The following is a 113,417-nucleotide window of genomic DNA, read 5'->3' as shown; positions in this document are numbered from 1 at the left end:
CGGCTTTCCCGTTGCATTTTCGCTCGCGTCAGCGGGGTTGCTTTTTGGTTTTTTGGGGATTCATTTCGGTATTTTTCCGGAAACCCTCTTTCACGCGTTGCCGCTGCGGGTTTTCGGGATCATGCAGAACGAGACCCTGTTGGCGATCCCCTTCTTCACCCTGATGGGACTCATCTTGCAGCGGTCCGGAATGGCGGAAGACCTTCTGGAAACGGCAGGCCAAGTCTTCGGCCCGATCCGCGGTGGGCTCGCGATTTCGGTGATCGTCGTCGGGGCGCTGCTTGCCGCAACGACCGGGGTCGTTGCCGCATCGGTGATTTCGATGGGGTTGATCTCGCTCCCCGTGATGTTGCGCTATGGGTACCATCGTGGGCTCATTTCCGGCGTGATCACGGCGTCCGGTACGCTCGCGCAGATCGTTCCGCCGTCGTTGGTGCTGATCGTAATCGCAGACCAATTGGGCCGCAGCGTCGGTGACATGTACAAAGGCGCGCTGATCCCGGCGTTGGGGTTGATTGCGGTCTATTTCCTTTACGTGATCGCGATTGCGCTCATCCGCCCCAAATGGGTCCCTGCACTACCGGAATCAGCGCGCACGTTTCATGAGCCCAACGGGGGTAGTGGCTACCGCTCGCTCCTCTTCACCTTTTTGGGGGTGCTGGCCGCCGCTACCCTCTTCGCCGCGAACTATGACGCGCTTTTGACGCAATGGAAAGGCGAAGCGGTCACCGCGCCAACCGACGAGAAAGTGGTGATGGCCACCACGTTTGGTGCGTTCGTCGCACTGGTGCTCGCGGCGATCGACTCCGCGCTGGGCCGCCGTTTCCTTTCCCAGATGACACATCGCGTCATCTTCGTGATGATCCCGCCGCTCGTGCTCATCTTTCTGGTCCTGGGTACGATCTTCATCGGCGTCGCGACGCCCACCGAAGGGGGCGCGATGGGGGCGATCGGTGCGATCGCGGTGGCTGCACTGCGCAAACGATTCTCGATGGCGATGTTGCGCGAGGCGCTGGAGGGAGCAACGAAACTGTCGATCTTCGTCCTAGCGATCCTTCTGGGTTCGACGGTCTTCAGCTTCGTCTTCATCTCCGCGAACGGGCAAGAGTGGGTGAAAGAACTCTTCGCCAAACTCCCAGGTGAAGAACTCGGCTTCTTGATCTTCGTGAACACCCTCATTTTCATCCTGGGGATGTTCCTCGATTTCTTCGAAATTTCGTTCATCGTGCTCCCGTTACTGGCACCGGTTGCGGAACATTTTGGGATCGATCTCGTCTGGTTTGGGGTTATGATCGCGATCAACATGCAGACGTCGTTCTTGACGCCACCGTTTGGTTTCGCGCTCTTCTATCTGCGCAGCGTCGCACCGGTGAAACATTACGAAGACCCGGTCACGAAGCAACAGATCGCGCCGGTGACGACGTTCGACATCTACAAAGGGGTGATTCCCTTCATCGTACTGCAGATACTGATGGTCGCCGCGGTCATCATCTGGCCAGGGATCATCACCGCGAACCTCGACGTGCAGAAAAAAGTGGATCTCGACACCATTCAGATTCCGTTCGAAGGCGGTGAAGCAGGCGGTTGGGGCGATGCAGGCAGCGGCACGAGTGGTGGCGGTGCCACCACCGGCGGCGATTCCGGTTGGGGGAATAGCGGCTGGTAAACGGACCGGCGGGTAATCCGGCTGACAACTTCAGCGGGTTACTCGTCGAACGCGCCGCTTTTCACCGATTGTGCCGCTTTGAGCATCGCCAGCGCTTTGTTACGCGTCTCTTGCCACTCGGCGTCGGGTTGGGAATAGGCTACGATTCCCGCCCCCGCCTGCACATGGACTTGGCCGTCTTTGATCACCGCAGTGCGAATCGCAATCGCCAAGTCCATCTCTTGGTGGAAACCCAGATAACCGACTGCACCGGCATAAATGCCGCGGCCGTGCGGTTCCAATTCGTCGATGATTTCGAGCGCCCGCACCTTCGGCGCGCCGGAAACGGTTCCTGCAGGAAAGGTAGCGCGGAGCACCGAGAGCATCGACTCGCCTTCTTTCAACACCCCTTCGACGTTCGAAACGATGTGCATCACATGGGAGTAGCGTTCGATTGCAAACGCCTCGGTGACCTTCACGCTGCCGGTCCGCGCCACGCGCCCGACGTCATTACGCCCCAAGTCGAGCAATTGCAGATGTTCACTGCGCTCTTTTTCGTCTGCCAGAAGCTCTTTTTCCAACGCGGCATCTTCTGCCGGGGTTGCCCCCCTTGGGCGCGTCCCCGCAATGGGACGCACGATCACTTTTTTGGCTTCGCCGTCGTCCTCGACACGCGTGAGGATCTCCGGAGAGGCGCCAACCACCTGGAACGACTCGAAGTCGAAATAGAAGAGGTAGGGCGACGGATTGAGCGAGCGGATCGCACGATAGAGCGCCAGTGGCGCACCCGCAAACGGCTGACTCATCCGCTGTGAGAGCACCACCTGCATGATGTCGCCGTCGACGATGTACCGTTGCGCTTTTGCCACCGCAGCTTTGAACGCCTCCTCCGGAAAACCGAACGCGAGCGCTTCGTCTTCGGTCGGTGCTGAGCCTGCTTGCGCGGCAGCAGCACCGGTCCGTTCCAGACTTTCCGGCCAACTGATCGGTTGCCGCAATTTACGTTGCAGTTCGTCGAGCCGCTTGACGGCCCGACGGTAGGCGCCGGGCACCCCCGGGTCGGCATAGACGACCAACGTCAGTTTTCCGGTGAGGTTATCGACGATCGCAAGCTCCTCGGAAACGAGGAGCAGAATGTCGGGGGTCTGAAGCGGATCCGGTTTGGCATGGGGGCTGCGCGCCAGCCGCGGTTCGATAAAGCGGATGGTGTCGAACCCGAAATAGCCGACCAGCCCCCCGATGAAACGCGGTAGCCCTTCGCGCGGCGGAATTTTGATCCGGTTGAGATACTCGGCGATGAAATTGAGCGGATCCCCGTAGTCGCGCCGCTCGACCAAGCGGTTCCCAGTGAGCAACAACACCGAGCGCCCATAGACCTCGATGCGGCTGGGGGACGCCAACCCAATGAACGAATAACGGCCGAATCGCTCGCCCCCCTGAACCGATTCCAGCAGGTAGGTCCAGGGTTCGTTGGCGAGTTTCAGGTAGATGGAAAGCGGTGTGTCGAGATCACAAAACGTGGTACGCGTTACTGGGATCCGGTTGTACCCAGCTTCTGCGAGTGCGTCGAATTCCTGTTCGCTCAAAGTCACCGTACCTACCCTTGCGCTGTTGCTAAGCAAGGAAGTTTAGCACTTCCGGCAGCGACTCGAGGTAGGCGGTACAAGGAACTTCGTGAATGGGCTGTCCTTCACTGTAGCCGTACGTGACCAAGAACACCGGCATTTCGAGCGCGCGCGCCGCCAACGCGTCGTTGCGCGAATCGCCTACCATCACAGCGGCGATAGGGCTACTGGCGCCCAGTTGGGTGAGCGCGTAACGCAGCATCGCGGGATCCGGTTTTTTCACCGGCAGCGTGTCGCCACTTACCACAGCGGCAAAATAGGACAGGATGCCCATCCGCTCCAACAAGGGCAACGTGAATTGGCTCGCTTTGTTGGTCACCACGGCAAGCTTACGCCCCGCGTCACGCAGCGTTTCGAGCGTTTCCAACGCGCCGGGATAGAGGCGGCTATCGTTGCCATTGACCTGGGCATAGTGGCGACGAAAAACCTGCAACGCCGTTTCGAGCCGTGCCGGATCGGCCGCAACCGCAGCGCCCAACGCGCGCCGCACGATTTCGCCGATCCCCTGCCCGACGAAGGTGGCGATCTCTCCCTGGGTCCGGGGCGGCAACCCCAGTTCGACGAGCGTTCGGTTCGCTGCCTCGGTCAAATCGGGCAGGGTATCCACGAGCGTGCCATCGAGGTCGAACAGGACTACTTCGGCCGCGTACCGTTCTGGCATCAGGCACCCTCCCGGTCGATACGCGCAAGCTCGGCGCGAAACTGCGCGATCACGGAGTCGTACCGGTTCGGGTCGTGCGCGTTCGCCGCACCAAAGACGGCCGAACCGGCAACGAAGACGTCAGCGCCCGCCTCGGCCACCGCAGCGATATTGTCGACCTTCACGCCACCATCGACCTCCAACCAGATGTGGCGCCCCGTCTCCGCTTCGTAGCGATCGAGCAGCGCACGCGCTTGGCGCAATTTCGGCAAGGTCGAGGGAATGAATTTCTGACCGCCAAACCCTGGGTTCACGCTCATCAAGAGCACCAGGTCGACTTTGTCGAGCACATGTTCGAGCCAAACCAGCGGTGTTGCGGGGTTGAAAACGAGACCAGCTTGGCAACCGCAGTCGCGGATGAGCGAAAGCGTACGGTCGATGTGCTCCGATGCTTCGGGATGAAACGAAATGATGTCTGCGCCCGCTTTTGCGAATTCGGGTATCAAAGCATCAACCGGTTTGACCATCAAATGGACATCGATCGGTTTCTCGGTGTACGGCCGAATCGCTTGACAGACGAGCGGCCCGACGGTGAGGTTCGGAACGTAGTGGTTGTCCATCACGTCGAAATGGATCCAATCGGCCCCGGCAGCGGAGACCCTCCGCACTTCGTCGCCCAAGCGAGCGAAATCGGCAGATAGGATACTGGGAGCGAGCAAGTAGGAGCGTTGCATCACGTCACATCCTCGAGAACTAATGAGAAACCGAATCGGCGTCCAAGGAGAAGATGCGATCACGCCATTCGAAGTGATCGCCAAGACGCAGCAGTTGCAGCCCAGACGTGACCGCTCCGTTCAGCCGGACCTCCGTCGTTTCCGGAACGAAGAGTAAAACGCGGTAGCCGTCACGAATGAGCATCGGATCGCGATTGGGGTCATTTCCCAACCGCGTCACGCGCCGCGAAAGCAGAAGCGCTTGGCCACCCGGCTGCACCACCAGACGTGGTTGGGCAATCGGTGCTGGCGGGCTCGTAGGCGACTGCTCCGGCGCTTCCCACGGCAAGGTGTTGGGCGGTGAAGAGACGAAACGCAAGCAGAAATGGCCGATCCGGACGGTTTCACCGGGTTTGATGCGCGCCCGCGTCACGCGCTGGTTTTGGTACCAGACGCCGTTTTTGCTCCCCAGATCTTCGACCAAAAGTTCTTGAAAGAAAGGGGTAAGAAGGGCGTGGCGCGCACTCACCGTCGCGTCATCCAAACGAATGTCGTTTCGTTCTTCACGTCCCACCCGATAGAGCGGCAAAACCAGCGGGAATTGCCAGAGAAACGTTTCCCGATAGGAGAGCAGCAACCCGCCGGATGGAGCAGAGCGGAGGAGATCGGCCAAGCGTGATGTCGTACCCACGAATCGAGACGCCCTCAGTACGGGAGTTCCGAACCCAGCCCCAGAGCCGTTGCACGCTCGAGAACGCGCGCGGCGACCGCGATATCCTGAATCGCCATCCCTTGCGATTCGAACAGGGTGATCGCGTCAGGCCCCGGCCGTCCCGGACGGATCCCGGCGAGCACCTCACCCAGCTCCACCCACAGTTCAGGCCGGGTACGCCCCTTTTCGCGTGCGGGTAACAGATCACCCGCCTCTTTGAGCGCCACCGCGCGACTGTCGACGACGATACGATCGGCGGCAACGACCGTTTTTTCCGGAATCTCCTGCCGCGCCAGGCTGTTAGAACCGATCGCGTTGATGTGCATCCCCGGGCGGATCCACGCGGCATCGAAGACGGGTGTAACGGAGGTGGTGGCAGTGACCACGACGTCCGCTCCGGCAAGCGCTTCCGCAGCAGACTCAGGAGCGAAAGGAACCATTGGGACGCTCAGCTCTTTTTCGAGCCGGGCACAAAACTGTTGCGCGTTTTCGAACCGCCGTGAGACGACACGAATGGCTTGCCATGCGCGGACCGCCGCAGCTGCCCGAACCTGCCCTTCGGCTTGCCAACCGGAACCGAAAAGCGTGAGCACTTGGGCGTCCGAACGCGCCAAATGGCGAATCGCGACGCCGCCCGTCGCCCCGGTGCGCATCATCCCCAACCAATCGGCAGCAAGCACGGCAACCGGTTCACCGGTCGAGATCCGATAGAGGTGTACCCAAAAGCGCGTGCCTTCACGTGTGGAGGTATAGACCTTGAACCCCGTGAGATCAAGCGCCGGTACCGCGCCTTGCAGCAGATGGGTGATCGATCCTGGCAGTCGTACCCGTTGCCGGGGCAGATCGACGACTGCCCCTTCCGCGTGCTGCCCCATCACCCATTCGACGGCTTCGATCGCCTCCGGCATCGTCAGACACTGCTGGACTTCCGCTTCGGTGAGAAAACGTGTCATTCCAGATCCTCCGAGTTGCGCCAATCGTATCGTAACGCACCGTGACTGTAAATGAAAAGCCAGTGAACCGAGGTTCACTGGCTTTGAAACGTGCTGTTTCGAACGAGTTGATCGACGCTTAGCCGAGCAACTGTTTCATCAATTTACCCATCTCAGAGGGGTTGCGCGTCACCTTGAAACCACACTCTTCCATAATTGCGAGTTTTGCCTCTGCGGTGTCCGCGCCTGAGGAGATGAGGGCACCAGCGTGTCCCATCCGTTTCCCCGGAGGGGCAGTGACGCCGGCAACGAAGCCCACGACCGGTTTCTTGAAATGCGCTTTGCACCAGAGCGCGGCATCCACTTCGTCCGAACCGCCGATTTCACCGATCAGGATCACGGCGTCGGTGTCGGGGTCGTCGTTGAACATCTTCATCACATCCAGGTGCTTGAGGCCGTTGATCGGGTCGCCGCCGATCCCCACCGCAGTCGACTGCCCCAACCCCAATTCGGTCAATTGCGCCACCGCTTCGTAGGTCAGAGTTCCCGAGCGGGAGACCACGCCAACGCGCCCTTTTTTATGGATGTGGCCAGGCATGATCCCGATCTTGAGTTCGTCCGGCGTGATGATGCCTGGGCAGTTCGGGCCGAGCAATAGGGTCTCTTTGCCGCCTTGCTCGACTTTGCGCTTCATTTTGTTGCGCACCATCAGCATGTCGCGCACCGGAATCCCTTCGGTGATACAGATCACGAGGTCGAGATCGGCTTCGACCGCTTCCCAGATCGCATCGGCTGCCCCAGCCGGCGGGACGTAGATCACCGAAACGGTCGCTCCCGTGGCTTCTTTCGCCTCTTTCACCGTGGCATAGATGGGGATATCGAAAATCTTTTCCCCCGCTTTGCGCGGGTTCACGCCCGCAACGAAGCAGTCGCGTCCAAACGCGTATTCGATACATTTTTGCGTGTGGAATTGACCGGTTTTCCCGGTGATCCCCTGAGTGATGACTTTCGTCTCTTTGTTGATCAGAATCGACATAGCGGTTATCCTCTGCTGCTCGAGTTTCGTCAGGCGGCTGCGCCTTTCGCTGCGGCAACCACTTTTTCCGCGGCTTCGGCCATCGTTTCGGCGGAGATGATCGGCAACCCCGATTCGGCCAAAATTTTCTTACCGATATCTTCGTTGGTGCCTTTCATCCGGACGACCAGCGGAACGTTCAGACTCACCTCGCGCGCGGCGGTGACGATCCCTTCCGCGATGGTGTCACAGCGCATGATCCCTCCGAAGATATTGACCAGGATCGCTTGCACGCGCGGGTTTTTCAGCATGATTTTGAACGCAGCGGTCACCTTTTCCGTGGTTGCGCCACCGCCAACGTCGAGGAAGTTGGCCGGTTCGCCCCCGAACAGTTTGATGGTATCCATCGTCGCCATCGCGAGCCCCGCCCCATTGACCAGGCAACCGATATTGCCGTCGAGCGAGATGTACGAAAGGTCATACTTCGACGCTTCGACTTCGTCGGGATCTTCTTCGTCGAGGTCGCGGTAGGCGACGATTTCGGGATGACGAAAGAGCGCGTTGTCGTCGAAATTGAATTTGGCGTCGAGCGCTTTGATGCCACCGTCCCCTTCGAGGATGAGCGGGTTGATCTCTGCCAGGGACGCATCGGTCGCCATGTAGCAGTGGTAGAGCTTTTTGAAGGTATCGACCGCAGCGGGGATCGACCCTTCGGGAATGCCGATCCCTTTGGCCAGGGTCAGCGCTTGCTCGTCAGAGATCCCATCGAGCGGGTTGATGAACACTTTGATGATTTTCTCGGGTGTCTTGGCCGCCACCTCTTCGATGTCCATCCCGCCTTCGCTGGAAGCAAGCATCGCAACCAGCTGCGTCTTGCGGTCGGTGAGCACCGAAACATAGTATTCGTGGCGGATATCCGCCCCTTCTTCGATCAGGAGCCGCCGCACGATCTGCCCTTCTGGCCCCGTTTGGTGGGTAACCAGACGCATCCCGAGAATCTGTCCGGCAAGGGTTTCGACGGCTTCGAGCGAGCGGGCCAGTTTCACCCCGCCCCCTTTTCCGCGCCCACCGGCATGAATCTGCGCTTTGACCACCCAAACCGGGCCACCCAACCGCTTGGCGACCTCGACTGCCTCTGCTACCGAAAATGCCGGTTCGCCCCGCGGCGTCCGGATTCCAAATTGGCGCAGGATCTCTTTGGCTTGATATTCGTGAATCTTCATGGTTGCCCTTTTGACACTGTTCCAAACGCATCGCTACGGGGACGTCCTGACGGCACGCCCTCCGCTCCCTGGTCTCTGACAGCACGCACGCGCGGCCGCCGCGATAATTATACCGCTTTGTTCCGGAACCATTTCGGGTAATACTGTGCGACCACCGGTGAGGAGTCGGTGTCGAGCGCGTGGCACTGATCGAGATGAAACGGCTTTTCGTCGCTCTCCTCGTTGTCGCGGCGAAAGGTCGCAAAGGTTTGCACCGCCGCGGTGGGCAGGGCATAGAGCAGCTCTGTGATATGCGTGCACCCGCGAACCCCACGAAAACGGTCATTGACCGCCAAACGAAACCCTTTGAGCAGATTCAGGCCGACAAGTTGCTTATACGCATAGGTAATGGTTTCGCACACCCCGAAAAAGGGCACCCAGCGGCTTTCCGCGTGCGCTTCGCGAATCGTGAACGTGTTGTCGTACGCGATGCGCACCGTCATCTCATGTACTGGAGTTCCTGCTGGACGCATACCCGACGAGATGGGATAGTCGACGTCTTTGACGTCGGTGAGCGTCGCTTCGAGCTCCCACAGACCGTCGCTGCGCTCGAAGCCGTCGATGGTAATCGTGCGGCGGTGAATGCGCCGCCGGGTTACGGATTGCTTGGGCAGATTCGTCTGTTCGCTCATAGGACATACGGTACCGTATGGTTGCGATGCCGCCATTATAGGCAAGTTGGTGACGGCGTTCAAACCGGACTGGGGTCGTCGAAGAAAGTGACCGTGATGCCGTAACGTTGCGCAAGACGCGCCCCGAGCGCCTGAACACCGAAGCGCTCGGTTGCATGGTGGCCTGCGGCAAGAAAAGCAACGCCACTTTCACGCGCCAGATGGACATACGGTTCGGAGATTTCCCCGGTGACGAACGCATCTACCCCTTTGGCCACTGCGTCGAGAAAAAAACTTTGCGCGGCACCGCTGCACCACGCCAAACGGCGCACCGGTCGATCCGGGTCGCCCACCACGAGCGGGGTGTGGCCAAGGGTTGCCTGCAGCCGATTCGTAAGTACCGCAACGGTGGGCGGACAGTCACGATCCGTTTCGTTGCCCCACTCTCCCAGACAGCCGAGGGACTGATCCCCAAAACGCTCGAGCGTCACCCACCCCATCGCCTGCGCCCAGACCGCGTTGTTCCCGACTTCGGGATGGGCGTCGAGCGGCAAATGGTAGGCAACGAGCGAAATCTCTGCGGTAAGAAGCGGGCGCAAGCGGCGGCGTTTCAAACCCACGACACACGGATCGTCCCCTTTCCAAAAGAGTCCGTGATGCACGAGCAGCAGATCCACCTCGGCCGCGACTGCCGCTTCGATCGTGGTGCGGTTTGCCGTCACCGCGGTCATGATGCGGCGCACTTCGCTTCGCCCTTCCACCTGCAGGCCATTTGGGCAATAATCGCGAAAAAGGTGCGGCGCGAGCCACTCGTCGAGCGTCGCCTTGAGTTCCCACAAATGCATTCCGGATTCCTTTCAGATGAACGGTCGTCGCTTGTTGGACATTATCGCGTACACCGTGCTTGCTGTCGCGATCGTGGGGTTCGTCCTCGCCCACCTCAAACCTGAGTGGTGGTTGGCACGCGAATCGGTGGTGGTCGTCGAACGTACCGCGCCGTCAGCCACCGCAACGCCGCAAACCGAAAAAGATTTCCGGGCCGCGGCGCGCGCCGGGATGGCAGCGGTCGTTGCGGTCTTGCCCGATCAAACCCAGTCCGCCACCGCAAAACCCCTCCCTCCCAACCACCCGCAGATCCCGTTGCCCCAACCGCTCCCCAGTGAGATCGGTTCGGGTGTGGTGATCAGTGCGGACGGTTTGATCGTCACCAACGCCCACGTCGTGGGGAAAGCAGAACGCGTGCGCGTCCGTTTCGCTGACGGAACGGCTGCTTCGGCTCGAGTGATCGGGAAAGACCCGGAAACCGACCTTGCCGTATTGCGGTTGCGTGCGCTTTCCGCGATCCCGCTCCATCCCCTCCCATTCGCTCCCGACGACAGTTATGCGGTGGGCGACATCGTGCTGGCGATCGGCCACCCGTTCGGCGTCGGCCAAAGCGTAACGATGGGGATCATCTCGGCGCTGGATCGGACCGAATTGGGGATTTCGACGTTCGAACATTTCATCCAAACCGATGCGGCGATCAACCCCGGCAATTCGGGCGGTGCCTTGGTCGATACCGCGGGGCGACTCGTTGGGATCAATACGGCGATCTTTTCGCAATCCGGCGGCAACATCGGCATTGGATTCGCAATCCCCGGCCGCGTGGTGCGCCCGGTTGTTGCGGCGCTCGTGCGCGACGGCCGCGTGCGCCGCGGTTGGCTGGGGGTTCAATTGGAACCGTTATCCGAAGGGATCGATGCGACTGACCAAGAAGCTGCGCGAGGTGGGGTTTTGATCACTGAGGTCCTACCCGATTCGCCCGCACAACGAGCGGGGATCACGAAAGGGGACATCCTACGCGCCGTGGGCAACCGGCCGGTCCATGCGATTGCCGAAGCGCTGGACGCCGTAGCGACGCTTCCGCCCGGAGAACAGGTGACGCTCACGTTGGAACGCAACGGCAAGCCGCTTACGGTGGCCGTCACGATCGCAGAGCGGCCACCCCTTGAATGACTGAATTTCAATCGGAAAATTGCGGCAGCGGCGCGCGCAGCCCACCGATCAGGAAGCTGATCAACCGTTCGCGTAGGTGATCGAGGTTGCGGTCGTCAAAATGTTCGCCAGCAAAGAGTTGCAGCGCATCGACACCCGCGATCGCGTACGATACCGCCCCCAGCATGAAGTGAAAGCGCCAGAGGATCTCTTCGTGCGGCACATCCGGAACGCTTGCGTAGAGCGCTTGGAGATACCGCTCAAGTACGTCAACGTCACCATATTCGGCAGCAAGCACGCGGCGCACGAACGACGACGGGTCGGTGAGCGTGCGCCCCAATAGGCGAAGGAACGCTTCGCCGCCCGGCTCACGCGCCAAATCGAAAAGGGAACCGAAAAAGGCTTCGAGGATGCGGCTGGGGCGAACGCTCTTGCCAAGCTTTTCCGCCTCTAGCTGCAGCTGGTCGAGGCGCTGCCGACGCAACTCGTTGAGCCAAACCAGACGACGGCGAAAAATCTCCTCGATCAATTTCTCTTTGCTGCCGAAATGGTAATTGACCGCAGCCAAATTGACGCCCGCCGCAGCGGTGATCATCCGCATCGACGCCCCGTCGAAACCGTGTTCGGCAAAAAGGGTTTCCGCGACGTTGAGAATGCGTTCACGCGTATCGACCTCTCCCGATACCGCATGAGCACGCTGCGATCCACGGGTGTTTTTGGCCATCGGCATGGTCCGTTTCAAACAAACGTTCCAATCATCGCACAATTCGTGCGCTTTGCCAAGCGAGCACGATCAGGAGGAGTAGTGCCAAGGGAATCGGCGGTGCATCTCGCTTTCGATCCACGATTCGGTCTCAGCGATGACCGTATCGGGGTCTTTCCCGGCCGTTTCGATGGTTGGCCCGATCACGAAAAGCACGTCACCTGGGTAGCGCACGAACGCGTTGCGTGCCCACATCTCACCAGCATTGTGCGCGATCGGAACCACGGGCACCCCCGCTTCGACCGCGAGTTTCGCCCCCCCCGCTTTGTAGCGTCGCGTCGCCCCCACCGCCACCCGCGTGCCTTCGGGAAAGAGTGTCACGTAGAACCCCTGACGTAGCCGTTCTTTACCAATCGAAACGACCTGCTTGATGGCGTCGCGCCCGGCGCTGCGGTCGATTGGGATCATCGGGCAACTGCCGATTCCCCAACCAAAAAATGGGATGCGCAACAACTCTTTTTTGAAGACGAAGACCATCGGCGCGAGCTTTGCGGGCAGGACGATCGTTTCGAGCGCCGACTGGTGTTTGGTCAGGATCACCGCGGGCTGCTGCGGGAAGTGCGCAAGCCCTTCGTAATGCCAGCGAATGCCCAGTATCCACCGAATGCCCCAGCTGATGACCACCGCCCAACGGGAAATCAGGTAGTAGCGCCATTGTGGCGAAAGCGGCCGAACCAGCAGCGCAAAAAGCGAATAGGGCGCGGTCACCGCAGCAAGATAGAGGAGAAAAAAAGCGGAGCGCACTGCTGCCCACCATTTGGGGCAGGAGCGCCGCCCCGGGCGAAAATCGGGCGGCGGCGGCGCAGGCTGAGCACGATAGTGAAAGCGGCGTGGTACGGAGGAGAACCGCATGACTTTCCTTTACCGCGACGATGCTTGGGCAATCAGCATTTTGGCGACAGCGAGCAGATCATCGACGACCTGGGTGCCGGGCGGCAGTTCGGACGCAGCTTCCCGTTCCGTTTCCGCGCCAAAGCCGGTGCGCACCAGCCAGGGTTGTGCCCCGATCGCCGCAGCCGCTCGGAGGTCACGCAGACGGTCCCCCACCACCGGCACCTTCGCCATATCGACACCAAAACGTTGCGCGATCGTGCGCAACATCCCCGGTTTGGGCTTCCGACAGGCACAGTCGGCGTCTGCTGCGTGCGGACAGAAGAAGATGGCGTGAATCCGCCCCCCTTCGGTCGCCGCCTGTTTGATCAACCGTTCATGGATCGCGTTCATCGTGTCGACCGTGATGAGGCCGCGGCCAATCACCGATTGATTGATCGCGAGCACCACTCGCCAGCCCCACTGGGTCAAAAGCGAAATCGCCTCGATCGCCCCAGGAAGCGGCACCCAGTCCTCTGGGCCGCGCAAGAAGGGTTTGCGCGGCTCGTTGATCACCCCATCCCGGTCGAGCACGATCACCTTCATGCCGCAAGCACCGAAAGATCTGCTACCTGATCGAGCGCCCGACGCAAACGGGCCAAGAGCGCCAGCCGATTCATCCGCAGCAACGGTTCGTCGGTAAGCACCATCACGGAATCGAAGAACGCATCGATCGGTTCAGCCAATGCGACCAGCGTGGTGAGTGCCGCGTCGAACGCTTCGTTGTCGATGTGTGACGCCAAGTAGGGTTCAACCCGCACGAGCGCTTCGAAGAGCGCTTTTTCGGCCGGTTCGGCAAAGAGCGCGACATCGACGTCGACGTGGGCAAGCTCCGCTTTCTTCAGCAGATTGACCACGCGCTTGCGCGCCGCCGCCAACCGCTGCGCCTCTGGGCGCTCGGCAAATGCTGTCAAAGCGGACAACCGCGCGGGTACCGTATCGATACGTTGTGGGGTGACCGCAAGCACCGCGTCGACCATGAGCGGTGCGTGGCCCCTTTCCCGCAACCAATGGCGCAAGCGCTCGTCGCAGAATGCGCGCATTTCCGCGACCACGTCGCGCTGCCCAGCCGCACGGCGCACTGCCTCCGGCTGCAGCTGGAACGCCGCGTCGAGAAGCGGATCGAACGGCAAAGGTACGGGGTGCTCGATCACCATGCGCAAGATCCCAAGTGCTGCGCGCCGCAACGCAAAGGGATCTTTTTCGCCCGTAGGGGTTTCACCCAACGCAAAGAGGCCGGCAAGGGCGTCGAGTTTGTCCGCGAGCGCGACGATCGTACCGGTCAGATGGCGCGGCAGCGCATCGCCAGCGAAACGCGGTTTGTAGTGATCTTCGATCGCTTCGGCTACTTCCTGGGGTTCGCCGTCGGCCAATGCGTAGTACCGCCCCATCACCCCTTGCAATTCGGGGAATTCGCCCACCATTTCGGTGACGAGGTCGCACTTGGCGAGCCGCGCCGCGCGTTGCGGCAAAACGGGATCGACGCCCAAACGATGGGCGATTTCGCCCGCCAGGGATTCGATACGTGCCACCCGCTCCGCCAGTGTCCCGATGCGGTTGTGATAGACGATCTCCGCAAGCCGAGGCAGGCGACGCTCCAACGTCGTTTTGCGGTCTTGTTCGAAGAAGAACTGCGCATCGGCCAAACGGGGGCGCACCACCCGTTCGTTACCGTGGATGATCGCGCTCGGGTCCGCGATCCGCATGTTCGAGACGATCAGGAAACGGTTCGTCAATCGATCTGCCGCATCGAAGAGCGGGAAATATTTCTGATTGGCCCGCATCGTGAGGATCAGGCATTCGGGCGGCACGGCCAGAAACACTTCAGGGAATGTGCCGAGATAAACCGCGGGGTATTCGACGAGTGCGGTCACTTCGTCCAAAAGATCCGGGTCGTCGCGCAGATGCGCCCCCGCCTTCTGTGCTGCTTCTGCCAACATCTTCGCGATCGCCTCGCGCCGTGCGGCAAAATCGGGGATCACCTTTCCTTCGGCCAACAAGGTGGGTTCGTACGCATCGGCGTGCGCGAGGGGGATCGCGCCGCGACTGAGGAAGCGGTGGCCCAGCGTTTCGCGACCGCTCTCCAGCCCCAGTACGGTTCCCGGAACCACTTGATCGCCCCACAACATCACCAGACGGTGTACGGGACGAACGAATGTCTCGTCTCCCGAACCCCAGCGCATCCGTTTCGGGATCGGGAGGGCATCGAGCGCAGCATGCACCCATTCGGCCAGTTGCGCAAACAGGTCTGCTCCCGGCACCGTCTCCCGCAAAAAGAGTTGTTCTTGTTTGCCGTCATGGGCACGAAAGAGCGGTGCCTCACCCGGGGTCAGACCTTTTGCGGCAAGCCGTTTGACGAGCGCAGTGGTGGGTTGCCCGTCGCTGTCGTACGCGACCGTGACGGGCATCAAGCGCACTTGCTGTTCGCGGTCCGCACCCTTTGCCGCAACCGCTTCCACCCAAACCGCAAGCCGCCGCGGCGAGGCGAACCACCGCCATGCCGCATCTTCAGTGACCAGATCCGCGGTGCGCAACCGTTCGACGACCCCACGGGCGAACATTTCGCCGAGTTTGGCGAGCGCCTTCGGCGGCAACTCCTCGGTGACCAGTTCGACGAGCAATGCGTTACGCTGCATGGGGCGTCTCCTTCGCAAGCAACGGGAATCCGAGCGCTTCGCGGCTCTGGTAATAGGCTTGTGCCACGGCACGCGCCAGCGCCCGAATCCGGCCGATATACCCCGCCCGTTCTGTGACGGAAATCGCCCCGCGGGCATCGAGCAAGTTGAACGTATGTGCGGCCTTGAGCACCATTTCGTATGCGGGCAAGGGAAGCGACGCTTCCATCAGCCGTTTCGCCTCTGCTTCGAAATGGTTGAAAAACTCGAAGAGCAGCGGCACATTAGCCGCTTCGAAATTGTAGCGGGACTGCTCCACCTCGTTCTGGTGAAAGACGTCGCCGTAGGTGATCCGCTGCCCATCCGGGGTCACCGACCAGAGGAGATCGTAGACGTTTTCCACACCCTGAAGGTACATCGCCAAACGCTCGATACCGTAGGTGATCTCGCCCAGGACCGGCTTGCAGTCCAGTCCGCCGACCTGCTGGAAGTAGGTGAATTGGGTCACCTCCATCCCGTCGAGCCAGACCTCCCAGCCCAAACCCCACGCCCCTAGGGTCGGGTTTTCCCAGTCGTCTTCGACGAAGCGCACATCGTGCTGCTTCAGGTCGATTCCAAGCGCTACCAGGCTCCTCAAGTAACGCTCTTGGATATCGAGCGGGCTGGGTTTGAGAACGACCTGAAACTGGTAATAGTGCTGCAACCGGTTCGGGTTTTCGCCATAGCGACCATCCTTGGGACGGCGCGAAGGCTGGACGTACGCCGCGTACCACGGCTCCGGCCCGATCGCGCGCAAGAAGGTCGCGGTGTGTGACGTTCCCGCGCCCACTTCCAAATCGTAGGGTTGCAGCAACACACACCCTTCCTTGGCCCAGAAGGTCTGCAGCCGCAGGATGATCTCTTGAAATGTCGGGACGTTCATCACGGTCTCGGTGCAATCCAGTACGTAATCTGGCAATTTTAGCACCGAACCCGGTTACGCCCGCGACGCGACAGCACAGCCCCCAAGAGCGCCAACGCCAAAAACACCACGCTCGCCTCTCCCCCCCAGCGCACGAACGGAGTCAAACCCTGTTGTGGGACGATCACCGCATCGAGCACCGCGTCGCGCCACGGCGCCGCGATCGCCACCGTACGTCCCTGTGCGTCGAATACGGCACTCACGCCCGCATTGACCGCTTGAATCCAGGGGCGTGCGGTTTCGAGCGCACGGGCGCGACCAATCTGTGCGTGCTGCCATTGGCCGTGGGTTTTTCCGTACCACGCAAAATTCGAGGCATTCACTAAGATCTGTGCCCCCCGGCGCACATCACGCACCACCCATCGGGCAAACGCGCTTTCGTAGCAAATGTTCGCCGCCCAGTGCGCCCGCTGCCAAGCCCCCAGCGACGGATTCGCAACACCCGGCACCTGGTCGGCGAACGGGATCGCCAGCCAGCGGACAAACCAGTGAAACCCTGGCGGGACGAATTCGCCAAAGGGTACCAGCTGCCGCTTGTCGTAGTGCCACCGACCGTCGAGCGTGGTCAGCGCATTGTGGATTCCCGTAGCGTCGCGGCGAAAGAGCCCGAGCAACAACGTTCTGTTCGACGCATCCGGTGCGTGCGCGTCGTTGCCTTGTGCGAACGCAGCCGCAAGCGCCGCTCGCCAGGTTTGCGGCAAGTCGCTTTCGAAAAGGGGCAACACCGTTTCCGGCGTGACGACCACCGCCCCCTTCGCCCGCGCAACCTTGCGGGTCAGTTCCGTGAAATGGGTCTGCCAGCGCCGCGTATCCCACTTTTCGTCTTGCGCCACTACCGTCTGGATCACACTCACGGTGACGGGTGGCGCAGCCGGTTCGCTCCATGCGATCTGCCCCAAACCCCACCCCGCTACACAAACCCCAAAGGTAATGCCCCAGGTCTGCAGCCGCCGGGGTGCGTTTCCCCAAGCAGCGGCGAGCGCAACCATCAGAAAGGTCACACCGAGCGCACCGACGATCGGAAACCAACCGTTGAAAAGCGCCAACGGTCCGGCGTCGTGCGCTGCGGCAAATCCCGGCATGAGCCAGGGGAATCCGGTCAGCAACCCGCCCCGCCCCCATTCGGCGAGTGTCCACAACGCGGCAGGAACGAGCGCGCGCACAGTCCCCAGACGACGCCACAACCAATGGGTAATACCGCCTGCGATTGCCCACCATAGCGCCAAATAGGCAGCTAGGAGCGCGACCGCAACCGCAGCAACGCCCCAAGGCAAACCGCCGTAACGCGCCAGCGCCACAGCGAGCCACGAAAGGCCGACGGTAAAATATCCGTGTGCGAAAAACCCACTTGCCGCAGCCGCGTCCCGGAGGTACGCGGCGCGTGCGAGTGTGCGGAAGAGCCACGCGAGCCCCACCATCAACAACGGCCACCAGCCAAACGGCGCAAACGAAAAGAGCGCAACGCCGCCCCCCACACTCCAGCACACCAGCCAAAGCACCCATGGGCGGTGCAAGAGCGCTGCGGGGATGGCGAACGAACGGTTCACGGAGTCACGCAAGGGGTTAGGGGATAGACGCTACGCATCTTGAGCAGATTCGGCTTCCGGTGCCTGAAGCTTGTGCACCCGTACCCAATAGACGCGGCGACCATCGGCGCGCACCACTTCGAAACGCCACCCGTTCAAGGTGATCGTCTCATGGATGTGGGGGAGACGGCCCAAGTGGTGGATCAGCAACCCTCCCACGGTATCGGCTTCTTCGGTTTCGTCGAACCGCGTGGCAAACGCCTCATCGAAGTCGGCCAACTCCAAGTCCGCACGAACTCGGAACGAGCCGTCCTGTTCCGCGACGATCGCATCCTCTTCTGCTTCGAAGTCGTATTCGTCGTCGATTTCGCCGACGATCTGCTCCAAAACGTCTTCGATGGTGACCAACCCTGCGACGCCGCCATATTCGTCGGCAACGATCGCCATGTGGTTACGACGAACGCGAAATTCGCGCAACAAAATATCCAGCCGCTTCGACTCCGGGACGAAAACCGCAGGCCGAAGGCTGTCGCGTAGGTCGAACGGCTCCCCCGCGTAATAGCGCAACAACTCTTTGGCCAGGAAAATCCCCAAGACGTCGTCTTTGTCTTCCCCAACCACAGGGAAGCGGGAATGGTTGGTCTCTACCACCAACCGCGTGATCGCTTCGATCGAAGCGTCGACGCGGATCACGTCCATTTGGCTGCGCGGCACCATCACGTCGCGCACGGTCAGGTTGGAGAGCGCAAGCGCCCCCTCGATGATCGCAAGCGCTTCGGCGTCGAGCAGATTGCGCTCGCAGGCGGAGCGCAACAATTCCAGCAATTCTTCTCGGGTTTCAGGTTCGGAGGAAAACAAGTGCGTGAGACGGGCCCAAAGGCCCTTGGTAGACGAAGGTTCAGTCGGGTCACTCATACCGATGATTTCACGTCGCGATAGGGATCGGGAAACCCCAAAAGGGCAAGGACGCGGCGCTCCAGCGCTTCCATCGCTTCGGCCTCCTCGTCCGTTTCGTGGTCGAATCCTTGTAAGTGCAGCATACCATGAACGACCAGATGGGCACAATGGGCGTCCACGGTTTTTCCCTGGGACACTGCTTCGCGATGAAGTACCGGCGCGCACAACACCAAATCACCGTGCGCGATGGTCATCCCCAGCGCTTCGTCAGGAACGGGATCGTAGGGAAACGACAACACGTTGGTCGCATAGTCCTTGTGACGGTACGCAGCGTTCAACGCCCGCCCTTCTGCTTCGTCGACGAACCGCACCGTGACCCGCATCGTACCCGATAGGAGCGCTGCGCGCGCCCAGCGCAACACCGAAGCCCGGGGCGGCACCGGCCATTCGGTTGCGCGCTGGTAGGAAAGATAAAGGCGCTTTCTCACCGCGTCACCCCAAGCGCTTCGCTCTGCCGTGCCGCGTCGAACGCTTCGTACGCATCGACGATGCGCGCCACCAGCGGATGGCGCACCACATCTTCGCGCACGAACCGCTGAAACGCCAAACCGCGCACGTTGGCCAACACTTCGACTGCCTCAGCAAGCCCACTTTTGGCCCCACGCGGCAAATCGACCTGCGTGAGGTCGCCAGTCACCACCGCTTTCGACCCGATACCGATGCGAGTCAGAAACATCTTCATCTGTTCCGGCGTAGTGTTCTGCGCTTCGTCCAGAATGACAAAGGCATGATTGAGCGTGCGCCCCCGCATGAACGCCAGCGGCGCGATCTCGATCGCACCCCGTTCAAAGAGCTTCGCAACGCGTTCCGATCCCATGAGATCGTAGAGCGCATCGTAAAGCGGCCGCAGGTAGGGATCCACCTTTTGGGTCAAATCACCGGGCAAAAAACCCAACCGCTCCCCAGCCTCCACTGCAGGCCGCGTCAAAATGATCCGTTCGACCTGTTCGCGTTCGAACGCATCCACCGCGCATGCCACCGCCAGGAAGGTTTTGCCGGTACCCGCGGGCCCAATGCCAAAGGTGATGTCGTGCGTACGTATCGCCTCGATATATGCCGCTTGACGTGGCGTGCGCGCGATGACGCGCCCTTTGCGGCTACGCAGTACGGGGGCTTCGCCCGTCCGTTCCGGAGGAAAATCCGTTGGGGGCTCCACCGATTCGGCGCGTGGCGCCGCTTGCGTCCGGCGCGTTGGCGCACTTTGGGGTTCCGCTTCATCCGGCCAGTTGAGCGTCTCGACGTAAGCCAGTTGCACGTCGTCCAAAGTCAATGCTTTTCCGGCACGTTGCCACAGCCGTTCGAGCGCCGTACGGACGAGCCGTACCGTCTCGGCATTGCCCTGAACGCGAAAGTCGTGACTGCGGCGCAGGATGACCACGTCGAACGCCGTCTCCAATTGACGGAGGTTGGCATCGAGCGTTCCACAGAGATTCGAGAGTCGGACGTTGTCCTCTGGCTGCGCCTGCCAATGGAGCTCGACCATCACGCAACCGACTCCCGCACCAACACTTCACCCCGCAAGCTGTGGGGTAGCGCCTGCGTGATCCGGACATCGACAAACTGCCCGATGAGACGAGCCGGCGCAGGGAAATTGACCACACGGTTGTTGTCGGTCCGCCCAGAAAGTTCGTTCGGATCCTTCTTCGATGGCCCTTCGACGAGCACCCGCTGCACGGTTCCTACCATCGCTTCACTGTAGGCGCGGGCCTGTGCGTCGATTTTCGCTTGCAATTCACGCAACCACCCTTGTTTGACTTCGAGCGGAACGGGATCGGGCATTTCCGCCGCTGGCGTACCGGGCCGAGGACTGAAGACGAAGCTGAACGAAGTGTCGAACGCCAACTCCTCGACGATCGCGAGCGTCTTGCGAAACTCCGCCTCGGTTTCACCAGGGAAACCGACGATGAAATCGGACGAAAGGGAAAGGTCGGGCCGCACAGCACGGAGTTTGCGCACGATCGACTTGTATTCGAGAACGGTATAGCCGCGCTTCATCGCCGCGAGCACACGGTCCGAACCGGCTTGAAGCGGCAAATGCAAGTGGCTGACCAGTTTGGGAATCCGTTCATACGCTGCAATCAAACGGGGAGACATTTCCCGAGGGTGTGACGTGGTATAGCGAATCCGTTCGATACCCGGAATCTCCGCAACGCACTCGAGCAGAAACGCAAAATCGGCGATCTCGCGGCTTCCGGCTGCGATCGGCGCGTGCCAGGCATTGACGTTTTGCCCCAAGAGCGTCACCTCTTTCACCCCTTGTTCGGCAAGGGTCGCCACTTCGGCCAGGATCTCCTCGAGCGGTCGGTAAAACTCGTCCCCCCGGGTATAGGGCACGATGCAATAGGTGCAATACTTCGAGCACCCTTCCATGATCGAAACGAACGCCGTTGGGCCGTGCCGCTTGGCCTCGGGAAGCGCGTCGAACTTTTCCTGTTCGGGAAACGAAACATCGACCTGCGGCTTCCCTTCCTGTTGGCGGCGCGCGATCAGTTCAGGCAAGCGGTGGAGCGTCTGAGGGCCAAAGACCAGATCGACGAATGGGGCACGGGCGATGATCGCCTCTCCCTCCTGGCTGGCGACGCAACCGCCTACCCCGATGAGCAACCCCGGCTTCTGTTTTTTCAGGGCTTTGACGCGCCCCAACTCATGAAAAACTTTCTCCTGCGCCTTCTCGCGTACCGAGCACGTATTGAACAAAATCAGATCGGCTTGCGCGGGATCATCCGTGACCTCCGCACCGAACTGGGCTCGCATCAGTTCGAGCATCTTTTCGGTGTCGTATTCGTTCATCTGGCAACCGAAGGTTCGGATAAAGACGCTTTTCATGAGTGGTGACGCTCCAAGGGTTGACAACAACTGCAAGAACCCGCTATATTATCAGACTCTCGGATGCGCCGCATCCCCTACGGTGGTGAGGTAGCTCAGGCGGTTAGAGCGACGGATTCATAACCCGTAGGTCGAGGGTTCGATTCCCTCCCTCACCACCATTTCCTCGTGCATTTTTCTTTTCACCCACCGTCACCGGATTTTGGCAAGTTACCTGAGGATACGGGTCCGTCGCCCGGTGCCGCTGCTTCGCTTTTCGATCACAGCCCTCTTGCCCACGCTGGCCGCAGCGGCGCATGCGCGGGATCTCTGATCGCCGCTTCGACCTGTTGCAGCAATTTCGCTTTGTCCTTGTTGAGTGTTCCCTTGAGCACGAGCCAATTCGACGCGTGGTCGGAACGAAAGATCGTCTGCTTGAGCTCGAGTTGCTGTAAGAGCGCCCGCATCTCTTTGAGCAAACCCACCAGATCCTGCGCTTCCCAATCGGGCCATGCCGCCAAAAACCGGTCCTTACCCAGCGGGAACGAGACGACCAGCGTCGCAAGATATTCCGGCTGCGTCCGGTTCGCTAGCGCCGCGCTTGCCGCGATATGCTGCGCCCAAAGTTGCTTGCCACCCAGCCCTAAAAGAAACATCACCGAGCGACGTATGCCGGCTTCGGCAAGCTTGAGCAGCGCATCTTCGGTAGTCGCGAAGGTTTCTCCTTTCTGGACCCGTTTCAACACCGTATCGTCACCCGATTCGGCCCCGACATAGACGAGCGTCAATTTTCGTTCCGCCAGTAATTTGAGCTCGGCAACCGATTTCTTGCGCAGATTGCGGGGCAGACAATAGCTGGAGACGCGCTGCAGATTAGGGAACGCGGCGTTCAGCGCTTCTAGGATCGCCACCAACCGCCGCGTGGGCAGCACCATCGCATCACCATCGGCCAAGAAGACGCGGCGAACGTACGGCCCGACCGTCTCGCCACAACGGCGAATCGTTTCCAATACCTCATCCTCGCTGCGCGCCCGGAACTTCTTCTGTGGCGCCGTGTACATCTCACAAAAAGTGCACCGATTCCACGAGCAGCCATCGGTCACGGGCAGGATCAACGAATTCGCTTCTGACGGCGGACGGAAAACGGGTTCGACGTAACGAATCGGAAGCTCGATCATGGTATTCCCCTCAGCGAACCACCTCTCTGGCAAAATTGTGGCGCTCGTGTTATCCTATTTTAAGACATCATTGGAACACCAGCGAGATAGTATGCGCGCCAACTGGCATCACCCCGTAATGCTTCTGTTTACCTTGGTCTTGGTGCTGGGCAATTTGACGCCGTCACTGGCCGCAGAAAACGGCACGCCGCAACCAGCGCCATCGACCACAGGGGAAGAGAGCGACCCCATCTCGCTCATCGACCGCGCCTTGCAAAGCGACGCAGCTTCCGGCCGAGCGAAAGAGCTTCTCCTGAAACTGCGGGACCGCGCCGTCGCGCTGCAAAAACTGGAAGCCGATCTACACCTGAGGCAACAGATCGCCGAGCAAAGTATTGCTGCTTCACGCGAACAATGGGCCACGCTGCGTCACACCAGCACGCCTAACCTGACGCAACAATACCGCGAAGTGGTTCAAAAGCAACCTGAAGCCGCCGCAGAGTGGTTACAACGCACAGAAGAGAGGTGGCTCAACGAGAAATCGCGTTGGGAAAACGAGATAGCGGCGCTTGAGCGACAGACCAACGATCCGCCCGCAGAACTCACCCGCCCAATCGACCCGCCGCCGGGAACCGCGCAAGCGGTGCAAACCATTGCCCAGCTGCTCCAATTGCGTTGGGAAAAAGCGCAACAGTTGTGGCAGACGGTTCAAAAGTTGGAAACCCAAGCCCGATCCCTGCGGCTTCAGATCGTTGAGAAACAGCTTGAAATCGCCACAGCCGCGCTTGCCGAAATCGAACGTTTGCGGCCCAAATCGAGCGAAGCGCAAGCTCGCTGGCAAAACGATCCCCTCTGGCAACAGATTGCCGAGCGCAACGACGCTCTGAAAGCAATCCTGACACAGATCAACCAAAAAATCGACGCGCTCAAACAGTCTCAAGAGCAAACGCAAAAAAAACTGGAAGCATTCCAGCAGCAACTGAAGCGATTGGAAACCCGCGCCAAAACACACGGTTTGACACCGCTTCTGGGTTTTCAACTGATCGAACTGCGCAATGCGCTCACCGAGTGGCGCAATGAATTGGCACAGATGGCCCGCACGGCGAACGACGCCCTCAACGAATGGCAGCAGATCGAGATCGAACTGGTACAGGCGCAGCAACGCCATACCACTTTTGCGCAAGCGGTCGAAGCGCGCATTGCGCAGTTGCCGCCAGAAGAGCAAAACGCTGCGCGACAAGCTTTTCAGCGTCTCCTTGAGGCACGGCAGGCGACGCTGGCACGGATTGCGGCGTTGCGCAACACCATCACCCAAACGGCTTCCGACCTGGAAGCGACCACAGCCGCGGCAGATCGCTTCAGCCAAGAGGCACTCGCCACCCTTCAAGGGTTTCTCTTGTGGGCGAAATCGGCCCTTCCGTGGTGGTCGGTAGCCCAAAATGAACTGGGTGCGATCGTCACGCTCACGCTGCCGCTTCTCAAAGAACTCCCTAAGCTGGCCTCCTCGTGGCAGGACGGATTATTCGCCGCAGCGATCCCTTTCGTCCTGTGGTTGGTCTGGTGGTTTTCTCTGCGCTCGTTGAAGCGACAATGCACCCAGATCCTACCCAAAACGTTCCCCAGAAACGCCTCCGGAAGCCGCGCCACGGTTGCGTTGCTGCTGCTCTCCGCGCTCCAAGCGGCAGGCTTTCCGCTCTTTCTTCTCTTCCTAGCGCAACTGGTGCGCCACGCTCCGGGGACTGCCCTTCCCGCGTTGGGCGAAGCGCTCGCCCAAACCGCGTTCCTCTGGTGGAATTTGCACTTTTGGCGCATCGTGCTCACCGACCACGGAGGGCTACTGCAATACCGCTATCTCGTTCCAGAAACCAGCGCATTACGGATTCGGCGCAGCCTTCTTCTGTTTGTCTGGATTACCGCGCTCATCGCAACGCTCGTCACTTATCTGTATGCGCTCCCCCCGCATGAGGAATCGGGCACGCCGTTACGAACGGCACTTTTGATGGGAGCCCTGTGGTTGACGCTCTTTTTCGCCTGGTTTTTCCACCCCACGAAACGCGCCGACCTCTTTCCCCGGCTCCGCCCGCTCAGCCGACGGATGCTGTGGCTCGTCCTTTTGCTGCCGCCCTTGGCGGGCACCGTACTGCTGGTGATCGGTTATCTCTATACCGCAGAGGCCGTCCTCATCGCGTACTGGCGTTCGCTCTGGGCACTTTTGAGCGTTGCGCTGGGTTACGACCTCATGCGCGCGATCCTCGATGATCGGTGGCGCACCATTGCGCAGCGCAAAATGCGCGAAGCCCGGGCGGACGCTACGGAAGCGCTCTCGGACCAAGAGCAGCAAAAACGCCTGGCGGAGACGAACCGCGAAATCGAAAGCGGTAGTCGTCAATTGCAACGGATCGTGCGCTGGAGCGCTTGGCTCACACTGGGTGCGCTGCTCCTTTGGTTCTGGGCGCCGCTGTTACCGGCATTGACGCAGCTCGATGAGTGGGTGTTGTGGCGTTATCAAGAAGTGAGTGGCAACGAGACGTTGACCCTCACCGTAACGGTTGCCGATTTGCTCTTTACCTTGGTGGCACTCTTCGTCTTGACGCTACTCACCCGCAACGCACCCACTTTGCTCGAGTTGTTGCTCGCGCAAACCCGTCGACTCGACGATGGCGCCAAATATGCAATCGTCACGCTCTTTCGCTACCTGCTCATCACGGTGGGCGTGGTTTGGATTTTGAGTCAGCTTGGCATGCCCTGGTCAAAACTTCAATGGCTGGTTGCCGCGTTGTCGGTCGGTCTGGGGTTCGGTTTGCAAGAGATCGTCGCCAATTTCGTCTCTGGATTGATCATCCTTTTCGAACGCCCCATCCGAGTCGGGGACATCGTCACGGTCCAAGGGATCAGCGGCAAAATAAAACGGATGACGATCCGTGCTACCGTGATCGAAACGTGGGACAAACAGGAAGTGCTCATTCCCAACAAGACGATCATCACCGGGAACGTCACCAACTGGACGCTTTCTGACCTGCAATCGCGCATCGTCATTCCGGTTGGGGTTGCGTACGGTAGCGATCTCGACAAGGTGCGTCGCGTCCTGCTCGACGTCGCGCACGCGCACCCGAACATCCTCAAAGATCCGGAACCCAGCGTCGCGTTCATCCAATACGGCGCGAGCAGCATCGACTTCGAACTGCGCTGTTTCGTCGCGGATATCGGCGTTCGGGTGCAGACGCACACCGAGCTGGCGCTGGCGATCGACAAAGCGTTTCGCGAAAACGGAATCGAAATTCCGTTCCCGCAACGCGATCTTCACTTACGTTCCGTGGCTCCAGAAGCGCTTGCGGCGCTGCGGGGAATTCCCTCATCCCCCACCGCGCCGTCTTCTTGATGACAGCTTTTGGCTGCGCTTAGAATTCCCATGCCCAGCTGAGCGCGACCGCCGTTTCGCGGTCGCGCCCAGTGGTACGATCGACCATTACACCGACCTTCATCCCTTCGGCAACGGTCCAGCGCACTCCTACGCCACGCGTCGGGCTGCTTCCTTCCTCACCATAATATTGCGCGAGCAGCGCCACGGTGTCAGAAAGCTCGTATTCGTACCCCAGCCCCCAAAGTGCGGTATTCTCGTCGCTTTGCGTATCCCGCGCCACACCGGCGTTAAGATGGAGGACGTGGGCGTTGGCACGGTACGTTGCCAACCCCAAGGCACTCATCGTTTGATAGGTATCCTTTTCGTCCGTTGCGGGCGACCGCCACTGCCGATGTCCCAGATCGAAGAGCGCGCCAACCGACCAGCCCGCGTCGGTTTGGACAGGCACCCATTTCACGGAAAGTGAGCCACCGCGATCTCGTTCGCGCGATTGGTGGTCCTTCTCTCGATCCCACGCGACACCAATCTCCCAATGTTCTGCTGGCGAAAAACCCGCCGCAACCTCCCACGCGCGCACGTCGCCCGCTTTGCTCCACCCCGCTTCGGCCTTTTTCCCACCGGCATCCATCGTGCCAGCATCGTCAACGCTCATCGGGGCTTCTGCAAACGCCAATCCAGTGGCCATCAAACCGGCTGCTGCGACAACCTGCCGCCAACGAGAACCGTACATTTCACACTCCTTACAGTCAAAATTTATTCTTTATTCTTTACAACCCTGAACGCGTGAGACCGCGTCGAGGAAAACCTGACCGTGTTGCCGTGTTTTTTCGGCATTGCCCGACTCACTGTTGAGGTGCATCTCTTCCAGATCGTTCGCGATCTGCTCCCACTCGGAGCGCAAGCGATGAACAGCAACCTCCAATGAGTAGGAAAGCATGTGGATCTCATGGAGATCCATCGGGGTCAACGTCTCCTTCTCAAGATAGCGTTTCAGCTCAGCCCCGTCTTGGCGCAAGATTTCCCACGCTGCTGAGGCCGTAGCCGGGATCGACACTTCACGGTGCGCCGTGCGCCCTTGCGGCTCAGCCGCTGTAAGCGCAAAACTGCCCAAAGCCAAACTCACGCCAAGTACCGCAGCGAAAACGCGGTTTTTCATTGTTAACTCCTTTTTAACATCACAGATCTAACACATAACGATAACGATTGTCAAAATCAATAATTTATGCAAATAAAAAAATTAGGAATCAACCTTTCCCATCGCACTTTGCAGGTAGTTCTGCAGCCCGAGCGATTCGATCAATTCCAACTGGGTATCCGCCCAATCATAATGTTCTTCCGAATCATCGAGCAGATCACTCAGCAGATCACGCGAAACGAAATCACGCACCGACTCACAGTAAGCGATTGCACCGCGCAATTGTGCTATCGCAGCTTCTTCTAACGCCCGATCTGCTTTGAGACACTCCGGCACGTTCTCCCCGATCCTCAGCCGCCCCAGATCTTGCAAATTGGGCAACCCTTCCAAAAAGAGGATACGTTGAATCAAACGATCCGCGTGTTTCATCTCTTCAATGGACTCGCGATACTCTACCTCTGCGAGCGCATGATAGCCCCAGTTCTGATACATCCGCGCATGAAGAAAATACTGATTGACCGCCGTCAATTCGTTCTTCAACGCGTCATTGAGAAGCTGGAGTACTTTCGGATCACCTTTCATAAATCCATTCCTTGTGCGATTTCACTTCATTTAGTGTAGCACAACCACCGGAACAAGTCAAGATAGTTGTCGCCTGATTCATGCAATCACCTGCCTTCTATTTCAGCTTGGGTAGAGTCCCGAACGACGCTGTCCCGTTCCGGGTTGAGCGTGACGGCCCCGATCGGTGTCCAGTCCCGTGTCTGCCCGGACCAGCGCGCCGGGTGACGTTCGCGGGCTTGAAGATAGGTCTGGTGCCGTGCCGCCAGGATCGCATGGTCTTCCCCGGCATGCCGTTGGGCGGGGGTGACGTAGCGCAGGCCGCTGTGGCGGTGCTCGACGTTGTACCAGTGCACGAAGTGCTGTCCCCACTGGCGGGCTTCGTCCAGGCTGGCAAAGCCGCGCGCCGGGAATTCGGGGCGGTACTTCGCCGTTTTGAAGAGCGATTCGACGAAGGCGTTGTCGTCGGACACCCTGGGGCGAGAGTATGAGGGCTTGATCCCCAGCCAGTGCAGCATCGCCAACACCGTGGTGGCCTTGAGCGTGCTGCCGTTGTCGCCGTGCAGCACGGGTTTTTCCGGCAGGGCGTGGAGGCCTTCGGCCAACGCGGTGCGCTTGAGCAGGCTCACCGCGTGTTCTGCCTCATCGGTGGCATGAATCTCCCAGCCGACGATCTTGCGGCTGTACAGATCCATGATCAGATACAGGTAGAACCACTGCCCCTTCACGTGGGTGGGCAGGTAGGTCATGTCCCAGCACCACACTTGTCCGGGGGCGCTGGCTACGTGCGTCGTCGGCGCTCGCGTGCGCTGCGGCGCACGGCTGCGCCCACGGTGACGGGTTTGTCCGTGGGCACGCAGCACGCGCTGAAAGCTCGATTCGCTGGCAAGATAGACGCCCTCGTCGGCCAGCGTGGGGACGATGCGCGCCGGGGGTTGGTCGGCGAAACGGGGCTCGTTGGCCAACGCCTGGATCCTCGCCCGTTCTTCGTCGCTGAGCGCATGCGCCGGCTGCGCACGCTTTGCCAGGGGCCTGCGGTCCCCCTGGCGCAGTCCTTCCTGCGCTTTCCAGCGCTGCAGGGTGCGCAGCGTCATGCCTGCGACCTCGCAGGCCGGGCGTAGGCGCGCGCCGGCTGCGTGTGCCTCATCGATGTGTCGGACCAGTGTTTGGCGATCTTCCAGGCCGATCATGCGTCCTCGTCCTTGGGGAAGATCGCTTCGAGCTTTTTTGATAGCACCAGCAACGCTGCCGCTTCGGCCAGCGCCTTTTCCTTGCGGCGCAGGTCGCGCTCGAGTTCCTTGATGCGACCCCGCTCGGCCTTCTTCTCCCGCAGAGCCTGCCGTGCGACTTCCTCGGGCTCATCGAGCGCCTGCAGGGCGGCGGTGCGCCATTGCTCGAGCGTCTGGGGATACACGCCATGCTCGCGGCACCAGGCCCCTTTGCTCGCCTCGTCCATCGCGGCGGTCGAGAGCACCGCTTCGAATCGGGCCCCCGCACTCCAGCCCCGCTCGCCAACGGGCTGGGAGAGCGCCTCGGCTCGCCAGCGCGCTAGCGTCGCAGCTGAAATGCTCAGCTCTCGCGCCAGCGTCTGCACCGCGACACTTTCTGGCGGCAACAGCCGTGCAACCGCCCTGTCCTTGAAGGACTGTCCGTATCTGGCCACTTCGTTCTTCCTTTGTCGCCCTCTGGTTTCAGGATCTATCGAGACGACAACTATTCTGACACAGAGGGCCACATCCTTTCTGCAAGAATCGATCATCGATCGCTTTTTCGCGATCACCAATCGTAATCTCCTTTATTCCCTTAGTTTCTTCACGGACAATTTCGCGGAGCGCACAAACGCAACGCCCACACCTCGTTCCAATACCGAGCTTGGTGCACAAATCGCTCATGCGCACCACGCCCTTCGATACCGCTTCGCGTACCTCACGCTCTTTCACTGCGAAACAGATGCAAGCGTACACCGCAATCTCCTCAGTTCGTCAGTCTTTTGACCGCAGGCAACCCCTGGGATGCAAGCTCAACTTCCCCCTGCATCAAGGACTGGATCGCAACGGCGAACCCTCCCATACTGGCATTTCGGATCAACAAGCATGGCTTTCCCGATTGTTTGCAGAAATGCTTGACACGGTAGTAAGCTTGGTGAGATACCGCTCCAACCGTAACGACGACGGCATCGACGCCCTTGAGCTGCTCTGGTAAGCGCTGGAGCGCGTCTTCCAATCCGCCGTCGTGAAAACGCACTTCCAGCCCGAAACGTTTCGCAAAATCGCGAAGATGTGGCGCCAAATTCGTACGTCCGCCAACGCACAAAACGCATCGGTACCGATATTGGCATGCGTCACATTCCGTCTCGTTCGCGCAATACGCCGTCGACACCGATTCGACTTGTTGCGACACCCACAGCTGTTCAAGCGCCGCGTGTTCCCTGCGTATCGCCTCCAACTCTTCGCGCCAAAAATCTCGATCACGCAATGCCGCTACCAGTTCGGACTCCAGGGTCTCGACACGAGCTTTGAGCGATTCGATTCGCGCCAGCGCCTTACCACCTTCTTCTGCCGCGTCACGAAGCATTTCACATTCGGCACGCCACTTTTGCACCAACCGTTCTCGTGCTTCTTCTGCGCGGTCGACCTGTGCCTTGAGATTCAGCATGGCTTGAGTCCGCTCGCCCAGCTGTTGGGAAAGATCATGGACACGCGCCTGCAGTTTTTGGTTTTCTTGCACAAGACGGGTCCGTTCCTCCTCGAGCCATTTGAGTCTGCGCACATCTGCAGCCAGGCCAGCGCCGATTTGATGAGAAAGCATATGAAGGTCTTCGTAACAGCTATGAGCCAATTCTGACGTCACCAATGGGTGCGTCACGACGGCCCAAAAGGCGCCCGCCACTTCTCCGCGCGCAAACGATTCGGTCCAGTACGTGCGCAATGCTTCGTCATCTTTGATTTGCGCAACCTGAGTCAGCGCAACACGCCACTTCTCGTCCAGCCGCCGATGCAATCGTTCACTGACCTCGTTACGCGTCTTCGCAAGACCAACCGCCGTCACATGCACTTCGAATGCACGCGCTTTGCCACTGACGTAGTCAAAACGCTTCAACAGCTTTGCCACCTCGGCCACGGTCAGGCAGGAACCAATCACGGGACAAAGGAGCTTTTCCTCCAACTCCCAGAGCCGCTTGCGCCCTTTTCGTATCCCGACCATGACGCTGCTCATCGGCAGGGACGCAGTGGGTCTATCCACCTATCACCTCCTCATCACGTACCGCACACGTCATCTGACAGCCCGTGCACGCGCGGCGCTCACGCCACAACCGTCGCCAAAGCTGTGTCGTTCCTTGTTTTCGAACGATACGGTCTGCGAAATAGAACCCTTGGACACAATCGAAACCGAGCGCCGCCGCAAACGCAAGGTCTTCCGCTCGCTCGACACCTTCCAATACCAATGTAGCCCCACTCTCTTTTGCCGCAGCGAAAAGATGTTCGAAAAAAGGGTTGCGTTTGCTCCCCTCCTTCAGAAAGGCGCGATCGAATTTGAGAAATGCCGCGTATTGGTAGAGCGATCGCAATGCGATGCCGTGCGTTGGGGTCAAATCGTCAATGGCAACCGCAATGCCCCGTTCAGCCAACCGTTCGGCAAGGGTTCCGGATATGGTTGCAGCATGAAGATGACAACTTTCCTCGATTTCGACGACCAACCGCTCGCGTGACGCAGCAAACAATTCGAGATAGGGATCCACCCAGTTGCCGCATTGACCTTGATGCCACGCGTCGGGCTCCAAATTGAGAAACAAAAGCCCTTTCTTAGGTGCCAGAGCCAACTGAATCGCCTTGCACTTCCATTCGGCGTAGTGAAGCAGCATCGGATTGCAATGTAGCGCCGCAAAAAGCTGATCTGGCGGAATTGCCCGACCCCATGCCGAAAAACGCGCCAAAGCTTCGTACCCAATGATTGCGCCATCTTCCAAACGGACAATGGGCTGATATTCGACCGCAGGTACTCCTTCGATCACCGCAGCAAAAAGAACCTCAGGTGCAAAATGGGGTTCAAGCGACGCTGCGGTTTGCACCATCCGCTCCGTAATCGCTCTTTTCACGCACCCGCTCTCGGCCATTAGCGCCCCCAGTAGAGCCAATCCAAAACAGACAGCGTTACCGCAACCACCGCTGAGATAAGGGTGAGCCATTGCGAAACCCGTTCGGCACCCGTCCGTGCTTGATTTGCCACTGCGCTCATTCCCTCATGCTTGTTTCAAGAACATTATAGATAATGAGAATCATTATTGTCAATAGTAAAAAAGAAGGCCGTCACGCGACGGCCTTGGAATGACGCAGCGCAAAGGAGGACGCGACGCCTTAAACCCTGTCGAAGCGGCGGCGCACGACTTCGTAGAGGGCAACCCCTGCGGCAACGGAAACGTTAAGACTTTCGACGACACCAAGCATCGGCAGCCGCGCTAAGAAATCGCAATGCGCGCGTGTGAGCGGTCGCAGCCCCTCGCCTTCGGCACCCATTACGAGCGCCAAGGGACCGGAAAGATCGCAGGTTGCGAGCCACCGGTCACCCTCGCCCGCCAATCCGACGACCCAAACGCCCGAGGCTTTGAGCTGCTCGAGCGCTCGCGCCAGATTGGTCACGAAAACGACCGGCACGGTTTCGGCAGCGCCGCTCGCGACTTTGCGCACCACAGGTGTGATCCCCACCGAACGATCTTTGGGAACGATCACCGCGCGCACGCCCGTCGCGTCGGCGGTGCGCAGGCAGGCCCCCAGGTTGTGCGGGTCGGTCACACCATCGAGCACCAGGTAGAGCGGCGGCGTCAGCAGCTGGCGCGCCGCCGGATTGGGGTACTCCATGCTGTTGGGCAGCACCGCTTCGAGCGTGACCGTCCGAGCATCTGGGTTGAGGGTTGCCACCACGCCTTGATGGCGGCCGTGTCCGATCCACTTCGTCAGAAACGACCGCTCGACCCACACCACCGGGACAGAAGCCGCCTCGGCTTTCTGGATCAGGCCTTGCACACGCGCATCGCTTTTGCGCTCCACTGCCACATGGAGTTGCACGATGCGTTGCGGCGCGACACGCAGCATCGTCGTCACGCTGTGCCAGCCGTACACCAGCGCAGTTTCCCGATCGCTGCGCGCCTTCACGCGTCGCCCTCCAGTCGCTCGATGAGGTGAAAATCGATTTTGCTCGTCGCCAGATCGGCCCGTGCCACCTGCACTTTGACGCGATCGGCCAAACGGTAGCGAACCTTCGTCCGTTCGCCAACGAGCGCATGACCCACTTCGTCGTACTGGAAGTAGTCGGCGCCAAGATCGGAAATATGGACCAACCCTTCGACGAAGACTTCGTCCAGTGTGACGAAGAGCCCGAACGGAACGACAGCCGAAACGGTACCGGTATAAACCTCCCCGATGTGCTCCTGCATGTAGTAGCACTTGAGCCAGTTCATCACCTCGCGCGTTGCCTCGTCCGCACGCCGTTCGGTCATCGAGCAATGCGCACCGATCTCTTCCCACGGTCGACTTGGGGTGTATTGGCTGCCCGCAAGCACTGCTTTGATCGCGCGGTGCACGAGCAGATCGGGGTAGCGGCGAATCGGCGAAGTGAAGTGGGTATAGCAGGGATAAGCCAAGCCGAAATGGCCGGCATTGTCCGGTGCATAACGCGCCTGTTTGAGCGAACGCAGCATCACCATCTGCAAGAGCGGCGCATCCGGCCGGCCTTCGATCTTTTCCAGTACCCGGGTAAAGTCTTTCGGTGACGGCTCGTCCCCGCCCGGAAGCTCGATGCCAAATCCCGCCAGAAATTCACGCAGTTTGGCAATTTTTTCCGGGTCAGGTGGTTCATGGACGCGATAGAGCGTGGGGTGTTCGTGCTCGGCCAAGAATTGTGACGCACAGACGTTCGCGGCGAGCATACACTCTTCGATGAGCCGGTGCGCGTCGTTACGCACCACCGGTTTGACGCCACGAATCTTGCCGTTGTCGTCGAAGAGAAACTCCACTTCGGTGGTTTCGAATTCGATCGCACCGCGCCGCTTGCGCGCTGCAAGCAGTACCCGAAAGACCGCGTCGAGCGTTTCCAAATGGGGCAGCAAATCGGCGACCGTTTCGCGCGCCGTTTTGTCCCCTTCGTAAAGCGCTTTGGCAACGATCGTGTAGGTCAAGCGGGCATGCGAATGGATCACCGCAGGGAAGAAGCGGTAGCGCTCCACTTTGCCACGTGGCGACACGAACATCTCGCAGACCATTGCCAATCGGTCTTCGCGCGGCACCAACGAACAGAGCCCATTGCTGAGCTTTTCTGGCAACATCGGAATTACGCGACGAGGAAAATAGACCGAATTCCCTCGCTCGTAAGCCTCTTGGTCAAGCGGCGTTTCCGGTTTCACATAGTGCGCGACGTCGGCGATCGCAACCAGGAGCCGAAACCCTCTCCCCACCCGTTCGCAGAAGACCGCGTCGTCGAAGTCTTTGGCGTTTTCGCCGTCGATCGTGACGAACGGCAGATGGCGCAAATCCTCGCGGCCTTTCTGGTCATGGGGACGAACCGCATCGGGCAATCGCCGCGTCTGCGCCTTGGCCGCCGAACTCCAGACGAAAGGCAGATCGAATTTGCGCAGTGCGATCTCGATCTCCATTCCCGGATCGTCGTATCGCCCCAACACCTCGACGATCTTGCCGATTGGTTGCGCGTATTTGCTGGGAGGTTCGACAATCTCGACAACGACGACGTCTCCCGGTGCTGCTTTGGGTTTTCGCGATCGCCGACCGGCTTCGGGCGCGATCAAAATATCTTGCGCGATGCGCTTATCCTCTGGCGCTACCAGCATCACGCCGTGCTCGACGATCACGCGCCCTACGACCCGCGTGGTTCGCCGTTCGAGCACCTCGACGATTTTGCCTTCGGGTCGGCCCCGTGGATCACGACCGGTGACCCGCACCATGACGCGATCGCCGTGCAGGACTTCGCGCATCTCCTTGGGCCCCAAGAAGATGTCGGGACCACCGTCATCCGGGATCACGAAGCCAAAGCCGTCGGGATGGCCTTGGACACGTCCGCGGATGAGTGCAGCTTTCTCTGGCAGGATCAGGGCACCTCGCCTGTTGGTCAGGATTTGGCCGTCGCGTTCCATCGCCGTCAAACGGCGTTCGAAGAGCGCGAGTTCAAACGGACGGATTTCGAGTTCGTTCGCTAACTCAGCCATTTTGAGCGGCCGTCCAGCGCGCTCCAACGTCTCGATGATGTATTCACGGCTGGGAAGTGGATTGTCGCCGTAGCGCAACACTTCGCGTGCCAAATAGGGGTCTGCACGCCGTTTGGGGGGAAGTGCTGCGGCAATCTCGGCCAAACGGTCGACGTCAAGCGGTGCCGCGCGCGCCGCTTCTTGGGTTGCCGCAAGCCGTTTTGTTCGATGAAGAGCCTGAGCATCACGGCCATCACGGGTACGTTCAGGCGTGCGGGACGGTTTCACCCCGTTGTCACGCGCTTTTCGGTTACGGGAACGTCGCGAAAGCGAAGTTTTTTTTCTTTTCTCGGTCATCGTTTACTCATTCGTATCCACAATTTGTCACTGCATGCCAGCGCCTTGACAGCTGGCCTACACTTCGTATAATAGCGTACTTCGTTGCCTGCCCAGGTGGCGGAATTGGTAGACGCGCTAGATTCAGGTTCTAGTGCCGCAAGGCGTGGAGGTTCGAGTCCTCTCCTGGGCACCACCAATTATGATAACCTTCTGGCCAAATCGGTTCGGAAGGTTGCCCATGTCTCCGAAATTTCTTCTCGTTCTTGCCAGCGTGCTTGCCTTGACCGGCTGCGACGCGCTCTACGACGCGCTGGAAATTCCCAACCCAAACAAAGTCAAAGCCGAAGCGAAAGCGATTGGCGCGGCATGCCGTCATTCCGGACGTTCGCTCGAAGATTGCTACTACCTGCACCCCGACTTGGAGAAAGCCGCGATCTACGAGGGATGGCGGGAGATGAACGAATATATGCTGGAAAAAGAGCTCCCTACCGTTCCGGCACAACTCGTCCCAAACGAGCCGCAAGTCACCGCCAAGCCTTTGGAACGCAACGAGCCATTGATCCCATCGCTTGCGCGCCCTGCAAACGGACAGAACGCGTCTGCACCCGCCCCTGCCGCTGCAGGCGGCGGGCATTGACGACGTCCGCTTACGGCGCGGGGTTGGTGTAACGCAAATGCACCGCGTCGATCGCGCTCAGCTGTTCGTCCGTGAGTTTGGTCTCCCAAGCGCGGACGTTCGCTTCCAGTTGCGCAAGCGACGTGGCGCCGATGATCGTGCTGGTGACGAGCGGATGGTGGTAACACCAACTGAGCGCAAGCGTTGCCGGGCTCATCCCCCACGCTTCGGCAAGCGCAGCGTACGCTTCCACCGCCGGGCGGACGTTGGGTTTGGTATATCGTTGTCCAAAATTGGGGAAACGGGTCAGCCGCCCGGACGCATTGGGATCTTTGAGGTACTTCCCAGTGAGGTGGCCAAAAGCGAGCGGCGAATAGGCAAGCAGCGACACCGATTCGCGCCAACACACCTCCGCTAAGCCCCCTTCGAAGGTGCGGTTGAGCAGGCTAAACGCATTTTGGATCGAGACGATCCGCGGCAACCCGAACTGTTGTGCCAGCTGAACGAACGTCATCACCCCCCACGGGTGCTCGTTCGAAACGCCGACATAGCGCACCTTTCCGGCTTCGACCAATTTGGCGAGCGCTTCCAGTTGCTTCATGAGCGGCGTGAAAGGCCGCTCCTTCTTCGGGTCGAACCGCCATTCGCCAAACATCGGTTGGTTGCGTTCGGGCCAATGCAACTGGTAGAGATCGATATAGTCGGTTTGCAACCGTTTGAGACTACCGTCGATCGCCGCCTGAAGATCGGAACAAGTCAAGATAGTTGTCGCCTGATTCATGCAATCACCTGCCTTCTATTTCAGCTTGGGTAGAGTCCCGAACGACGCTGTCCCGTTCCGGGTTGAGCGTGACGGCCCCGATCGGTGTCCAGTCCCGTGTCTGCCCGGACCAGCGCGCCGGGTGACGTTCGCGGGCTTGAAGATAGGTCTGGTGCCGTGCCGCCAGGATCGCATGGTCTTCCCCGGCATGCCGTTGGGCGGGGGTGACGTAGCGCAGGCCGCTGTGGCGGTGCTCGACGTTGTACCAGTGCACGAAGTGCTGTCCCCACTGGCGGGCTTCGTCCAGGCTGGCAAAGCCGCGCGCCGGGAATTCGGGGCGGTACTTCGCCGTTTTGAAGAGCGATTCGACGAAGGCGTTGTCGTCGGACACCCTGGGGCGAGAGTATGAGGGCTTGATCCCCAGCCAGTGCAGCATCGCCAACACCGTGGTGGCCTTGAGCGTGCTGCCGTTGTCGCCGTGCAGCACGGGTTTTTCCGGCAGGGCGTGGAGGCCTTCGGCCAACGCGGTGCGCTTGAGCAGGCTCACCGCGTGTTCTGCCTCATCGGTGGCATGAATCTCCCAGCCGACGATCTTGCGGCTGTACAGATCCATGATCAGATACAGGTAGAACCACTGCCCCTTCACGTGGGTGGGCAGGTAGGTCATGTCCCAGCACCACACTTGTCCGGGGGCGCTGGCTACGTGCGTCGTCGGCGCTCGCGTGCGCTGCGGCGCACGGCTGCGCCCACGGTGACGGGTTTGTCCGTGGGCACGCAGCACGCGCTGAAAGCTCGATTCGCTGGCAAGATAGACGCCCTCGTCGGCCAGCGTGGGGACGATGCGCGCCGGGGGTTGGTCGGCGAAACGGGGCTCGTTGGCCAACGCCTGGATCCTCGCCCGTTCTTCGTCGCTGAGCGCATGCGCCGGCTGCGCACGCTTTGCCAGGGGCCTGCGGTCCCCCTGGCGCAGTCCTTCCTGCGCTTTCCAGCGCTGCAGGGTGCGCAGCGTCATGCCTGCGACCTCGCAGGCCGGGCGTAGGCGCGCGCCGGCTGCGTGTGCCTCATCGATGTGTCGGACCAGTGTTTGGCGATCTTCCAGGCCGATCATGCGTCCTCGTCCTTGGGGAAGATCGCTTCGAGCTTTTTTGATAGCACCAGCAACGCTGCCGCTTCGGCCAGCGCCTTTTCCTTGCGGCGCAGGTCGCGCTCGAGTTCCTTGATGCGACCCCGCTCGGCCTTCTTCTCCCGCAGAGCCTGCCGTGCGACTTCCTCGGGCTCATCGAGCGCCTGCAGGGCGGCGGTGCGCCATTGCTCGAGCGTCTGGGGATACACGCCATGCTCGCGGCACCAGGCCCCTTTGCTCGCCTCGTCCATCGCGGCGGTCGAGAGCACCGCTTCGAATCGGGCCCCCGCACTCCAGCCCCGCTCGCCAACGGGCTGGGAGAGCGCCTCGGCTCGCCAGCGCGCTAGCGTCGCAGCTGAAATGCTCAGCTCTCGCGCCAGCGTCTGCACCGCGACACTTTCTGGCGGCAACAGCCGTGCAACCGCCCTGTCCTTGAAGGACTGTCCGTATCTGGCCACTTCGTTCTTCCTTTGTCGCCCTCTGGTTTCAGGATCTATCGAGACGACAACTATTCTGACACAGAGGGAGATTCGCTTCGTCGAACGCCTTGGGACCTCCGCGAATCCAGTTGAGGCTTCGCGCAGGCCCGGCGGCTTTGGTCGCCAGTACCACTTTGCTGCGATCTTGCCGTTTCAACCAGTTGCCGATGATTCGCTCCGTCTCTCCGTACGTTTCAGCCCGCGGCGGCACGGGGTACATCTCCGCGGTATCGATGAAGTTGATCCCGTGCGCGAGCGCCCAATCGAGCTGCGCGTGCGCTTCTTTTTCGTCGTTTTGCTCGCCAAAGGTCATCGTCCCGAGACAAATGGCCGAAACGGTGAGGTCGCTGTTGCCCAACTGGCGGTATTCCATCTTGAATCCCTCTTTTCGTTACCGTATTGTCATGAACGATTGTACCTTATCGGTATAATGGCAACTGGACATTGGCTCGCTGCGAAGGAGCGGCTGCTTGCATGCGTTTTGCTGACTTGGGGCTGAGACCCGAACTGCTGCGCGCAGTTGAAGAATTGGGCTACGAAGAACCCACGCCAATCCAAGCGAAAGCGATCCCGGTGTTGCTCGCGGGGCGCGACTTGCTGGGCGCCGCCCAAACGGGAACGGGCAAAACAGCAAGCTTCACACTGCCCATTTTGGAGCGCCTTGCACCCTTCGCCAACCGCTCACCCAGCCCGGCGCGCCACCCGACCCGCGCGCTCATACTGGCGCCCACGCGAGAGCTGGTCCTTCAGGTTGCCGAAGCGGTTGCCCAGTACGGAAAATACCTGCCGCTCAGAAGCACCGCGATTTTCGGAGGCGTCGACTTCAAGGCGCAAGCCGAAGCGCTGCGCCAAGGAGTGGAGATCGTGATCGCCACGCCGGGACGACTCCTCGACCATCTGGAACAGAAAACGGTTCGCCTCAATCAGGTGGCGTTCCTGGTGTTCGACGAAGCAGACCGCATGCTCGACATGGGATTTCTCCCCGATATTCGCCGCATCGTCGAGCATCTGCCCGCAACCCGCCAAACAGCCCTTTTTTCTGCCACCTTTTCACCCGCGATCCGCAAATTGGCGGAACAGTGGCTCCACGACCCCGTTACCGTCGAGGTCGCCCGCCGCAATACGGTGAGCGAAACCATCGAACACAAGGTCTTCTGGGTCGCCCAAGAGCAAAAACGCCACGCGCTCCTGCAGCTGTTGCACGACCGGGAGGGCCAAGTACTGGTTTTCGTCGACACCAAAGTGGCGTGCGGCAGACTCACGGCATTCTTACAGCGCAACAAAGTCAACGCCCAAGCGATCCACGGCGACAAGAGCCAGCAGCAACGTCTGGAAACCCTCGAAGCGTTTCGTGACGGCAAATTGCGCGTCTTGGTCGCGACCGATGTCGCCGCGCGCGGGCTCGACATCGAAGGGCTGCCGTTCGTCGTCAATTTTGCGCTTCCGCCCAATCCAGAAGATTACATCCACCGGGTTGGCCGAACCGGCCGTGCTGGTCACACGGGAATCGCGATCTCGCTGGTCGACCCCAGCGAAGAGGAGCGATTGGAAGCGATCGAAAAGCTTCTGAAACAGAAAATCCCAGGAGAGAAATGGGAGTCCCCTGCAGCCCCGGCACGTCCCGAAAAACGGGAACGGGTGCGAGACCGCCGTTCCCCGAAGGTCCAAATGGCGGTGGAAAGCGACGCGATGCCAACGGTGGTCCGCGACGAAATTCCAGCAACGTGGCGAGGGGCTCAACAACGAACGGATGCAGGAGACCCTACGCAACCTTTCGACTGGCAGACGATGGAAGCGCTCTGGGGGGGACGCCGCCGCGACCCCGTCCCGGTTTTGCTCGGGGGCTCTGGTCGCCGTGAGTCGGCCGAAGCTTGAGTCGCTGCAAAAATCGCCTGAGAAAGACCCGTTTTTCTTCGTTTCGATTTCCGGCTCTGTCGGGTATGCTGTCCGTGTCGTTCCTGGACCTTTCCCCGATGGTGTCGCTGCCCGAAACGAACGAACCGTTCCGCCCCGATTTTTCCGAAGGGGTCGAAATCGGCGTCTATTTGGCGCTCCTGGAACTCATCGACGAAGGTTTGTTGATCGTCAGCGATGAGCGTATCTTGGAAGTCAACAGCGCCGCGTGCCGGTGGCTCGAACGCAATTACCGTGAATTGATTCAAGCGCCTCTGGAATCCCTGTTTCCCTCCCCCCAAGCTTTTTTGCACGCCCGGGCACGTTGGTTCATTCAAAATGAAACCAAAGGAAGCATCACGTTGGCGTTGCCGCACGGACGCAAAAAGGTATTTCGCTTCACCGCAGCGGCACGCATCCGTCCGGGGATGCACGCGATCCTCATCGCACCGGACTTGCTTCACGATCAGTACCGCAGTACGTCGCTTGCCGAAACGTTTTGGATCCAACTCGCCGCTGCGAGCACTGAACCGATCTGGGTCCTCGACGAAACTGAGCGGCTGGTCGCGGTCAATGCCGCGGCACGTACACGCTGGGCAACACCGCCGCTTCCGTTGCACCAACCGATCACCGAAGCGGCGACGGTGCATTGGCCGAAAGCGGACGAACCGCCAGTGGCTCTGATCGAAGGCATCGAACCCCACCCGTTGCGGGCACGTATCCTGCACGGCCCCACCCCAGGTTGGCGCGTGCTGCTGTTTACCACACATCGGAACCCCTCACGGCGCCGTACAACCGACACCGTTTCCGCACTCGAAAAAAACACACCAGATTCCCATTCGCTGACGGAACAATTGGCTGCTGCGACACCGGAGGACTTCACCCTGTGGCTTTCCCCGTGCGTCGACGTCGCCACCGGCATGCTCAATGGCGCCGAAGGGGTCTTACGATGGCACGTCCCGCATCGCGGTACGCTCGACGCGGAAACCGTCACTCCACTCCTTCTTGATACAGCCGCAAACCGTGCCTGGCTGACCGCATGGCTCACACACGCGATTTCCTGGGTGCGGCAATGGCAGACCCCATTGGCACTCAACCTCGACGCGCGGCAATTGCAACAGCCCGAAACCCTCACCCAGATCAAAACCGTATGGCGGACCGCGTCGCTCCCTTGGTCGCTGCTCATGTTGGAAATCGACGAAACCGCGTTTGCTGCACTCGACACGCGCCAGTGCGCGCACCTGCTCGAAATGGGGGAAAAAGGGGTACGGATCGTCGTCGATCACGTGGGACAAGGGGCTTGCGCCTTTGGGCTCCTTGCCCACCTGCCTGTTCATGCGCTCAAGCTTGCGGGAACGTGGGTCACGCAGATCGGTCGCGACGAACGGGTAGAAAAATTGCTCGACGGGTTACTGCAATTCGGTAACGCGATGGGCTTTACGGTCATCGCCGAAGGCGTTGCAACCGCGGCACAACGCGATTTTCTGGCCGCGCTCGGCTGCCGTTTCCAACAAGGCCCGATATTTGGTCCCTGGCAAGAGAGTACGAAGCCGCTGACCCTCAGGCAAACCGCGAGTCCGCAAGCATCCCATAATCGCCCGTAGGCCCCATCAGCTTCAGCCACCCACACCCCAAAGACACGACGGGCCTTCTGTGCGCACAGCAATCAGCGCTGCGTGCGCCGATGCTGAAGATACCCCAGCCGTACCATCACCGCCGTACAGGTCGGTTCATCCCCGGTCAACCGAGCTGCTTCCGCCAAAAGAGGGGCCAATGCGTCGTCACTGAACAACGGATTCTGGCAATAATCGAAAAGCTGCATGTCCAGCGCAAGCCGTTGGAGTGCCGCGCTCGTTTGCGCGACACCCTGAAACGGCGCGTTACGCATCGCCTGGGCCCGTTCGCCGCCGATGAACGGCGCCTTCTCACTGCTTCGGTCGCTTTGCGCGTGTACCGACGCAGCAAGCAGCAACCCCGCAAGCGCCGTCCCGAACCACCGGGAGAGCTTGCCCACCCAAGCCCTCATCCCATCGTTTTCAACTCCGCGATGATATCGGCAACCACCTCGTGCGCGTTGCCATAGACCAAATGGCAATGGTCACGGTAGAAGAGTTCGTTTTCGATTCCGGAATACCCCCGTCCCTGTCCGCGTTTGATCACGATCACTTCGCGTGCCCGATCGACATCGAGGATCGGCATCCCGTAGATCGGACTCGACGGGTTGGTGCGCGCGGCTGGATTCACGACGTCGTTGGCGCCGATCACGAGCACGACGTCGGTTTGCGGAAACTCCCCGTTGATCTCGTCCAAATCGAAAATCTTTTCGTAGGGCACCCCGGCTTCGGCAAGCAATACATTCATATGGCCCGGCATGCGGCCGGCAACCGGGTGGATCGCAAACTTCACCGTAACCCCCGCTTCTTCGAGAAGTTGTGCCATCTCCCAGACTTTGTGTTGCGCACCGGCAACCGCCATACCGTAACCCGGCACGATCACCACCTGTTGCGCGTAACGGAGCGCCGCAGCGGCGTCGGTGGGGGCGTACGTCTTCAACCGTCCCGTGACGCTACCAGGCTCGTGCTCCGCAGCTTCGCCGGTGATCGGGGCAAAGAGGACGTTGCGGATCGGGCGATTCATCGCTTTGGCCATCAAGAGCGTCAAGAGGGTTCCCGACGCCCCGACGACGATGCCGGCAACGATCAACATCGGGTTCGCGAGCACGTACCCTTCGAAGCCGACCGCCAGCCCGGTAAAGGCGTTGAGCAACGAGATCACCACTGGCATATCGGCACCACCGATCGGCAATGTCACGAGCACACCGAGCGCGAGCGCCAGCACGAAGAAGAGCAGCAATCCGCCAGCGCTGGGCGCACCACTGACCCCCAAAGTCAATCCGATCCCCAGAGTCAGGATCGCCAAGAGCAGCACGACGTCGTTGTGGCCACGCTTGAGGCGCCAAACCTTGCGGACGCGGCCGTCGAGTTTCGCCCACGCAACGAGGCTGCCGGAAAACGCGACCGCACCGATCACCGCGCCCAGAATAGCGAGAACGCCCACCGAAGTCGGGAGACCAGTCTGAGCACCGAGCAATTCCACCGCCGCGATCGCCGCAGCAGCGCCCCCGCCCAGGCCATTATAGATCGCCACCATCTGGGGCATTTCGGTCATCGCCACCCGACGCGCCCAGATCCAAGCCAAACCACCCCCGACAGCGATCGCTGCGACCATCCAACCCAGGTTATGCAACCCCGGGGTGAAAAAGGTTGCCCCCACCGCGACCACCATCGCCACCCCAGCGATGCGCATCCCCTGCACCGCTGTCGCGGGGGCGCTCATCGCCCGCAACCCCATGATGAACGCGAACGTCGCCAGGAAATAGATCATTTCGATCACTGCTTGTCCCCCTTTTTCTGGAACATCGCAAGCATGCGATCGGTCACGACATACCCCCCGACGGCGTTCGCCGCACCCAGCGCTACCGCGAGTACGCCGATCGCGGTCTCGAGCGCCCCTTCGGCGTGGCCCAACACCACCATCGCTCCGACGAGGACGATGCCGTGGACGAAGTTCGAACCGGACATCAACGGCGTGTGGAGGATCACCGGCACGCGGGCAATGATTTCGTACCCAGCGACGGCTGCCAGCATGAAAATAAAGAGCGCAGAGATGCCATCCATTCGCTGCTACCCCCCCAACCATTCCCGGACGCGCTCATTGACGAGCGCGCCATCGCGGGTGATACACGTCGCAGTCACGATCTCGTCTTCCCACTGCCACGCGAGCGCACCATCCTGAACGTGCGGGGCAAGAAAATGCCAGACGTTTTTGGCGAACATTTCGGAGGCGTGCACCGGCATGCGGCTCTGGATGAAGGCCGGTCCAATCACCAGCACGTCACCGATCCACCGTTTTTCTCCCAACACCGTCCCTTCGACGTTTCCGCCTTGTTCAGCGGCGAGGTCAACGACGACCGCACCCGGTCGCATCGCTGCCAGCATCTCCTGCGTGACGATTTTGGGCGCGGGACGCCCCGGAACCGAAGCCGTGGTGATCACCACGTCGGCAGCGGCAACCGCTTTGCTGAGCACCGCGGTCTGTTGCGCCTGCTCCGCTTCAGTGAGTTCGCGCGCATAACCGCCTGCACCCACCGCGACGACTCCGGTATCGACGAATTTCGCGCCGAGTGACGCAACCTGTTCTCGCGTTTCGGGACGGACATCGTACGCTTCGACCATCGCCCCCAAGCGGCGGGCCGTAGCGATCGCTTGCAACCCCGCAACACCGCAACCGATCACGAAGACCTTCGCGGGACGGATCGTCCCTGCGGCATAGGTGAGCATCGGAAAGAATTTCGGCGCATGGTCGGCAGCGATCAACGCCGCTTCATACCCCGCGACGGTGGCTTGCGACGACAGGATATCCATTGGCTGCGCACGGGTGATCCGCGGCAGCAATTCGAGCGCGAATGCGGTGACCCGCTGCGCACATAGCGCGTCGATCTGCTGCGCTGACGCCCAAGGCCGTAACGCCCCCACCAACACCGAACCGGGACGCATCGCTGCGATTTCGTCGAGTGTCGGCGGCATCACGCACGCCACGACATCGGCGCGAGCGAAAACCGCCTGTGGAGAATCGACCCACGTGACACCTTCAAAGGCCGCATCGGGCCAGTGGGCGCGAAGCCCCGCCCCTTTCGCGAGCACAATGCTGGCGCCCAACTGCTCATACTTCGCGACCAGCTCCGGGGTGAGCGCCAGTCGCCGTTCTTCGGGAACGGGCGCGGTGGCGATGCCCAGCGTCCATACCATGCATGACTCCTTTCTGGGAAGCCAAACCTCGCCGACCGCGCCGCGCTTTTTGCGTCACCGGCGCGCGCGAGGCTCCAATACCTCTTGCCCACCCATCCACGGGCGCAACGCCTCGGGAACCACCACACTGCCGTCGGCTTGCTGGTAGTTTTCCAGCACCGCGACCAACGTGCGCCCTACCGCCAGCCCCGAACCGTTGAGCGTATGCACCGGTTGCGGTTTCCCGCCCCCTGCGGGCCGAAAGCGGGCCTGCATCCGCCGCGCCTGGAATGCTTCCGTATTCGAGCAGGAGGAGATTTCCCGGTAGGTGTTTTGAGCGGGCAACCAGACCTCCAAATCATACGTCATCGCGGCACTGAAGCCCAAGTCCCCAGCGCATAATTTCACTTTACGATAGGGTAAGCCCAATTTAATCAAGATCGCTTCGGCATGCGCGGTGAGCGCCTCCAACGCGTCGTACGAACAGTCCGGGTGTTCGATCCGAACCAATTCGACCTTTTCGAATTGGTGCTGCCGGATCAGCCCGCGTACATCACGGCCATGCGAACCCGCCTCGGCGCGAAAACAGGGCGTCCAGGCAACGAATTTGAGGGGAAGATCGGCTTCGTCGAGAATTCGTTCGCGAACGATATTGGTCACCGGCACTTCCGCGGTGGGGATGAGGTAAAGCGATTCGGCGTCGGACCGAGGCACCTGAAAGAGGTCTTCGGCAAATTTCGGCAACTGCCCCGTGCCGAACAAGGCGCGTGGCAGCACGAGAAACGGCGGCGCCACCTCTTCGTAGCCATGTTCGCGGGTGTGGACGTCGAGCATGAACTGCGCCAGCGCGCGGTGAAGCCGCGCGACGTCCCCGCGCAAAAGCGCAAAACGGCTCCCCGAAAGCGCCGCGGCGATCTCGTTTTCCAATCCCCCCAGCCCTTCGGCGATCTCGACATGGTCGCGAACCGGAAAGTCGAACGAACGCGGCGTCCCCCAGCGCGAAACCTCGAGATTGTCCGCGTCGCTGGCGCCGTCCGGCACCAAGGGGTGCGGCACGTTCGGCAATTGCGCCAAGAACGCGTCGAGTTCTGCCAACAAGGCATTCAAGCGCGTTTCGTTGCGTTCGAGCGCCGCTTTCACTTCGGCGACCTCGCGCAGCAGTTCCGACGCATCCTCCCCTTTCGCTTTACACTGCCCCACCGCTTTCGACAACCGGTTGCGCTGCGCTTGCAACGTCTGCGTTTCGGCTTGCAATGCTTTGCGTTCCGCTTCGAGCGTCTCGAAACGGGACCAGTCGATCGTCCCGCCGCGCCGAGCGAGCGCTTTCTGAACGGTTTCCCAGTCTTGTCGCAACAATTGGATGTCGAGCATGATTTCCTTCCTGATTTTCGTTACGGTTACTGATGGTGTTCGTTGCGCCACGCGGCATCGAGCGCGCGCAACCGAGCCAATTTTTCTGTGATTTTCTGCTCCAACCCTCGATCCGTGGGTTCGTACCAATGGGTTTTGGGCATCCCCTCGGGCAGATAATCGACTCCCGGCGCAAACGCGCCGGGTTCATCATGGGGATAGCGATACCCTTTTCCCGCCCCGATCGCTTTAAGCAAGCGCGTCGGCGCGTTGCGCAGATGCATCGGAACCGGACGCGAACCATCCTGCGCAACGAACGCGCGCACGGAGTTGAAAGCCCGATAGAGCGCATTCGATTTCGGCGCGCACGCCAGATAGACAACCGCTTCGGCAAGCGCCAACTCCCCTTCCGGCGAACCCAAACGCTCATACGCCTCTGCCGCGGCCACAGTCAGCGAAAGCGCGCGCGGATCGGCCAAACCAACATCCTCGCTCGCGATCCGGATCAGACGCCGCGCCAGATAGCGGGGGTCCGCACCGCCATCGAGCATCCGACAAAACCAGTAGAGCGACGCATCGGGATCGGAACCGCGCACCGCTTTGTGCAGCGCGGAAATCAGGTCATAGAACGCATCGCCACCTTTGTCGAAACGACGCAGTCGCGCCCCCAGGGTCGCGATCGCGAATTCGCTGTCGATGACGGTGTATCCGTGTGCTTTCGCGGCCGCCCAGAGCCAGGCCAAGTCGTTCAAAAGCCGCCGCGCGTCGCCGTCGGACTGGGCAACCAGCATCTCGCGCACCGAATCTTCGAGCGCCACCGCTTCGTCTGGAAAGCGCGCCGTCGCTCGGTCGAGCAACTGCCGCAATGCGTCTGGCGAAAGGGGTTCAAGCCGGAAAACCGTCAAGCGGGACAGAAGCGCGGCATTGACTTCGAACGAGGGGTTCTCTGTCGTTGCGCCGATCAGCGTCACCACCCCACTTTCGACATGGGGTAACAGGGCGTCTTGCTGCCCCTTGTTGAAACGGTGGATCTCGTCGAGAAAGAGCACCGTGGCTTGCCCGCTCTGCCGCGCCGCTTCGGCACAAGACACCACTTCACGCAGCTCTTTCACCCCTGCGGTCACCGCGGAAAGGGCAATGAACTGCGCGTCGCAACTGCGTGCCACCAGCTGCGCAAGGGTCGTTTTGCCCACGCCGGGCGGCCCCCAGAAGAGCATGGAAAAGAGCTGTCGGCGCATGGCAGCAAGCGTGAGCGGTTTTCCAGGCCCCACGAGATGGGACTGTCCCACCACCTCCTCGAGCCTCTGCGGCCGCATCCGTTCCGCCAACGGAACGGGTTGGATGGGGGGCGTTGTCGCACGGCTCACCGCGGCGTCTCCGCAGCAGCAGCACCCTGCGGGGTGCGCAACACGACGGCGTCCGGAGGCAACGTGAGTTGGAACGCTTCCGGTTGCGGCATTGTGCGTTCGAAGCGGGTAAACAGCAATTCGCTCGTCTGACCCAACGCGTCTTCGATCGTGAGCGCACGCAGACGCTCGTCTGCGATGGTGACCTCGACGCGGCGTACCACCGCGTCATCGGTTCGCGCCCGTAACGACCAGCGAAGCACCCCGCCTGCTTGGGTAAAACGTTCCAAGGTGAATCTCTCGGGCAGCGTCTCGGGTGCCAGAAAAAAAGCGAGTGGCCCGGAGCGTAACGCAGCAGGATCGAGTGGCTGCACCGTGGCTTGGCGAAGTTCTGGATCCCATACGGTGAGGGTCGTGCCGTCACTCACGGTCACCTGCACGAAAGGGCGCTCGATCGTCCAACGAAAACGTAACGGTTTGACGAATGCGAATACCCCTTCCAACTCCCGCCGCCGCCCGTCACTCCGGCGCTCGATCTGGCGAAACACCCCCTCTGCAGAGGTAACCCCTTCTCCCCAAGCGATGAGCGTTGCCCACGCCTTTTGCGTCTGCTCGTCCGCTGCCGATTGCGCCTCACTTAGGGGTATGAGCACGAATGAAAAGAGAAGCAACGCAACCCACCCCCTCAAAAACCGTTTTGCGCCACACGCCTTCATCCGTTTTGCTCCGGTACCAACACCTTACGGTTGCCATTCGCTTCCGGCGGCGAAACCAATCCTGCCTGCTCCATCGCTTCGATGAGGCGCGCCGCTCGGTTATACCCGATACGCAAATGGCGCTGCACCAACGAGATCGAAGGGCGTCGCGTCCGCAAAACGATCTCGACCGCCTGATCATAAAGGGGATCACGCTCGGCATCCCCCGCGCCATCGCCCCACTCCGACCCTAGCACTTCGTCGTCATCGGCGGTGATCGCTTCGACATACTCCGGAGGCCCGAAGGATTTGAGGTAATTCACCACGCGATGCACCTCGTCGTCTGCGACGAATGCCCCATGCACCCGCTGCGGCGTTCCCATCCCAGGTGCCAGAAAGAGCATATCGCCCATCCCCAACAGCGTTTCGGCGCCCATCTGGTCGAGAATGGTTCGCGAGTCCACTTTGGACGAGACTTGGAACGCGATGCGGGTGGGGATGTTCGCTTTGATCAAGCCCGTGATCACATCGACCGACGGGCGCTGTGTCGCAAGAATGAGGTGAATCCCCGCGGCGCGCGCCTTTTGTGCCAAGCGGGCGATCAGCTCTTCGATCTTCTTTCCAGCCACCATCATCAAGTCGGCGAGTTCATCGACGATGACCACGATATACGGCAGCTTCTCGAGCGGTTCGGGATGCTCTGGCGAAAGCGAGAAGGGGTTGGGGACGTACTGCTCGTTCGCAGCCGCTTCGGCAATCAGTGCGTTGAACCCAGCGATGTTGCGCACGCCCAACGCCGCCATCAGCTTATAGCGCCGCTCCATCTCGCCGACGCACCAGTTGAGCGCCTGCGCCGCCAACCGCATATCGGTCACGACCGGTGCCAGAAGGTGCGGAATCCCTTCGTAGATCGACAATTCGAGCATCTTCGGGTCGATCATGATCAACCGCACCGCTTCGGGTCCCGATTTGTAGAGCAGCGACAAAATCATCGCGTTGATGCCGACCGATTTGCCCGATCCGGTCGTTCCCGCCACGAGGAGGTGGGGCATCTTCGCCAGATCGGCCACCACCGGCGCGCCGCCGATATCTTTGCCCAGACAGACGGTCAGAGGCGATTTGGCATTGCGATAAACCGAAGCATCGAGCACTTCCCGTAACCGCACGATCTGCCGTGTGGGGTTCGGCACCTCGAGCGCCATGCAGCTCTTACCGGGAACGATCTCGACCACGCGAATCGAAACCAGCGAAAGCGCGCGTGCCAAATCCTTCGCCAGATTGACGATCTGCGCCCCTTTCACGCCAGTGGCCGGCTCGATCTCGTAGCGGGTGACCACAGGGCCAGGGATTGCGCCCACCACCGTGACGCGCACGCCGAACTCGGCCAATTTCGACTCGATCAGCTGCGAGGTCTCCGCGATCCGTTCCGGCGTGACCGAGCTGGGTTGGGGTTTGGGCTGGTCGAGCAACGCCAGCGGTGGAATCGGGGAATCTCCCGGTTTCGGCGCCAGGCGTGCCCCTTTTTCTACAGCCCCCTGAACGCGAACTGCGTGGGTTTCGACAGGCATCCTGTCCGAGGCGACGGACGTTTCGGGCGCAGCAGATGCAGCGTGCACTTCCGGTTTCGCGTCTGGTTCGGGTTCTGAACGATCCGGTTCATGGGCACCCGTCGGTATCGGTTCAACGTCGTGCGGCACCGCGTCCGCACCGGAGGGGTCGAGCGAGGGCTCCGCCGCCCAGCGCGGCTCCTCGATCGGTCCGAACGCTGTTGGCGGTTGCTCCGATCGTTTGGCGCGTTGCGTCCAGCGCAGCGCCAATGCGCGCAGCGCACGAAAAGCCCCCAGAACCGCCAGGTACAGGTGATGAACCTTTTGGCGCCACACGCCCTGAGAATCGGCGTTGCCCGTCCGCGCATCCGTCGATGGGGCCACTATCGGCCCCGCTTTGCCTTCCCGCCAGCGTTGCCAACGCGCCTCCAGCCACCGCCCGATGGCCTCCGTGACTTCGCCCCAACTCACCCCCCAAGTCAGGCTGAACCCAACGAGAAAAAGCGCCAGGAGGAGCAACGTTCCGCCCACGAACCCCAACCGCAGCGCAACGAACTCACCCAGTGCATGCCCGAGCACCCCCCCCGCCCCTTGCGGCAGGCTGTCGCCAAAGCGATGAAAGCGCAAATATTCCAGCGCACTGGAACTCACCTGCAACAGCAGGAAACCCAGTGTGGTACCTGCCCACGACCATCGCCAATGCCACCAGTCGGTCAGAGAACCGTCCAGATGCGCGTCGCCCTTTTCCAGCGCACGATGGGTAAAGGCGAGCCACCACCCCACCACGCCACGGACGAAGAGTCCGATCCACCACAGCGCCGACCAACCGAAGGTGAAAAACCACAGATCGGCAATCCAGGCTCCGAGCCGCCCACCCGGATTCTGGACCGTGAGCGCCGTCCCGCTTTTCGACCACCCCGGATCTTCCGGGTGGTACCCCAGCAAAACGAGCGCGAAATAGGCACCCACCGCTGCCAGGAGCAGCCAACTCCCCTCATGGAGCAAGCGGGCGAAACGTCTCTTCGTCAAAACCGCGCCATTTCGTCGATCGCACAACAGCGGGCTATTATACCGAGCAATAAGGTGCGAACTGGCGCATCCGCGCGCAGCCAAACCACTCGTACTAAAATCGCTTATTTCGCCACCTTGGGAACTCAGGGAGTAACATTGTGACGCAATCGACCAAAGGCCCCGACGCCGTACAGGAAGCGCGCGAAGAATTGAAACGCGCTGCGCTCGACTACCACGAACATCCCACCCCGGGTAAATGGGCGATCGTTCCCACCAAAGCGCTGTCGAACCAGCGCGATCTGGCGCTCGCCTATTCACCCGGCGTCGCCGCGCCGTGCGAAGCGATCGTCGAAGACCCGAGCGCCGCCGCCCGCTACACCAACCGCAGCAACCTCGTTGCGATCATCACCAACGGCACCGCGGTCCTGGGACTCGGGGAGATCGGGCCGCTTGCCGCGAAACCAGTGATGGAGGGCAAAGCGGTCCTGTTCAAAAAATTTGCCGGCATCGACGCGATCGATCTCGAAATCAACGAAAAAGACCCGGAAAAATTGGTCGAAGTCATCGCCGCGCTGGAACCGTCTTTCGGGGGAATCAACCTCGAAGACATCAAAGCTCCGGACTGCTTCCTCGTCGAACGTAGGTTGCGCGAACGTCTGAAAATCCCTGTCTTTCACGACGACCAGCACGGTACCGCGATCGTCGTCGCGGCGGCGCTGTTGAACGCACTCACCCTGACGGGCAAGTCGATCGACCAGGTCAAATTGGTCACTGCCGGGGCGGGCGCTGCGGCGCTTGCGTGCCTCAACCTGCTCGTCAAACTGGGTCTTCCGAAAGCCAACATCTGGGTAACCGACATCGCAGGCGTGGTCTATGAAGGCCGTACCGAACTGATGGACCCCGAAAAAGCGCAGTTCGCCCAAAAAACCGTGGCGCGCACCCTTGCCGAAGTCATCGAAGGGGCCGACATTTTCCTGGGGCTTTCCGCAGGTGGCGTCCTCAAGCCCGAGATGGTGGCGAAGATGGCGGAAAAACCGATCATCTTCGCGCTGGCCAACCCAACCCCAGAAATCCTGCCGGAAGCCGCGAAAGCGGTTCGACCGGACGCGATTCTCGCCACCGGCCGTAGCGACTATCCCAACCAGGTCAATAATGTCCTCTGCTTTCCCTACCTCTTCCGCGGCGCGCTCGACGTCGGCGCAACCACGATCACCGACGAAATGGAGATCGCAGCGGTCCAAGCGATCGCGGCACTGGCGCAAGCCGAAGAGAACGAAGTGGTCGCTGCGGCCTACGCTGGGGAAAAACTCCGTTTCGGCCCCGACTACCTCATCCCCAAACCGTTCGACCCCCGTTTGATGCTCACCATCGCCCCGGCGGTCGCGCAAGCCGCGATCGCAAGCGGCGTGGCGACCCGCCCGATCGAGGATTTCGACGCGTATCGCGAACGGCTCCAGAACTTCGTCTATGCCTCCGGTACCTTGATGAAACCGGTCTATGCGATCGCGAAACGCGCGAAATTCAAGAAAATTGCCTACGCCGAAGGCGAAGAAGAACGCGTGTTGCGCGCCGCGCAAGTGGTGGTCGACGAAGGCATTGCGCGACCGGTGCTCATTGGCCGCCCCGCGGTGATCGCGCAGCGCATCGAACGCTTCGGTCTGCGCCTGCGCGAAGGGGTCGACTACGAAGTGGTGAACGTCGAAAACGATCCGCGCTATCGCGCGCTCTGGCAAGAGTACCACCAGATCATGGAGCGGCGCGGCGTCACACCCCAATTGGCGAAGATCGAAATGCGGCGACGGCATACGCTGATCGGCGCGATGCTTCTGCGCCATTGGGAAGTCCATGGACTCATTTGCGGTACGTGGGGCGTGCCCACGATGCACCTCAACTACATCGACCAAGTGATCGGCAAACGCCCCGGCGCCACTTGTTACGCCGCGATGAACGCCATTTTGTTGCCGAACCGCCAGCTCTTTTTGGTCGATACCCATATCAACAACGACCCCACCGCGGAACAGATCGCCGCGATCACCCGCATGGCCGCGCGCAAGATGATGCGTTTCGGCATCACCCCCAAAGCGGCGCTCCTCTCCCACTCCAACTTTGGTTCTTCAGACGCGGCAAGCGCCGTGAAAATGCGCGAAGCCCTCAAAATCTTGCGCGAGATCGCGCCGTGGCTGGAAGCGGACGGGGAAATGCACGGCGACCTGGCACTCGACCCCACGATGCGCGCGGAACTCATGCCGCGCTCCACACTCACCGGCGAAGCCAATCTGTTGGTCCTGCCCAACATCGATGCCGCGAATATCGCGTACAATCTCCTCAAGACCGCTGCTGGGAACGGCATCGCAATCGGACCGATGTTGCTCGGGGTGCTCAAGCCGGTCCATATCCTTACTGCCACCTCGACGGTGCGGCGCATCGTCAATATGACGGCGCTCACCGTTGCCGAAGCGAACGTCGGGCCGCGTGCCGTCGAACCCACTCCGCCGATGAGCGAAATCCCCTTCACCACAACCGAATAGGAGTACGCCATGTCTGCACAACACCGCCGTTTGATCATCCTTGGATCGGGACCCGCTGGATACACCGCAGCGATCTATGCCGCGCGCGCCAATCTCGAACCGATGTTGATCACCGGTCTCGAACAGGGCGGACAACTGATGACCACCACGGACGTCGAAAACTGGCCCGCAGACCCAGACGGGGTGCAAGGGCCGGAACTGATGGCCCGTTTCGAAGCGCACGCTCGGCGCTTCGGTACCGAAATCGTCTTCGACCACATCCACACCGCCGTGCTCACCGAACGCCCGTTCCGGCTCGTTGGTGACGCCGGTGCATACACCTGTGACGCGCTGATCATCGCCACCGGTGCCTCGGCGAAATACCTGGGGCTGCCTTCGGAAGAAGCGTTCAAAGGCCGCGGGGTCTCCGCGTGCGCCACCTGTGACGGCTTCTTCTACAAAGGGCAAGACGTCTGCGTGATCGGCGGCGGCAACACCGCAGTGGAAGAAGCGCTCTACCTCGCCAATATTGCGAACAAAGTCTATTTGATCCACCGACGCGACCAGTTCCGAGCGGAAAAGATCCTCGTCGACCGCTTGATGAAACGGGTCGACGAAGGAAAAGTGGAATTGGTGCTCAACCATGTCGTCGACGAAATCTTGGGCGACGACACCGGAGTCACAGGAATCCGTGTCAAACACCGCGACAGCGGCGCTACGCAAGAACTCGCCGTCCACGGTGTCTTCGTGGCGATCGGCCACCAACCCAACACGCAGCTCTTCGAAGGGCAGCTCGAAATGGAAAATGGCTATATCGTCACGCGCGGCGGTCGTGACGGGAATGCCACCGCAACCAGCATCGAAGGGGTTTTTGCCGCTGGGGACGTTCAAGACCACGTCTACCGGCAAGCGATCACCAGCGCGGGGACTGGTTGCATGGCGGCACTCGACGCCGAACGGTACCTGGACGCACTCGCCACTGGGAAATGAACAGAGCGACCCCACCGAAGCGTGATTGGCGGGATCAACTGAAGCAGCTCGTCGAAGCGGGCGCGCTGCCCCCCGCCGATCGTCGCCGCTACTGGCGCCAAAAGGCCCAAGCGGCGATCGCGCGCGCCGCACCCAACAGCCCAGCGCATCGCAGCAAATCGTCCCACACCGATCCGGCAGCGACCGCTGCGCCCGACGAACCCGCACCAACGGCACTTTCGCTTGCGGAAGCCCGGCTGTGGCAGCGTTGGTTACGCGAAACCGGCGTCGCCCCGTTGCCGGTGCAAGACCGCGTCACGCTGGAGCGGCCGCTCCCTCCACCCATGCCGCGGCAGCGCGAACGCGACGAGGCGCAGATCAAAAGCGAACTCTTGGCGCCACTGACGCTCGACGACTGGCTCGACCACGACAGCGAAACCTTCTTCCTCCGGCCAGGGGTTCCCCGGCGCATGATTACGGAGATGCGGCGGGGCCGTTGGACCATTCGGCGTCAGCTCGACCTCCATGGCCTCACCCGCGAAGAGGCGCGCACTGCAATGAGCGCATTCCTTGCCGAGGCGTTGCGCACTGGGGAGCGCTGCGTACGCATCATCCACGGCAAAGGGTACGGCTCACCCGGTGGCGTGAGCGTTTTGAAGCACCTCTCGCGCCAGTGGCTTACCCGGCGTGAAGAGATCCTTGCCTTTTGCGAAGCGGCTCCCCGACAAGGCGGAAGTGGCGCGTTGCTGGTGCTCCTGCGTGCCCCCAGCGCCAACCGGTAAGCTTACTTCGTGACGGGTAAACCCACTTCGCGCCCACTGCCACCGAGTAGCACCGCACCACCTCGCGCGATCAAATCGCCGATTCGTTGAGTTCGCCGGTGCGAATCCGAATCACTTGCTCCACCGGGGAAACAAAGACCTTGCCATCGCCGATTTTGCCAGTCCGCGCGGCTTTGACGATCGCGTCGACCACCGCCTCCACCATCTCATCGGGCACCACCACCTCGACTTTCACCTTCGGCAAGAAATCGACCACATATTCGGCACCCCGATAAAGCTCGGTGTGCCCCTTTTGCCGCCCGAATCCCTTGACTTCGGTCACCGTCAAACCGTTCACCCCCACCTCGGAGAGCGCCTCGCGCACCTCGTCGAGCTTGAACGGCTTGATCACCGCCTCTACCTTCTTCATCGCTTGCTCCTTATCACGGTTGGGCCGCTCGGGGCCGAAAATGGGACGTAACCGGGTGCCGCCAGTCGCGACCGAACGCACACCGAGTCACCCGCGGCCCCAAAGGTGCCTGCTGCCGTTTGTACTCGCTGGTAAACAGCAACTGCAACACGGAATCGACCACCTCTGGCGCAAAACCCGCAGCAACGATCTCCGCTACCGACTGCCGCTCCTCGATGAAACGTGTCAATATGGCGTCCAGTACCGCGTAAGGCGGCAAGCGCTCCTCGTCCACCTGGTTCGGACGCAGTTCGGCGGATGGTGGGCGCTCGATGATCCGCGACGGGATCACCTCCTGTTCCCGGTTGATCCAGCGCGCCAGACGATAGACCCACGTTTTGTAGACATCTTTGAGTACCGCAAAGCCCCCAGCCATATCGCCGTAGAGCGTGCAGTAACCCGTTGCGATTTCGCTCTTGTTTCCGGTGGTGAGCACCAATGAACCGGTTTTGTTGGAAATGGCCATCAACAACAACCCGCGAATCCGTGCCTGGACGTTCTCTTCAGTGGTATCCGCAGGCAAACCGGCAAAGAGCGGCGCAAGCGACGCACCAAACGTTGCCATCGCGGGTTCGATGGGGATCACGTCATGACGCACACCCAAGTTCTGCGCCAGTTGCGCCGCATCCTTGATGCTCATCTCCGCCGTATAGGGGGACGGCATCATCACCGTCCGCACCCGTTCTGCACCCAACGCGGCAACCGCCAGACAGGCAACGAGCGCGGAGTCGATCCCGCCGGAAAGACCGATCACCACGCCACGAAAACCATTTTTGTGCACATAATCGCGCACCGCACAGGTGAGCGCTCGAAAGAGCACGTCCTCGTCATCGAGCTGGGGTGCCGAATCGGGGACCGTCTGCCAACCGCCCGACGCCCAGGTCAAAAGCGCGGTTACCGTTTCGAACTGCGGGCCGCGCCATGCGACGGCGCCATCGGCTGCGAGCGCGAACGACGCCCCGTCGAAGACGAGCTCGTCCTGCCCCCCCACACGATTCACGTAAAGCACGCTGGCGCCGCACGTTTGCGCACGGGCACGTGCGACCGCTTCTCGCTCTTTCTCTTTACCGAGGTGAAACGGCGAGGCATTCAACGCGACCACGAGATCGATTCCCAGCGGCTGCGCAGCGGCAAGCGGCGCGGGATGCCAGAGATCTTCGCAGATCACCACCGCCACACGCACCCCTTGACAGGTGACGACAAGCGGCGCGTCCCCCGGGACGAAATAACGGTGTTCGTCGAACACCGACGAATTGGGCAAGCGGTGTTTCGCGTACCATCCCAGCAACGCACCGTCATGGATCCACGCCGCTGCGTTTTCGCACCCCTTTTCGCGCCAGCGCGGCAAACCGACCAGCACATCGAGGGAACGCGGTAGCCGCGCGCAGAGCGTCGCGAAAGCCCGTTCGCATGCCCGCGCGAAATCGGGCAGCAGCAGATGGTCTTCCGGCGGGTAACCGCTCAGCGCCAACTCCGGCGTCACCAGCAGGTGTGCGCCCTGTTGCGCGGCCTCCTCAGCCGCGGCGACGATCCGGTCGACGTTCGCATCGAAATCGCCGACGACCGGATCGCATTGGGCGACGGCAATCCGCAAGGGACCGCTCATTCGCGTTATTTCGCCGCGTTTTTGACGCCGTTCAGGATCTCGGCTTTCGCCTCATCGACGCCACCCCAGCCCGTGACCTTCACCCACTTGCCCGGTTCGAGATCCTTGTAGTGCTCGAAGAAGTGCTTCACCTGCTCAAGGATCAATTTGGGAAAATCATCGAGCGACTGGATCGCGTCGTAGAGCGGCGTCAATTTACTTACCGGTACCGCGATCACCTTCGCATCGACCCCGCTTTCATCCTCCATCTTCAGAATCCCGACAGGGCGGCAGCGAATCACCACCCCCGGCGGAACCGGAAACGGCGTCATCACCAGCACATCCACCGGATCCCCATCGTCGGAGAGGGTATGGGGAATATACCCATAGTTGAGGGGGTAACGCATCGACGTCCCCATGAAGCGATCGACGAAGATCGCATCGCTGTCTTTGTCGATTTCGAACTTGATCGGGTCGGCCTGCGCCGGGATTTCGATGATCACATTGACATCGTTCGGCACGTCTTTGCCGGCGGAAACGCGTTCAAACGCCATGACATCACTCCCTAGTGGCTAAAAAAACCGTGTGCAATTATACGGGCAAAGCCGTCCGAACCCAGCCACCGATCGTGCGCAGCGCACGAACGGTTTCATCACGGCGTATGGCAGACCACCCCTTGCCAGATCGCGCCGCCCAGTTCCGGCGCCCGCCACAGCCCCCACAACCCGAACGCGATCACAACGAGCCCCGCGCCCCACCGCGCCCGCGGATGCTGTGCCCAACCCCGAAAACGGTGAAACATCAAGCCAGCCAGCAGCAAATTGGGCAACGTCCCAAGCCCAAACGACAACATCACCAAAGCGCCTCGCTCGGCACTACCGCTCATCAACGCTGTAGCGAGCACGCTATAGACCAAGCCACAGGGGAGAAACCCCCAGAGTCCGCCAAGGAGCGCCGCTTGCGGAATCGACCGGACCGGTAAAAGGCGGTGGGCAAGCGGTTGCACCCGGACCCACAGAACTTGCCCAACCCGTTCGACCGGCGCCAACCACTGCGTCTGCCCCAACAGATAGAGCCCCATCGCCACCAACAACAAGTTAGCCACGACGTAGAGCCCCAATTGAACCGGCAACACCGATTCGAGCACGGTCGCGATCGCCCCCAAACCGCCAAGCACCGCGCCCAACACGGTATAGGTGGTGATCCGCGCCAGATTGTAGGTCAGGTGCAAAAGCCAGCGCGCAGGGCCACTACCCGCGGTAGGGTTCGTCTGCAGCGACAACGCCCCGACGATCCCACCGCACATACCAAAGCAGTGAACACCGCCCAACAGGCCGATGAGAAAAACCGCCAAATAACCGCCGACCGAACCCAACACGTCCCCCGTTCAAATCACTTTCGAATAACGGGTGCGCTCGCGGTCGGCGCGCAGGTACCGGTCGAAGACCATTGCGATCGCCCGCACCAAAAGGCGCCCTTTCGGCAACACGGTAATCCAACGGTCGCTCACCGTCACCAAGCCGGCTGCTTCCATTTCTCGCAAATCCGCCAACTCCGGCGCAAAGTAGTGCGCGAAGTCGATCAGATTCGCCTCTTCGACCGCGTCGATCGAAAGCTCGAAGTGGCACATCAACGCTTGAATGATGGAACGGCGCAACACATCGTCCGGGCTCATCGCCACCCCGCGCAACGTCGGCAACTCACCCCGGTCGAGCGCGTCGTAATAAGGCTCTTCCGTTTTGTGGTTTTGCGCGTAGTACGGACCGATCTTACTGATCGCCGAAATTCCCAGTGCGACCAAATCGCATTCGGCGTGCGTCGAATAACCCTGAAAATTGCGGTGCAGCCGCCCTTCGCGCTGCGCCACTGCCAACTCGTCTTCCGGTTTCGCGAAGTGATCCATCCCGATATAGACATACCCCGCGTCGGTCAGCCGTTCGATCGCCATCTTGAGAATCGCCAACTTTTCCGCTGCGCTGGGTAACGTCGCTTCGTCGATTCGGCGCTGCGGCATGAAGAGACGTGGCAGATGGGCGTAACTGTAGAGCGATAGCCGATCCGGCGCGAGCGCGATCACCGCGTCCAGCGTTTTCGCAAAGCGCTCGACCGATTGATGCGGCAACCCGTAAATCAGGTCGAAACTCACCGAATGAAACCCCGCCGCACGCGCGGCCTCGAGCACCCCCTGCGTCTCGTCGAGCGACTGCACGCGGTTCACCGCACGTTGCACCACGGGATCGAAATCTTGCACCCCGATACTCATGCGGTTGAACCCGAGTTCGCGCAGCAAAAATACCTGCTCACGGCCCACCTTCCTGGGGTCGACCTCGATCGAATACTCCCCGTGCTCGATCAAAGTGAAGGTGCGCCGAATCGCTGCCCACAACCGACGCATCTCCGATTCGTGCAAAAAGGTAGGCGTGCCGCCGCCAAAGTGCAACTGAGCAACCGTACGGCTTCCCGTGAGTTTTTCGGCAACGAGCGCCATCTCCCGTTCCAAGTAATCGAGATAACGCGACGAGCGGGAATGGTCTTTGGTAATGATCTTGTTGCACGCACAGTAGTAGCAGATGGTGTTGCAGTACGGAATATGAACATAGAGCGACAACGGCCGCTGTACGCCGGCAACGGCCCGACTCGCCAATGCTTCCCCATAAGCCTCCGGGCCAAACGCCTCGACGAAACGGTCGGCCGTTGGGTAAGAGGTGTAACGCGGCCCTGCGATGTCGAAACGGCGAATCAACTCCGGGTCGAACACCACCGCTTGCGAAAAGTGGCTCACGGTCACGCTCCTTGCGGACTCGATCACAATCCGATACTATGGCACAAAAAAGTGCGACTGTCTTTGACACACCTCAATGAGCGGCCACAAACCCCAACCCCTGGAGAACGCGATGCGACCCGCGGCGCTACCCGAACAATTGCGCATCGCCTGCGCGCAATGTAACCTCGTCGAGCTCTGTCTACCCGTCGGGCTACCGGCAAACGACCTCAAAAAGCTCGACACCCTGGTCTCGGTACGCAAACGGGTGAAACGCCACCAAGCCCTGTTCGAAAGCCAAGCCCCGTTCGAAGCGCTCTATGCCGTGCGCCTTGGCTCGTTCAAAACCGTCCTCACCCTCACGGACGGCCGCGAACAGGTCACCGGGTTTCAGATGACCGGGGAGCTCCTCGGGCTCGACGGCATCGGCAGCGGACGCCACGCGGTCACCGCGATTGCGCTCGAAGACAGTGAAGTCTGCGTGATCGAATACGCGCAGCTCGAAGCGCTCTCCCAAGAGATTCCCGCGTTGATGACCCAGTTCCACAAAGTGCTGTCGCGCGAGATCGTGCGCGAACAGGGGGTAATGACCCTTCTGGGCTCGATGCGCGCCGAAGAGCGCCTTGCCGCGTTTCTGCTCAACCTTTCCCAGCGCTTCGCTACCCGCGGTTTCTCGCCCACCCAGTTTCGCCTGCGGATGACCCGCGAAGAGATCGGATCGTACCTCGGGCTCAAACTGGAAACCGTCTCGCGTACGCTTTCCGCGTTTCAAGAAGCAGGGTATCTCCGCGTCGATCGCCGTGAAATCGTGCTGTTGGACCGGGAAGGGCTACGCCAACTCCTCTATCCCGAGCGCACGGATCCAGCCACCGCTGCAACGCCGTGAGGCAATGGGCCTGCTTTTGACGAGCGCGTTCATTCATGGACATAACGCCCCGGCGCTGCGCCCAAATTCGGCCAGGTTTCCGGATCCGCCGCCGTTTTCCGCTCCCCAGCTTCCCGTTGTAACCAAAGGACCCAGTCGGACCACCAACTGTTGGGCTGCGGGTCGGTCGCCGCAAACCACTCCTCGGCCTTCGGCACGAGCATGGCAAAGTCGCTCACTCGGTAGTGGCGCTTGGGGGGATCCTTCGGCGGATTCACGATACCGAGGATATGCCCCGAACTCGACAAAACGTACCGTTTGGGGCCCCGCACGTGTTTGAGCAACTGATAGGTCTGTCGCCACGGCACGATGTGATCGTCTTCCGCACCCACGGCGTAGACCGGCACGGTGATCGCCCGTAGGTCGATCGGCTGCCCCATCAACTGCAACGCACCGGGACGTACCAAGCGGTTTTTCAGGTAGAGTTCGCGCAGATACCAGCAGTGCATCGCCGCTGGCATCCGTGTGGTATCCATGTTCCAGTAAAGAACGTCGAACGGCGACGGCTCCTCGCCATAGAGCCACCCGTGCACGACGTAATGCCAAATCAGCGAATTGGCGCGCAACAACCGAAACGCTGCTGCCATCTCCGCGCCGTCGAGATACCCCGTCAGCCGCATCTTGTGGCACAGATAGCGTACCGTTCCGGGATCGACGAATACCTCGATATCCCCTGGTGCAGAAAAATCGACCAGGGTCGTAAAGAACGTCGCGCTGGCAAGCGGCGTTTCGCTTCCCTGCTCCGCCCCCTTGGCGGCCGCGTAACTGGCCAGCGCCGTTCCTCCCAGACAATAGCCGACTGCCTGGACCTTGTCGCTGCCACTCAAGGTCCGTGCCGTCTCCACCGCACAGTCGATCCCCAAGCGCAAATACTCCTCGAAAGTGGTCGCCGCCATTTCGGCAGTGGGGTTTCGCCAACTGATGATGAAGAGGTCGAAACCCGCATCGCGCAAAAAGCGCACCAGGCTTTTTTGCGGTGTCAAATCGAGTATGTAGAACTTGTTGATCCACGGCGGAACGATCACGAGCGGCCGCGCGTATTGATTGGGCGTTGCCGGATGGTAGCGAATCACCTCGGCCAACGCGTTCCGGGCCACCACCTGCCCCGGGGTGGTCGCCAGATTGTCACCGACACGAAAATCGTCGGTGCGTGACATCCGGACCTGTCCCGCAGCGACATCGGCCCAGAAATTTTTCATGCCTTGCCAAAGCGATGCGCCGCTAGTTGCCAACGCGCGACGTTGCGCCTCTGGGTTGCTCCAGAAAAAGTTCGTCGGCGCCAGCGCGTTGGCAAAGGTGCGATGCCAGAACGCCGCTCGGCGGCGCTCCTTTTCGCTCAGTCCCGGTGTCGCGTAGAGGGCATCCTGCATGAGACGCGTTGCGCCCAAATAGGCCTGCTGCCAGCCAGCCCAGAATGGATGAGTCTGCCACGCGGGATGATCCCAGCGGGTATCATCGGCAACCGGCGGAAACGGTGGGGGCGCATCGGCTTCCCCAAGCACACGCTGCCACACGAACTGCTGCCACCGCGCGCTATCTTCGGCGGCGCGCCACCACAACGCGTTGGCCTCGAGCGGATGCACACCCCAAGAAAACAGCGCATGAAGGAGCGGCGCGCTCACTCCGATCGGATCCCAACTCTCCTCCGCCATGTGGTGGAGCACTTCGGCCATCCGTTCCGGAGTCGACTGGAGCGTTTTCACGACACTCCCCTTTCCCTTTTCACCATTCGGCTATAATGGCTCAGTCTAACACAAATGGAAGGAGCCTTGCCATGTTTCGCCATCTTCTCGTCCCCACCGATGGTTCCGAACTTGCGCTCGCTGCGGTCGAACGGGCAGTTGCGTTCGCAAAAGCCCTCAACGCCCGCATCACCTTTTTCTATGCGCAACCCGATTTCCCCCTCCCAGTCTATGGCGAGGGAGCGCTGATCGATCCCACGACACCGGAACAGTTCCGCAAAGCCGCTCAGGAAGAGGCCAATACCATCCTCAACTCAGCGAAGGAAAAGGCCAGTGAGGCCGGAGTCGAAGCAGACACCGATACCGTGGTGAGCGACGCCCCTGCCGATGCGATCATCGACGCAGCGGAACGGCACGGTTGCGATCTCATTTTCATCGCGTCCCATGGCCGCAGCGGCATCGCTCGACTGCTTCTTGGGAGCGTCACGAACAAGGTCCTCTCGCACACCAAACTGCCGGTACTGGTCTATCGCTAACCAGCAACAGATCGCGCTGGATCCGCTCGAAAACAAGGCCTTCCTTGCGGAACAAGGAAGGCCTTGTAGTGCACGGTACGTGCGTCCGTGACTCAGCTTGTCTTTCGTTACGCTTCCGGTTTGTCGTTCATATGCCGCTTGACGAAACGATAGATGAAGCTCGCCATCACAATTACAAAACTTATCGTAAAGAGGCTCAACAACCCGATATCGGTGGTGAAGAACTCCCGCAGTGCGTCAGACATGATACCCTCCTTTACTCTTTGGGAACAATGGGTTGGATGAGCTCCTCTCTCTCTGTCGGGACAACAATGGTTCCGCTCAGTCGCCACTGGCGGGACTCGTCTTCGATGACCACGTGCCAACGCCCCATCGTCGGCAACGCGAGCGGGGCCCAGTAGCGTCCCTGATCGAGCACCAGGTTGAGCTGCTGGTCTTTCCCGCTCTGCGTCGGATGAACGAAACGCACGGTAATGAGATGCGGCGGATCGATCTTGAGACGCGCCGGGTCGAACCATAGGGTCAAACGCCCATCGTTCCATTGCACCCACGCGGCAAGACCCAGTTCAGCCGCTTTTGCAGTACGATCGATCCGCTGTTGAATCGCCAACCCTTCTTTGTAGTAATCGTCCGACACCAATCCGTCCCAACTCTGGATCGCCAATTTCAAGGTGTAAAACCCTGCGATGACAGCCACGAGCGGTGGCGCCATCAGCAACCACGGCCACCGTTGCTTGTACCAAGGCGTTCCTTTGGTGTCAGGTCGGCTCATTGGAGTGTCACTCCGTCACCAAGAAGGTTGCGTGCTCACGCGAGACATTTTCGGGTTCGTCTGCAACACCGATTTCGAACATGATATCGTAACGACCCGGTTTCACCGCTTGCGCAGGCACCTGCACCGAAACAACGATCGATTCGGTCGCCGCAGCGGGCATCGCAACGGTTTTGGGGCCTTCCAGTTTCATTCCCGGAATTCCACTCACCGAAATGGTGTACTGCCGTGGCCGCTCGGCCATGTTCATCAACCGCAGCGTGTAGACGTTCTCGATCCACCCTCCCGGCAACTCGCGCGAAAGCGCCGCACGGTCACGCAGCACGTCTACCCGAACATCCGGGCGGGTCGCGATCTTATAGAACAGGATACCCGTAAAGAGCGCGAGCAAAACACCGTAAACCAGCACGCGAGGCCGCAAAACCCGACGCCACGCCTGCTCCCGGCTCCAGTGGTGGAGCATGGCGTTTTCGGTACTGTACCGAATCAAACCGCGCGGATACCCCATCTTGTCCATCACCTCGTTGCACGCGTCGATGCACGCGGCGCATCCGATGCACTCATATTGCAGACCATTGCGGATATCGATACCCGTTGGGCAAACCTGGACGCAAATCCCGCAGTCGATACAGTCTCCCTTACCGATCGATCGAGGATCGACCCCCTTCTTCCGCGGGCCGCGTGGCTCACCCCGCTCTTCATCGTAAGTGATGATCAACGTATCGGGATCGAACATCACGCCCTGGAAACGGGCGTATGGACACATATATTTACAGACTTGTTCCCGCAGCACGCCCGCGAGCAAATAGGTGAACCCGGCGTAGAAAAAGATCCAGAACCACTCCCACGGACCAAAACTGAGTGTTGCCAGCTCTGCCAACAGCTCTTGACGCGGTGTGAAGTACATCACGAGCGTAAAGCCCGTCCATAACGAAAAGAGAATCCAAATCAGATATTTCGCACCGCGCCGAAGGACCTTTTCGGCGTTCCACGGAGCCTGGTCGAGTTTGCGCCGTTTGATGTGGTCCCCTTCGATTCTCTCTTCGAACCACATGAAGATTTCGGTGTAGACCGTCTGCGGACAGGTGTAACCACACCAAAGCCGCCCGGCGATCGTCGTGAAGAAAAAAAGCGCATACGCCGAAAGGATCAAGATAATGGCCAAGAAGAAGACGTCTTGCGGCCAAAAAACCCAGCCGAAGAGGTAAAACTTCCGTTCGACCAGGTGAAAAAGCACCGCCTGACGGCCATTCCAGTCCAGCCACGGTAAGCCGTAGAAGATCGCCTGCGTGAGGAAAACGAAGAACCACCGCCACTTTTGGAATGTGCCGCTCGTCGAGCGGACATAGAGTTTTTTGTGTTTCGCGTAGAGCGATTGCGCTTCGTTTTCTGTCTGTGCGCGTTGATCGTTGCGCGCAGGTTGTGGGTAAGATGAAGCAGAGCCACCTGCTTGCGCGGTAGGCGCTTTGCTTGAGGTCGAGCGAGGTTCCCCGGTTTGCGGGTTTTCCGTTTCCGTAACCATCATTATTTCCTTATTTGCTTATTTTCTTTGACTGCGACCGGCATCGCAGTAAATCCATGGGGTTGGAAACAATGCACCTGCCGGCGCTGCCCGGAGGCAGCGCCCAGCAGGATCACTTGTGGCTGAGGCTCCAGACGTACGCCGTCAAGAGGTGGACTTTGTCTTGTCCGAGGAATTCGCCGAAAGCCGGCATCCGGTTGTTCAGACCGTTCATCACGTTGCTCATGATCTGCGTTTCGGACGAGCTGTAGAGCCAGATATTGTCGGTCAAGTTGGGCGCACCGATCACAGGGTTACCTTTCCCGTCGGGACCATGACACGCAGCGCAGTTTTCGGCAAAAATTTTCGACCCTAGTTGCGCACGGGTCGCGTCGTGCGCAAGCCCCGAGAGGGAGCGGACATAGTGCGCGACATTCTTCGCCCCCTCCTCACCCAACTGCGGGAACGGCGGCATCACCCCCATACGGCCATTGGTAATGGTCGCCTTGATGTAATCAGGAGAGCCGTCACCACCCAACCAGTCGTTGTCGGTGAGGTTGGGGAAACCTTTCGCGCCGCGAGCGTCGGCCCCGTGGCACTGCATGCAGTAGGTCTGGAACAGGCGCTTACCCATCCCCATCGCTTCAGGGTCAGCCGCAATCGCTTTAACGTCCATATTGCGATATTTGGCATAGAGCGGGCCATACTTTTCTTCTGCTGCCTTCATCTCTTTTTCCCACTGGCCGACGGAACTCCACCCCGCGATCCCCTTGAAGCTCCCAAAACCCGGGTAGATCACCAGATAGACGATCGCGAAGATCACCGTCAACCAGAAGAGATACATCCACCAGCGCGGGAGCGGATTGTTCCACTCTTGCAGGTTTTCGTCCCAGCTATGGGGTTGCAATTCCCCAACCTTGCCGGTAGCGCGCATGTTCGTTGCGATCACGAAGACGCAGAAGAGCAGCGACAGCGCCACCAGCACCTTCACGTACATATCCCAGAAGGGACTGATGAAATCAGCCATGATTCGATCCTCTCTCGTTATGACGTTCACCCGGTTCGTCGAGGAAAGGGATCTGAGCCGCTTCGTCGAACCCCTTTTTGGCGCGACTACTGTACGCCCACGCGACGATCGCCAAGAAGCAGACGAACGCCAATACGGTCACCAACGCGCGCCAATCATTGAGATCCATCGGCTCAGCTCCCTTGCCTCATTGCCGTCATTGGAAGTTGGAGAGCGCCCGACCCAACCCTTGGAGGTAGGCGATCACCGCGTCCATTTCGGTCTTGCCTTCGAGCATCTTCGGCGCGTTGGCAATCTCCTCTTCCGTGTAAGGATGCCCGAGCTTTTGCAGCGCCCGCATCTTCGCTTGGATCGCGTCGATGTCGCTCTGCTTGATCGGGCGGTTCAGCCACGGAAACGCCGGCATGTTCGATTCGGGCACGACGTCACGCGGGTTGTTGAGGTGGGCGCGGTGCCATTCATCCGAATAGCGCCCGCCGACACGATGCAGGTCGGGCCCCGTCCGCTTCGAACCCCAAAGGAACGGGCGGTCGTAGATGTATTCGCCTGCGACCGAATAGTGGCCATACCGTTCGGTTTCGGAACGGAACGGACGCACCATCTGCGAATGGCAGTTGTTGCAGCCTTCGCGGATGTAGATATCGCGCCCAGTGAGCCGCAACGCGTCATAAGGTTTGACGTCGAGCGGTTTGCCGTCCCGGTCGATCGGCTTGGTGGTCGAGTGCTGGAAGAAGAGCGGCACGATCTCGACCAACCCGCCGATACTCACCGTGATCAACGTAAAGATGATCAGAAGCGGCAGACTGCGCTCGATGATGTCGTGTTTCGAATGAGCCATTTTTTTCTCCTCAACCGATCAGTGCGCTGCTGCAGGCGCCGGCAGGATGCGCTCTTCCGCCGGTTGAGCGCCCGAAATCGTCTTCACCACGTTGTAGAGCATGATCACCATACCGGAAACGTAGAGCAGACCACCCAGCGCACGAATCGCCCAGAACGGATAAGAGGCTTTCACCGATTCGATGAACGCGTACGTGAGCGTACCGTCGGCGTTGGTCGCACGCCACATCAACCCCTGCATCACGCCGGAGATCCACATCGACGCGATGTAGAGCACGATCCCGATCGTCGCGATCCAGAAGTGGAGCGTGACGAGCTCTTTCGACCACATTTCGGTCTTGCCGTAGAGCCGCGGGATCAGGTAGTAGAGCGAGCCGATCGAGACCATTCCCACCCAGCCGAGCGCGCCGGAGTGGACGTGGCCAACGGTCCAGTCGGTGTAGTGCGAGAGCGCGTTCACCGTCTTCACCGACATCATCGGCCCTTCGAACGTGCTCATCCCGTAGAACGAGAGCGAGACGATCAAGAACTTGAGGATCGGGTCGTCACGCAATTTGTACCAGACACCCGAAAGCGTCATGATCCCGTTGATCATTCCACCCCAGGACGGTGCCAGGAGGATCAGCGAGAAGATCATCCCGAGCGACTGGGTCCAGTCAGGCAAAGCCGTGTAGTGGAGGTGGTGCGGCCCGGCCCACATGTAGGTGAAGATGAGCGCCCAGAAGTGGACGACCGAGAGGCGGTACGAATAGACCGGGCGACCCGCCTGTTTCGGGACGAAGTAGTACATCATCCCAAGGAACGCCGCGGTGAGGTAGAAGCCCACGGCATTATGGCCATACCACCATTGCACCATCGCGTCTGCCGCACCGGCATAGAGCGAATAGGACTTCCACAGCGTCACCGGAATTTCCGCGCTGTTGAAGATATGAAGCAACGCCACCGCGATGATGAACGCACCGTAGAACCAGTTCGCGACATAGATGTGGCTGGTCTTACGCTTCGCGATCGTGCCAAAGAAGACGATCGCGTACGCGACCCAAACCAGCGTGATCAAGACGTCGATCGGCCATTCGAGTTCGGCGTACTCTTTCGAAGTGGTGATTCCAAGCGGCAGCGTAATCGCCGCAAGCACGATCACCGCTTGCCAACCCCAGAAGGTAAAGGAAGCCAACGCGGGCGCAAAGAGCGACGTATGACAGGTACGCTGCACCACGTAGTACGACGTAGCAAAGAGCGCACACCCGCCGAAAGCGAAGATCACGGCGTTGGTATGCAACGGCCGCAAGCGACCGAAGTGGAACCACTCACCGAGCTCGGTAAAGTTGAGCTGCGGCCAAACGAGCTGGGAGGCAATGAGAACCCCCACAGACATCCCGACGATGCCCCAGATCACCGCCATGATGGCGAACTGGCGCACGACTTTGTAGTTATAAGTCGTTTGCGCTTCCATAAGACCTCTCCTATCCAGAGATACCCAAAACACCGGCGTCAATGCCGCCACCCATTAGGATACACCGATTGCAAAAAGAAGTTTTGATCTAAATCAACAAAGCGTTCTGATTGTAGCAAAGCGATTCGGGTGTTGCCTTCCCCTCTGTGTCAGAATAGTTGTCGTCTCGATAGATCCTGAAACCAGAGGGCGACAAAGGAAGAACGAAGTGGCCAGATACGGACAGTCCTTCAAGGACAGGGCGGTTGCACGGCTGTTGCCGCCAGAAAGTGTCGCGGTGCAGACGCTGGCGCGAGAGCTGAGCATTTCAGCTGCGACGCTAGCGCGCTGGCGAGCCGAGGCGCTCTCCCAGCCCGTTGGCGAGCGGGGCTGGAGTGCGGGGGCCCGATTCGAAGCGGTGCTCTCGACCGCCGCGATGGACGAGGCGAGCAAAGGGGCCTGGTGCCGCGAGCATGGCGTGTATCCCCAGACGCTCGAGCAATGGCGCACCGCCGCCCTGCAGGCGCTCGATGAGCCCGAGGAAGTCGCACGGCAGGCTCTGCGGGAGAAGAAGGCCGAGCGGGGTCGCATCAAGGAACTCGAGCGCGACCTGCGCCGCAAGGAAAAGGCGCTGGCCGAAGCGGCAGCGTTGCTGGTGCTATCAAAAAAGCTCGAAGCGATCTTCCCCAAGGACGAGGACGCATGATCGGCCTGGAAGATCGCCAAACACTGGTCCGACACATCGATGAGGCACACGCAGCCGGCGCGCGCCTACGCCCGGCCTGCGAGGTCGCAGGCATGACGCTGCGCACCCTGCAGCGCTGGAAAGCGCAGGAAGGACTGCGCCAGGGGGACCGCAGGCCCCTGGCAAAGCGTGCGCAGCCGGCGCATGCGCTCAGCGACGAAGAACGGGCGAGGATCCAGGCGTTGGCCAACGAGCCCCGTTTCGCCGACCAACCCCCGGCGCGCATCGTCCCCACGCTGGCCGACGAGGGCGTCTATCTTGCCAGCGAATCGAGCTTTCAGCGCGTGCTGCGTGCCCACGGACAAACCCGTCACCGTGGGCGCAGCCGTGCGCCGCAGCGCACGCGAGCGCCGACGACGCACGTAGCCAGCGCCCCCGGACAAGTGTGGTGCTGGGACATGACCTACCTGCCCACCCACGTGAAGGGGCAGTGGTTCTACCTGTATCTGATCATGGATCTGTACAGCCGCAAGATCGTCGGCTGGGAGATTCATGCCACCGATGAGGCAGAACACGCGGTGAGCCTGCTCAAGCGCACCGCGTTGGCCGAAGGCCTCCACGCCCTGCCGGAAAAACCCGTGCTGCACGGCGACAACGGCAGCACGCTCAAGGCCACCACGGTGTTGGCGATGCTGCACTGGCTGGGGATCAAGCCCTCATACTCTCGCCCCAGGGTGTCCGACGACAACGCCTTCGTCGAATCGCTCTTCAAAACGGCGAAGTACCGCCCCGAATTCCCGGCGCGCGGCTTTGCCAGCCTGGACGAAGCCCGCCAGTGGGGACAGCACTTCGTGCACTGGTACAACGTCGAGCACCGCCACAGCGGCCTGCGCTACGTCACCCCCGCCCAACGGCATGCCGGGGAAGACCATGCGATCCTGGCGGCACGGCACCAGACCTATCTTCAAGCCCGCGAACGTCACCCGGCGCGCTGGTCCGGGCAGACACGGGACTGGACACCGATCGGGGCCGTCACGCTCAACCCGGAACGGGACAGCGTCGTTCGGGACTCTACCCAAGCTGAAATAGAAGGCAGGTGATTGCATGAATCAGGCGACAACTATCTTGACTTGTTCCGCTTCAGGGAATTTGAAACTCCAGATAAAAAAAGGGTGCGAATCGTTCGCACCCCCAACCCCAACAGAGAGACAAGAAACCCAACGGCCGCCACGTTGCGCGAACCGCAGAAACATTATATCCGTAACGCCTTTGCGGTTCTTTGACGCAGGTCAACAGAGGTTCATTTTTTCGCGTCGCGCGCCGCTGCGTCTGGACGGCTTTCCGGTTTGGTGGGCTCCTCGTCGAAAAGGATTTGGTAGGCCGGCCCCTCGAGGTCGTCGAACTGGCCACGTTTTACCGCCCACCAGAAGACCCCTCCGATGACCACCACCAAAACCAGCGAAAGCGGGATCAACAGGTACAAGATTTCGAGTTCCACCTCACACCCCTTGTTCCGGATCGACCGGAAGCCGCTGTAGGCGCAGTGCATTGAGCACGACGAGCAACGAACTGACCGCCATGCCGATTCCCGCAAGCCACGGGGTCACCCAGCCCGCCATTGCCAGCGGTATCGCCACGAGATTGTACCCGAACGACCAGCGCAAATTTTGCCGAATGATCGCAAGCGTTCGTTTCGCCTGCCGATAAAGCAGCCACACACCCCAAAGCGAATCCCGCACCAGGATCACGTCGGCATGATGGCGGGTCAGATCGGCGCCGCTTCCCATCGCGATACCGACATCGGCTGCGGCAAGCACAGGGGCGTCATTGACACCATCCCCGACCATCCCGACGACCGCCCCCTGCGCACGCAGCGCAAGCAGGCGTTCGTGTTTGGTTTCCGGCAAAAGATCCCCCTCGGCATCGGCAATTCCGACCGCTTGCGCGACCGCAGCTACCGCCGGTGCACGGTCCCCCGAATAGAGGTGGGGCGTCACCCCCGCCTGGACGAACCGGGAGATCACCTGAGGCGCCTCCGGTCGCAACCGGTCTTCGAGGAAAAAGAGGGCGAGCCAACCGGCTTCGTCGGCAAGCGCGACGACGGTCTCTGACGTCTGCCCATCCGCCCATTCCTGAGCGTAAGACGACAACGGGGCGATCCCCAACGTCGCTTCGACCCATGCCGGCCGACCCAGCGCAACCTGCCGCCCGCCGATCGACGCGGAGAGCCCACCGCCAGTTTCGTGCCGCAACGCGACCACAGCGTGCCGTTGCTCTGTTTCCACGTCAGCCGGAACTGCGCGCCGCAACGCACGCGCGATCGGGTGGTTGCTTCCCGCTTCGAGTGCGACCGCCAACGCAAGTGCCTGCATTTCATCGCAGCGGGCAGGATCCAACAACCGCACCGATCGTAGCGCGGGCTCTCCTTCGGTGAGCGTCCCCGTTTTGTCGAAGATGCAGTCGGTCATACGCGCTGCGGTCTCCAAAACATGACCACGCGTGACCAAAACGCCGCGCCGCAACAGCGCATCGGTTGCAGCGGTGACTGCAGCCGGTGTCGCCAACGCCAACGCGCAGGGACATGCCACGATCAACACGGCAACCACCGTGGGTACGATCTTTTCTGGCGCCCACCAGGCCCAAAAGAGCGCAGTGGCCACGGCCAACGCCAACACGGTACCCACGAAACGTCCCGCAAGTCGATCGGCTTCGGACGCGATGCGGGGGCGTTCGCTTTGCGCCCGTTCGACCAACCGACGAATACTCGCCAGACGGGACGCTTCGCCGACATGGGTCACTTCGACCACGACCACGCCGCTGCCATTGACGCTGCCGCCGATTACTTCGTCCCCGACCCGTTTCGGCACGGGACGGCTCTCCCCGGTCAGAATCGCCTCGATGGCGTCACTTTCTCCTTCGACCATCACGCCATCCGCGGGAAAGACTTCGCCCGGTTTGACGCGGATACGATCCCCAGCGGTGAGGCGGACCGCCGGCACGACCTCGAACGTTTGCGTTTCGGCGTTCCACCGCTCGGCCACCGCAGGCAGCGCGCGCGCCAGTTCATCGAGCCCGCGGACCGCACGCTGGCGCGCCGCCATTTCGAAATAGCGGCCCGTTAGCAAGAAAAAGGCGAACATGCTCACCGAATCGAAATAGACGTCGGCATAGCCCGTGAGCATCCCGAAAACACTGGCGCCGAACGCGATCAGCAGCCCGAGCGCGACCGGTACGTCCATTCCGATGCGACGCTGCTTGAGATCACGCCACGCGTTGCGATAAAAGGGGCCGCACGAGTAGAACATTACGGGAAGGGTCAGCAGGAACGAAGCCCAATAAAAGAGCTGACGGTAGCTGGGATCCATCTCGCCGTCGCCTGCGAGGTAGGTGGGCACCAGATACATCATCACCTGCATCGACGCGAAGCCCGCCACGAAAACCCGCCAGAGCATCGCACGTCGTTCGCGCTGTGCCACTGCTTCGCTCGTTTGCGGATCGAACGGATAGGCGCGGTAACCGATCTCTGCAACCGCCTGCAGAATCCGCGAAAGCGACGTCTCATCCGGGTTCCAGCGCACGAGCGCGCGTCGGGTTGCGTAGTTGATCTCGACGTGGGTCACCCCTTTTTGCCGCCGCAGATGCTGTTCGTTGAGCCAGACACACGCGGCGCAGGTAATCCCTTCGAGAATCAGTGAAACTTCGCGCTCATGAGGGGACGCGGGACGGGAAAGCTGTTCGACCAGCTCCGGCGCGTCGAACGTCTCCAAGGTTTTCAGGACATCCGGCAACGCTTCGCGCACCGGCTCCGGCATCGCGTCCCGATGGCGATAGTAGTTGGTCAATCCCGCCGCAACGATCGCGTTGGCAACGGCTTCACACCCGGCGCAGCACATCCGCCGGGGCGTGCCGTCGATCGTCACCCAGTAATGACTTTCCGGGGGAATCGGCAAACCACAGTGGTAACAGGTCTCTTGGGTTTTAGCGGTTTCGTTCATGAACGGACGGGATTGCGCCACACGCGCGGGCGTAAGTGGCGATTGTACCCGATGACCCGTCCTTGCTGCGGGCACCTGCACCGGGCACTCCGCAGCCGGTAGGATCGGCGCGCCCCGGTCACACCTTACTTCGCGCTCATCCGGATTGCGCCGTCGAGGCGAATGGTCTCACCGTTGAGATACGGATTGCTCACGATGTGCAACACCAGCGCGGCATATTCGGCCGGTTTGCCCATGCGCTGCGGGAAAGGGACCATCGCGTGCAGCGACTGCTGCACCTCTTGCGGCATCCCCAGGAGCATTGGGGTCTCCATGATCCCGGGCGCAATGGTCATCACCCGCACCCCGTGCCGCGCCAACTCCCGCGCTGCCGGCAATGTCATCGCAACGATCCCTCCTTTCGACGCGGCATACGCAATTTGACCGATCTGCCCTTCGAACGCTGCGATCGACGCCGTATTGACGATCACCCCGCGCTCGCCGTGTTCGTTGGGCTCGTTGCCGATCATCCGCGCTGCCGCAAGCCGCATCGTGTTGAAGGTACCGGTCAGGTTGATCGCAATCGTGCGTTCGAAAGAAACGAGCGCGTGTGGTCCTTCGCGACCCACCAATTTTTCCGCCGGTGCAACCCCGGCGCAGTTCACCAAGACATCGATGCGTCCAAACGCTGCCACGCCCGCCTCGAGCGCCTCCCGCACCGAGGTTTCGTCGGTGACGTCACACGGGCAAAAGCGCGCAGCGGCACCCAGTTGCCCGGCAACCGCCGCCCCTTTTTTCGCATCGCGATCGAGCAACACCACTTTGGCGCCCTGCGCCACCGCGGCTTGGGCCGTCGCTGCGCCCAACCCCGACGCGGCACCGGTGATCACGAAAACGCGATCCGAAATCAACATCGGCTCCTCCTTTGTTACGTTAACGTCAACGTCACATCGTACCACAAAAAACCGCCCCTTTGGGGCGGTTCACTGTTCGGCGGTCTCGCGATTCAGACAGAAAACGACGACCCACAGCCGCAGGTCGTCACCGCGTTGGGGTTGCGAATCACGAATTGCGCACCGTTGATGTCTTCGACGTAGTCGATTTCGGCACCCACCAGATATTGGTAGCTCATCGAGTCGATCAGCAACGTCACGCCGCCTTTTTCGACCACCGTATCGTCGTCCGCCACTTCCTCGTCGAAGGTGAATCCATACTGAAAACCGGAACACCCGCCACCGGTGATGAATACGCGTAACTTCAGATTGGGGTTACCTTCCTCTTCGATCAGCTCGCGCACTTTTGCGGCAGCGGCATCCGTAAATACCAGAACATCGTCGACGACTGCTTCGCTCATTGGGTCACTCCTTGTTCGTACCGATAGCAATAACTTAGCGTTTTAGTCGGAAAATTGCAACCCCCTTACGGGCTGACCGGCACCTGCATAAGCCCCGTCGTCTCCGGCAACCCGAACATCAGGTTCATGTTCTGTACCGCTTGCCCCGCGGCCCCTTTCATCAAATTGTCGATCACTGAGAGAACCACCACGCGACGACCGTTACCGGGGCGATGGACCGCGATGCGGCAGAGGTTCGCCGCGCGTACGGAACGGGTTTCGGGATGCGACCCACTGGGCAGAACGTCGACGAACGGCTCTTCGCGATAGAACGTTTCGTACAGCACCTGGAGGTCGACTTCCGTTGTGAGTTCCGCGTAGAGGGTGGCATGGATGCCGCGAATCATCGGGGTGAGATGGGGCACGAACGTGAGCGCGACGTCTGCCCCCGCAAGACGGGCCAACCCCTGGACGATTTCGGGTTGGTGGCGATGCCCGGCAACACCGTAGGCTTTGAAATTGTCACTGGCTTCCGCAAAAAGGGTATGCACCTCCGCTTTACGTCCGGCGCCCGAAACGCCCGATTTGCAATCGGCGATCAACCCTTCGCAGCGCACCACCTGCGCTTTGACGAGCGGGGCAAGGCCAAGCTGCACCGCAGTGGGATAACAGCCAGGATTGGCCACGAGCTGTGCGGTACGAATTTCGTCACGGAAGAGCTCAGGTAGCCCATAGACCGCTTTCGCCACCCATTCAGGTGAAGCGTGCCGCATCCCGTACCAGCGTTCCCAAACCGCGACGTCACGTAAGCGAAAGTCCGCAGCGAGATCGATCACCCGAACCCCTTTCGCGAGGAGCTTTGGCGCCTCGTGCATCGCGATTCCGTTCGGGGTCGCAAAAAACACGACGTCACAGGCATCGAGCGGTGCTTCGTCCGGGTGGGAAAACGCCAGATCGACCCGTCCGCGCAGCGACGGAAAGAGCTGCGCCACCGGGGTTCCCGCTTCGCCGCGCGATGTGATCGCATGCAGCGCGACGTTCGGATGGCCGACCAGCAGCCGCAGCAGTTCGACTCCCGTGTAACCGGTTCCCCCCACGATACCGACGCGAATCATCGTCACTCCTTGATTGATTGTCTGGTGACAGGATAACAAAAAAGCCACCGCAAGGTGGCTTTTTTGTCTGGAAAAGATCTTTTGCTTACCGCTTCGAGTACTGCTCGGCGCGGCGGGCTTTCTTGAGACCCACTTTCTTGCGTTCGACCTCACGAGCGTCGCGGGTCACGAACCCGGCTGCGCGCAATTGCGCTTTCCACTCCGGATTGTAGTCGATCAACGCGCGGGTGATCCCATGACGCACCGCACCGGCTTGCCCCGACTCACCGCCACCTTTCACGGTGATGGTGAAATCGAACTGCTCGGTAACGCCCAAGAGCTCGAGCGGCTGACGCACGATCATGCGCGCGGTTTCCCGCGAAAAATAGCTGTCGACCGGCTTACCGTTCACGACGATGTTGCCTTTACCCGGCTTCAAAAAGACGCGCGCCACTGCTTCTTTGCGACGCCCGGTTCCGTAATTTTGATTGACCGCCATCATGCGCTCCTCAGATATCGAGCGGTTTCGGTTGCTGCGCAGCGTGCGGATGCTCCGGCCCTGCGTAGCACTTCAACTTTTTGATCATCCGGTACCCAAGCGGCCCTTTTGGCAACATCCCTTTGACCGCTTTTTCCAGCACCCGCTCCGGATGCTTGGCCAGAAGCTTTTCGAACGTGGTTTCGTACAGCCCACCGGGGTAGCCCGAATGGCGATAGTACTTCTTGTCTTTCGCCTTGTTCCCCGTGACGCGGATCTTATCGACGTTCACCACGACGATATAGTCACCGGTATCGACGTGCGGGGTATAGATCGACTTGTGCTTGCCGCGAAGGCGCCGTGCGATTTCCGAGGCCAAACGCCCCAAAACCTTGCCGGACGCATCCACGACGTACCAGTCGCGCTTCACTTCATGCGGTTTGGCGGAAAAGGTTTTCATGTGCATCCTCTGACTGTCTCTTGTTTGGCCGCGGGCGCAGCCTCTTCTAGAAAGAGCGAGATCATAACGGAAAAGGTGCTGTGCTGTCAATGGCTTTCGGCAACGAATCGACTGGGAAGGAAGAGCGAAACCCGTGCGCCCCCATAGCGCTCACTGCCGAGCCACGCGATCGACCCTCCCAAGGCGCGGACGATGGTTTGCGCAACGTGCAAACCCAGACCGGCTTGCGGCAACAACGACGCGTCAGACGCGTTCGCTGCTTCCACCGACGCGCAGGCTCCCATCGACCCTGACGATTCGTGCGCACCCTCGAAGCCTGGGCCGTCGTCTTCGATCTCAATCCGCCAGCCCGAATGCCCCTGCACGACCTCTGGAACGACGCGAACCCCGACTCGGGCTCGGGCGTGCCGTGCCGCGTTCTCCAAGAGATTTCCCAGTAGCTCTGTCACGTCACGCGCATCGCCCACTACCTGGCAATGGGCAGGCCAATCGCAAGACCACTGCAGCGCTTTTTCCGCAAAAATCGTCGTCATCGCCGCTACGATCCGTTCGAGTACTTCGGCCAGATCGCACCGCTTGCCCAATGCGCCGCGGCTCGCTTCCGCCCGGGCAAGCGCGAGATAATGGCGGACGTGGGCGTGCGCCAACTCTGCCTGCGCCACGATTTCGTCTGCCCACGGCTGTTTTGCCTCTTGCCGAGCAATCTGCAAGATCGCCGCCAACGGCGTCTTCAACGCGTGCGCCAACTGCCCAGTCTGGCGACGCCCGGTCTCACTCTGCTCGCGTAAGGTTCGAAGCAACGCGTTGAACGTCGCGACCACGGACGCGAGCTCCGTGGGGTACGACCCCGCAACGAAGTGCGCTTCGCCCCGTTCTACTGCAGTGAGCGCGCGTTCGAGCCGCCGCAATGGTCGCACCCCTAACCCCCATTGCACCAAGCCACCGGCAAGCAAGACCACCACGACACCAGCCAGAATCGTCCACAACTCTTGTCGAAACTCCTCGTCGATCGCTTGAAGCTGCGCCTGATCCCGAGCAACGGTCACCCGCCACAACTGGCCCGCTTCCTCCTCCCAGCGAACCACACGAACCAGTGCCAAAAGCCTTTGTCCATCTGGGCCAGCGAGATCCCGCAACAGTACCGGGGACCCTTTCCCCCAGTCAGCCCGCTCAGGAAACGCCAGACGGAAATCCCACAGCGACCGCGACGACCACACGGCGTCCGTTCGATCCAGCCGCTCGACTTGCCAATACCATCCCGAATAGGGGCGACGCCAGCGTGGGTCGGCAAGTCGTTCGGCAACCCGTTCCGGAAGGTCAAGCGGGGCGCTTTTCGCCAATTCGGGCAAATTGGCTGTAACGGCATCGAGCTGGAAGGTCAATTCGGCGACTTGCTGTTCCTCCAAATGGTCATGGAATTCATACTGGAGCCACTCGGCCAGCATGGCGATCGTCACCCCAGTGACGACCATCGCCACCACAAACCACTGCCAGCGCAACGACCGCAACATGGTCACGTTGGTCACACTCCCTTTTCCGGATCACCCTTGGGCAAGGTGACCCGGTAACCCATTCCCCGTTCGGTGACGATTGGCAGTTCGGGTAATTTTCGTCGCAACCGCGCGACAAAGACCTCGACGGTGTTCGATTCGGGATCCTCGCCGTCGCTGTAAAGCCGTTCCCGGAGAAAATCCTTGCTGACGATACGCCCAGCACGAGTCACCAACCCTTCAAGGAGCGACCACTCTTTCGCAGTCAAGCCGATCGGTGTTCCGTTTCGGGTCACTTGGCCGGCGATGAGATCGATCGCCAGATCGCCACACCGAATCACCCCTCTGGCCTCGCCGGTGGCGCGCCGCAACAAGGCGCGCACCCGCGCCACCAGTTCAGCGGGATGATACGGTTTGGTAAGGTAATCATCGGCACCAGCTTCGATCCCATCCACTTTTTCGTACCAGGCATCACGCGCGGTCAGAATCAGCACTGGCAGCGTCACCCCCGCAGCGCGCCACCCCTTGAGAAGCGTGAGTCCATCGCGGCCGGGTAAGCCCAAGTCGAGCACGATCAGGTCGTGTATCCCTTCCCGCACCCAAAGATCCGCCTCGTTTGCGGTCGCAGCACCGTCGGCGGCAAAGCCTACCCTTTGTAACTCTTGGACCAGTCTGGCCCGTAGCCCCGCTTCGTCCTCGATCACCAAAACGCGCATCTTCGCCACCCAGCTCATTCACTCCGTACACCGCGCATCCACTCCTTCCTGACAGGTTTTTCCTTTTTCACGGAGCAATGCGCCACTTTGTGCGTCGTAGTAGCGCTCGATGAGCTGCCCGTCGGTAGTCAGCCATTTCACCTCATAGACCCAGCCAGACGGGGACCAATCTTTGTCTTCAAGCTCCACCTCGACGAGATGTCCGTCGAGCGCTTCCCGCACCTTGGTCAGGATCGTTTCGAACGGCACCAACTCACCGCGCTGGATCGCATCGAGCATTTGTGCCCGTTCGGCCTTTTTGGATGCATGCGCAAGCGTGATTCCCAACCCGTCGCTGTTTACCTGGATCACACCAACCGTGAGCGCGGCCCCAGCGATTGCGCCCAAAAGATAACGACTGCGCATGGTTTACCCCTTTCTTTCTACGCACGTGTCGAGAAGGTACGCGCAACGAGTGAACAATGCCTGAACGACGCGTTCAGCCCGCATTCAGTTTGTCCCCCCACAATTCGAGCACCTGTCTTCTGGGAGAAGCATATGAAACTCAAACAGGTTGTCGTCACGATCGCACTTCTGTCGAACGGCTTCGGAGCTCATGCCCAAGAGCCACAGACGCCGAGCGATTTTCTCACCGCGTTCGCAACCGAGGCAACACGCCAAGACCCGCAATTCCGTCCGGATCCCGGGAGGGGCGCGGCTTTCTTTCGCAAACGATTTGCTCAGAACGACCGCATGCCATCGTGCAGTTCTTGCCATACCGAAAATCCCGCACAAGCCGGCAAGCACGTCATCACGGGCAAACCGATCGCGCCGCTTGCCCCGCGCGCCAACCCGGAACGGTTCACGAACCCGCGCAAGGTAGTCAAATGGTTTCGCCGCAACTGCAAAGAGGTTGTTGGCCGTGAATGCACCGCGGCAGAAAAGGCCGATTTTCTCGCGTTTCTTTTGGGAGCATAAACCATGAGCCGTACTACTCGTTTTTTTGCGATCCCCCTCGCCCTTGCAGCCACCGTGACGACCACGGCAGCGAGAGCAGATATTCGGGGCAATTGGATCGCCCAAGCGCCAACGCAATACCAGCAGGAGTGCAGCAGCTGTCATATCCCGTTCCCGCCACAACTCTTGTCGGCTGACGCATGGAAAGCGGTAATGGCCCAGCTCGATCGTCACTACGGCGACAACGCCGAAATTCCTGCCGATACCGCGCAGGCCATCACTGCGTACCTCGTCCGTTGGGCCGGACCGGAGCGCAAAGTAGGCTCGCCCCCCGGTAACCCGCCCAGACTCACCCAGACACGCTATTTTCAAAAAGAGCACCGAAAAATCCCGCGCGCCATCTGGTCGCGCAGCGACGTGCGCTCGCCAGCCAAATGCGGCGCTTGTCACCAACAAGCGGATCGAGGAATTTTTGACGACGAAACGATCAAACTACCAGGAGTTGAAAAATGGCGCGAGAACGATTGACCGTACCGATTTGGGATCTGCCTGTTCGCGTAGGCCACTGGCTGTTGGCCGGCTCGGTCGCATTGGCTTGGATAACGGGTGAGAGCGAAACCTTCCGTCTGTGGCACGCGGCTATTGGCGGCACCGCGTTGGGAATTGCCCTCTTCCGAATCGTCTGGGGGTTCATCGGTTCCCCGCCTGCCCGGTTTAGCGCGTTCGTCCGCCCGCCCAGCGAAGCGATCGCGTACCTGAAGACGCTCAGCACCGGTTGGACCACTGGGAATGTCCCACACTACACCAGCCACAACCCGGCTGGCGGTTATGCGGTGCTCGCGTTACTGGCGTTCGCAATCGTCACACCGCTCACAGGTTGGTTCACCTTCAACGAAATCGGTAGGGAGTTTTTCGAACAACTCCATGAAGCGGTGGCCAACCTTTTCCTTGCCGTGATCGCGATCCATCTGGCAGGCGTTGCGGTCGGGAGTATTGCGCATCGCGAATCGCTTCCCAAGGCGATGATCACCGGCAAAAAACTGGCCACCCCCGATGAGGCGATCACAGCCGCTTACGGCTGGGGACTTTTCCCGCTGCTGCTGGCAGCTGGCTTAGGTGCCTGGTGGGCCATTCGATAACAGACCCAATCGCTGCGCCATGGCAAGCATTCGCCGTGGCGCAGCCGTTTATGATCCACCACGACAAGCGCCACCCCATCGGGGTGCGCAGCGAACCAATCGGACACCTCCTCGGTACCAATGCGTGGCAACGGCTCCTCGAGCCGCGCAGCGAAATGCCACGCGCCATGGTGCCTTCCATCGACGAAGACCACCGGACGCCCCGCGTCGCGCAGCGCTGTGATCCGGGTAGCAATCGGCTGAGGATCGAACGCCCCTTGACTGGCCCAGGATGCGGTGGCGCTCAGCCAAACCACCACGCACCACGCCACCATCAGCGCGGCGATTACGGCAGCAGAAACGTTTGCTTTCGTTTCGCTGCGTCGCAACCACCAGAAGTAACTCAGCGCGATCCCGCCCAGACCCGCGCCGACCACGACCCAACGCGGGGTCAGCCACGCAACCGTCTCTTCCCAGCGGGGCACCCAGGGAGCAACCATCAAAACGAGCGCGGCAGCGGCAAGTGGCAAGACCAAAACGAAATGGCGAATAGCCGCGAAGGCAGCGTCGCGTTTTTCCCGTTCGTTCGTTTCATGCTGGACCGCATGCGCAGCAAAGGCGAACGCTACCGCAAGAAACGGCAAAAAGGGCAGCACATATTGCGCGCGCTTACCCGCGATCAAACTAAGCAGCACCACACCGGGCGCCACCGCCGCCACCACGAACCGCAGCCCCCACTGACGCGATGCCCTCGTGGCACCCTTCCAAAGAACGCCACGCCATCCCAAAGGCCAGACCATCGCGATGATCACCGGCAGATACCACCACCACGGCGCTGCGTGGTCCGCACCCGCGCCCAGCCGTCCGATCCCTTGCGCTTCCAATACCGCCCAAAACGTCTCTGCCCCATTGCGCCAGTAGACCGCCGCAAGCCACGCCAGGGGCAACAATGCGCCCACCATACCCCACCCTACGGCGCGCGCCACGGTGCGCCACCGGTCGCGCCAGGGCAAATGACTGGCCCACCAAGGCAGCCCCAGAACGAGGCCGACGAAGGGAACGGCAACGAGCGGCCCTTTCATCAGTGCGCCTAATCCGGCCGCGAGCGCCAGCCAACCCCCTCCACGCCCCGTTTCCGCCAGCCGCAGCAACATCAACGCGCCCAGCACGACAAAAAAGGTCAGCGGCACGTCGAAATAGAGCGCACTGCTCCACGCCGGCCACGCGATGAAACCACTCAGTGCCGCAGCAGCCAACCACGGCGCAGGAGCGGTACGCAACGGTTCCCCCCAGGGCACGGCAGGCACTTTGGGCACACCCTGCTCAAGCTTTTCGGACGAGCGCACCGTCAAACGACGCATCAGCGCCGCCACCGCCCACAGCACCCCCAATGCAAAAAACACAATGAGCAAACGTGGCCACCATGCATTGACGTCGAAAACGAGCCACCCCAGACGGATCAACCAGAAGAGAAGCGGTGGCTTTTGCACGTACGGTTCCCCTTCGAGAAGAGGCATGAGCCACACATCACGCCAGTGCATCTCCCAGGCAACGGCCAGGTAGCGGGTTTCATCGATGGGAAAAGGGTGACGAACGAAGAGGGCAACGAGCCCCCCCAGCAAACCGGCACCTACCGACCATAACAGCCACGTTCTGTTGCTCACGCTCTGCTTCCTCCGCTCTGAGATAGCGATGCCGGATCGTTCGGTACGCGCAACTGTCGCAAACGAATACGCACCTGCAAACCGCCATAAGGCGATTCCGACAACACCAACCCGTCACCTAACCGTTCGGCCAAATTGCGCACGATCGCCAGCCCCAACCCGACACCCCGCCCCGCTTCCCGGCTACGCGCTGCGTCAAGGCGGACGAACGGAGCAAAGACCCGCTCGCGCTCGGCTTCCGGGATACCGGGGCCATCATCGTCGACCTGCACGACCCACTCGTTGGATTCCGGAGCGAGTGAAATCCACACCCGCTGCGCATGGGCAAGGCCATTTTCGACCAGATTGTCCATGAGGCGCGCCAACAAACCGAAGTCAGTGGCAAGCGGGGCGGATGGTGGTACCACAAGCGTCACCGCTGGCCAATCACCATAGCGGGTTTTCAGCCACTGCACCAGATCGTGACATTCCACCGCAAGCGGCGGTGCGAGCGAATGGAGGTAGGCGTTCGCTTGATCGGCAAGGTAGGTCAGCTCGTCGAGGTCGCGCACGATTCCCTGCCGAACCTCGTCTTCAGGCAACAATTCCGCGCGCAAGCGCAACCGCGCAAGCGGTGTTCGCAAATCGTGTGCGATACCAGAGATCAGCAAGGTGCGTTCGCGTACCAGGCGTTCGATCTGTGCTTCCAACCAGGCGATGGTGGCGGCGGTTGCCCCGCGGTGCCTGGGAACGCCACCGTGCGCGGCAGCATCGTCGTTGGCTGCCACAGTTCCCTGCGCCACCACCGAAATTGCGGACAGTAGCGGCTGCATGACCTGACGCAAACCCCAATAGGCCAATGCACCACTTCCGGCTGCAACGACCAGCAAGGCCAAAAGCGCCCAGCCCATCCCTTCTCGGGACGGCGGCGGGGGCAGCAAGAGCGTCGCCGAAAGGGGGCGACCGTCCGGAAGCAGTACGGTCACCCCCTCCTGCTCAGCGCTCACCCACGCGACAGGTGCACCGATTCCCGGTAACGTCTCCGGCCACGGATCGCGAAGCGGCTGCACCTGGCTTCCCGGCGGGGGCAGCCCTTGCCAGACGAGCAAGGGCGGGAACGGCGTCGCCCCTTCGTACAGCCATCCACCGTTTGCCAGCAACTCGGCCGCTTGGGTCAATGCGTTTTTGACCTGCTCGGCAACGTGGGCCTGCCGTTCTTGGGCGATCATCGTCACCCAAAATCCCCACGAGGTAGCGACCAAGACCACGATGAGGAGGGTCAACGTCGCGACCAAACGGATCTGCAGTCGTCGCCACGCCTGCTGCCAGTCGTTGCTCACGAATCCTCCGCCGCTACGGATGCGCTCAACACGTACCCTTGTCCGCGAACGGCGCGCAAAAGGGGCATCCCGTCACGATCGTGCCCGAGCTTCGCCCGCAACCGACTCACCGCAACGTCGATCGCACGATCGAAAACGTCCGATTCACGCCCCCGGGTTGCGCGCATGAGGTAGTCGCGATGGAGCACCTCACCCGGATGGTGCACGAACAAAGAGAGCAACGCGAAATCACTCCCGGTGAGCGGCTGGATCGTCCCATCTACGGCAACCAGACAGCGACGCGCCACATCGAAACGCCACGGCCCAATCCGCCAAGCAGTTGGCGCCAACCCGTGCGGCGTTGCAGCTGCTCCCCCACCCAGCCCACGGGTACGGCGCAGAATCGCTCGTAACCGCGCTTCCAGTTCCCGCGGAAGAAACGGTTTGGTCAAATAGTCATCGGCCCCCATCTCCAAGCCGGCAATCCGATCGAAATCGTCGGCGCGCGCCGTCAGCATCAAAACCGGCAAGTGGGCAGTGGCGGGATTGGCACGGAGCCGTCGCAAAATGGTCGGACCGTCCTCTTCGGGTAACATCCAGTCGAGCACGAGGATATCGGGCAGCCCTTGCGCCAACACCCCGTCGAGCGCTGCACCGTCTCGCACCGCATGCGCTGCGAAACCGCGCCGATTGAGATCGGCAACGAGAAGCGTTCGCAACTCCGGGTCGTCATCCACGACCAAGACCGAGGGCAACCCCATCCGTGCTCCTTTTCGTCCGTGAACTTCCCGAAGTGTACAAAGAATTCCGCGACGCATCGCCGCTGTTACGTTTTGTTACGTTTTGACGTAACGGCGCAATCGTTCTGTTGCCGCCCAATGGTCTAATGACAACCGTCGGGACTGACCCGACCGATCGAACCCCATAACCTTTTTCAGGAGAACGCAAAATGGCACGCAAGCAAATCGCACGTACGACTCTGACATCCCTTCTGGTTTCTGGCCTTGTCGCCACCGCAATGACCAGCTGGGCACGTTCCCCGATGGACGAAATGCCTCATGGTCCCGGCATGATGGCGCCCAAAGAGATGGGGCCTCGCATGCCTGCCGACCCCGAAGCGTGGAAAGAGCGGATGGCGGAACGGCAAGCGGCAAAACTCGACCGCCTGGAGGTTCTCCTGCAACTCACCGAGGCGCAGAAACCGGCTTGGCAAGCGTTTCGCAAAGAATGGCAAGCGCTGCACGAAAAACGGTTCGAAGCGCATCGTGCGAAACAAGATGCGTTCCAGGAGACAGATAAGGTACTGGAGCGCTTGAAACTGCGCGAAACGATGCTCCAAGAGATGATCGAAGATGCGCGCAAAGAGCGCCAGATCGTCGAATCGTTCTACGATCAGCTCACAGATGCGCAAAAACGCATTTTCGACCAGGAGTTCATGCCGAAACGGGGCGAACACCGCAAACCGAAGCACCGGTAAGCTTTTTCACCCTTCCTAGGGACTTCTCCCCCCCGTTCGACCCGCTTGCCCACTGGGTAAGCGGGTTTTTTCGACCACGCGCATGGATCACCGTGCGCGACATTGCGCCCCACACCCGTTTTATGCAAAAAAAACGCCGCCACTTGAATGTGGCGGCGCACAATCCACACCAAAGGAGGAGGTGGAGGAGACACCCATGCACACCGGAAAAACCGTTTCCGTTGCGCTCAGGCGTTACTATACTGAACCGCGGGCCAGAATGCAAGCTTTTTTTGTGCATTGCACAATAATAATTTTTATTGATCATTAGCTATCGCTTATTCCCGATCGCAGACGCGACGGGTAGCACGTTGGTTACAATCGGCAACATGGATCAAAGAGGAGAAAAGCATGGAATGTACGGTTCGTTGGGTAACGGCAAAGACGTTTCTCGCAGAGACCGGCTCGGGACACACGGTCGTGATGGACGGGGCGCCAGAGGCTGGTGGGCGCAACTTGGCCCCGCGGCCCATGGAGCTGCTGCTTGCTGGTGCCGGGGGATGCACGGCATTCGACGTCGTCGCCATTCTGGAAAAAGGACGGCAACCGGTGACCGGCTGCACGGTCACGCTCTCCGCGGAGCGCGCAGAGAAGGACCCCAAAGTCTTTACCCGAATCCGATTCCACTACCTGGTGAAGGGGCGTAACCTCGACCCCAACAAAGTCAAGCGTGCCGTTGAACTCTCCGCGGAAAAATATTGCTCCGCGTCGATCATGCTCGGCAAGACCGCGCAGATCGAGCACACGTGGGAGATCATCGACGAAACGTGATCAACAATAAACCGGCTCTTGAGAGATGGGCAGCAACGCCTCCTGTTGCGCCCCTCGCTCCCCCGCTTGCTTGCGCCACAGTTGGGCATAGTCCGAACGCTGCGGCGGGGGCGGTACGGGCAGGAAACGGGCCAACTCGACCAACGCCTGCTGGTAAACGGGGCGTTTGAACGCGATCACCCCACCCAATGGAACCCAGTAATAAGCCCAGCGCCACGCGTCGAACTCGGGGTGGTGCGTGGCGCGCAAGCTGACCTGGAAATCCCGTCCGACGAAGCGCAGGAGAAACCACAACTGTTTCTGCCCACGGTAGCTGTCTCGCCATTGGCGCTTGATCCAACGGCGGGGCACATCGTACTTGAGCCAATCGCGCGTATGGCCGAGAATCTCCACATGTTCGGGTCTGAGACCGATCTCTTCATGGAGCTCGCGGTACATCGCTTCCACAGGGGTCTCCCCCTGCTTGATCCCCCCTTGTGGAAACTGCCACGAATGCTCACGGATCCGTTTTCCCCAAAAAACCTGATTACGCGCATTGACCAAGACGATGCACACGTTTGGGCGATAACCCTCACGATCGAGCATCGCGAATACCTCAACTTTTCGTTACGTGTTATTGTTCCACAGCGCCTCTCTTTCAGGAATGGGTTGACACGCGAAACAAAAATCCGTACCATAGCGGCTCTTCGCACGGTGCAACGCCGGGCAAACCAGAGTGGGTCGTTAGCTCAGCTGGTAGAGCAGCGGACTTTTAATCCGTTGGTCGCAGGTTCGAATCCTGCACGACCCACCAGCAAAGTCACGTTCCATGATCACCATTCGCGGTGCTCGCACCCACAACCTCAAAAATATCTCCCTCACGATTCCCGACAACCAGATAACGGTGATCACCGGCGTATCCGGTTCCGGGAAATCATCCCTGGCGTTCGATACCCTCTTTGCCGAGGGGCAGCGGCGTTACCTCGATGCCCTTTCGCTTTCCGCCAGACAGTGGCTCGACCAACTGCCACGGCCCGACGTCGACTGGATCAGCGGATTACGCCCAGCGATCGCCCTGACGCAACAGACCCTCAACGCTTCCCCCCGTTCGACGGTCGGCACGATGAGCGAGGTGCTTGACGCGTTGCGTTTGCTGTTCGCGCGGCTGGGAACGCCGCACTGCCCCCACCATCCCGACGAACCCCTGGCCCGTCATTCGCTGGCCGAAATCCGGGATACCGTACTGAACCGCTGGGAAGGAGCGCGGATTGCGCTGCTGGTTCCGAAACGCGCGCTTCCCAACCACCTCACCACCTTTGAGGCATTGCGCGCTGCTGGTTACGCCCGTCTCTGGCATGACCAGCAAACGGTCGAGCTCGAATCGTGCTTCGGCCCCATCCCCGAAAACGCGGCGGTGGTGATCGACCGTCTGAAAGTTCGCCCCGAGCAGAGCGCGCGGCTCACTGACAGCCTGGAACACGCTTTGACGCTCGGTTCCGGAACCGCGCTGGTTTGTGACCTCGACCAGAGCGCAACGCTACGCTTCGATACCCACCCCACCTGTCCGCGGTGCGGTTTCACTGCGGCCGAACTCGAGCCACACCATTTGTCGTTCAATCACCCCGCCGGTGCCTGCCCCACGTGTCATGGCCTAGGCATGATCGAGCGCGCCCAGCCACCCCAAACGGCACCAGCCGACCCCCCACCAGCGGACCACACCCACCTGTGCCCCGATTGTCTTGGTACCCGTCTCAACCCCGCCGCTCGCGCGGTCCGATTCGAGGGCGCAACCTTACCGGAACTCGAAGCGCTGCCTCTCGAAGCGTTGCATTCTGCCGTTCGCGAATGGTCAGCGCACTACCACACCCATCCGGTTGCGCAACCGATCCTTCAGTTGATCGAGGTGCGCCTCCGACAGATGGTTGCGTTGGGGTTGGGCTACCTGACTTTGGCCCGACGCACCCCCACCCTTTCCGGGGGCGAACGGCAGCGGGTGCGACTCGCCACCCAACTGAGTAACGCGCTTTCGGGCGTGCTCTTCGTCCTCGACGAACCCACGAGCGGACTCCATCCGCGGGACATCCGGAAAGTGCTCACCGCGCTCGAGCAGTTACGCGACGCGGGCAATACCGTTGTCGTCGTCGAACACGACGCAACGACGATGCACGCTGCCGACCACCTGATCGAAATCGGTCCGGGTGCCGGAGCACACGGCGGAGAAGTGGTCTATCAAGGCGATTATCGCGGTCTCACCGCCGCGAACACCCCCACGGGCCACTTTCTGCGCAAACCGATCGATCTCTCCGCGCACCGCAAACCGATCGCGCCAGAGCACCCCGCCGTGTGGCATCTCGGCGCCCGCGTGCACAATCTCAAAGGCGACCCCATCGCCTACCCGGTAGGCGCCCTGATCGCTGTGTGCGGAGTTTCCGGCGCGGGAAAATCGTCACTGCTTTTCGACGCGCTCGAACCGTACGTGCGTGCGACGCTCGCCAAACAGCCCAGCGACCCCGCTTGGGGCCGACTCATGTTCGGCACCTGTGCCGCACCGCCCAGTTCCGACGCGACGAGCGATGGACCACTGCCTTGGCAGCGCATCATCACCGTCGACCAGCAGCCCATCGGGCACAACGCGCGTTCCACCCCCGCGACATTCACCGGCATCATGACCGCGCTGCGCGAATGCTTTGCGCAGACACCAGAAGCACGCGCCCGCGGGTATACCGCAAGTCGATTTTCCTACAACGTCCGGGGTGGACGGTGCGAAGTGTGTCAGGGCGAAGGGTGGCGAAAAATCGAGATGCAGTTCCTTCCACCGGTGATCGAACCCTGCCCAGCATGCCACGGTGCTCGCTATAACCGCGAAACCTTGGAAATTCGCTACCGGGGGGTGACGATCAGCGAGGCGCTCACGCTTTCGGCACAAGACGCGCTGAAGCTTTTCGACAACCATCCTCAGATCCGCCGGGTCTTGACGACGCTCGTCCAGCTGGGGCTCGGTTACCTCCCGTTGGGGCAGCCGGCACCCACCCTTTCCGGCGGCGAAGCGCAACGGCTCAAATTGGCGCGCGAACTCGCCAAACCCGCCCCCTCACCGACGCTCTACCTTCTGGACGAACCCACCACGGGGCTGCATTTCGCCGATATCGAAAAACTGCTCACCGCACTCTTTCTGTTGCGCGACGCGGGACACACGTTGATCGCTGCCGAACACGACCCCGATTTTTTGCGCCACGCCGACTGGCTGATCGAGCTGGGGCCAGAAGGGGGACCGAATGGCGGGCATTGTTGCGTCCAGATGCCAGGACGAGACCAAACCATTGACGAAACAACGACAAAGCAATAGAATTGCGCGTTCTTCATTCCTTAGATTGAATAGACTGGAGCAGCGCCATGTATGCGGTCATAAAAACCGGCGGCAAGCAGTATCGCGTATCCGTCGGCGAAAAGATCAAAGTAGAACAGATACCGGCAGAAGTGGGCACAGAGCTCTCGCTGACCGACGTTTTGATGGTCGGTAGCGGTGACACGGTCAAAGTCGGAACCCCGTTGGTGGACGGCGCCGTTGTCAAAGCCACTGTGGTCGCGCACGGACGCCACCCCAAGGTCCGGATTTTCAAATTGCGTCGCCGTAAGCACTACATGAAACGGCAAGGGCATCGGCAGAATTACACCGAAATCCGCATCGACGCGATCGAAGGTTGATCGGATTTCCGGTTCTTGCAAGGAGTAAGCAATGGCACACAAAAAAGCTGGTGGGAGTTCCCGTAACGGTCGCGATTCCGAGTCGAAACGCCTTGGCGTAAAACGCTACGGCGGGCAGTTCGTCCGTGCGGGCAACATCATCGTGCGTCAGCGGGGAACGCAGTTTCACCCCGGTGAAAACGTCGGCTGCGGCAAAGACTACACCCTCTTTGCGCTGACCGACGGGGTTGTCGAATTCGTCGTGAAAGGGCCGAAGCAGCGCCGTTTCGTCAACATCCGGCCGGTGCAAGACAACGCCTGATCGGTACGGATCGGGTGCGCTTCGTCGCCCCGCGTAAGAGGTAGCCATGAAGTTTTTCGACGAAGCGCGCATCGAAGTGATCGCAGGGAAAGGCGGCGACGGATGTGCCGCCTTTCGGCGTGAAAAGTACGTTCCCAAAGGGGGGCCAAGCGGCGGCGACGGCGGCCGTGGCGGCAGCATCTATTTCGAAGCCGACCCCAACCTCAACACACTCATCGATTTCCGTTACACCCGCATCTTTCGCGCGCAAAACGGAGAGCCGGGCCGAGGACGTGATCAGTACGGTGCGGCCGGTGACGATCTCATCGTCCGCGTCCCTGTGGGCACCGTGGTGCGCGACGCCGACACGGGCGAAATCATCGCCGATTTGGCGCGCCCAGGGCAACGTGCGCTGATCGCGCGCGGAGGCCGCGGAGGCTTGGGCAACCTCCACTTCAAATCGAGCACCAACCGTGCTCCGCGCCAATTCACCCGAGGTGAACCCGGGGAACACAAACGGCTCGAACTCGAATTGCGGGTGATCGCCGACGTCGGTCTGCTGGGGTTACCCAACGCCGGCAAATCGACCTTGATCCGACAAATTTCCGCGGCCCGTCCGAAAGTGGCCGACTACCCCTTCACCACCCTCTACCCCAATCTGGGCGTGGTCCGCACCGACGTCGATCGCAGCTTCGTCGTCGCCGACATTCCGGGATTGATCGAAGGAGCGAGCGAAGGCGCCGGGCTGGGACACCGCTTCTTGCGCCACCTGCAGCGAACCGCGCTGTTACTGCACTTGGTCGACCTCGCCCCGATCGACCCGGAAGCGGATCCGGTTCGCGACGCACAAGCGATCGTCGAAGAGCTGCGCCGTTACGACGAAACGCTCTATCGGAAACCGCGCTGGCTCGTCTTCAACAAGATCGACCTGATCCCGGAAGCAGAACGTGCCGAGCGCTATCGCGCGTTCCTCGACCGGTTCGGCTCCGTCGACCGTTGGTTTGCGATCAGCGCGGCAACGGGAGAAGGGTGCCAAGCGCTCGTCTATGCGATTCAAGACGCGGTGGACGCCGCGAAAGCACACCAGACACCCCCCGAAGCAGACGACGCGGATTCGGATCCGATGGCGCGCGAATCGATGAACGGGGATACGATCGATGACCGTACATCCCGCGCGTGACGTCTCCGGCAGTCTGACGACCCCACGCGCTGCGCTCGCGCAAGCCCGCCGCCTGGTCGTCAAGGTCGGGAGCGCCCTGGTCACCAACGATGGCGCGGGATTGGACACACAGCGACTCTCGGAGTGGTCGGGACAAATCGCCAACCTCGTTGCGCAAGGCAAAGAGGTGTGCGTGGTCTCCTCCGGCGCAATCGCGTGCGGGATGCGCCGGCTGGGGTGGCACAAACGGCCCAAGGCGTTGAACCTGTTGCAAGCGGCCGCCGCTGTCGGCCAAGCGGCGCTCGTCGAAGCGTGGGAACAGGCGTTTCGCCCGCACCACCGCCACACCGCGCAAATCCTCCTTACCCACGAAGACCTGGCGGACCGCACCCGTTACCTCAACGCCCGCAGCACGCTCACCACGCTCCTCACCCTTGGCATCGTGCCGATCGTCAATGAGAACGACACGATCGTCACCGACGAAATCAAATTTGGGGACAACGACACGCTGGGCGCTCTGGTTGCGAACGCGATCGACGCCGACGCACTCTTCATCCTCACCGACCAGGCGGGGCTCTTTACCGCCGACCCGCGCAAAGATCCCAAAGCCACGTTGGTCTCCGAAGCGAACGCCGACGATCCGGCGCTGGCGTTGATGGCAGGTGGCGCCGGTACCGGGATCAGTAAAGGGGGCATGATCACCAAGGTCCGTGCGGCAGAACGTGCGAGCCGCAGCGGCGCGCACACCGTGATCGCCTCGGGTCGCGAACCGAACGTCATCGTGCGCCTGGCCACTGGCGAACCGATCGGCACCTGGTTGAAAGCGCGCGCCACGCCGCTTGCCGCCCGTAAACAGTGGCTCGCCGACCACCTCAAAACCGCTGGAATCCTCTGGCTCGACGAAGGCGCGGTGGCAGCGCTCAAAGCAGGCAGAAGCTTGTTGCCGGTTGGCGTCACGCGGTGTGACGGAGATTTCCCGCGCGGCTCGGTGGTTTCGTGCCGCGCGCCAGACGGGCGCGAAGTGGCGCGCGGGCTCGTCAATTACGCCGCGCACGAAACCCGCCGCATCGCAGGACAACCCAGCCAGCGGATCGAAAGTCTGCTGGGTTATATCGATGAGCCCGAATTGATTCATCGTGACAATCTCGTTTTACTTTGATTACCATTGGCGCAGTTGCATCGCTTTTCTGCAACCCACCCGGAGGGCACGCCTTGGACTGGACGATCCACCACACCATTTTGCTGAGCGCGTTGGGCGCAGGCGGCATCGTTGGTTTCGTTGCGGCGCGCAGCCACTTCTGCACGATGGGTGCGATCTCCGACTGGATCAACATCGGGGATCTTTCGCGTTTGCGTTCGTGGTTCGTGGCGATCGCAGTAGCCATCTTGGGGACGATGACGCTGGAAGCCACACAAGGGCTCGATCTCGACTCGGACACCTTCCCCCCCTACCGGAGCAGCGAACTGATCTGGTTGCGTCACGTATTGGGCGGCCTGCTCTTCGGCGTCGGAATGACGCTTGCGGGGGGATGCGCAAACAAAAATGTGATCCGACTGGGCGGTGGAAACCTCAAATCGTTGCTCGTCTTGGCGATCATTGCGGTAACCGCCTACTATCTCAACTGGCTGGGTGGCTACGGCACCCTTTTCTATCCGTGGCTGGCTGCCACAGCGATTTCCCTCGATGGTCCGCAAGAACTCGCGCGTGTCGTGACCGGCAGCGATAGTCCATTGGCCCACTACGCGATTGGCCTCCTCCTTGCGGTCGCTTTGCTCCTTTTTGCCTTCCGGGACGCCGCGTTTCGCGCCAGCCGTCAGCTTGTCCGAGCGGGCATCGTGATTGGCCTGGTGGTCACCTTCTTGTGGTGGCTCACCGGTAGCGAAACGACGGGCAGTGCGTGGCGTGACTTTGCCGATTTTGCCGATGAGCAATTGAGCCGAGTCAATACCCAGTCGATGACCTTCATCGCGCCGTTGGGCGATCTCGCCTATTACTTGCAAGCGCCCAGCGCTTGGAACCGCTTGAACGTTGGAATCCTGGTGCTCGTCGGCGTCACGCTGGGTTCGTTCCTCCACGCTTTGGTCACACGCTCGTTTCGAATCGAGTGGTTTGCGGACCGCAGCGACCTGCTCAACCACCTAGTCGGAGCGTTTTTGATGGGTGTGGGCGGCATTCTGGCGATGGGCTGCACGTTCGGACAAGGGATCACCGGCATTTCGACGCTTGCCGTCGGGTCATTTTTGTCCCTCGTCAGTATCGTCGCGGGTAGCGCGCTCACCATGAAGTGGCTTTATTGGAGAATGATGCGTGACCTCTGACACACCCCAGCACGCCATTCGCACAGCCATCGAAAAGATCGCCACGGGGCCGCACCTTTCCAAACCACTGACTCGTGACGAAGCCCGCGAAGCATTCGCGGCGATCCTATCGGGACATGCCACGCCCGCGCAGATCGGCGTTTTCCTGATCGCGCTGCGGATGAAACGGGAGACCGACGACGAATTTCTCGGGCTACTTGATGCGCTCATCAGTGAAACGAACCCGATCACGGTTGCGGTCGAATCGTTGGCGATTTTGGCCGACCCATTCGATGGCTTTGCGCGCTCGATGCCCGCTTCTCCCTTTCTCCCCGCGGTCTTGGCAGCCTGCGGCCTTCCCACTCTAGCGATTGGACTGCCCCGTTTGGGCCCCAAATACGGAGTGACCCACGCCCAGATTCTGAGTGCCGCGGAGATCCCCGTCGCGCGGACACCGCAGGAAGCCGCGGCAGCCGTCGAGCATTGCGGCTGGAGTTATTGCGATCAACACCAGTACGCACCGCGAATCGCCGCGCTCGTGCCGCTTCGCAACGAAATCGTCAAACGCACCGCGCTCAACACGCTCGAAACCTTGGCCAAACCGTTGCTCGGCAAGCGCGAAACCCATCACCTCTCGGGATATGTCCATTCCCCGTATGCCCGCCTCTATGCCCTGCTGGCGCGCGCTGCCGGTTTTACCTCGGCCGCGATCACGAAAGGTGTCGAAGGGGGCTTTCTTCCCCCGTTGAACAAGACCAGTGTGGTCGTCCGCATGCCGACCGAGGGGGACACCACGGAATCGATCGATCCGGGTGCGCTCGCAATCCAGCATGCAGTCCGCGCCCCCGAATGGCCTCGTGCCATGCCTGATCCCACTGATTCGCCCGATTGGCAACGCGACGCCGCCCATTATGCGGCGCAAACCGGAATCGCCGCGCTCCAAGGCGCGCCAGGCCCGACCGCGGATGCGCTGGTCTATGGTGCGGCGATCGCGCTCTGGCACACCGGAAAAGTCGGATCGCTGGCCGAAGGCGCTGCCCGTGCGCGTTCGGTGTTGCGCAATGGCGCAGCGTGGGATCGATGGGTTGCCGGCAAAAACTGACAAGCCTTTTCACAATCCTGCACCGAAGCGCCCAAAGGAGCCACACGATGAAACCCACATTACCTGACGCGGCATTAGCGCAACTCTTTACCGAAGCCCGTTCCCACAACGGGTTTCTTCCCGAACCCATTCCCGATGAAACGCTTCACGCCCTCTACGACCTCCTCAAATGGGGACCGACTGCGGCGAACGGGTGCCCAGCCCGCTTTCGCTTCATCAAGTCGCCCGAAGCGAAAGCCAAACTCAAAGAGACCCTGGACCCCGGAAACGTCGAGAAAACCATGGCGGCACCGGTCACCGTATTGATCGGCTACGACCTCGCCTTCTACGAAGAGCTGCCGAAACTCTTCCCCCATACCGACGCCCGCGCCTGGTTCGCAAACAACGAGGCGCTCGCCCGCGAAACCGCATTTCGTGATGCTGCGCTGCAAGGCGCTTATCTGATCCTCGCCGCGCGCGCTCTAGGGCTCGATTGCGGCCCTATGGCCGGGTTCGACAAAGCGCGCGCCGATGAACTCTTTTTTGCCGGCACGACGATCCGCTCCCTCTTTCTCGTCAACTTGGGCATCGGTGACCCGAGTAAGCTATTTCCGCGCAACCCCCGTCTTACGTTCGACGAGGCATGTCAGATCCTCTGAGTGTCGCAATCGTTGGCGCGGGCCCTGCCGGACTTTCGGCGGCCTTGTGGCTCAAGCAGCTGGGTTATGCGCCTTTCGTACTCGAAGCGGCTGAAGCGCCGGGTGGAATCCTACGCTTCAATTTTTTGGCCAACGAGTGGGTATTGGGGCAACACGGGCTGACCGGCACCGAGATGAGTGCCCGCTTCGTCGCGCACGCCGAAGCGGCAGGGATCCCGATCGCATGCACGAGCAGCGTACAACGATTGGTTCCGGTCCCAAACGGGTGGCGCCTGTTTCTTCACGACGGCACACCGCGACATGCCGCCGCTGTGATCGTCGCCACTGGTTTGCGCTACCGCGGACCTGAGGCACTCGCAACCGTTGCTGGGATTGGGCAGTTGTCCGCATCGGAACTCGCTTATGGCCCCTTTGCGTTCCGCGATCTCGATCTCTGCCAAGGCAAGACCGTCCTGATCGTTGGTGGCGGCGACAACGCCTTTGAAAACGCCAAGATGGTCGCCGAGCTGGGCGGGTGCGCGATCATCCTCTGCCGATCCCGTCCGCGCGCTCAACGGCAACTGCACGAAGCGGTCGAACGCTTCGCTGACCGGATACGGGTGGTTATGCACGCCACCCTCCGTGCCGTTCGTCGGGAAGCGGGGAAACTCGTTGCGAATTGGCAGACCGTTTCCGACACAACGGAAGTCGCAATGGTCGATCGCCTCCACGTCTTGATCGGCTACGCGCCTAACAGCGAATGGTTGGTCGCGGCGCTGGGCGACACCGCAACGGCGCTTGCCCGCGACGAGGCGGGCTACCTCATCACCGACCGTTGGGGGCGAACGCCGCTGCTGCGACTCTACGCCGCAGGCGATCTCGTCGAACGCGATTTCCCCAATGTCGTCTCGGCGCTCGCAAGCGGTGCGCGTGCGGCGAAAGCGGTCGATATTGACCTGAGCAATCGCTGAATCGTATACTTCATTCTTTTATACCATTCGTGTTCGCGGTGCCGCATCCACCCCTCTGGTCGATGCGGTGAAACGGGAAAGCGGTGCGCACCGGTGCCCCCGGTGCAAAGCCGCTGCTGCCCCCGCAACGGTAAGGGTTTCGTCCGCACCATCACGCCACTGGCAGCACTGCTCGGATCGGGTGGCCTGACCGGGAAGGCGGTGTGGAACATGACCCGAGCCCGGAGACCGGCCGCGAACGGGTTCCACCGCCACAGCCACGGGGGAATGGCTGGAGTTGGGAGTGTTCGTTCATGTCGGCAATCGCTCTTTTGCGCCCGAAAAAGGGGCGTCATCTGCTTTTGATCCTTGGATTCGTCGCGACAAACCCACTTGCCGTTGCCCAATCGTCGGCGTTCGACCCGGTACTGCCGACGATCGCCGTCACCGCAAGCCGTATACCGACCCGCACCGACGCGTCGCTCTCTGCGGTGACCGTACTCACCCGTGACGCGATCGAACAAAGCGGTGCGCGCACCCTCGTCGATCTGTTGAACCAGACCCCTGGTGTGCGAATCGTGCAAAACGGTGGCCCAGGGGCATCGGCTTCGCTCTATTTGCGCGGCGCGGAAGCGCGCCACACGCTGGTGCTCATCGACGGAATGCGAATCGGTTCGGCGACCTTGGGGACTGCAACACTCGAAGCGATTCCGCTCGAGCTGATCGAACGGATCGAGATCGTTCGCGGCCCGGCAAGTGCTTTGTACGGATCGGACGCGATCGGCGGCGTGATCCAAATCTTTACCCGCAAAGGGACCGAAGCCACCCACCGCCGCGCGTTCGTCGGCCTGGGCAGTCACGAAGAATACCAGACGAGCGTCGGCGTTTCAGGCGGCAACGACGCGTTTCGGTACGCACTCGACCTGGGTGCCGAAGGAACCGAGGGGATCGAAGCAACCACACCATCCAGTGATTACCACCAACCCGACCGCGACGGCTGGCGCAACCGTTTCGCCAGCGCCAACCTCTCCTGGTCGCTCGCCAACGGTGGCGAAATCGTGCTCGCCAGTTTCGCGACCCGTGGCCGCAACGAATACGACGCCTGGGGTGCGGGAACGTTCAATGCGTTACTGCACAAAGATCTGACCAGCAACCAAGTCACTACCCGCCTGCCGCTCACGGAAGCATGGCTCTCCACGCTGCGCTTGGGCGAAACCCGCGATACGTCGAAAGCGCTTGCGAGCGCCAGCAACGTGAGTCGCTTCGCGACGGCACAACGTCAATTCAGTTGGCAGAACGAGGTGGCGTTGCCGCTCGGGGTACTCCTTGCTGCGTTCGATCTCACCGCGACCGAGGTGGACGCCACCACCCAATACACCCGGTCCAGCCGAATCGTTCGCGGCTATCTCTTGGGCTGGCAAGCGGAACAGGGCCGACACGGTTGGCAACTGACCGCACGCCACGACGACAACAGTCAGTTCGGGGGCAAAACCACGGGACAAGCCGCGTATCGCTATCAATTCACTCCGGAATGGCAGGGCCGAGTCGCCGTGAGCAGCGCGTTCAAAGCGCCGACCTTCAATCAACTCTTTTGGCCAGACACCGGTTTCGGCGGCGGTAACCCCGATCTACAACCGGAAAGCGCTTATCAAAAAGAGGTGGGGATCCGCTGGCAGCGTGGCGTCACCGCTGCGGAGTTGACACTCTTCGATGCACGGGTCAAAAACCTCATCGCGGGCTGGCCGCCCGAAAACGTCGCACGCGCCCGGATCAAGGGGGCGGAGCTGACGTATGCAAGTCAATTCGGCGCGTGGCATTTCCGTATCAACGCCGATTGGCTCAACGCCACCGACGAAGCCACAGGTAAGCGGTTGCCCCGTCGCGCTCCAGCAGCCCTCTCTGCATCACTCGTCTATGATGCGAAACAGTGGCAGGCCGGGGTCGATCTCAACGCCCAACGGGCGCGCTGGGACAATGTCGCCAATACCACACGGCTCGACGGCTACGGCCGAACCGACCTGTGGTGGCATTACGCGCTGACGCGGTCGTGGCGATTGGAAGCGGAAATCCGCAACCTGTTCGATCAAACCTACGAGACTGCCGCCACCTATCGGCAACCGGGGCGGACGTTCTTCGTCGGTTTGCGGTACCGCGACTAAAGCCTTCGTGCGCCGATGCCGTTCGCGCAACGCCGTGTCGCCCTACTGCTCCTGCTCGTGGGTTTGACCGGTGCAAGTTTTTTCTTGGCGCTTGGCGTCGGCGCGCTGCCGCTCCCCGTCACAACCGTCTGGGCAGCATTGTGGCATCACGACCATCCCGCGTTTCCCGTCGTATGGGGGCTGCGCGGCGCCCGCGCTGCCGCGGTGTGGAGTGCCGGCGCGCTGCTGGCACTCGCCGGGCTCCTCATGCAGACGTTATTGCGCAACCCTTTGGCTGACCCCTACGTGCTCGGCGTTTCGAGTGGCGCGGCGGTGGGAGCACTTGCGGCGATCGTGCTCGGCGCGGCAGGGCTGGGCGTTGCCGCTGCAGCGTTTGCGGGCGCGATCGTCGTGATGGCGCTCGTCTTCGCGCTCGCACACGGTGCTGGCCCTTGGTCGGCGACGCGGCTCATCCTCACCGGCGTGATCGTCGCGTCGGGCGCAAGCGCCGTGGTCGCGCTGCTGCTTACGTTGGCGCCGGAGCAGCGACTCCATTCGATGCTCTTTTGGCTGATGGGTGACGCAGCAGGCACGACCTTTTCGCCGTGGCCGATGGTGATGCTCATCGCGGTTTCGCTTTTGCTCGTCACTTGGGGGCGCGACCTCAACGCGCTTGCCTACGGGGAAGCGACCGCGCAGGCAGTCGGCGTCCCCGTTACGCGGTTGCGGTGGGGACTCTACGTGCTGGCGTCGCTCCTGACCGCAACCGCGGTAACCCTCGTCGGATCGGTGGGTTTCGTCGGACTGATCGTGCCGCACGCCGTGCGCATCATGATCGGCAACGATCACCGCTGGCTGATTCCCTGCTGCATCTTTGCTGGCGGTACGCTCCTGATGGTGGCCGATACCGCAGCGCGAACGCTATGGGCACCGTTGCAATTGCCCGTGGGCATCGTGACGGCGCTCCTCGGTGTCCCGTTCTTTTTGTGGCTTCTGGTGCGCGCGCGCACCTAACGAAGACGAAAAACGCGCGATGCCCACCCCACCGCTCCTCACCGCCGACGCACTCACGCTCACGCTGGGGCAACGCACGTTGTGCCGTGGCCTCTCCCTCTCCGTCCATGCGGGTGAATGGTGGGTCGTGCTCGGCCCCAACGGCGTTGGCAAATCGACCTTGTTGGCGACGTTGGCCGGATTGCGTGGGGCTACCGCCGGAACGATCACGCTTGCGGGTCGCCCCTTGACGCAATGGTCTGTCCGCGAGCAAGCGCAATGGCGCGGATGGCTTGCGCAGACCCCTTTTTTCCCGGGCGATGCGACGGTGCTCGAAGCGGTGCTCGTCGGTCGTCATCCCTATCTGGGACGCTGGGGTTGGGAAACGGCGGCAGACCTTGCGATCGCCCGCGAGGCGCTCGCGGCGGTCGATCTGGCCGGTTTCGAAGCGCGCCGCTTGCATACCCTTTCCGGAGGTGAGAAACAGCGCGTTGCGATCGCAACCCTACTGGCACAACAACCGCGCGTCTATTTGGTCGATGAGCCGACCAATCACCTCGACCTGCGCCACCAACGCCAGGTGCTCGAACATTTTGCCGCACGCTGTCGCGCCGGGGCCACGGTGGTCGCCGCGCTCCATGACCTCAATTGGGCAGTGCGTTACGCAACCCATGCGATCCTGCTTTCCCTTGATGGCGACACCGAGGTGGGCGAAGCCGCCACCCTCTTGACCGCGGAACGGTTGAGCGCGCTCTATGGCCTTTCGCTTGTTGCGTGCGGCAATCCGCCACTGCGTCATTTCATCCCTTCTGATGCGGCCTCGTGACGCAGCGCCGCTAGGTGGCTGCGCGCCGCTTCGAGCGCCGTACAGAGCTGCTCCGCCCCATCGAGTAGCCGCGGCGTCGGACGTTGCAAGAGTGCCGGGGGGATGAAAACCAGATTGTCCGCACGAACTGCGGTGAGTTGCGGCCACGCGCGCCACGCGTCGAGCCAATCAGGGCGTTCTTCCCCCATGCCGCTTGCGACGATCACCTCGGGGTCCGCTGCGAGCACGGCTTCGACCGAAACGGTGGGCGCCAGCGCATCAAGCGCTCCGAAGACGTTCACACCACCACAGAGGCGCATCACGTCGGTAAGGATCTGCTGCCCGCCAATCGTGCGCAGCGGGCGATCCCAGATTTGGTAAAAGACCCGGACTGGGGCACGCCCCGCATACCGCGCAGCCAACGCGTCACGACGCGCCAAGAATGCCTGTGCGGCCCGTTCACCCGCAGCGGGATTACCCGCGAGGTAGGCGAGATTGCGCAGGGTCTTGGCGATGTCGTCGAGCCGGTTGGGCTGGGAGCGATAGACCGGGATACCGAGCGCTTCGATGCGCGCCACGACGTCCGCGGGATTACCGCTTGCCCATGCGACGACCAGATCGGGTTGAAACGCCAAAATCCGCTCGAGATCCAATCGCGACACCCCGCCTACGCGCGGCAACTGCGCCGCGTCGGGCGGGGTGTCGCTATAGTCGACCGCCGCAACGACCCGGTCGCCGACCCCCGCGGCAAAGAGGTTTTCCGTGACGTGTGGCGCCAGACTCACGATCCGTTGTGCCGGGGTAGCGACCGCCACCGACTGCCCGGTGTCGTCGATGACTTGGATCGGTTGGGCCACCGCGCGCGTCCCCACTACGCCCAGAAGGCAAAAGAAGAGCGCACCGGCCCACACCAGGTGGAACCGTACCCACGCATAGGTGCAGGATCTCAACACAGCTCGATGCCTTTCGTTACCAACCCAACCACCCTGAAAGGAGAGTGTTCGCGCAGCGATCAGCCTTTTTCGAACACGAACTGCCCACCACGCACATCGACCACGATGGTATCTTTCGGGCCGAATCGTCCTTCGAGCAGGTACTTCGCCAGCGGGTTTTCGATGTGCTCTTGAATCGCCCGCTTGAGCGGCCGCGCGCCATAGACCGGGTCGTAGCCGACCTTGGCGATCTCCATGAGCGCCGCATCGGTGACCTTGAGCGCCATGTCGTGACGCGCCAGCCGTTTTTCCAACCGCTCGAGCTGAATCCGCGCAATACCGGCGATGTGCTCGTCTTTGAGCGGATGGAACACGACCACCTCGTCGATGCGGTTGATGAACTCGGGGCGGAAGAAGTTCTTCACTTCGGCCATCACCGCGAGTTTCAGTACCTGGTAGTCCCCTTCGTCCGCAAGCTGTTGGATGCGTTGACTCCCCAGGTTCGACGTCATCACGATCACGGTGTTCTTGAAGTCGACGGTACGCCCTTGCCCATCGGTCATCCGGCCGTCGTCGAGCACCTGCAACAGGACGTTGAAGACGTCGGGGTGGGCCTTTTCGACTTCGTCGAACAGGATCACACTGTAGGGTTTGCGCCGCACCTGCTCGGTGAGGTACCCCCCTTCTTCGTAACCGACGTACCCCGGCGGCGCGCCGATGAGCCGCGCCACGGAGTGTTTCTCCATGAACTCGCTCATGTCGATCCGGATCAGATGATCCTCCGAATCGAAGAGGAATTCCGCAAGCGCCTTGCACAGCTCGGTCTTCCCGACACCGGTCGGCCCCAGGAAGAGAAACGAACCATAGGGACGGTTTTCGTCGCCCAACCCGGCGCGCGAGCGGCGGATCGCGTCGGAGACGAGCCGCACCGCTTCGTCCTGACCGACGACCCGACGATGCAGATACGCCTCCATTTTGAGGAGTTTTTCGCGTTCGCTCTGCATCATCTTCGAGACCGGGATACCGGTCATGCGCGAAACCACTTCGGCGATCTCTTCCGCCCCCACCTGCGTGCGCAGGAGCTTGAACGGGGCGCCGCTTTGCTCCGCCTCTTCCGCTTGCTTGAGCTGCGCTTCCAACTTCGGCAGCTCACCATACTGCAGTTCGGCAACCTTGTCCCATTGCCCTTTACGCTGCAGATCGGCGATCTGCGCGCGCAACTGATCGATCCGCTCCTTGAGATGCTTCGTGCCTTCGATCCGCGCTTTTTCCGCCTTCCAGATCTCTTCGAGTTCGCTGTACTCGCGCTGCAGTTTTTCGAGCTCCTCTTCGATCAGCTTCAACCGCTTCTGGCTTGCCTCGTCTTTCTCTTTGCGCACCGCTTCGCGCTCGATCTTGAGCTGGATGATGCGGCGTTCGAGCCGATCCATCGCCTCGGGCTTCGAGTCGATCTCCATTTTGATCCGCGCCGCTGCCTCGTCGATCAGGTCGATCGCCTTGTCGGGCAAGAAGCGGTCGGTGATGTAGCGGTGCGAAAGCTCGGCTGCCGCGACGATCGCCGGGTCGGTGATCTCGACGCCGTGATGGATTTCGTACTTCTCTTGCAACCCGCGCAGGATCGCGATCGTCTGTTCCACCGTCGGTTCTTCGACGAGCACTTTTTGGAAGCGCCGTTCGAGCGCGGCGTCCTTTTCGATGTATTTGCGGTACTCGTCGAGCGTGGTCGCCCCGATGCAGTGGAGCTCACCACGCGCGAGCGCCGGTTTCAACATATTGCCGGCGTCCATCGCCCCTTCGGCCTTGCCGGCACCCACCATCGTGTGGATCTCGTCGATGAAGATGATCACGCGGCCATCCTGTGCGATCTCTTTGAGCACCGCTTTCAGCCGCTCTTCGAATTCCCCACGGTATTTCGCGCCTGCAATCAGCGCCGCCATGTCGAGCGCCAAGACCCGTTTGTCGCGCAACGTCTCCGGAACCTCGCCATTGACGATCCGCTGCGCAAGCCCCTCGACGATCGCGGTCTTCCCTACCCCGGGCTCGCCGATCAGCACCGGGTTGTTCTTGGTACGGCGCTGCAAAATCTGAATGGTACGGCGAATTTCGTCGTCCCGGCCGATCACCGGGTCGAGCTTGCCTTGGCGCGCGCGTTCGGTAAGATCGATGGTGTATTTGCTGAGTGCTTCGCGCTGCGCTTCGGCCTCAGGATTGTCGACTTTTTGTCCGCCTCGTACCTGTTGGATCGCCGCTTCGAGCGCGCTCCGGGTAAGCCCGTACTCTTTGGCGAGCCGCCCCGTTTCGCCCTTGTCTTCGGTGAGGGCAAGGAGGAACATTTCGCTCGCGATGAACGGGTCACCCCACTTTTGCGCCTCGCGATCGGTGAGGTTCAACAGGTTCGCCAGATCGCGTCCGATCTGCACTTCCCCCCCCGTACCGGTGACTTGGGGAAGCGCTTGGATCGCTTTTTGCAACGCGGCGCGCAGACCGGGAACATTGACGCCGGCCCGTTGCAGGAGCGACCGCGTGGAACCATCTTCTTGGTCGATCAGCGCCAACAGGAGGTGCTGCGGTTCGATGAACTGGTTGTCGTTCCCTACCGCGATACTTTGCGCCTCTTGGAGCGCTTGCTGGAATTTGGTGGTGAGTTTGTCGAAACGCATCGTTCGTTCCCTTTCGTTCGGAAATAGAGCTATCTCACAGTGTGGGGGCAAAAAAATCGATTTCAAGGGCGATTTGTTTATTCCGTGGGTGCTCGCTATACTGAACGGCAATGGCGCGACCATCAACGGGAGGGATGATCATGAGCAAAAAAACCAGCGCGAAACCCAGTCCGGCGAACGAACCGTGGGTGGCGATGATGAACGAATGGCTGGCCCTGACGCAAAGCGCGATGGCTCAAACGCAGCGGCTGGTTGCGCTGCAAAACGAGTTGGCGCGAACGCTATTCGAAGAGAGCATCCGTGCGTCGCAAGCGCTCGCGGATACCAGTGACCCTTCGGCGCAACAGCAGCAGCAACAAGCGTTCGCGCAGCGCGTCACCCAACAGGTGATCGCGGCGATGAACGAAGTGGCGCAGCTCACCGTGAAGAGCCAAGCGGAGATGAATCGGTTCTTCGCTCGGACGCTTGAGACGAGCAACGTGCTGTGGCAGCAGTGGTGGCAACAGGGAAGTGCAGAACAGAAAGGTGTTGTCCCGCCCTTTCCGTGGGGTAATACCCAGGCTGGCCAGCCGCTCTGGCCCGACCCCAGCAAGACGCTCGAAGCGATGCAAGAAGCCACACGGATGACCACAGAAATGTGGCAAAAAATGGCAGGGATCGGTCAGTCCGAAAAGCCCCAGCAATAAGGAGGACGCGCCGCGGTTGCAAAAACGCTCCGCGGCTGAAAAAGAAACACCGCTCGAGCGCAACACCGCCGCAGAGCGTGAGCGGTCGCTGACACTGCGCTTACCAGCGCAAGGCGCGTTCTTCGTCGCTTGCGCGCGCTTCGACCCAGCGCGTTTCGCCCGACGCAGTCGTCTCCTTTTTCCAGAAGGGCGCGCGGGTTTTCAGATAATCCATCAGAAATTCACACGCAGCAAACGCGGCGGCGCGGTGGCTACTGGCGCAGCCGACGAAGACGATGCGGTCCCCCACCGCCAGCGGCCCGACGCGGTGAATCACCGTCACCGCGGTAAGCGGCCAACGGCGCCGCGCCTCGTCGACGATCGCCGCGAGCGCCTTTTCGGTCATACCTGGGTAGTGTTCCAGCGTCATCGTCGTCACCGCGCCATCCTCTTGCGGGTGCGCCCGCACGAGCCCCAGAAAGGTGGCGACAGCGCCCACGGTCGGGTCGGCTTCGTGAAGGCGCTGCGTTTCGACCCCCGGGTCGAAATCTTCGCTTTGAACGCGGATCGTCACTGCGTCCTTGGCCATCGCTCAGCCTCCCGTCACAGGGGGGAAGAAAGCGATCTCGTCGCCATCGGCGATCGGGTCGTTCCACGCGGCGATCTGCTGATTGCGCGCGCAGTGGATCTCCTCGCGGCTCAACGTCTCGGCCCACGCCCCACCCCGTGCGCACAGCGCTTGACGCAGATCGTCGACGGTTTGCCACGTTGCGTTCCAAGCGAGTGTTTCCCCGCTCGTTCCCAGCGCGTCGCGCACGCGCGCAAAGTATTTGATGGAAAGCGCCATGGGATGCTCCTTACGCCAATAATTCACTCATCGGCCAAAAGCGCACGCGGTCACCCGGAGCGATCGGCGTCCCTTCGGGCACTTCGACCAACCCCTGCGCCCAGACGAGCGAGGCGATCGTTGCCGAACCCTGATCGGGGAAGATTTCAGCGGCGCCATCCGCATTCAACCGGGCGCGCAGGAACTCCCGCCGTTTGTCCGGGCGCGTCCACGCGAATGCTGCCGGCACTTCGATCACGTGCGGTAAGACGTCATCGACCCCCATGAGTCGGAGCAGCAGCGGCCGGACCAACAGCAAAAAGGTGACGAAACTCGAAACGGGGTTACCGGGCAAGCCGACGAAATGGGTCGCGCCGACGTGACCGAACGCCAGCGGCTTCCCCGGTTTGATCCGCAGTCGCCACAGGTCCAGCCGCCCCAGTCGTTCGACCGCGGGTTTCACGTGGTCCGCTTCTCCCACCGAAACGCCCCCAGTGGATAGGATGAGGTCGGCGTCTTCGGCAGCACGCGCCAATGCGTCACAAGTGGCTTCGAGCGTGTCGGGAATCGCCCCCAAATCGGTGACCAGGCAACCCAGTGCTTCAAGAAGCGCAATCACTTGATAGCGGTTGGAGTTGTAGACGCCTCCTGGCGGCAACGGTTCACCCGGAGCGACCAACTCGTCCCCGGTTGCCAAGAGCGCAACCTTGACCCGGCGAAAGACCGGCAGGTGCGCACAGCCCACACTTGCCGCCATCGCGATCTCTTGCGGCCGCAAGCGGGTTCCCACTTCCAGTACCCGCGCGCCACGCGCCACTTCGCTCCCGGCGCGCCGCACCGCTTCCCCTGGTCGGGGCGCGTGGTGGAAGGTCACGTGGTCACCGTGCGCTTCGGTCATCTCCTGCATCACCACCGCGTCGGCGCCTTCGGGAAGCGGCGCACCGGTGAAAATGCGTGCCGCGGTACCCGGCTGCAACGGCACACCAACGGAACCGGCCGGGATGCGCTGCGTCACCGGGAGCGTCACGCCCGGTTCGGCAACATCGGCCGCGCGTACCGCATAACCATCCATCGCCGAGGTATCACGCTCGGGAATCGCGATCGGCGAATGGATCGGCTCGGCCAAAACGCGATTGCGCGCTGCCGCAAGCGCGACGACTTCGTATTCGGAAACCGGTCGGACTGCAGCCAACAGTTGGGCGCGAGCCGCCTCAAACGGCATCAAGTCACTCATGGTTGTTCTCGATCTCCTCTTCTTCCCATTGCTCGGCACTGTAGGCCAATTCGAGCGCCGCTTCGGCAACGGCTTCTGGGTGGTCCAGATCGAGCAAGGGCAACGGGCACTCCTCAGGAAGCGCCGACCGTGCTTGCTCGCCACCCGGGGTCGCCACGGCACGGATCATCGGCTCTTCTGGCCAGATCGGCGGTTTGCCCACTTCCGGGCGGTACACTTCTACTTTCGGGATCGGCGCCCGTTTGAAGCCTTCGACGACGACGAGATCGCACGGCGCCAGCAACCGCAGCTGCTCGGCGAAGGGGGGCTCCGGCGCGCCGCGCAATTCGCTCATCAAAACCCAACGCGCGTCGGAAAGCATCAACACTTTGCTGGCTCCGGCTTCGCGGTGACGCCACGAGTCCTTCCCTGGGGTATCGAGGTCGAAGCCGTGGTGCGCATGTTTGATCGTCGCGACGCGCAACCCCTGGGCGCACCACACCGGGATCATGCGTTCGATCAAGGTCGTTTTTCCTGATCCGGACCAGCCGGCGATACCGATGACGCGCATTCCCCTCATCCGAATTCATGAAGCGATAAGGATAGCGGAAAAAGGAGGCAGCGGGAAGGCGCTCAGGGCGCGCCGTCGGAGTGAACGCCGCTTGGTGCCGCCGTTTCACGCGGCTCCGGGAACAGGGTGCGCAAGAAATTTTCCGCGACCGCGAGCGAGCGACTGCGGCGGAACGGGGGCAGGCTCGACCACAGAACCTTGCCATAACCACGGGTTGCCAGACGCACATCACAAATGCAAAGTACGCCATGGTCCCGTTCGCTGCGGACCAACCGCCCCGCTCCCTGCTGCAAGAGCGTCGCGGCGCGCGGCACTTGGATGGTGAGAAAGGGGTCACTGCCCGCGCGTTTCATCCGCGCAATCTGGGCCGCTAGGAGCGGCTCGTTGGGCGGTGCGAACGGCAAGCGGTCGATCACCACCACCGAGAGCGCTTCGCCCACGACATCGACCCCTTCCCAAAAACTGTGGCTGGCGACGAGCACAGCGCGTGGCGTCGTGGTAAAGCGCGCGAGCAGCGTCTCTTTGGGGGCGTCTCCTTGGGTGAGCACCACGAACGGTGCGTCGTCGGTCCCGCCCTGGGTGCGCAGCGTTTCGGCCACCGCGCGCATCGCGGCAAGCGCCGTGCACAACACGAGCGTCCGTCCGTTCGCAGCGGTGGCAAGCCGCCGCGCCACCTGAGCGACCGCTTCGCGATGCCCGGCTGCGTTCGGTTCGGGAATCGCGTCGGGAACGATCAAGAGCGCCTGCCTTCGGTAGTCGAACGGGCTTTCCCACCGCGCCGCCGTGCTCGGTTTTTCGGTGATGCGGGTAAGCCCCATCTGATGCCGGAATTGGTCGAACCGCCCCCCGACGGTGAGGGTAGCCGAGGTGAAGATCCACGCCGCGGGCGACGCGGCGATCAGATCCCGCACCGCTTCGGTTGCAGTAAGAGGTGTGCGGTTGAGCGTCAGATAGTGCGCGCTGGCGTCGAACCAGAACACCTCTTCACCGTTTCCTGTCGGTGCGGCCTGTTGCCAGGTGTCGAGCGCGCGGGCTAACCGTTTGGCCTTCTCCGCGAGCTTCGCCAACAGTTCGGTGCGTTCGGCAACCGCCGCAAGCGCCTGATGCACCGCCGACGCCGCCGCTTGCCAAGTGACGAGCGCTGCGACGAAAGGGGCGCTCTGTGGCAGATCGGCGATCGTCCCTCGCAGCGTCCCAGTGAGTGGCAACGCCAAACGCACGTCCCGGGTCGTCTTTTCGAAGCGGTCGACCACCGCCACGCCGTCACGGAAATCACCGCCCAGCGTCGACAACTCAACGCGCGCATCGTGGGCGAGACGCAATGCTTCGAAGGTCGACACCGACTCGCCGTAGTAATGGGGGAGCAGGTCGGGAAGCTGGTGCGCTTCGTCGAAGATCACCACGTCACACGCTGGCAAAAGCCCGGCAACACCCTCCTCTTTGATCTGCTGATCGGAGAAAAAGAGGTGGTGGTTGACGACGACCAATTCGGCATCGAGCGCTTCGCGGCGTGCGCGGAAGACGAAGCAGTCGTCGAAATGGGGGCATTCGCTGCCGACGCAGTTGTCGCGCGTCGAGGTGGCGTAGGACCAAGCCAGCGCATTTTCGGGCACCGTAGCACATTCGCTCTTGTCCCCGCTTTGGCTGTGCCGCGCAAAGCGGCGGATTTCGCGCAACCAGCCACCGGTTTCCGGCTCTAGGAAGCGCCCTTCTTCGAGATTGCGCTCGAGATGAAACCAACAGACATAGTTATTGCGCCCTTTGAGGAGGGCGCGTTTGACAGGTACGCCGAGCGCCGCGGTGAGCCGCGGCAGGTCACGGTGAAAGAGCTGATCTTGCAAAGTACGGGTACCCGTCGACACCAAGGTTCGCCTGCCGGAAAGGAGAGCCGGGGCCAAATAGGCGAAGGTCTTGCCGGTACCGGTGCCCGCTTCGGCAACCAGGATGGCGCGTGTGGCGATCGCGTGCGCGACCGCCACCGCCATCTCTTGTTGTGCCGTGCGTGGGGTGAAATCAGGCAGTTTTTGCGCGAGACGCCCCAAGGGTGCAAAAAGTTCGCGCACTGCAGCGCCCCAGTCGTCCGAGGCAGGTGCTTGCGCGCCTGTGGTGGGCGAATCGATTTCCGGCAGGGCTTTTTCCGGCACCATGCCCGGTATTGTGCCAGAAGAGACCCTGCGCGATCAGTCGCTGGCGTGCGCCGCTTCGAGGTACGCTCGGGTACGCATCTCCAAGAGGCGCGAGACGGTGCGCGCGAACTCGTTCGCGTTTCGCCCTTCCGGATAGAGGTCGTACGGGTCGACCGCCGCGGAGACGATCAATTTCACTCGGTGGTCGTACAGAACGTCGATGAGCCACGTAAAGCGGCGCGCCGCTTCGGCCTGCGCCGGGGACATCGCCGGAACGTTCGAGAGGATCACCGTATGGTACTCGTTGGCAATCGCGAGATAGTCGGCTTGTCCGCGCGGCCCGTCACAGAGCGCGGCAAAATCGAACCAGATCACCCCTGCGGCATTGCCGCGCGTGGGGATCGTCCGCTCGAACAGAGTGATCGTTCCGGGTTGCGGCAATACTCCGGTCAACGCTTGGAAGTCGGCAGCGAGTTTCGCGTCGTTTTCCGGCGTCAGCGGCGTCAGATAGAGATCGACGTTCTCGAGCGTCCGCAACCGGTAGTCGGTCCCGCTATCGACCTCGATCACGTCGCACATCGCTTTGATGCGCTCGATCGTCGGGAGGAAATTGACCCGCATCAGACCATTGGGATAGAGCCCGTCTGGGTGGTAATTGCTGGTCATCACGAGCACGGCGCCCTGCGCCCAGAGCGCATCGAGGAGCCGCCCAAGGATCATCGCGTCGGCGATGTCACTGACGTGAAATTCGTCGAAACAGAGCAACTGCGCCGTCTCGAGGATTTCTGCCGCGACCAGACGCAACGGATCGGGTTGCTTTTTGTGCCGTTTCAGCCGTTCATGCGTCTCTTGCATGAAGGCGTGGAAATGGACCCGACGCTTGCGCGCAAAGGGGACATTGGCAAAGAAGAGGTCCATCAGGAAACTTTTGCCGCGTCCGACGCCACCCCAGAGATAGACGCTCTTGGGGGTTTGGTTCGCTGCCACCGGGGCGGGCGCAAGGGACTCCGCCGCCCCGCTACGCCCGAAGAGTTTGCCTAAGAGCCGCTTGATTCCAGACGCAGGCGCCGCTGCGCCACCCGGCGTTTGCTGCCCGGATGCTACCCGATCGTCGTCTTGCGCCGAGCGCGCAAGCAACGCGTCGGCCAATTGCTGTAACCGTTGAAGCGCTGCTTTCTGCGCTGGGTCTGGTTGGTAGCCGCGGGTAGCGATCGCCGCGTCGTACGCGGCAAGAAGCGGCCCTGCCCCCGCACCGGTCGCGGTGCGGGGTTGAACGGTTGGCATCTCCATTTAGAAGTGGAGCGGTCGCTTGTCGACGGCAAGCGCCGCTTCATGCACCACCTCGGAGAGGGTCGGGTGGGCATGGCAGATCCGCGCCAGATCTTCGGCTGCTGCGGCAAACTCGAGCGCGACCACCGCTTCGGCGATCAGTTCGGAGGCATTCGGGCCGATGATATGCACCCCCAAGATGCGGTCGGTTTTGGCGTCGGCGAGCATCTTGACGAACCCATATCCGGCCCCCATACCCAGCGCGCGGCCGTTCGCCAAGAAGGGAATTTTCCCAGCGCGGTAGTCGACGCCCGCCGCTTTGAGTTCCGTTTCGGTCTTCCCGACCCAGGCGATTTCGGGTTCGGTGTAGATCACCCAAGGAATCGCGTCGTAATTGACGTGACCCGCCTGCCCAGCGATCCGCTCCGCGACCATCACCCCTTCTTCCATCGCCTTGTGGGCGAGCATCGGCCCACGGACGACGTCCCCGATCGCCCAGACGTTGGGCAAATTGGTACGGCAATGGTCATCGACGACGATCTGTCCCCGTTCATTGACCGTCAAACCCACTTTGTCGGCGTCGAGCCCGTCGGTGTTCGGAACCCGTCCCACCGAGACGATCAGCCGATCGGCTGCGAGCCGCTGTTCTGCACCGTCGGCAGAGCGATAGCGGATCACCACGCCGTCCCCTTCGACTTCGGCGCCGTCGATCGTGACGCCGAACGCGAACGAGAGCCCCTGCTTGGTGAGCAATTTCTGCGCCTCTTTCGCGATCTCTGGGTCGGCGGCGGTAAGAAATTGCGGTGCCGCTTCGAGGATCGTCACCTCCGAGCCGAGGCGCCGCCACACCGACCCCATCTCGAGACCGATCACACCCGCACCGATGATCGCAAGCTTCTTCGGCACGGCTTGGAGCTTCAGCGCCCCAACGTTGTCGCAAATCACCTGGTTATCCACGGGGATATTGGGCAGATGGCGCGCTTTCGATCCTGTTGCGACGATCACGTGGGTTGCCGCGACGGTTTTTTCGCCCACCGCGACGCGCCATGTGTCGCCTTCACGGCCAACGAATCGACCGTGGCCAGGGAGCAGCGTCACCTTGTTCTTGCGAAAAAGCCCTTTGATTCCTTGAGTGAGTTGCGTGACGATCGCGTCTTTACGTGCGATCATCTTCGGAACGTCGATCTTGGGCGCGCCGACCTCGATCCCTTGGGCGCTGAAGTCGTGCGCCGCGAGTTCAAAAAGATGCGAGGTGTGTAGGAGCGCCTTCGACGGAATGCAACCGACGTTGAGGCACGTCCCCCCAAGGCGCGGTTCCCCTTTCGGGTCGTCGTACGGGTTCGACTCACAGCACGCGGTCTTGAAGCCGAGCTGCGCCGCACGAATCGCGGCCACGTAACCGCCTGGCCCACCGCCGATCACAAGCACGTCATACTGCTCTGATGGTTGGCTCATTGTTGTTCACTCCCTGTCTTGGTGTTGGCCCCGCTGGCTTTTAGAGGTTGAGAAGGAGGCGTGCTGGATCTTCCAGCGCCTCTTTGATGGTTCTGAGCCCGAGTACGGCTTCGCGCCCGTCGATGATGCGGTGGTCGTACGAAAGCGCCAAGTAGTTGATCGGGCGAATCACGATCTGGCCGTTCTCGACCACCGGGCGATCCTTGGTGGCGTGAATCCCCAGGATCGCCGACTGCGGCGGGTTGATGATCGGCGTCGAGAGCATCGAACCGAAAACCCCCCCGTTGGAGATCGAGAAGGTACCGCCGGTGAGCTCTTCCACGGTGAGCCGTCCATCTTTCGCCCGTTGCCCGAATTCGGCGATTTTCTTTTCGATTTCGGCAAAACTCATTTGATCCGCGTCACGGAGAATCGGCACGACCAATCCGCGTGGCGACCCCACCGCGATACCGATGTCGATATAACCGTGGTAGATGATGTCGTCGCCGTCGACCGACGCGTTGAGGATCGGGAATTTTTTGAGCGCTGCGCACGCCGCTTTCACGAAGAAGCTCATGAAACCCAGCCGCACGCCGTACTCTTTCTCGAACTGCTCACCGTACTTCTTGCGCAGTTCGATCACCGGCAACATGTTCACTTCGTTGAAGGTGGTGAGCATCGCGGTCTCTTGCTTCGACTGCAGCAAGCGCTCCGCGATCCGCTTGCGGATTTTGGTCATCGGAACCCGCTGCTCAGGACGCTCGCCCGCCGGCATCGCCGCGACCGGCGCCGCTACAGGCGCCGCCGCTGCTGCCTTCGGCGCTGCTTGAAGCGCGTCCTCTTTGGTGACACGCCCCCCACGGCCCGTTCCGGTCACGTCGGTCGCCGAGAGCCCCTTCTCTTCGAGGATCTTGCGCCCGGCGGGACTGGCAACACCCGCGGCAGCAGGCGCAGCGGCAGCAGGCGCAGCTGCCGCAGGCTCGGCCGCCGGTGCTGATGGAGCAGGCGCCGCAGCGGGTGCTGCTGCGGGCTCAGCCGAAGCAGCGTTCGTCGTGGCTGCTGCTTGTGCTTCGGTGTCGATTTCGGCAATCACCTCACCCGAGGTCACCGCCTCACCATCTTTTTTGATGATGCGCACCAGCACGCCATCAGCAGGAGCTGGCGTTTCGAGCACCACTTTGTCGGTTTCGATATCGACCAGGTTTTCGTCGCGCTTGACCGCTTCCCCCTCCTTCTTGTGCCAGGTGACGAGGGAGGCTTCGGAAACCGATTCGGACAATTGCGGAACTTTCACTTCGATCAACATGGTGACTCTCCTCTTTTATTAGGCGTCGATGGGTCCAAAGGCGTTTTCGATGAGGGCTTTCTGTTGCTGGACGTGTTTGGCGAGGTACCCGACCGCGGGCGACGACGAAGCCGG

The 113,417-nt window shown here is 61.1% G+C and carries 107 protein-coding genes, 3 tRNA genes, 2 pseudogenes and 1 riboswitch (2 of these 113 cut by a window edge); of the genes and pseudogenes, 33 read left to right on the top strand and 79 right to left on the bottom strand.

Annotated elements, in window-relative coordinates:
• Positions 1–1,666 carry the 3' portion of a TRAP transporter large permease gene (locus ACYQ4Z_RS02575; RefSeq protein WP_459859945.1) on the top strand. It extends 68 nt beyond the left edge of the window, so only the last 1,666 of its 1,734 coding nucleotides appear in the window; its start codon lies off the left edge, out of view; the stop codon is at positions 1,664–1,666.
• Between the two features lie 38 nt (positions 1,667–1,704).
• Here ACYQ4Z_RS02575 and trpE read toward each other — a convergent pair whose 3' ends face one another.
• From trpE to ACYQ4Z_RS02530, 9 genes are all read right to left on the bottom strand, one after another.
• A complete protein-coding gene (gene trpE, locus ACYQ4Z_RS02570) occupies positions 1,705–3,231 on the bottom strand; it encodes an anthranilate synthase component I (protein WP_459860464.1) in 1,527 nt (508 codons plus the stop codon).
• Positions 3,232–3,259: 28 nt separating this feature from the next.
• Positions 3,260–3,931 carry a phosphoglycolate phosphatase gene (locus ACYQ4Z_RS02565; RefSeq protein WP_459859944.1) on the bottom strand — a complete coding sequence of 224 codons (672 nt, stop codon included), beginning with the start codon at positions 3,929–3,931 and terminating at the stop codon, positions 3,260–3,262.
• Positions 3,931–4,644 (bottom strand): ribulose-phosphate 3-epimerase, encoded by a 714-nt coding sequence (gene rpe / locus ACYQ4Z_RS02560; RefSeq protein WP_219972881.1) that lies wholly within the window; start codon positions 4,642–4,644, stop codon positions 3,931–3,933. The genes ACYQ4Z_RS02565 and rpe overlap by 1 nt, the downstream gene beginning before the upstream one ends.
• 19 nt (positions 4,645–4,663) lie before the next feature.
• A complete protein-coding gene (locus ACYQ4Z_RS02555; RefSeq protein ID WP_219972879.1) occupies positions 4,664–5,314 on the bottom strand; it encodes an FHA domain-containing protein in 651 nt (216 codons plus the stop codon).
• Between the two features lie 14 nt (positions 5,315–5,328).
• Positions 5,329–6,288, bottom strand: a complete 960-nt coding sequence (locus ACYQ4Z_RS02550; RefSeq protein ID WP_219972877.1) for an ornithine cyclodeaminase family protein — start codon at positions 6,286–6,288, stop codon at positions 5,329–5,331.
• Positions 6,289–6,406: 118 nt separating this feature from the next.
• Entirely contained in the window at positions 6,407–7,303 is an 897-nt protein-coding gene (gene sucD, locus ACYQ4Z_RS02545) for a succinate--CoA ligase subunit alpha (protein ID WP_119334744.1), read from the bottom strand.
• Positions 7,304–7,332: 29 nt separating this feature from the next.
• Positions 7,333–8,505 (bottom strand): ADP-forming succinate--CoA ligase subunit beta, encoded by a 1,173-nt coding sequence (sucC, locus tag ACYQ4Z_RS02540; RefSeq protein ID WP_219972875.1) that lies wholly within the window; start codon positions 8,503–8,505, stop codon positions 7,333–7,335.
• A 107-nt stretch (positions 8,506–8,612) separates the two neighbouring features.
• Positions 8,613–9,176 carry a DUF2889 domain-containing protein gene (locus tag ACYQ4Z_RS02535; RefSeq protein ID WP_119334742.1) on the bottom strand — a complete coding sequence of 188 codons (564 nt, stop codon included), beginning with the start codon at positions 9,174–9,176 and terminating at the stop codon, positions 8,613–8,615.
• A gap of 59 nt (positions 9,177–9,235) precedes the next feature.
• Positions 9,236–10,000, bottom strand: coding sequence for a Nif3-like dinuclear metal center hexameric protein (locus ACYQ4Z_RS02530; RefSeq protein WP_219972871.1), 765 nt, complete (start codon positions 9,998–10,000; stop codon positions 9,236–9,238).
• Positions 10,001–10,016: 16 nt separating this feature from the next.
• Between ACYQ4Z_RS02530 and ACYQ4Z_RS02525 the strand changes: the two genes are divergently transcribed.
• The gene (locus ACYQ4Z_RS02525) at positions 10,017–11,150 is read left to right on the top strand and encodes a S1C family serine protease (RefSeq protein WP_119334740.1); all 1,134 of its coding nucleotides are present in this window, start codon (positions 10,017–10,019) and stop codon (positions 11,148–11,150) included.
• A 7-nt stretch (positions 11,151–11,157) separates the two neighbouring features.
• Here the strand turns inward: ACYQ4Z_RS02525 and ACYQ4Z_RS02520 are convergent, their stop codons facing one another.
• The 10 genes from ACYQ4Z_RS02520 to miaB all read right to left on the bottom strand — a co-directional run bounded on the left by ACYQ4Z_RS02520 (position 11,158) and on the right by miaB (position 21,647).
• Positions 11,158–11,853: a TetR/AcrR family transcriptional regulator gene (locus ACYQ4Z_RS02520; RefSeq protein ID WP_219972870.1), complete on the bottom strand. Its 696-nt coding sequence runs from the start codon at positions 11,851–11,853 to the stop codon at positions 11,158–11,160.
• 69 nt (positions 11,854–11,922) lie between these two features.
• The gene (locus ACYQ4Z_RS02515; protein WP_219972869.1) at positions 11,923–12,744 is read right to left on the bottom strand and encodes a lysophospholipid acyltransferase family protein; all 822 of its coding nucleotides are present in this window, start codon (positions 12,742–12,744) and stop codon (positions 11,923–11,925) included.
• A gap of 9 nt (positions 12,745–12,753) precedes the next feature.
• A complete protein-coding gene (gmhB, locus tag ACYQ4Z_RS02510; protein WP_119334738.1) occupies positions 12,754–13,308 on the bottom strand; it encodes a D-glycero-beta-D-manno-heptose 1,7-bisphosphate 7-phosphatase in 555 nt (184 codons plus the stop codon).
• Positions 13,305–15,398: a glycine--tRNA ligase subunit beta gene (gene glyS / locus ACYQ4Z_RS02505; protein WP_459859942.1), complete on the bottom strand. Its 2,094-nt coding sequence runs from the start codon at positions 15,396–15,398 to the stop codon at positions 13,305–13,307. Before glyS ends, gmhB begins: the two co-directional genes overlap by 4 nt.
• Positions 15,388–16,299 (bottom strand): glycine--tRNA ligase subunit alpha, encoded by a 912-nt coding sequence (gene glyQ / locus ACYQ4Z_RS02500; protein WP_459859940.1) that lies wholly within the window; start codon positions 16,297–16,299, stop codon positions 15,388–15,390. The genes glyS and glyQ overlap by 11 nt, the downstream gene beginning before the upstream one ends.
• A 38-nt stretch (positions 16,300–16,337) precedes the next feature.
• On the bottom strand, positions 16,338–17,885 hold the full coding sequence (lnt, locus tag ACYQ4Z_RS02495) for an apolipoprotein N-acyltransferase (protein ID WP_119334735.1): 1,548 nt from the start codon (positions 17,883–17,885) through the stop codon (positions 16,338–16,340).
• Positions 17,886–17,915: 30 nt separating this feature from the next.
• Positions 17,916–18,779, bottom strand: a complete 864-nt coding sequence (locus tag ACYQ4Z_RS02490) for a CorC family transporter (protein ID WP_349497518.1) — start codon at positions 18,777–18,779, stop codon at positions 17,916–17,918.
• Entirely contained in the window at positions 18,776–19,183 is a 408-nt protein-coding gene (ybeY, locus tag ACYQ4Z_RS02485; protein WP_459860462.1) for an rRNA maturation RNase YbeY, read from the bottom strand. Before ybeY ends, ACYQ4Z_RS02490 begins: the two co-directional genes overlap by 4 nt.
• A 62-nt stretch (positions 19,184–19,245) precedes the next feature.
• On the bottom strand, positions 19,246–20,304 hold the full coding sequence (locus ACYQ4Z_RS02480; protein ID WP_233468077.1) for a PhoH family protein: 1,059 nt from the start codon (positions 20,302–20,304) through the stop codon (positions 19,246–19,248).
• Positions 20,304–21,647, bottom strand: coding sequence for a tRNA (N6-isopentenyl adenosine(37)-C2)-methylthiotransferase MiaB (gene miaB / locus ACYQ4Z_RS02475; RefSeq protein WP_219972864.1), 1,344 nt, complete (start codon positions 21,645–21,647; stop codon positions 20,304–20,306). Before miaB ends, ACYQ4Z_RS02480 begins: the two co-directional genes overlap by 1 nt.
• Positions 21,648–21,731: 84 nt before the next feature.
• On the opposite strand from miaB, the gene ACYQ4Z_RS02470 reads away from it, so the two are divergent.
• Positions 21,732–21,808, top strand: a tRNA-Met gene (locus ACYQ4Z_RS02470).
• Between the two features lie 99 nt (positions 21,809–21,907).
• On the opposite strand, the gene ACYQ4Z_RS02465 is transcribed toward ACYQ4Z_RS02470, so the two are convergent.
• Positions 21,908–22,804: a radical SAM protein gene (locus ACYQ4Z_RS02465; protein ID WP_219972863.1), complete on the bottom strand. Its 897-nt coding sequence runs from the start codon at positions 22,802–22,804 to the stop codon at positions 21,908–21,910.
• Between the two features lie 91 nt (positions 22,805–22,895).
• On the opposite strand from ACYQ4Z_RS02465, the gene ACYQ4Z_RS02460 reads away from it, so the two are divergent.
• On the top strand, positions 22,896–26,162 hold the full coding sequence (locus ACYQ4Z_RS02460) for a mechanosensitive ion channel domain-containing protein (RefSeq protein WP_459859937.1): 3,267 nt from the start codon (positions 22,896–22,898) through the stop codon (positions 26,160–26,162).
• Positions 26,163–26,181: 19 nt separating this feature from the next.
• Here ACYQ4Z_RS02460 and ACYQ4Z_RS02455 read toward each other — a convergent pair whose 3' ends face one another.
• From ACYQ4Z_RS02455 to rnr, 10 genes are all read right to left on the bottom strand, one after another.
• Complete coding sequence (locus ACYQ4Z_RS02455; protein ID WP_219972860.1) at positions 26,182–26,874, bottom strand: porin; 693 nt, start codon at positions 26,872–26,874, stop codon at positions 26,182–26,184.
• A 30-nt stretch (positions 26,875–26,904) separates the two neighbouring features.
• Positions 26,905–27,300: a DUF6746 family protein gene (locus ACYQ4Z_RS02450; protein ID WP_219972858.1), complete on the bottom strand. Its 396-nt coding sequence runs from the start codon at positions 27,298–27,300 to the stop codon at positions 26,905–26,907.
• An 81-nt stretch (positions 27,301–27,381) separates the two neighbouring features.
• A complete protein-coding gene (gene bfr, locus ACYQ4Z_RS02445) occupies positions 27,382–27,861 on the bottom strand; it encodes a bacterioferritin (RefSeq protein WP_219972855.1) in 480 nt (159 codons plus the stop codon).
• An 86-nt stretch (positions 27,862–27,947) separates the two neighbouring features.
• Positions 27,948–29,503, bottom strand: a protein-coding gene (locus ACYQ4Z_RS02440) for an IS3 family transposase (RefSeq protein ID WP_088178290.1) whose coding sequence is annotated in 2 segments (ribosomal slippage) — positions 27,948–29,071 and positions 29,071–29,503 — 1,557 coding nt in all. Because the reading frame shifts where the segments join, the coding sequence is not laid out codon by codon here.
• A gap of 28 nt (positions 29,504–29,531) precedes the next feature.
• Positions 29,532–29,804, bottom strand: coding sequence for a (2Fe-2S)-binding protein (locus tag ACYQ4Z_RS02435; RefSeq protein WP_459859935.1), 273 nt, complete (start codon positions 29,802–29,804; stop codon positions 29,532–29,534).
• Between the two features lie 10 nt (positions 29,805–29,814).
• Positions 29,815–31,056: a DUF2325 domain-containing protein gene (locus ACYQ4Z_RS02430; protein ID WP_459859933.1), complete on the bottom strand. Its 1,242-nt coding sequence runs from the start codon at positions 31,054–31,056 to the stop codon at positions 29,815–29,817.
• 19 nt (positions 31,057–31,075) lie between these two features.
• Positions 31,076–31,936, bottom strand: coding sequence for an EAL domain-containing protein (locus ACYQ4Z_RS02425; protein WP_459859932.1), 861 nt, complete (start codon positions 31,934–31,936; stop codon positions 31,076–31,078).
• 17 nt (positions 31,937–31,953) lie between these two features.
• Positions 31,954–32,076 carry a hypothetical protein gene (locus ACYQ4Z_RS02420; protein WP_285615139.1) on the bottom strand — a complete coding sequence of 41 codons (123 nt, stop codon included), beginning with the start codon at positions 32,074–32,076 and terminating at the stop codon, positions 31,954–31,956.
• A 119-nt stretch (positions 32,077–32,195) separates the two neighbouring features.
• Positions 32,196–32,930: a 23S rRNA (guanosine(2251)-2'-O)-methyltransferase RlmB gene (gene rlmB, locus ACYQ4Z_RS02415; protein ID WP_459860460.1), complete on the bottom strand. Its 735-nt coding sequence runs from the start codon at positions 32,928–32,930 to the stop codon at positions 32,196–32,198.
• 56 nt (positions 32,931–32,986) lie between these two features.
• Positions 32,987–35,389 (bottom strand): ribonuclease R, encoded by a 2,403-nt coding sequence (rnr, locus tag ACYQ4Z_RS02410; RefSeq protein ID WP_219972850.1) that lies wholly within the window; start codon positions 35,387–35,389, stop codon positions 32,987–32,989.
• A 90-nt stretch (positions 35,390–35,479) separates the two neighbouring features.
• Between rnr and ACYQ4Z_RS02405 the strand changes: the two genes are divergently transcribed.
• Positions 35,480–35,564 (top strand) — tRNA-Leu (locus ACYQ4Z_RS02405).
• A 45-nt stretch (positions 35,565–35,609) separates the two neighbouring features.
• Positions 35,610–36,008 (top strand): hypothetical protein, encoded by a 399-nt coding sequence (locus ACYQ4Z_RS02400; protein WP_219972849.1) that lies wholly within the window; start codon positions 35,610–35,612, stop codon positions 36,006–36,008.
• 10 nt (positions 36,009–36,018) lie between these two features.
• On the opposite strand, the pseudogene ACYQ4Z_RS02395 reads toward ACYQ4Z_RS02400, so the two are convergent.
• The 3 genes and pseudogenes from ACYQ4Z_RS02395 to ACYQ4Z_RS02385 form a co-directional block, all read right to left on the bottom strand.
• Positions 36,019–36,738: pseudogene (locus ACYQ4Z_RS02395) on the bottom strand (aldo/keto reductase); the annotation flags it as partial.
• Positions 36,739–36,772: 34 nt separating this feature from the next.
• A protein-coding gene (locus tag ACYQ4Z_RS02390; protein ID WP_088178290.1) for an IS3 family transposase occupies positions 36,773–38,328 on the bottom strand; the annotation gives its coding sequence in 2 pieces (ribosomal slippage) (positions 36,773–37,896 and positions 37,896–38,328; 1,557 coding nt in all).
• Between the two features lie 67 nt (positions 38,329–38,395).
• Positions 38,396–38,722: pseudogene (locus ACYQ4Z_RS02385) on the bottom strand (aldo/keto reductase); the annotation flags it as partial.
• 101 nt (positions 38,723–38,823) lie between these two features.
• On the opposite strand from ACYQ4Z_RS02385, the gene ACYQ4Z_RS02380 reads away from it, so the two are divergent.
• Together ACYQ4Z_RS02380 and ACYQ4Z_RS02375 are read left to right on the top strand one after the other, a co-directional pair.
• Positions 38,824–40,224 carry a DEAD/DEAH box helicase gene (locus tag ACYQ4Z_RS02380; RefSeq protein ID WP_219972848.1) on the top strand — a complete coding sequence of 467 codons (1,401 nt, stop codon included), beginning with the start codon at positions 38,824–38,826 and terminating at the stop codon, positions 40,222–40,224.
• A 74-nt stretch (positions 40,225–40,298) separates the two neighbouring features.
• Positions 40,299–41,846: an EAL domain-containing protein gene (locus ACYQ4Z_RS02375; RefSeq protein WP_459859931.1), complete on the top strand. Its 1,548-nt coding sequence runs from the start codon at positions 40,299–40,301 to the stop codon at positions 41,844–41,846.
• Between the two features lie 62 nt (positions 41,847–41,908).
• Here the strand turns inward: ACYQ4Z_RS02375 and ACYQ4Z_RS02370 are convergent, their stop codons facing one another.
• Genes ACYQ4Z_RS02370 through ACYQ4Z_RS02335 form a run of 8 tightly spaced genes read right to left on the bottom strand, consistent with a single transcriptional unit; the run spans position 41,909 to position 50,996 of the window.
• A complete protein-coding gene (locus ACYQ4Z_RS02370) occupies positions 41,909–42,256 on the bottom strand; it encodes a hypothetical protein (RefSeq protein ID WP_459859930.1) in 348 nt (115 codons plus the stop codon).
• 8 nt (positions 42,257–42,264) lie between these two features.
• The gene (locus ACYQ4Z_RS02365) at positions 42,265–43,626 is read right to left on the bottom strand and encodes an NAD(P)(+) transhydrogenase (Re/Si-specific) subunit beta (protein WP_285615294.1); all 1,362 of its coding nucleotides are present in this window, start codon (positions 43,624–43,626) and stop codon (positions 42,265–42,267) included.
• A 5-nt stretch (positions 43,627–43,631) separates the two neighbouring features.
• A complete protein-coding gene (locus ACYQ4Z_RS02360; RefSeq protein WP_119334713.1) occupies positions 43,632–43,919 on the bottom strand; it encodes an NAD(P) transhydrogenase subunit alpha part 2 in 288 nt (95 codons plus the stop codon).
• 6 nt (positions 43,920–43,925) lie between these two features.
• The gene (locus tag ACYQ4Z_RS02355) at positions 43,926–45,050 is read right to left on the bottom strand and encodes an NAD(P) transhydrogenase subunit alpha (RefSeq protein WP_219972844.1); all 1,125 of its coding nucleotides are present in this window, start codon (positions 45,048–45,050) and stop codon (positions 43,926–43,928) included.
• Between the two features lie 54 nt (positions 45,051–45,104).
• Entirely contained in the window at positions 45,105–46,400 is a 1,296-nt protein-coding gene (gene serS / locus ACYQ4Z_RS02350; RefSeq protein ID WP_219972843.1) for a serine--tRNA ligase, read from the bottom strand.
• Between the two features lie 26 nt (positions 46,401–46,426).
• A complete protein-coding gene (locus ACYQ4Z_RS02345) occupies positions 46,427–47,695 on the bottom strand; it encodes a replication-associated recombination protein A (protein ID WP_219972901.1) in 1,269 nt (422 codons plus the stop codon).
• A gap of 47 nt (positions 47,696–47,742) precedes the next feature.
• Complete coding sequence (locus ACYQ4Z_RS02340; RefSeq protein WP_219972842.1) at positions 47,743–48,441, bottom strand: LolA family protein; 699 nt, start codon at positions 48,439–48,441, stop codon at positions 47,743–47,745.
• Positions 48,438–50,996: a DNA translocase FtsK gene (locus ACYQ4Z_RS02335; RefSeq protein WP_459859929.1), complete on the bottom strand. Its 2,559-nt coding sequence runs from the start codon at positions 50,994–50,996 to the stop codon at positions 48,438–48,440. Before ACYQ4Z_RS02335 ends, ACYQ4Z_RS02340 begins: the two co-directional genes overlap by 4 nt.
• 140 nt (positions 50,997–51,136) lie before the next feature.
• Here ACYQ4Z_RS02335 and ACYQ4Z_RS02330 point away from each other — a divergent pair, with 140 nt between their 5' ends.
• From ACYQ4Z_RS02330 to ACYQ4Z_RS02320, 3 genes are read left to right on the top strand one after another with little or no spacing between them, the layout of a single operon-like run.
• Positions 51,137–53,506, top strand: coding sequence for an NADP-dependent malic enzyme (locus ACYQ4Z_RS02330; RefSeq protein ID WP_459859928.1), 2,370 nt, complete (start codon positions 51,137–51,139; stop codon positions 53,504–53,506).
• A 9-nt stretch (positions 53,507–53,515) separates the two neighbouring features.
• Positions 53,516–54,475, top strand: a complete 960-nt coding sequence (trxB, locus tag ACYQ4Z_RS02325; protein ID WP_119334708.1) for a thioredoxin-disulfide reductase — start codon at positions 53,516–53,518, stop codon at positions 54,473–54,475.
• A complete protein-coding gene (locus tag ACYQ4Z_RS02320) occupies positions 54,472–55,236 on the top strand; it encodes a Smr/MutS family protein (RefSeq protein WP_219972839.1) in 765 nt (254 codons plus the stop codon). The genes trxB and ACYQ4Z_RS02320 overlap by 4 nt, the downstream gene beginning before the upstream one ends.
• A gap of 70 nt (positions 55,237–55,306) precedes the next feature.
• On the opposite strand, the gene ACYQ4Z_RS02315 is transcribed toward ACYQ4Z_RS02320, so the two are convergent.
• The 5 genes from ACYQ4Z_RS02315 to hemN all read right to left on the bottom strand — a co-directional run bounded on the left by ACYQ4Z_RS02315 (position 55,307) and on the right by hemN (position 60,051).
• Entirely contained in the window at positions 55,307–55,645 is a 339-nt protein-coding gene (locus ACYQ4Z_RS02315; RefSeq protein WP_119334706.1) for a P-II family nitrogen regulator, read from the bottom strand.
• A gap of 13 nt (positions 55,646–55,658) precedes the next feature.
• Positions 55,659–57,290 (bottom strand): NAD+ synthase, encoded by a 1,632-nt coding sequence (locus ACYQ4Z_RS02310; protein ID WP_219972835.1) that lies wholly within the window; start codon positions 57,288–57,290, stop codon positions 55,659–55,661.
• Between the two features lie 5 nt (positions 57,291–57,295).
• Complete coding sequence (ppa, locus tag ACYQ4Z_RS02305; protein WP_119334704.1) at positions 57,296–57,823, bottom strand: inorganic diphosphatase; 528 nt, start codon at positions 57,821–57,823, stop codon at positions 57,296–57,298.
• Between the two features lie 98 nt (positions 57,824–57,921).
• Positions 57,922–58,647, bottom strand: coding sequence for a sulfite exporter TauE/SafE family protein (locus tag ACYQ4Z_RS02300; protein ID WP_219972833.1), 726 nt, complete (start codon positions 58,645–58,647; stop codon positions 57,922–57,924).
• A 9-nt stretch (positions 58,648–58,656) separates the two neighbouring features.
• Positions 58,657–60,051 carry an oxygen-independent coproporphyrinogen III oxidase gene (gene hemN, locus ACYQ4Z_RS02295; protein ID WP_219972832.1) on the bottom strand — a complete coding sequence of 465 codons (1,395 nt, stop codon included), beginning with the start codon at positions 60,049–60,051 and terminating at the stop codon, positions 58,657–58,659.
• 112 nt (positions 60,052–60,163) lie between these two features.
• Between hemN and ACYQ4Z_RS02290 the strand changes: the two genes are divergently transcribed.
• Positions 60,164–60,916, top strand: a complete 753-nt coding sequence (locus ACYQ4Z_RS02290) for a helix-turn-helix domain-containing protein (RefSeq protein WP_219972831.1) — start codon at positions 60,164–60,166, stop codon at positions 60,914–60,916.
• 29 nt (positions 60,917–60,945) lie between these two features.
• Here the strand turns inward: ACYQ4Z_RS02290 and ACYQ4Z_RS02285 are convergent, their stop codons facing one another.
• Positions 60,946–62,658, bottom strand: coding sequence for a PHA/PHB synthase family protein (locus tag ACYQ4Z_RS02285; RefSeq protein ID WP_459859927.1), 1,713 nt, complete (start codon positions 62,656–62,658; stop codon positions 60,946–60,948).
• A gap of 71 nt (positions 62,659–62,729) precedes the next feature.
• Here ACYQ4Z_RS02285 and ACYQ4Z_RS02280 point away from each other — a divergent pair, with 71 nt between their 5' ends.
• Positions 62,730–63,173 (top strand): universal stress protein, encoded by a 444-nt coding sequence (locus tag ACYQ4Z_RS02280; protein ID WP_285615167.1) that lies wholly within the window; start codon positions 62,730–62,732, stop codon positions 63,171–63,173.
• Positions 63,174–63,280: 107 nt separating this feature from the next.
• On the opposite strand, the gene ACYQ4Z_RS02275 is transcribed toward ACYQ4Z_RS02280, so the two are convergent.
• The 7 genes from ACYQ4Z_RS02275 to ccoN form a co-directional block, all read right to left on the bottom strand.
• A complete protein-coding gene (locus ACYQ4Z_RS02275; RefSeq protein ID WP_119334702.1) occupies positions 63,281–63,418 on the bottom strand; it encodes a DUF3149 domain-containing protein in 138 nt (45 codons plus the stop codon).
• Between the two features lie 11 nt (positions 63,419–63,429).
• On the bottom strand, positions 63,430–63,945 hold the full coding sequence (locus tag ACYQ4Z_RS02270) for a FixH family protein (RefSeq protein ID WP_219972828.1): 516 nt from the start codon (positions 63,943–63,945) through the stop codon (positions 63,430–63,432).
• A 7-nt stretch (positions 63,946–63,952) separates the two neighbouring features.
• The gene (gene ccoG, locus ACYQ4Z_RS02265; protein ID WP_459860459.1) at positions 63,953–65,467 is read right to left on the bottom strand and encodes a cytochrome c oxidase accessory protein CcoG; all 1,515 of its coding nucleotides are present in this window, start codon (positions 65,465–65,467) and stop codon (positions 63,953–63,955) included.
• A 112-nt stretch (positions 65,468–65,579) separates the two neighbouring features.
• Positions 65,580–66,473, bottom strand: a complete 894-nt coding sequence (gene ccoP / locus ACYQ4Z_RS02260) for a cytochrome-c oxidase, cbb3-type subunit III (protein WP_119334699.1) — start codon at positions 66,471–66,473, stop codon at positions 65,580–65,582.
• Entirely contained in the window at positions 66,466–66,642 is a 177-nt protein-coding gene (locus ACYQ4Z_RS02255; RefSeq protein WP_119334698.1) for a cbb3-type cytochrome oxidase subunit 3, read from the bottom strand. The genes ccoP and ACYQ4Z_RS02255 overlap by 8 nt, the downstream gene beginning before the upstream one ends.
• A 27-nt stretch (positions 66,643–66,669) precedes the next feature.
• Positions 66,670–67,311: a cytochrome-c oxidase, cbb3-type subunit II gene (gene ccoO / locus ACYQ4Z_RS02250; RefSeq protein ID WP_459859926.1), complete on the bottom strand. Its 642-nt coding sequence runs from the start codon at positions 67,309–67,311 to the stop codon at positions 66,670–66,672.
• An 18-nt stretch (positions 67,312–67,329) separates the two neighbouring features.
• Positions 67,330–68,763 carry a cytochrome-c oxidase, cbb3-type subunit I gene (gene ccoN, locus ACYQ4Z_RS02245; RefSeq protein WP_459859925.1) on the bottom strand — a complete coding sequence of 478 codons (1,434 nt, stop codon included), beginning with the start codon at positions 68,761–68,763 and terminating at the stop codon, positions 67,330–67,332.
• A gap of 208 nt (positions 68,764–68,971) precedes the next feature.
• On the opposite strand from ccoN, the gene ACYQ4Z_RS02240 reads away from it, so the two are divergent.
• Positions 68,972–70,527, top strand: a protein-coding gene (locus ACYQ4Z_RS02240; RefSeq protein ID WP_088178290.1) for an IS3 family transposase whose coding sequence is annotated in 2 segments (ribosomal slippage) — positions 68,972–69,404 and positions 69,404–70,527 — 1,557 coding nt in all. Because the reading frame shifts where the segments join, the coding sequence is not laid out codon by codon here.
• Between the two features lie 200 nt (positions 70,528–70,727).
• On the opposite strand, the gene ccoS is transcribed toward ACYQ4Z_RS02240, so the two are convergent.
• From ccoS to ACYQ4Z_RS02190, 10 genes are all read right to left on the bottom strand, one after another.
• Positions 70,728–70,925: a cbb3-type cytochrome oxidase assembly protein CcoS gene (gene ccoS / locus ACYQ4Z_RS02235; protein ID WP_325162780.1), complete on the bottom strand. Its 198-nt coding sequence runs from the start codon at positions 70,923–70,925 to the stop codon at positions 70,728–70,730.
• Between the two features lies 1 nt (position 70,926).
• A complete protein-coding gene (locus ACYQ4Z_RS02230; RefSeq protein WP_459859924.1) occupies positions 70,927–73,422 on the bottom strand; it encodes a heavy metal translocating P-type ATPase in 2,496 nt (831 codons plus the stop codon).
• Between the two features lie 125 nt (positions 73,423–73,547).
• A complete protein-coding gene (locus tag ACYQ4Z_RS02225; protein ID WP_119334693.1) occupies positions 73,548–74,315 on the bottom strand; it encodes an SDR family NAD(P)-dependent oxidoreductase in 768 nt (255 codons plus the stop codon).
• A 92-nt stretch (positions 74,316–74,407) separates the two neighbouring features.
• Positions 74,408–74,755: an iron-sulfur cluster insertion protein ErpA gene (gene erpA, locus ACYQ4Z_RS02220; protein ID WP_119334692.1), complete on the bottom strand. Its 348-nt coding sequence runs from the start codon at positions 74,753–74,755 to the stop codon at positions 74,408–74,410.
• Positions 74,756–74,820: 65 nt separating this feature from the next.
• A complete protein-coding gene (argC, locus tag ACYQ4Z_RS02215; protein WP_219972818.1) occupies positions 74,821–75,849 on the bottom strand; it encodes an N-acetyl-gamma-glutamyl-phosphate reductase in 1,029 nt (342 codons plus the stop codon).
• Positions 75,850–75,934: 85 nt separating this feature from the next.
• A complete protein-coding gene (gene rpsI, locus ACYQ4Z_RS02210) occupies positions 75,935–76,327 on the bottom strand; it encodes a 30S ribosomal protein S9 (protein WP_285615180.1) in 393 nt (130 codons plus the stop codon).
• A 10-nt stretch (positions 76,328–76,337) separates the two neighbouring features.
• Positions 76,338–76,766: a 50S ribosomal protein L13 gene (gene rplM / locus ACYQ4Z_RS02205; protein ID WP_119334689.1), complete on the bottom strand. Its 429-nt coding sequence runs from the start codon at positions 76,764–76,766 to the stop codon at positions 76,338–76,340.
• A gap of 86 nt (positions 76,767–76,852) precedes the next feature.
• A complete protein-coding gene (locus ACYQ4Z_RS02200; protein ID WP_459859923.1) occupies positions 76,853–78,292 on the bottom strand; it encodes a sensor histidine kinase in 1,440 nt (479 codons plus the stop codon).
• A complete protein-coding gene (locus ACYQ4Z_RS02195; RefSeq protein WP_487247285.1) occupies positions 78,289–78,972 on the bottom strand; it encodes a response regulator in 684 nt (227 codons plus the stop codon). Before ACYQ4Z_RS02195 ends, ACYQ4Z_RS02200 begins: the two co-directional genes overlap by 4 nt.
• An 18-nt stretch (positions 78,973–78,990) precedes the next feature.
• Positions 78,991–79,377 carry a PepSY domain-containing protein gene (locus ACYQ4Z_RS02190; RefSeq protein WP_459859922.1) on the bottom strand — a complete coding sequence of 129 codons (387 nt, stop codon included), beginning with the start codon at positions 79,375–79,377 and terminating at the stop codon, positions 78,991–78,993.
• Between the two features lie 132 nt (positions 79,378–79,509).
• On the opposite strand from ACYQ4Z_RS02190, the gene ACYQ4Z_RS02185 reads away from it, so the two are divergent.
• From ACYQ4Z_RS02185 to ACYQ4Z_RS02175, 3 genes are read left to right on the top strand one after another with little or no spacing between them, the layout of a single operon-like run.
• Positions 79,510–79,929, top strand: coding sequence for a DUF1924 domain-containing protein (locus ACYQ4Z_RS02185; protein WP_459859921.1), 420 nt, complete (start codon positions 79,510–79,512; stop codon positions 79,927–79,929).
• A 3-nt stretch (positions 79,930–79,932) separates the two neighbouring features.
• Positions 79,933–80,436: a diheme cytochrome c gene (locus tag ACYQ4Z_RS02180; protein ID WP_459859920.1), complete on the top strand. Its 504-nt coding sequence runs from the start codon at positions 79,933–79,935 to the stop codon at positions 80,434–80,436.
• Positions 80,418–81,047: a cytochrome b/b6 domain-containing protein gene (locus ACYQ4Z_RS02175; protein ID WP_459859918.1), complete on the top strand. Its 630-nt coding sequence runs from the start codon at positions 80,418–80,420 to the stop codon at positions 81,045–81,047. Before ACYQ4Z_RS02180 ends, ACYQ4Z_RS02175 begins: the two co-directional genes overlap by 19 nt.
• Here the strand turns inward: ACYQ4Z_RS02175 and ACYQ4Z_RS02170 are convergent.
• The 3 genes from ACYQ4Z_RS02170 to ACYQ4Z_RS02160 are packed head-to-tail and all read right to left on the bottom strand — an operon-like array spanning position 80,981 to position 84,749.
• Complete coding sequence (locus ACYQ4Z_RS02170; RefSeq protein ID WP_459859916.1) at positions 80,981–82,690, bottom strand: ArnT family glycosyltransferase; 1,710 nt, start codon at positions 82,688–82,690, stop codon at positions 80,981–80,983. The two genes, ACYQ4Z_RS02175 and ACYQ4Z_RS02170, sit on opposite strands and share 67 nt — an antisense overlap.
• Positions 82,687–84,009, bottom strand: coding sequence for an ATP-binding protein (locus ACYQ4Z_RS02165; protein WP_119334682.1), 1,323 nt, complete (start codon positions 84,007–84,009; stop codon positions 82,687–82,689). Before ACYQ4Z_RS02165 ends, ACYQ4Z_RS02170 begins: the two co-directional genes overlap by 4 nt.
• Positions 84,006–84,749 carry a response regulator gene (locus ACYQ4Z_RS02160; protein ID WP_119334681.1) on the bottom strand — a complete coding sequence of 248 codons (744 nt, stop codon included), beginning with the start codon at positions 84,747–84,749 and terminating at the stop codon, positions 84,006–84,008. The genes ACYQ4Z_RS02165 and ACYQ4Z_RS02160 overlap by 4 nt, the downstream gene beginning before the upstream one ends.
• A 188-nt stretch (positions 84,750–84,937) precedes the next feature.
• Between ACYQ4Z_RS02160 and ACYQ4Z_RS02155 the strand changes: the two genes are divergently transcribed.
• Positions 84,938–85,465, top strand: coding sequence for a Spy/CpxP family protein refolding chaperone (locus tag ACYQ4Z_RS02155; RefSeq protein ID WP_119334680.1), 528 nt, complete (start codon positions 84,938–84,940; stop codon positions 85,463–85,465).
• 390 nt (positions 85,466–85,855) lie between these two features.
• Positions 85,856–86,275: an OsmC family protein gene (locus tag ACYQ4Z_RS02150; protein ID WP_119334679.1), complete on the top strand. Its 420-nt coding sequence runs from the start codon at positions 85,856–85,858 to the stop codon at positions 86,273–86,275.
• Here ACYQ4Z_RS02150 and ACYQ4Z_RS02145 read toward each other — a convergent pair whose 3' ends face one another.
• Complete coding sequence (locus ACYQ4Z_RS02145; protein ID WP_217125658.1) at positions 86,276–86,860, bottom strand: RNA pyrophosphohydrolase; 585 nt, start codon at positions 86,858–86,860, stop codon at positions 86,276–86,278.
• Positions 86,861–86,992: 132 nt separating this feature from the next.
• Between ACYQ4Z_RS02145 and ACYQ4Z_RS02140 the strand changes: the two genes are divergently transcribed.
• The 13 genes from ACYQ4Z_RS02140 to ACYQ4Z_RS02080 all read left to right on the top strand — a co-directional run bounded on the left by ACYQ4Z_RS02140 (position 86,993) and on the right by ACYQ4Z_RS02080 (position 100,322).
• Positions 86,993–87,068, top strand: a tRNA-Lys gene (locus ACYQ4Z_RS02140).
• Positions 87,069–87,083: 15 nt separating this feature from the next.
• Positions 87,084–89,600 carry an excinuclease ABC subunit UvrA gene (locus tag ACYQ4Z_RS02135; protein ID WP_219973089.1) on the top strand — a complete coding sequence of 839 codons (2,517 nt, stop codon included), beginning with the start codon at positions 87,084–87,086 and terminating at the stop codon, positions 89,598–89,600.
• A 47-nt stretch (positions 89,601–89,647) separates the two neighbouring features.
• Positions 89,648–89,959, top strand: a complete 312-nt coding sequence (gene rplU, locus ACYQ4Z_RS02130) for a 50S ribosomal protein L21 (protein WP_119334676.1) — start codon at positions 89,648–89,650, stop codon at positions 89,957–89,959.
• A 31-nt stretch (positions 89,960–89,990) separates the two neighbouring features.
• The gene (rpmA, locus tag ACYQ4Z_RS02125; RefSeq protein ID WP_119334675.1) at positions 89,991–90,260 is read left to right on the top strand and encodes a 50S ribosomal protein L27; all 270 of its coding nucleotides are present in this window, start codon (positions 89,991–89,993) and stop codon (positions 90,258–90,260) included.
• Between the two features lie 46 nt (positions 90,261–90,306).
• A complete protein-coding gene (gene obgE / locus ACYQ4Z_RS02120) occupies positions 90,307–91,419 on the top strand; it encodes a GTPase ObgE (RefSeq protein ID WP_119334674.1) in 1,113 nt (370 codons plus the stop codon).
• Positions 91,397–92,557, top strand: coding sequence for a glutamate 5-kinase (gene proB, locus ACYQ4Z_RS02115; RefSeq protein WP_459859912.1), 1,161 nt, complete (start codon positions 91,397–91,399; stop codon positions 92,555–92,557). The genes obgE and proB overlap by 23 nt, the downstream gene beginning before the upstream one ends.
• A gap of 53 nt (positions 92,558–92,610) precedes the next feature.
• Positions 92,611–93,717 (top strand): YeeE/YedE family protein, encoded by a 1,107-nt coding sequence (locus ACYQ4Z_RS02110; protein ID WP_459859910.1) that lies wholly within the window; start codon positions 92,611–92,613, stop codon positions 93,715–93,717.
• Positions 93,707–94,798: an anthranilate phosphoribosyltransferase gene (locus tag ACYQ4Z_RS02105; protein ID WP_219973086.1), complete on the top strand. Its 1,092-nt coding sequence runs from the start codon at positions 93,707–93,709 to the stop codon at positions 94,796–94,798. The genes ACYQ4Z_RS02110 and ACYQ4Z_RS02105 overlap by 11 nt, the downstream gene beginning before the upstream one ends.
• A gap of 47 nt (positions 94,799–94,845) precedes the next feature.
• Complete coding sequence (locus tag ACYQ4Z_RS02100; RefSeq protein WP_285615202.1) at positions 94,846–95,436, top strand: malonic semialdehyde reductase; 591 nt, start codon at positions 94,846–94,848, stop codon at positions 95,434–95,436.
• Complete coding sequence (locus ACYQ4Z_RS02095; protein ID WP_219973083.1) at positions 95,421–96,386, top strand: NAD(P)/FAD-dependent oxidoreductase; 966 nt, start codon at positions 95,421–95,423, stop codon at positions 96,384–96,386. Before ACYQ4Z_RS02100 ends, ACYQ4Z_RS02095 begins: the two co-directional genes overlap by 16 nt.
• A 19-nt stretch (positions 96,387–96,405) precedes the next feature.
• A riboswitch (cobalamin riboswitch) is annotated at positions 96,406–96,637 on the top strand.
• Positions 96,638–96,679: 42 nt separating this feature from the next.
• Positions 96,680–98,524 (top strand): TonB-dependent receptor domain-containing protein, encoded by a 1,845-nt coding sequence (locus ACYQ4Z_RS02090; RefSeq protein WP_459859908.1) that lies wholly within the window; start codon positions 96,680–96,682, stop codon positions 98,522–98,524.
• A gap of 15 nt (positions 98,525–98,539) precedes the next feature.
• Positions 98,540–99,517: a FecCD family ABC transporter permease gene (locus ACYQ4Z_RS02085; RefSeq protein WP_459859906.1), complete on the top strand. Its 978-nt coding sequence runs from the start codon at positions 98,540–98,542 to the stop codon at positions 99,515–99,517.
• Positions 99,518–99,536: 19 nt separating this feature from the next.
• On the top strand, positions 99,537–100,322 hold the full coding sequence (locus ACYQ4Z_RS02080) for an ABC transporter ATP-binding protein (RefSeq protein ID WP_219973079.1): 786 nt from the start codon (positions 99,537–99,539) through the stop codon (positions 100,320–100,322).
• Here ACYQ4Z_RS02080 and ACYQ4Z_RS02075 read toward each other — a convergent pair.
• Complete coding sequence (locus tag ACYQ4Z_RS02075) at positions 100,292–101,254, bottom strand: cobalamin-binding protein (RefSeq protein WP_459859905.1); 963 nt, start codon at positions 101,252–101,254, stop codon at positions 100,292–100,294. The two genes, ACYQ4Z_RS02080 and ACYQ4Z_RS02075, sit on opposite strands and share 31 nt — an antisense overlap.
• Before the next feature lie 59 nt (positions 101,255–101,313).
• The gene (gene clpB, locus ACYQ4Z_RS02070; RefSeq protein ID WP_459859904.1) at positions 101,314–103,893 is read right to left on the bottom strand and encodes an ATP-dependent chaperone ClpB; all 2,580 of its coding nucleotides are present in this window, start codon (positions 103,891–103,893) and stop codon (positions 101,314–101,316) included.
• A 140-nt stretch (positions 103,894–104,033) separates the two neighbouring features.
• On the opposite strand from clpB, the gene ACYQ4Z_RS02065 reads away from it, so the two are divergent.
• The gene (locus ACYQ4Z_RS02065; RefSeq protein ID WP_219973076.1) at positions 104,034–104,579 is read left to right on the top strand and encodes a phasin family protein; all 546 of its coding nucleotides are present in this window, start codon (positions 104,034–104,036) and stop codon (positions 104,577–104,579) included.
• Positions 104,580–104,679: 100 nt separating this feature from the next.
• Here ACYQ4Z_RS02065 and moaE read toward each other — a convergent pair whose 3' ends face one another.
• The 9 genes from moaE to ACYQ4Z_RS02020 all read right to left on the bottom strand — a co-directional run.
• A complete protein-coding gene (gene moaE, locus ACYQ4Z_RS02060) occupies positions 104,680–105,147 on the bottom strand; it encodes a molybdopterin synthase catalytic subunit MoaE (RefSeq protein WP_219973075.1) in 468 nt (155 codons plus the stop codon).
• Between the two features lie 3 nt (positions 105,148–105,150).
• Entirely contained in the window at positions 105,151–105,405 is a 255-nt protein-coding gene (moaD, locus tag ACYQ4Z_RS02055; protein ID WP_119334663.1) for a molybdopterin converting factor subunit 1, read from the bottom strand.
• Positions 105,406–105,415: 10 nt separating this feature from the next.
• Positions 105,416–106,618, bottom strand: coding sequence for a molybdopterin molybdotransferase MoeA (locus ACYQ4Z_RS02050; protein WP_219973074.1), 1,203 nt, complete (start codon positions 106,616–106,618; stop codon positions 105,416–105,418).
• On the bottom strand, positions 106,611–107,168 hold the full coding sequence (mobB, locus tag ACYQ4Z_RS02045) for a molybdopterin-guanine dinucleotide biosynthesis protein B (RefSeq protein WP_219973073.1): 558 nt from the start codon (positions 107,166–107,168) through the stop codon (positions 106,611–106,613). The genes ACYQ4Z_RS02050 and mobB overlap by 8 nt, the downstream gene beginning before the upstream one ends.
• Before the next feature lie 62 nt (positions 107,169–107,230).
• Positions 107,231–109,315 (bottom strand): DNA repair helicase YoaA, encoded by a 2,085-nt coding sequence (yoaA, locus tag ACYQ4Z_RS02040; RefSeq protein ID WP_459859903.1) that lies wholly within the window; start codon positions 109,313–109,315, stop codon positions 107,231–107,233.
• Between the two features lie 33 nt (positions 109,316–109,348).
• Positions 109,349–110,578 (bottom strand): cell division protein ZapE, encoded by a 1,230-nt coding sequence (gene zapE, locus ACYQ4Z_RS02035; protein WP_459859902.1) that lies wholly within the window; start codon positions 110,576–110,578, stop codon positions 109,349–109,351.
• Between the two features lie 6 nt (positions 110,579–110,584).
• A complete protein-coding gene (gene lpdA, locus ACYQ4Z_RS02030; protein ID WP_459859900.1) occupies positions 110,585–112,018 on the bottom strand; it encodes a dihydrolipoyl dehydrogenase in 1,434 nt (477 codons plus the stop codon).
• Positions 112,019–112,058: 40 nt separating this feature from the next.
• A complete protein-coding gene (gene odhB, locus ACYQ4Z_RS02025) occupies positions 112,059–113,303 on the bottom strand; it encodes a 2-oxoglutarate dehydrogenase complex dihydrolipoyllysine-residue succinyltransferase (RefSeq protein ID WP_459859898.1) in 1,245 nt (414 codons plus the stop codon).
• Positions 113,304–113,321: 18 nt separating this feature from the next.
• On the bottom strand, positions 113,322–113,417 hold the final stretch of the coding sequence (locus tag ACYQ4Z_RS02020; protein ID WP_219973067.1) for a 2-oxoglutarate dehydrogenase E1 component. The gene runs 2,736 nt beyond the window's last position; only the last 96 of its 2,832 coding nucleotides appear in the window; its start codon lies beyond the right edge, outside the window; its stop codon occupies positions 113,322–113,324.

The organism is Hydrogenophilus hirschii, assembly GCF_054656675.1.
Note: the sequence above shows the minus strand (reverse complement) of the source record. Positions and strands in the feature narration are given on the sequence as shown.

Coding starts and splice junctions, on each gene's coding strand:
- yoaA (WP_459859903.1), bottom strand. CDS start 109,315: ATGGTGCCGGAAAAAGCCCTGCCGGAAATCGATTCGCCCACCACAGGC.
- obgE (WP_119334674.1), top strand. CDS start 90,307: ATGAAGTTTTTCGACGAAGCGCGCATCGAAGTGATCGCAGGGAAAGGC.
- ACYQ4Z_RS02365 (WP_285615294.1), bottom strand. CDS start 43,626: ATGATCTATTTCCTGGCGACGTTCGCGTTCATCATGGGGTTGCGGGCG.
- ACYQ4Z_RS02135 (WP_219973089.1), top strand. CDS start 87,084: ATGATCACCATTCGCGGTGCTCGCACCCACAACCTCAAAAATATCTCC.
- ACYQ4Z_RS02280 (WP_285615167.1), top strand. CDS start 62,730: ATGTTTCGCCATCTTCTCGTCCCCACCGATGGTTCCGAACTTGCGCTC.
- glyS (WP_459859942.1), bottom strand. CDS start 15,398: ATGCAGCGTAACGCATTGCTCGTCGAACTGGTCACCGAGGAGTTGCCG.
- ACYQ4Z_RS02080 (WP_219973079.1), top strand. CDS start 99,537: ATGCCCACCCCACCGCTCCTCACCGCCGACGCACTCACGCTCACGCTG.
- ACYQ4Z_RS02090 (WP_459859908.1), top strand. CDS start 96,680: ATGTCGGCAATCGCTCTTTTGCGCCCGAAAAAGGGGCGTCATCTGCTT.
- gmhB (WP_119334738.1), bottom strand. CDS start 13,308: ATGAAGGTGATCGTGCTCGACCGGGATGGGGTGATCAACGAGCCGCGC.
- moaD (WP_119334663.1), bottom strand. CDS start 105,405: ATGGCGCTTTCCATCAAATACTTTGCGCGCGTGCGCGACGCGCTGGGA.
- ACYQ4Z_RS02275 (WP_119334702.1), bottom strand. CDS start 63,418: ATGTCTGACGCACTGCGGGAGTTCTTCACCACCGATATCGGGTTGTTG.
- odhB (WP_459859898.1), bottom strand. CDS start 113,303: ATGTTGATCGAAGTGAAAGTTCCGCAATTGTCCGAATCGGTTTCCGAA.
- ACYQ4Z_RS02430 (WP_459859933.1), bottom strand. CDS start 31,056: ATGAGCAGCGTCATGGTCGGGATACGAAAAGGGCGCAAGCGGCTCTGG.
- rpsI (WP_285615180.1), bottom strand. CDS start 76,327: ATGGCGGTCAATCAAAATTACGGAACCGGGCGTCGCAAAGAAGCAGTG.
- ACYQ4Z_RS02490 (WP_349497518.1), bottom strand. CDS start 18,779: ATGAGTGACCCGACTGAACCTTCGTCTACCAAGGGCCTTTGGGCCCGT.
- serS (WP_219972843.1), bottom strand. CDS start 46,400: ATGCTCGACATCCAATTGTTGCGACAAGACTGGGAAACCGTTCAGAAA.
- ccoP (WP_119334699.1), bottom strand. CDS start 66,473: ATGGCTGATTTCATCAGTCCCTTCTGGGATATGTACGTGAAGGTGCTG.
- bfr (WP_219972855.1), bottom strand. CDS start 27,861: ATGAAAGGTGATCCGAAAGTACTCCAGCTTCTCAATGACGCGTTGAAG.
- rnr (WP_219972850.1), bottom strand. CDS start 35,389: ATGACCGAGAAAAGAAAAAAAACTTCGCTTTCGCGACGTTCCCGTAAC.
- ACYQ4Z_RS02380 (WP_219972848.1), top strand. CDS start 38,824: ATGCGTTTTGCTGACTTGGGGCTGAGACCCGAACTGCTGCGCGCAGTT.
- ccoN (WP_459859925.1), bottom strand. CDS start 68,763: ATGGAAGCGCAAACGACTTATAACTACAAAGTCGTGCGCCAGTTCGCC.
- ACYQ4Z_RS02050 (WP_219973074.1), bottom strand. CDS start 106,618: ATGAGTGACTTGATGCCGTTTGAGGCGGCTCGCGCCCAACTGTTGGCT.
- ACYQ4Z_RS02145 (WP_217125658.1), bottom strand. CDS start 86,860: ATGCTCGATCGTGAGGGTTATCGCCCAAACGTGTGCATCGTCTTGGTC.
- ACYQ4Z_RS02400 (WP_219972849.1), top strand. CDS start 35,610: ATGTCTCCGAAATTTCTTCTCGTTCTTGCCAGCGTGCTTGCCTTGACC.
- ACYQ4Z_RS02160 (WP_119334681.1), bottom strand. CDS start 84,749: ATGGGGTTGCCCTCGGTCTTGGTCGTGGATGACGACCCGGAGTTGCGA.
- rplM (WP_119334689.1), bottom strand. CDS start 76,766: ATGAAAACCTTTTCCGCCAAACCGCATGAAGTGAAGCGCGACTGGTAC.
- ACYQ4Z_RS02230 (WP_459859924.1), bottom strand. CDS start 73,422: ATGAACGAAACCGCTAAAACCCAAGAGACCTGTTACCACTGTGGTTTG.
- ccoO (WP_459859926.1), bottom strand. CDS start 67,311: ATGGCTCATTCGAAACACGACATCATCGAGCGCAGTCTGCCGCTTCTG.
- ACYQ4Z_RS02460 (WP_459859937.1), top strand. CDS start 22,896: ATGCGCGCCAACTGGCATCACCCCGTAATGCTTCTGTTTACCTTGGTC.
- rpe (WP_219972881.1), bottom strand. CDS start 4,644: ATGCAACGCTCCTACTTGCTCGCTCCCAGTATCCTATCTGCCGATTTC.
- ACYQ4Z_RS02360 (WP_119334713.1), bottom strand. CDS start 43,919: ATGGATGGCATCTCTGCGCTCTTTATTTTCATGCTGGCAGCCGTCGCT.
- clpB (WP_459859904.1), bottom strand. CDS start 103,893: ATGCGTTTCGACAAACTCACCACCAAATTCCAGCAAGCGCTCCAAGAG.
- ACYQ4Z_RS02065 (WP_219973076.1), top strand. CDS start 104,034: ATGAGCAAAAAAACCAGCGCGAAACCCAGTCCGGCGAACGAACCGTGG.
- ACYQ4Z_RS02190 (WP_459859922.1), bottom strand. CDS start 79,377: ATGCGCAGTCGTTATCTTTTGGGCGCAATCGCTGGGGCCGCGCTCACG.
- ACYQ4Z_RS02345 (WP_219972901.1), bottom strand. CDS start 47,695: ATGCGGCCGCAGAGGCTCGAGGAGGTGGTGGGACAGTCCCATCTCGTG.
- ACYQ4Z_RS02315 (WP_119334706.1), bottom strand. CDS start 55,645: ATGAAGAAGGTAGAGGCGGTGATCAAGCCGTTCAAGCTCGACGAGGTG.
- glyQ (WP_459859940.1), bottom strand. CDS start 16,299: ATGAACGTCCCGACATTTCAAGAGATCATCCTGCGGCTGCAGACCTTC.
- ACYQ4Z_RS02100 (WP_285615202.1), top strand. CDS start 94,846: ATGAAACCCACATTACCTGACGCGGCATTAGCGCAACTCTTTACCGAA.
- ACYQ4Z_RS02310 (WP_219972835.1), bottom strand. CDS start 57,290: ATGAGCGGTCCCTTGCGGATTGCCGTCGCCCAATGCGATCCGGTCGTC.
- rplU (WP_119334676.1), top strand. CDS start 89,648: ATGTATGCGGTCATAAAAACCGGCGGCAAGCAGTATCGCGTATCCGTC.
- moaE (WP_219973075.1), bottom strand. CDS start 105,147: ATGGCCAAGGACGCAGTGACGATCCGCGTTCAAAGCGAAGATTTCGAC.
- ACYQ4Z_RS02450 (WP_219972858.1), bottom strand. CDS start 27,300: ATGAAAAACCGCGTTTTCGCTGCGGTACTTGGCGTGAGTTTGGCTTTG.
- sucD (WP_119334744.1), bottom strand. CDS start 7,303: ATGTCGATTCTGATCAACAAAGAGACGAAAGTCATCACTCAGGGGATC.
- ACYQ4Z_RS02420 (WP_285615139.1), bottom strand. CDS start 32,076: ATGAGCGCAGTGGCAAATCAAGCACGGACGGGTGCCGAACGGGTTTCG.
- ACYQ4Z_RS02340 (WP_219972842.1), bottom strand. CDS start 48,441: ATGAAGGCGTGTGGCGCAAAACGGTTTTTGAGGGGGTGGGTTGCGTTG.
- zapE (WP_459859902.1), bottom strand. CDS start 110,578: ATGCCAACCGTTCAACCCCGCACCGCGACCGGTGCGGGGGCAGGGCCG.
- ACYQ4Z_RS02515 (WP_219972869.1), bottom strand. CDS start 12,744: ATGCGGTTCTCCTCCGTACCACGCCGCTTTCACTATCGTGCTCAGCCT.
- ACYQ4Z_RS02565 (WP_459859944.1), bottom strand. CDS start 3,931: ATGCCAGAACGGTACGCGGCCGAAGTAGTCCTGTTCGACCTCGATGGC.
- ACYQ4Z_RS02185 (WP_459859921.1), top strand. CDS start 79,510: ATGAAACTCAAACAGGTTGTCGTCACGATCGCACTTCTGTCGAACGGC.
- ACYQ4Z_RS02525 (WP_119334740.1), top strand. CDS start 10,017: ATGAACGGTCGTCGCTTGTTGGACATTATCGCGTACACCGTGCTTGCT.
- ACYQ4Z_RS02355 (WP_219972844.1), bottom strand. CDS start 45,050: ATGGTATGGACGCTGGGCATCGCCACCGCGCCCGTTCCCGAAGAACGG.
- ACYQ4Z_RS02195 (WP_487247285.1), bottom strand. CDS start 78,972: ATGCGCGTTTTGGTGATCGAGGACGAAGCGGGGCTACGGGCCAGACTG.
- ACYQ4Z_RS02085 (WP_459859906.1), top strand. CDS start 98,540: ATGCCGTTCGCGCAACGCCGTGTCGCCCTACTGCTCCTGCTCGTGGGT.
- erpA (WP_119334692.1), bottom strand. CDS start 74,755: ATGAGCGAAGCAGTCGTCGACGATGTTCTGGTATTTACGGATGCCGCT.
- ACYQ4Z_RS02465 (WP_219972863.1), bottom strand. CDS start 22,804: ATGATCGAGCTTCCGATTCGTTACGTCGAACCCGTTTTCCGTCCGCCG.
- miaB (WP_219972864.1), bottom strand. CDS start 21,647: ATGAAAAGCGTCTTTATCCGAACCTTCGGTTGCCAGATGAACGAATAC.
- ACYQ4Z_RS02530 (WP_219972871.1), bottom strand. CDS start 10,000: ATGCATTTGTGGGAACTCAAGGCGACGCTCGACGAGTGGCTCGCGCCG.
- ACYQ4Z_RS02290 (WP_219972831.1), top strand. CDS start 60,164: ATGCGACCCGCGGCGCTACCCGAACAATTGCGCATCGCCTGCGCGCAA.
- ACYQ4Z_RS02480 (WP_233468077.1), bottom strand. CDS start 20,304: ATGGTCGAGCTCCATTGGCAGGCGCAGCCAGAGGACAACGTCCGACTC.
- ACYQ4Z_RS02150 (WP_119334679.1), top strand. CDS start 85,856: ATGGAATGTACGGTTCGTTGGGTAACGGCAAAGACGTTTCTCGCAGAG.
- ACYQ4Z_RS02155 (WP_119334680.1), top strand. CDS start 84,938: ATGGCACGCAAGCAAATCGCACGTACGACTCTGACATCCCTTCTGGTT.
- ACYQ4Z_RS02535 (WP_119334742.1), bottom strand. CDS start 9,176: ATGAGCGAACAGACGAATCTGCCCAAGCAATCCGTAACCCGGCGGCGC.
- ACYQ4Z_RS02520 (WP_219972870.1), bottom strand. CDS start 11,853: ATGGCCAAAAACACCCGTGGATCGCAGCGTGCTCATGCGGTATCGGGA.
- ACYQ4Z_RS02095 (WP_219973083.1), top strand. CDS start 95,421: ATGTCAGATCCTCTGAGTGTCGCAATCGTTGGCGCGGGCCCTGCCGGA.
- lpdA (WP_459859900.1), bottom strand. CDS start 112,018: ATGAGCCAACCATCAGAGCAGTATGACGTGCTTGTGATCGGCGGTGGG.
- argC (WP_219972818.1), bottom strand. CDS start 75,849: ATGATTCGCGTCGGTATCGTGGGGGGAACCGGTTACACGGGAGTCGAA.
- rpmA (WP_119334675.1), top strand. CDS start 89,991: ATGGCACACAAAAAAGCTGGTGGGAGTTCCCGTAACGGTCGCGATTCC.
- mobB (WP_219973073.1), bottom strand. CDS start 107,168: ATGCGCGTCATCGGTATCGCCGGCTGGTCCGGATCAGGAAAAACGACC.
- ACYQ4Z_RS02270 (WP_219972828.1), bottom strand. CDS start 63,945: ATGAGCCGACCTGACACCAAAGGAACGCCTTGGTACAAGCAACGGTGG.
- rlmB (WP_459860460.1), bottom strand. CDS start 32,930: ATGCTGCGTGTCGCGCCGCAACGCATCGTGCAACTCCATGTGGCAGTG.
- trxB (WP_119334708.1), top strand. CDS start 53,516: ATGTCTGCACAACACCGCCGTTTGATCATCCTTGGATCGGGACCCGCT.
- ACYQ4Z_RS02550 (WP_219972877.1), bottom strand. CDS start 6,288: ATGACACGTTTTCTCACCGAAGCGGAAGTCCAGCAGTGTCTGACGATG.
- ACYQ4Z_RS02225 (WP_119334693.1), bottom strand. CDS start 74,315: ATGTTGATTTCGGATCGCGTTTTCGTGATCACCGGTGCCGCGTCGGGG.
- ACYQ4Z_RS02175 (WP_459859918.1), top strand. CDS start 80,418: ATGGCGCGAGAACGATTGACCGTACCGATTTGGGATCTGCCTGTTCGC.
- ACYQ4Z_RS02455 (WP_219972860.1), bottom strand. CDS start 26,874: ATGTACGGTTCTCGTTGGCGGCAGGTTGTCGCAGCAGCCGGTTTGATG.
- sucC (WP_219972875.1), bottom strand. CDS start 8,505: ATGAAGATTCACGAATATCAAGCCAAAGAGATCCTGCGCCAATTTGGA.
- ACYQ4Z_RS02180 (WP_459859920.1), top strand. CDS start 79,933: ATGAGCCGTACTACTCGTTTTTTTGCGATCCCCCTCGCCCTTGCAGCC.
- ppa (WP_119334704.1), bottom strand. CDS start 57,823: ATGGCGTTTGAACGCGTTTCCGCCGGCAAAGACGTGCCGAACGATGTC.
- ACYQ4Z_RS02320 (WP_219972839.1), top strand. CDS start 54,472: ATGAACAGAGCGACCCCACCGAAGCGTGATTGGCGGGATCAACTGAAG.
- ACYQ4Z_RS02255 (WP_119334698.1), bottom strand. CDS start 66,642: ATGGATCTCAATGATTGGCGCGCGTTGGTGACCGTATTGGCGTTCGTC.
- ccoG (WP_459860459.1), bottom strand. CDS start 65,467: ATGGTTACGGAAACGGAAAACCCGCAAACCGGGGAACCTCGCTCGACC.
- proB (WP_459859912.1), top strand. CDS start 91,397: ATGACCGTACATCCCGCGCGTGACGTCTCCGGCAGTCTGACGACCCCA.